This is a genomic window from Hydrogenophaga sp. RAC07 (assembly GCF_001713375.1).
GTDB lineage: Bacteria > Pseudomonadota > Gammaproteobacteria > Burkholderiales > Burkholderiaceae_C > Hydrogenophaga.
In genome coordinates this window covers 4,503,926-4,612,743 of the sequence record NZ_CP016449.1, presented here as the reverse complement: position 1 = coordinate 4,612,743, position 108,818 = coordinate 4,503,926, and the positions used below count along the sequence as shown (strand labels likewise).

The 108,818-nt window shown below is 63.1% G+C and carries 123 protein-coding genes and 1 tRNA gene (2 of these 124 running past the window's edge); 57 read left to right on the top strand and 67 right to left on the bottom strand.

All coding sequences use genetic code 11. From position 1 onward, the window contains the following. A protein-coding gene (locus BSY239_RS21615) for a UvrD-helicase domain-containing protein (protein ID WP_069048625.1) crosses the window boundary here: on the bottom strand, positions 1-855 show its 5' portion. The gene continues 2,469 nt to the left of window position 1, outside the view; only the first 855 of its 3,324 coding nucleotides appear in the window; it begins with the start codon at positions 853-855; its stop codon lies beyond the left edge, outside the window. Positions 856-863: 8 nt separating this feature from the next. Further along, positions 864-1,937, bottom strand: coding sequence for a hypothetical protein (locus BSY239_RS21610; RefSeq protein ID WP_156775558.1), 1,074 nt, complete (start codon positions 1,935-1,937; stop codon positions 864-866). A gap of 71 nt (positions 1,938-2,008) precedes the next feature. Here BSY239_RS21610 and BSY239_RS21605 point away from each other — a divergent pair, with 71 nt between their 5' ends. Continuing rightward, positions 2,009-3,025: a TauD/TfdA family dioxygenase gene (locus BSY239_RS21605; protein WP_083240115.1), complete on the top strand. Its 1,017-nt coding sequence runs from the start codon at positions 2,009-2,011 to the stop codon at positions 3,023-3,025. 203 nt (positions 3,026-3,228) lie between these two features. On the opposite strand, the gene BSY239_RS21600 is transcribed toward BSY239_RS21605, so the two are convergent. Both BSY239_RS21600 and BSY239_RS21595 read right to left on the bottom strand, forming a co-directional pair. Beyond that, a complete protein-coding gene (locus BSY239_RS21600) occupies positions 3,229-6,720 on the bottom strand; it encodes a DEAD/DEAH box helicase (RefSeq protein WP_069048623.1) in 3,492 nt (1,163 codons plus the stop codon). 668 nt (positions 6,721-7,388) lie between these two features. Continuing rightward, positions 7,389-7,464 (bottom strand) — tRNA-Arg (locus tag BSY239_RS21595). Between the two features lie 425 nt (positions 7,465-7,889). On the opposite strand from BSY239_RS21595, the gene BSY239_RS21590 reads away from it, so the two are divergent. Then, entirely contained in the window at positions 7,890-8,738 is an 849-nt protein-coding gene (locus BSY239_RS21590; protein WP_069048622.1) for a c-type cytochrome, read from the top strand. A 56-nt stretch (positions 8,739-8,794) separates the two neighbouring features. On the opposite strand, the gene BSY239_RS21585 is transcribed toward BSY239_RS21590, so the two are convergent. After that, positions 8,795-9,022 (bottom strand): helix-turn-helix domain-containing protein, encoded by a 228-nt coding sequence (locus BSY239_RS21585; protein ID WP_257784882.1) that lies wholly within the window; start codon positions 9,020-9,022, stop codon positions 8,795-8,797. 47 nt (positions 9,023-9,069) lie between these two features. Between BSY239_RS21585 and BSY239_RS21580 the strand changes: the two genes are divergently transcribed. Then, positions 9,070-9,363: a hypothetical protein gene (locus BSY239_RS21580; RefSeq protein ID WP_069048620.1), complete on the top strand. Its 294-nt coding sequence runs from the start codon at positions 9,070-9,072 to the stop codon at positions 9,361-9,363. 7 nt (positions 9,364-9,370) lie between these two features. Here the strand turns inward: BSY239_RS21580 and BSY239_RS21575 are convergent, their stop codons facing one another. The 3 genes from BSY239_RS21575 to BSY239_RS21565 are packed head-to-tail and all read right to left on the bottom strand — an operon-like array spanning position 9,371 to position 11,326. Beyond that, on the bottom strand, positions 9,371-9,883 hold the full coding sequence (locus BSY239_RS21575) for a DUF2946 family protein (protein ID WP_069048619.1): 513 nt from the start codon (positions 9,881-9,883) through the stop codon (positions 9,371-9,373). A 10-nt stretch (positions 9,884-9,893) separates the two neighbouring features. Next, a complete protein-coding gene (locus tag BSY239_RS21570) occupies positions 9,894-10,892 on the bottom strand; it encodes a YheT family hydrolase (protein WP_069048618.1) in 999 nt (332 codons plus the stop codon). Continuing rightward, complete coding sequence (locus BSY239_RS21565; RefSeq protein ID WP_069048617.1) at positions 10,889-11,326, bottom strand: YybH family protein; 438 nt, start codon at positions 11,324-11,326, stop codon at positions 10,889-10,891. The genes BSY239_RS21570 and BSY239_RS21565 overlap by 4 nt, the downstream gene beginning before the upstream one ends. A gap of 170 nt (positions 11,327-11,496) precedes the next feature. On the opposite strand from BSY239_RS21565, the gene BSY239_RS21560 reads away from it, so the two are divergent. The 3 genes from BSY239_RS21560 to BSY239_RS21550 are packed head-to-tail and all read left to right on the top strand — an operon-like array spanning position 11,497 to position 13,531. Continuing rightward, complete coding sequence (locus BSY239_RS21560) at positions 11,497-12,084, top strand: LemA family protein (protein WP_069048616.1); 588 nt, start codon at positions 11,497-11,499, stop codon at positions 12,082-12,084. After that, positions 12,081-13,001 (top strand): TPM domain-containing protein, encoded by a 921-nt coding sequence (locus tag BSY239_RS21555; protein WP_069048615.1) that lies wholly within the window; start codon positions 12,081-12,083, stop codon positions 12,999-13,001. The genes BSY239_RS21560 and BSY239_RS21555 overlap by 4 nt, the downstream gene beginning before the upstream one ends. Positions 13,002-13,003: 2 nt before the next feature. Next, positions 13,004-13,531, top strand: a complete 528-nt coding sequence (locus BSY239_RS21550; RefSeq protein WP_069048614.1) for a TPM domain-containing protein — start codon at positions 13,004-13,006, stop codon at positions 13,529-13,531. Positions 13,532-13,544: 13 nt separating this feature from the next. Here BSY239_RS21550 and BSY239_RS21545 read toward each other — a convergent pair whose 3' ends face one another. Beyond that, the gene (locus BSY239_RS21545; RefSeq protein ID WP_236944120.1) at positions 13,545-14,132 is read right to left on the bottom strand and encodes a cyclic nucleotide-binding domain-containing protein; all 588 of its coding nucleotides are present in this window, start codon (positions 14,130-14,132) and stop codon (positions 13,545-13,547) included. Between the two features lie 146 nt (positions 14,133-14,278). On the opposite strand from BSY239_RS21545, the gene BSY239_RS23105 reads away from it, so the two are divergent. Beyond that, the gene (locus BSY239_RS23105) at positions 14,279-14,443 is read left to right on the top strand and encodes a helix-turn-helix domain-containing protein (RefSeq protein ID WP_083240235.1); all 165 of its coding nucleotides are present in this window, start codon (positions 14,279-14,281) and stop codon (positions 14,441-14,443) included. 40 nt (positions 14,444-14,483) lie between these two features. Here BSY239_RS23105 and BSY239_RS21540 read toward each other — a convergent pair whose 3' ends face one another. The 9 genes from BSY239_RS21540 to BSY239_RS21500 form a co-directional block, all read right to left on the bottom strand. Beyond that, positions 14,484-14,900 carry a F0F1 ATP synthase subunit epsilon gene (locus BSY239_RS21540; RefSeq protein WP_069048612.1) on the bottom strand — a complete coding sequence of 139 codons (417 nt, stop codon included), beginning with the start codon at positions 14,898-14,900 and terminating at the stop codon, positions 14,484-14,486. 75 nt (positions 14,901-14,975) lie between these two features. Then, positions 14,976-16,382, bottom strand: coding sequence for a F0F1 ATP synthase subunit beta (atpD, locus tag BSY239_RS21535; RefSeq protein WP_069048611.1), 1,407 nt, complete (start codon positions 16,380-16,382; stop codon positions 14,976-14,978). 44 nt (positions 16,383-16,426) lie between these two features. Then, positions 16,427-17,293: a F0F1 ATP synthase subunit gamma gene (gene atpG / locus BSY239_RS21530; protein ID WP_069048610.1), complete on the bottom strand. Its 867-nt coding sequence runs from the start codon at positions 17,291-17,293 to the stop codon at positions 16,427-16,429. Positions 17,294-17,324: 31 nt separating this feature from the next. Next, positions 17,325-18,881 carry a F0F1 ATP synthase subunit alpha gene (gene atpA / locus BSY239_RS21525; protein ID WP_056266677.1) on the bottom strand — a complete coding sequence of 519 codons (1,557 nt, stop codon included), beginning with the start codon at positions 18,879-18,881 and terminating at the stop codon, positions 17,325-17,327. Between the two features lie 54 nt (positions 18,882-18,935). After that, positions 18,936-19,469, bottom strand: coding sequence for a F0F1 ATP synthase subunit delta (locus tag BSY239_RS21520; protein ID WP_069048609.1), 534 nt, complete (start codon positions 19,467-19,469; stop codon positions 18,936-18,938). Between the two features lie 28 nt (positions 19,470-19,497). After that, positions 19,498-19,968, bottom strand: a complete 471-nt coding sequence (locus BSY239_RS21515; RefSeq protein ID WP_069048608.1) for a F0F1 ATP synthase subunit B — start codon at positions 19,966-19,968, stop codon at positions 19,498-19,500. Between the two features lie 124 nt (positions 19,969-20,092). Beyond that, on the bottom strand, positions 20,093-20,341 hold the full coding sequence (gene atpE, locus BSY239_RS21510) for a F0F1 ATP synthase subunit C (RefSeq protein WP_069048607.1): 249 nt from the start codon (positions 20,339-20,341) through the stop codon (positions 20,093-20,095). Positions 20,342-20,421: 80 nt separating this feature from the next. After that, entirely contained in the window at positions 20,422-21,291 is an 870-nt protein-coding gene (gene atpB / locus BSY239_RS21505) for a F0F1 ATP synthase subunit A (protein ID WP_069048606.1), read from the bottom strand. 27 nt (positions 21,292-21,318) lie between these two features. Continuing rightward, entirely contained in the window at positions 21,319-21,834 is a 516-nt protein-coding gene (locus BSY239_RS21500) for an ATP synthase subunit I (RefSeq protein ID WP_236944119.1), read from the bottom strand. 132 nt (positions 21,835-21,966) lie between these two features. Here BSY239_RS21500 and BSY239_RS21495 point away from each other — a divergent pair, with 132 nt between their 5' ends. The 6 genes from BSY239_RS21495 to BSY239_RS21470 all read left to right on the top strand — a co-directional run bounded on the left by BSY239_RS21495 (position 21,967) and on the right by BSY239_RS21470 (position 26,493). Further along, positions 21,967-22,866, top strand: coding sequence for an aminotransferase class IV (locus BSY239_RS21495; protein ID WP_069048604.1), 900 nt, complete (start codon positions 21,967-21,969; stop codon positions 22,864-22,866). A 14-nt stretch (positions 22,867-22,880) separates the two neighbouring features. Continuing rightward, a complete protein-coding gene (locus tag BSY239_RS21490; RefSeq protein WP_069048603.1) occupies positions 22,881-23,165 on the top strand; it encodes an HP0495 family protein in 285 nt (94 codons plus the stop codon). Then, positions 23,162-23,854, top strand: a complete 693-nt coding sequence (gene lipB, locus BSY239_RS21485) for a lipoyl(octanoyl) transferase LipB (RefSeq protein ID WP_069048602.1) — start codon at positions 23,162-23,164, stop codon at positions 23,852-23,854. Before BSY239_RS21490 ends, lipB begins: the two co-directional genes overlap by 4 nt. A gap of 36 nt (positions 23,855-23,890) precedes the next feature. Further along, a complete protein-coding gene (gene lipA / locus BSY239_RS21480; protein ID WP_069048601.1) occupies positions 23,891-24,904 on the top strand; it encodes a lipoyl synthase in 1,014 nt (337 codons plus the stop codon). A 1-nt stretch (position 24,905) separates the two neighbouring features. Next, positions 24,906-25,586, top strand: coding sequence for an AraC family transcriptional regulator (locus BSY239_RS21475; RefSeq protein ID WP_069048600.1), 681 nt, complete (start codon positions 24,906-24,908; stop codon positions 25,584-25,586). Between the two features lie 64 nt (positions 25,587-25,650). Next, positions 25,651-26,493, top strand: a complete 843-nt coding sequence (locus tag BSY239_RS21470; protein WP_069048599.1) for a DMT family transporter — start codon at positions 25,651-25,653, stop codon at positions 26,491-26,493. A gap of 3 nt (positions 26,494-26,496) precedes the next feature. Here BSY239_RS21470 and ptsP read toward each other — a convergent pair whose 3' ends face one another. The 5 genes from ptsP to BSY239_RS21445 all read right to left on the bottom strand — a co-directional run bounded on the left by ptsP (position 26,497) and on the right by BSY239_RS21445 (position 30,868). Then, positions 26,497-28,248: a phosphoenolpyruvate--protein phosphotransferase gene (ptsP, locus tag BSY239_RS21465; protein ID WP_069048598.1), complete on the bottom strand. Its 1,752-nt coding sequence runs from the start codon at positions 28,246-28,248 to the stop codon at positions 26,497-26,499. Between the two features lie 112 nt (positions 28,249-28,360). Further along, positions 28,361-28,630, bottom strand: a complete 270-nt coding sequence (locus BSY239_RS21460; RefSeq protein WP_069048597.1) for an HPr family phosphocarrier protein — start codon at positions 28,628-28,630, stop codon at positions 28,361-28,363. Then, the gene (locus tag BSY239_RS21455) at positions 28,599-29,045 is read right to left on the bottom strand and encodes a PTS sugar transporter subunit IIA (RefSeq protein ID WP_069048596.1); all 447 of its coding nucleotides are present in this window, start codon (positions 29,043-29,045) and stop codon (positions 28,599-28,601) included. The genes BSY239_RS21460 and BSY239_RS21455 overlap by 32 nt, the downstream gene beginning before the upstream one ends. Positions 29,046-29,054: 9 nt before the next feature. Beyond that, entirely contained in the window at positions 29,055-30,320 is a 1,266-nt protein-coding gene (locus tag BSY239_RS21450; protein WP_069048595.1) for an MFS transporter, read from the bottom strand. Further along, entirely contained in the window at positions 30,317-30,868 is a 552-nt protein-coding gene (locus BSY239_RS21445; RefSeq protein ID WP_069048594.1) for a hypothetical protein, read from the bottom strand. The genes BSY239_RS21450 and BSY239_RS21445 overlap by 4 nt, the downstream gene beginning before the upstream one ends. Positions 30,869-30,934: 66 nt before the next feature. Here BSY239_RS21445 and BSY239_RS21440 point away from each other — a divergent pair, with 66 nt between their 5' ends. Together BSY239_RS21440 and BSY239_RS21435 are read left to right on the top strand one after the other, a co-directional pair. After that, positions 30,935-32,200, top strand: a complete 1,266-nt coding sequence (locus BSY239_RS21440; protein ID WP_069049146.1) for a CaiB/BaiF CoA transferase family protein — start codon at positions 30,935-30,937, stop codon at positions 32,198-32,200. Positions 32,201-32,210: 10 nt separating this feature from the next. Further along, entirely contained in the window at positions 32,211-32,621 is a 411-nt protein-coding gene (locus tag BSY239_RS21435; protein ID WP_069048593.1) for a thioredoxin fold domain-containing protein, read from the top strand. Positions 32,622-32,636: 15 nt separating this feature from the next. Here BSY239_RS21435 and BSY239_RS21430 read toward each other — a convergent pair whose 3' ends face one another. Continuing rightward, the gene (locus BSY239_RS21430; protein ID WP_069048592.1) at positions 32,637-33,338 is read right to left on the bottom strand and encodes a DUF4197 domain-containing protein; all 702 of its coding nucleotides are present in this window, start codon (positions 33,336-33,338) and stop codon (positions 32,637-32,639) included. A 68-nt stretch (positions 33,339-33,406) separates the two neighbouring features. Here BSY239_RS21430 and BSY239_RS21425 point away from each other — a divergent pair, with 68 nt between their 5' ends. Then, the gene (locus BSY239_RS21425) at positions 33,407-33,931 is read left to right on the top strand and encodes a TlpA family protein disulfide reductase (protein WP_069048591.1); all 525 of its coding nucleotides are present in this window, start codon (positions 33,407-33,409) and stop codon (positions 33,929-33,931) included. Positions 33,932-34,010: 79 nt separating this feature from the next. Here the strand turns inward: BSY239_RS21425 and BSY239_RS21420 are convergent, their stop codons facing one another. Further along, positions 34,011-34,463, bottom strand: a complete 453-nt coding sequence (locus BSY239_RS21420) for a c-type cytochrome (RefSeq protein WP_172823140.1) — start codon at positions 34,461-34,463, stop codon at positions 34,011-34,013. 143 nt (positions 34,464-34,606) lie between these two features. On the opposite strand from BSY239_RS21420, the gene BSY239_RS21415 reads away from it, so the two are divergent. Together BSY239_RS21415 and BSY239_RS21410 are read left to right on the top strand one after the other, a co-directional pair. After that, on the top strand, positions 34,607-35,281 hold the full coding sequence (locus BSY239_RS21415; protein WP_069048589.1) for a cytochrome b/b6 domain-containing protein: 675 nt from the start codon (positions 34,607-34,609) through the stop codon (positions 35,279-35,281). A gap of 69 nt (positions 35,282-35,350) precedes the next feature. Continuing rightward, positions 35,351-35,848: a GNAT family N-acetyltransferase gene (locus tag BSY239_RS21410; RefSeq protein WP_069048588.1), complete on the top strand. Its 498-nt coding sequence runs from the start codon at positions 35,351-35,353 to the stop codon at positions 35,846-35,848. 162 nt (positions 35,849-36,010) lie between these two features. Here the strand turns inward: BSY239_RS21410 and BSY239_RS21405 are convergent, their stop codons facing one another. The 22 genes from BSY239_RS21405 to BSY239_RS21300 all read right to left on the bottom strand — a co-directional run bounded on the left by BSY239_RS21405 (position 36,011) and on the right by BSY239_RS21300 (position 51,927). Beyond that, positions 36,011-36,523: a peroxiredoxin gene (locus BSY239_RS21405; protein WP_069048587.1), complete on the bottom strand. Its 513-nt coding sequence runs from the start codon at positions 36,521-36,523 to the stop codon at positions 36,011-36,013. Between the two features lie 132 nt (positions 36,524-36,655). After that, entirely contained in the window at positions 36,656-36,925 is a 270-nt protein-coding gene (gene rpsQ, locus BSY239_RS21400) for a 30S ribosomal protein S17 (RefSeq protein WP_056266767.1), read from the bottom strand. A gap of 9 nt (positions 36,926-36,934) precedes the next feature. Further along, entirely contained in the window at positions 36,935-37,141 is a 207-nt protein-coding gene (gene rpmC / locus BSY239_RS21395) for a 50S ribosomal protein L29 (RefSeq protein ID WP_056266770.1), read from the bottom strand. A 16-nt stretch (positions 37,142-37,157) separates the two neighbouring features. Continuing rightward, positions 37,158-37,574: a 50S ribosomal protein L16 gene (rplP, locus tag BSY239_RS21390; RefSeq protein ID WP_069048586.1), complete on the bottom strand. Its 417-nt coding sequence runs from the start codon at positions 37,572-37,574 to the stop codon at positions 37,158-37,160. Positions 37,575-37,576: 2 nt separating this feature from the next. Beyond that, a complete protein-coding gene (gene rpsC / locus BSY239_RS21385) occupies positions 37,577-38,455 on the bottom strand; it encodes a 30S ribosomal protein S3 (RefSeq protein ID WP_069048585.1) in 879 nt (292 codons plus the stop codon). 15 nt (positions 38,456-38,470) lie between these two features. Next, positions 38,471-38,800, bottom strand: a complete 330-nt coding sequence (gene rplV / locus BSY239_RS21380; RefSeq protein ID WP_056266781.1) for a 50S ribosomal protein L22 — start codon at positions 38,798-38,800, stop codon at positions 38,471-38,473. Positions 38,801-38,809: 9 nt separating this feature from the next. Then, entirely contained in the window at positions 38,810-39,085 is a 276-nt protein-coding gene (rpsS, locus tag BSY239_RS21375) for a 30S ribosomal protein S19 (protein ID WP_056266785.1), read from the bottom strand. Positions 39,086-39,097: 12 nt separating this feature from the next. Next, positions 39,098-39,922, bottom strand: coding sequence for a 50S ribosomal protein L2 (rplB, locus tag BSY239_RS21370; RefSeq protein ID WP_069048584.1), 825 nt, complete (start codon positions 39,920-39,922; stop codon positions 39,098-39,100). 2 nt (positions 39,923-39,924) lie between these two features. Continuing rightward, a complete protein-coding gene (gene rplW, locus BSY239_RS21365; protein WP_056266794.1) occupies positions 39,925-40,239 on the bottom strand; it encodes a 50S ribosomal protein L23 in 315 nt (104 codons plus the stop codon). Next, positions 40,236-40,856 (bottom strand): 50S ribosomal protein L4, encoded by a 621-nt coding sequence (gene rplD, locus BSY239_RS21360; protein WP_056266799.1) that lies wholly within the window; start codon positions 40,854-40,856, stop codon positions 40,236-40,238. The genes rplW and rplD overlap by 4 nt, the downstream gene beginning before the upstream one ends. Beyond that, positions 40,856-41,527: a 50S ribosomal protein L3 gene (rplC, locus tag BSY239_RS21355; protein ID WP_056266802.1), complete on the bottom strand. Its 672-nt coding sequence runs from the start codon at positions 41,525-41,527 to the stop codon at positions 40,856-40,858. The genes rplD and rplC overlap by 1 nt, the downstream gene beginning before the upstream one ends. Positions 41,528-41,751: 224 nt before the next feature. Then, positions 41,752-42,066 (bottom strand): 30S ribosomal protein S10, encoded by a 315-nt coding sequence (rpsJ, locus tag BSY239_RS21350; RefSeq protein ID WP_069048583.1) that lies wholly within the window; start codon positions 42,064-42,066, stop codon positions 41,752-41,754. 9 nt (positions 42,067-42,075) lie between these two features. Continuing rightward, complete coding sequence (gene tuf, locus BSY239_RS21345) at positions 42,076-43,266, bottom strand: elongation factor Tu (protein ID WP_069048050.1); 1,191 nt, start codon at positions 43,264-43,266, stop codon at positions 42,076-42,078. A gap of 156 nt (positions 43,267-43,422) precedes the next feature. After that, positions 43,423-45,525: an elongation factor G gene (fusA, locus tag BSY239_RS21340; RefSeq protein WP_069048582.1), complete on the bottom strand. Its 2,103-nt coding sequence runs from the start codon at positions 45,523-45,525 to the stop codon at positions 43,423-43,425. A gap of 92 nt (positions 45,526-45,617) precedes the next feature. Beyond that, the gene (rpsG, locus tag BSY239_RS21335) at positions 45,618-46,088 is read right to left on the bottom strand and encodes a 30S ribosomal protein S7 (RefSeq protein WP_056266870.1); all 471 of its coding nucleotides are present in this window, start codon (positions 46,086-46,088) and stop codon (positions 45,618-45,620) included. Positions 46,089-46,258: 170 nt separating this feature from the next. Beyond that, on the bottom strand, positions 46,259-46,636 hold the full coding sequence (gene rpsL, locus BSY239_RS21330; protein WP_069048581.1) for a 30S ribosomal protein S12: 378 nt from the start codon (positions 46,634-46,636) through the stop codon (positions 46,259-46,261). Between the two features lie 115 nt (positions 46,637-46,751). Beyond that, on the bottom strand, positions 46,752-47,933 hold the full coding sequence (locus BSY239_RS21325) for a D-alanyl-D-alanine carboxypeptidase family protein (RefSeq protein WP_069048580.1): 1,182 nt from the start codon (positions 47,931-47,933) through the stop codon (positions 46,752-46,754). A gap of 44 nt (positions 47,934-47,977) precedes the next feature. Next, on the bottom strand, positions 47,978-48,601 hold the full coding sequence (locus BSY239_RS21320) for an alpha/beta hydrolase (RefSeq protein WP_069048579.1): 624 nt from the start codon (positions 48,599-48,601) through the stop codon (positions 47,978-47,980). Positions 48,602-48,635: 34 nt separating this feature from the next. After that, positions 48,636-48,974, bottom strand: coding sequence for a (2Fe-2S) ferredoxin domain-containing protein (locus BSY239_RS21315; RefSeq protein ID WP_069048578.1), 339 nt, complete (start codon positions 48,972-48,974; stop codon positions 48,636-48,638). 10 nt (positions 48,975-48,984) lie between these two features. Further along, positions 48,985-50,094, bottom strand: coding sequence for a VanZ family protein (locus tag BSY239_RS21310; protein WP_335583412.1), 1,110 nt, complete (start codon positions 50,092-50,094; stop codon positions 48,985-48,987). A gap of 4 nt (positions 50,095-50,098) precedes the next feature. Continuing rightward, positions 50,099-50,527 carry a CopD family protein gene (locus BSY239_RS21305; protein WP_069048577.1) on the bottom strand — a complete coding sequence of 143 codons (429 nt, stop codon included), beginning with the start codon at positions 50,525-50,527 and terminating at the stop codon, positions 50,099-50,101. Between the two features lie 275 nt (positions 50,528-50,802). Next, positions 50,803-51,927 (bottom strand): hypothetical protein, encoded by a 1,125-nt coding sequence (locus BSY239_RS21300; protein WP_069048576.1) that lies wholly within the window; start codon positions 51,925-51,927, stop codon positions 50,803-50,805. Between the two features lie 284 nt (positions 51,928-52,211). Here BSY239_RS21300 and hemB point away from each other — a divergent pair, with 284 nt between their 5' ends. Together hemB and BSY239_RS21290 are read left to right on the top strand one after the other, a co-directional pair. Further along, positions 52,212-53,213, top strand: a complete 1,002-nt coding sequence (hemB, locus tag BSY239_RS21295; protein WP_069048575.1) for a porphobilinogen synthase — start codon at positions 52,212-52,214, stop codon at positions 53,211-53,213. 10 nt (positions 53,214-53,223) lie between these two features. Beyond that, the gene (locus BSY239_RS21290; RefSeq protein ID WP_069048574.1) at positions 53,224-54,336 is read left to right on the top strand and encodes a magnesium transporter CorA family protein; all 1,113 of its coding nucleotides are present in this window, start codon (positions 53,224-53,226) and stop codon (positions 54,334-54,336) included. Between the two features lie 4 nt (positions 54,337-54,340). Here the strand turns inward: BSY239_RS21290 and BSY239_RS21285 are convergent, their stop codons facing one another. From BSY239_RS21285 to BSY239_RS21270, 4 genes are read right to left on the bottom strand one after another with little or no spacing between them, the layout of a single operon-like run. Next, positions 54,341-54,991, bottom strand: a complete 651-nt coding sequence (locus BSY239_RS21285; protein WP_069048573.1) for a glutathione S-transferase family protein — start codon at positions 54,989-54,991, stop codon at positions 54,341-54,343. Next, the gene (locus tag BSY239_RS21280) at positions 54,988-55,893 is read right to left on the bottom strand and encodes an amidohydrolase (RefSeq protein WP_069048572.1); all 906 of its coding nucleotides are present in this window, start codon (positions 55,891-55,893) and stop codon (positions 54,988-54,990) included. The genes BSY239_RS21285 and BSY239_RS21280 overlap by 4 nt, the downstream gene beginning before the upstream one ends. Before the next feature lie 4 nt (positions 55,894-55,897). Beyond that, positions 55,898-56,587 carry a dienelactone hydrolase family protein gene (locus BSY239_RS21275; RefSeq protein ID WP_069048571.1) on the bottom strand — a complete coding sequence of 230 codons (690 nt, stop codon included), beginning with the start codon at positions 56,585-56,587 and terminating at the stop codon, positions 55,898-55,900. Positions 56,588-56,616: 29 nt separating this feature from the next. Continuing rightward, complete coding sequence (locus tag BSY239_RS21270; protein WP_069048570.1) at positions 56,617-57,216, bottom strand: 2-hydroxychromene-2-carboxylate isomerase; 600 nt, start codon at positions 57,214-57,216, stop codon at positions 56,617-56,619. An 84-nt stretch (positions 57,217-57,300) separates the two neighbouring features. Here BSY239_RS21270 and BSY239_RS21265 point away from each other — a divergent pair, with 84 nt between their 5' ends. Genes BSY239_RS21265 through BSY239_RS21255 form a run of 3 tightly spaced genes read left to right on the top strand, consistent with a single transcriptional unit; the run spans position 57,301 to position 59,222 of the window. Continuing rightward, complete coding sequence (locus BSY239_RS21265) at positions 57,301-58,059, top strand: SDR family oxidoreductase (protein ID WP_069048569.1); 759 nt, start codon at positions 57,301-57,303, stop codon at positions 58,057-58,059. Between the two features lie 2 nt (positions 58,060-58,061). Next, the gene (locus tag BSY239_RS21260; protein ID WP_069048568.1) at positions 58,062-58,544 is read left to right on the top strand and encodes a MaoC family dehydratase; all 483 of its coding nucleotides are present in this window, start codon (positions 58,062-58,064) and stop codon (positions 58,542-58,544) included. A gap of 57 nt (positions 58,545-58,601) precedes the next feature. Then, positions 58,602-59,222: a MarC family protein gene (locus tag BSY239_RS21255; protein WP_069048567.1), complete on the top strand. Its 621-nt coding sequence runs from the start codon at positions 58,602-58,604 to the stop codon at positions 59,220-59,222. Positions 59,223-59,235: 13 nt separating this feature from the next. Here the strand turns inward: BSY239_RS21255 and BSY239_RS21250 are convergent, their stop codons facing one another. The 12 genes from BSY239_RS21250 to hpaR all read right to left on the bottom strand — a co-directional run bounded on the left by BSY239_RS21250 (position 59,236) and on the right by hpaR (position 69,443). Beyond that, entirely contained in the window at positions 59,236-60,567 is a 1,332-nt protein-coding gene (locus BSY239_RS21250) for a HipA domain-containing protein (protein WP_069048566.1), read from the bottom strand. Further along, a complete protein-coding gene (locus tag BSY239_RS21245) occupies positions 60,564-60,857 on the bottom strand; it encodes a helix-turn-helix domain-containing protein (protein ID WP_069048565.1) in 294 nt (97 codons plus the stop codon). The genes BSY239_RS21250 and BSY239_RS21245 overlap by 4 nt, the downstream gene beginning before the upstream one ends. Positions 60,858-61,000: 143 nt before the next feature. After that, entirely contained in the window at positions 61,001-61,999 is a 999-nt protein-coding gene (locus tag BSY239_RS21240; RefSeq protein WP_069048564.1) for a 2-dehydropantoate 2-reductase, read from the bottom strand. Positions 62,000-62,003: 4 nt separating this feature from the next. After that, on the bottom strand, positions 62,004-62,798 hold the full coding sequence (locus BSY239_RS21235; protein ID WP_069048563.1) for a class II aldolase/adducin family protein: 795 nt from the start codon (positions 62,796-62,798) through the stop codon (positions 62,004-62,006). Positions 62,799-62,810: 12 nt separating this feature from the next. Continuing rightward, entirely contained in the window at positions 62,811-63,638 is an 828-nt protein-coding gene (locus BSY239_RS21230; RefSeq protein WP_069048562.1) for an aldolase/citrate lyase family protein, read from the bottom strand. A 9-nt stretch (positions 63,639-63,647) separates the two neighbouring features. After that, on the bottom strand, positions 63,648-64,475 hold the full coding sequence (gene hpaH / locus BSY239_RS21225; protein WP_069048561.1) for a 2-oxo-hept-4-ene-1,7-dioate hydratase: 828 nt from the start codon (positions 64,473-64,475) through the stop codon (positions 63,648-63,650). 18 nt (positions 64,476-64,493) lie between these two features. After that, on the bottom strand, positions 64,494-64,940 hold the full coding sequence (locus BSY239_RS21220; RefSeq protein WP_069048560.1) for a 5-carboxymethyl-2-hydroxymuconate isomerase: 447 nt from the start codon (positions 64,938-64,940) through the stop codon (positions 64,494-64,496). Between the two features lie 5 nt (positions 64,941-64,945). After that, positions 64,946-65,869 carry a 3,4-dihydroxyphenylacetate 2,3-dioxygenase gene (hpaD, locus tag BSY239_RS21215; protein ID WP_069048559.1) on the bottom strand — a complete coding sequence of 308 codons (924 nt, stop codon included), beginning with the start codon at positions 65,867-65,869 and terminating at the stop codon, positions 64,946-64,948. A gap of 191 nt (positions 65,870-66,060) precedes the next feature. Then, complete coding sequence (hpaE, locus tag BSY239_RS21210; protein WP_069048558.1) at positions 66,061-67,530, bottom strand: 5-carboxymethyl-2-hydroxymuconate semialdehyde dehydrogenase; 1,470 nt, start codon at positions 67,528-67,530, stop codon at positions 66,061-66,063. After that, positions 67,527-68,306, bottom strand: a complete 780-nt coding sequence (locus tag BSY239_RS21205; protein ID WP_069048557.1) for a fumarylacetoacetate hydrolase family protein — start codon at positions 68,304-68,306, stop codon at positions 67,527-67,529. Before BSY239_RS21205 ends, hpaE begins: the two co-directional genes overlap by 4 nt. Positions 68,307-68,316: 10 nt before the next feature. Continuing rightward, on the bottom strand, positions 68,317-68,964 hold the full coding sequence (locus BSY239_RS21200) for a fumarylacetoacetate hydrolase family protein (protein WP_069048556.1): 648 nt from the start codon (positions 68,962-68,964) through the stop codon (positions 68,317-68,319). Then, on the bottom strand, positions 68,961-69,443 hold the full coding sequence (hpaR, locus tag BSY239_RS21195; RefSeq protein WP_069048555.1) for a homoprotocatechuate degradation operon regulator HpaR: 483 nt from the start codon (positions 69,441-69,443) through the stop codon (positions 68,961-68,963). The genes BSY239_RS21200 and hpaR overlap by 4 nt, the downstream gene beginning before the upstream one ends. 78 nt (positions 69,444-69,521) lie before the next feature. On the opposite strand from hpaR, the gene BSY239_RS21190 reads away from it, so the two are divergent. Beyond that, on the top strand, positions 69,522-70,574 hold the full coding sequence (locus BSY239_RS21190; protein ID WP_069049144.1) for an NAD(P)H-dependent flavin oxidoreductase: 1,053 nt from the start codon (positions 69,522-69,524) through the stop codon (positions 70,572-70,574). Here BSY239_RS21190 and BSY239_RS21185 read toward each other — a convergent pair. Further along, positions 70,558-71,658 (bottom strand): hypothetical protein, encoded by a 1,101-nt coding sequence (locus tag BSY239_RS21185; protein ID WP_156775557.1) that lies wholly within the window; start codon positions 71,656-71,658, stop codon positions 70,558-70,560. The genes BSY239_RS21190 and BSY239_RS21185 overlap by 17 nt on opposite strands. 28 nt (positions 71,659-71,686) lie before the next feature. On the opposite strand from BSY239_RS21185, the gene radA reads away from it, so the two are divergent. The 32 genes from radA (at position 71,687) to BSY239_RS21030 (ending at position 104,743) form a co-directional block, all read left to right on the top strand. Continuing rightward, positions 71,687-73,063, top strand: a complete 1,377-nt coding sequence (radA, locus tag BSY239_RS21180; protein ID WP_069048553.1) for a DNA repair protein RadA — start codon at positions 71,687-71,689, stop codon at positions 73,061-73,063. A gap of 60 nt (positions 73,064-73,123) precedes the next feature. After that, positions 73,124-73,546: a glycerate kinase gene (locus BSY239_RS21175; protein ID WP_069048552.1), complete on the top strand. Its 423-nt coding sequence runs from the start codon at positions 73,124-73,126 to the stop codon at positions 73,544-73,546. Positions 73,547-73,610: 64 nt separating this feature from the next. Next, positions 73,611-74,561, top strand: coding sequence for a branched-chain amino acid transaminase (locus BSY239_RS21170; RefSeq protein WP_069048551.1), 951 nt, complete (start codon positions 73,611-73,613; stop codon positions 74,559-74,561). Between the two features lie 5 nt (positions 74,562-74,566). Continuing rightward, entirely contained in the window at positions 74,567-74,773 is a 207-nt protein-coding gene (locus BSY239_RS21165; RefSeq protein WP_069048550.1) for a zinc-finger domain-containing protein, read from the top strand. 102 nt (positions 74,774-74,875) lie between these two features. Next, positions 74,876-75,946 carry a dTDP-glucose 4,6-dehydratase gene (gene rfbB, locus BSY239_RS21160; protein WP_069048549.1) on the top strand — a complete coding sequence of 357 codons (1,071 nt, stop codon included), beginning with the start codon at positions 74,876-74,878 and terminating at the stop codon, positions 75,944-75,946. Then, the gene (gene rfbD, locus BSY239_RS21155; RefSeq protein ID WP_069048548.1) at positions 75,943-76,842 is read left to right on the top strand and encodes a dTDP-4-dehydrorhamnose reductase; all 900 of its coding nucleotides are present in this window, start codon (positions 75,943-75,945) and stop codon (positions 76,840-76,842) included. Before rfbB ends, rfbD begins: the two co-directional genes overlap by 4 nt. A 10-nt stretch (positions 76,843-76,852) precedes the next feature. Continuing rightward, entirely contained in the window at positions 76,853-77,740 is an 888-nt protein-coding gene (rfbA, locus tag BSY239_RS21150; protein WP_069048547.1) for a glucose-1-phosphate thymidylyltransferase RfbA, read from the top strand. Further along, on the top strand, positions 77,737-78,285 hold the full coding sequence (gene rfbC / locus BSY239_RS21145) for a dTDP-4-dehydrorhamnose 3,5-epimerase (protein WP_069048546.1): 549 nt from the start codon (positions 77,737-77,739) through the stop codon (positions 78,283-78,285). Before rfbA ends, rfbC begins: the two co-directional genes overlap by 4 nt. 78 nt (positions 78,286-78,363) lie before the next feature. Next, positions 78,364-79,542: a UDP-4-amino-4,6-dideoxy-N-acetyl-beta-L-altrosamine transaminase gene (gene pseC, locus BSY239_RS21140; protein WP_069049143.1), complete on the top strand. Its 1,179-nt coding sequence runs from the start codon at positions 78,364-78,366 to the stop codon at positions 79,540-79,542. 8 nt (positions 79,543-79,550) lie between these two features. Continuing rightward, positions 79,551-79,919: a sugar 3,4-ketoisomerase gene (locus BSY239_RS21135; protein ID WP_069048545.1), complete on the top strand. Its 369-nt coding sequence runs from the start codon at positions 79,551-79,553 to the stop codon at positions 79,917-79,919. Further along, entirely contained in the window at positions 79,912-81,018 is a 1,107-nt protein-coding gene (locus BSY239_RS21130) for a DegT/DnrJ/EryC1/StrS family aminotransferase (protein WP_236944117.1), read from the top strand. The genes BSY239_RS21135 and BSY239_RS21130 overlap by 8 nt, the downstream gene beginning before the upstream one ends. Continuing rightward, positions 81,011-82,687 (top strand): aldo/keto reductase, encoded by a 1,677-nt coding sequence (locus BSY239_RS21125; protein WP_083240112.1) that lies wholly within the window; start codon positions 81,011-81,013, stop codon positions 82,685-82,687. Before BSY239_RS21130 ends, BSY239_RS21125 begins: the two co-directional genes overlap by 8 nt. Then, the gene (locus tag BSY239_RS21120) at positions 82,684-83,484 is read left to right on the top strand and encodes an SDR family NAD(P)-dependent oxidoreductase (protein WP_069048543.1); all 801 of its coding nucleotides are present in this window, start codon (positions 82,684-82,686) and stop codon (positions 83,482-83,484) included. The genes BSY239_RS21125 and BSY239_RS21120 overlap by 4 nt, the downstream gene beginning before the upstream one ends. An 18-nt stretch (positions 83,485-83,502) precedes the next feature. Next, positions 83,503-84,612, top strand: coding sequence for a UDP-2,4-diacetamido-2,4,6-trideoxy-beta-L-altropyranose hydrolase (gene pseG / locus BSY239_RS21115; protein WP_069048542.1), 1,110 nt, complete (start codon positions 83,503-83,505; stop codon positions 84,610-84,612). Positions 84,613-84,643: 31 nt separating this feature from the next. Then, a complete protein-coding gene (gene pseH / locus BSY239_RS21110) occupies positions 84,644-85,150 on the top strand; it encodes a UDP-4-amino-4,6-dideoxy-N-acetyl-beta-L-altrosamine N-acetyltransferase (RefSeq protein WP_069048541.1) in 507 nt (168 codons plus the stop codon). A gap of 4 nt (positions 85,151-85,154) precedes the next feature. Continuing rightward, on the top strand, positions 85,155-86,243 hold the full coding sequence (pseI, locus tag BSY239_RS21105; RefSeq protein ID WP_069049141.1) for a pseudaminic acid synthase: 1,089 nt from the start codon (positions 85,155-85,157) through the stop codon (positions 86,241-86,243). Positions 86,244-86,246: 3 nt separating this feature from the next. Continuing rightward, the gene (locus BSY239_RS21100) at positions 86,247-86,969 is read left to right on the top strand and encodes an FkbM family methyltransferase (RefSeq protein ID WP_156775556.1); all 723 of its coding nucleotides are present in this window, start codon (positions 86,247-86,249) and stop codon (positions 86,967-86,969) included. Then, positions 86,966-88,531: a hypothetical protein gene (locus BSY239_RS21095; RefSeq protein WP_156775555.1), complete on the top strand. Its 1,566-nt coding sequence runs from the start codon at positions 86,966-86,968 to the stop codon at positions 88,529-88,531. The genes BSY239_RS21100 and BSY239_RS21095 overlap by 4 nt, the downstream gene beginning before the upstream one ends. 56 nt (positions 88,532-88,587) lie before the next feature. Then, positions 88,588-89,811: a hypothetical protein gene (locus BSY239_RS22545; RefSeq protein ID WP_156775554.1), complete on the top strand. Its 1,224-nt coding sequence runs from the start codon at positions 88,588-88,590 to the stop codon at positions 89,809-89,811. Between the two features lie 57 nt (positions 89,812-89,868). Next, the gene (locus BSY239_RS21090; protein WP_069048539.1) at positions 89,869-91,062 is read left to right on the top strand and encodes a hypothetical protein; all 1,194 of its coding nucleotides are present in this window, start codon (positions 89,869-89,871) and stop codon (positions 91,060-91,062) included. Further along, positions 91,059-91,997 carry an FkbM family methyltransferase gene (locus BSY239_RS21085; RefSeq protein ID WP_083240111.1) on the top strand — a complete coding sequence of 313 codons (939 nt, stop codon included), beginning with the start codon at positions 91,059-91,061 and terminating at the stop codon, positions 91,995-91,997. Before BSY239_RS21090 ends, BSY239_RS21085 begins: the two co-directional genes overlap by 4 nt. After that, positions 91,997-93,721, top strand: coding sequence for an ATP-binding cassette domain-containing protein (locus BSY239_RS21080; protein ID WP_069048537.1), 1,725 nt, complete (start codon positions 91,997-91,999; stop codon positions 93,719-93,721). The genes BSY239_RS21085 and BSY239_RS21080 overlap by 1 nt, the downstream gene beginning before the upstream one ends. 2 nt (positions 93,722-93,723) lie before the next feature. Next, positions 93,724-94,860: a CgeB family protein gene (locus tag BSY239_RS21075; protein WP_069048536.1), complete on the top strand. Its 1,137-nt coding sequence runs from the start codon at positions 93,724-93,726 to the stop codon at positions 94,858-94,860. Further along, positions 94,857-95,651, top strand: coding sequence for a class I SAM-dependent methyltransferase (locus tag BSY239_RS21070; RefSeq protein WP_069048535.1), 795 nt, complete (start codon positions 94,857-94,859; stop codon positions 95,649-95,651). Before BSY239_RS21075 ends, BSY239_RS21070 begins: the two co-directional genes overlap by 4 nt. Positions 95,652-95,707: 56 nt before the next feature. Next, positions 95,708-96,625 (top strand): hypothetical protein, encoded by a 918-nt coding sequence (locus BSY239_RS21065; RefSeq protein WP_216637491.1) that lies wholly within the window; start codon positions 95,708-95,710, stop codon positions 96,623-96,625. A 26-nt stretch (positions 96,626-96,651) separates the two neighbouring features. Further along, positions 96,652-97,677, top strand: a complete 1,026-nt coding sequence (locus BSY239_RS21060; protein WP_069048533.1) for a polysaccharide biosynthesis protein — start codon at positions 96,652-96,654, stop codon at positions 97,675-97,677. A gap of 4 nt (positions 97,678-97,681) precedes the next feature. Further along, positions 97,682-98,809, top strand: a complete 1,128-nt coding sequence (gene wbjC / locus BSY239_RS21055; RefSeq protein ID WP_069048532.1) for a UDP-2-acetamido-2,6-beta-L-arabino-hexul-4-ose reductase — start codon at positions 97,682-97,684, stop codon at positions 98,807-98,809. Positions 98,810-98,840: 31 nt separating this feature from the next. Further along, positions 98,841-99,974, top strand: coding sequence for a non-hydrolyzing UDP-N-acetylglucosamine 2-epimerase (wecB, locus tag BSY239_RS21050; RefSeq protein ID WP_069049139.1), 1,134 nt, complete (start codon positions 98,841-98,843; stop codon positions 99,972-99,974). 12 nt (positions 99,975-99,986) lie between these two features. Continuing rightward, positions 99,987-101,231, top strand: a complete 1,245-nt coding sequence (locus BSY239_RS21045) for a glycosyltransferase family 4 protein (RefSeq protein WP_069048531.1) — start codon at positions 99,987-99,989, stop codon at positions 101,229-101,231. Next, the gene (locus BSY239_RS21040) at positions 101,228-102,175 is read left to right on the top strand and encodes a UDP-glucose 4-epimerase family protein (RefSeq protein ID WP_083240110.1); all 948 of its coding nucleotides are present in this window, start codon (positions 101,228-101,230) and stop codon (positions 102,173-102,175) included. Before BSY239_RS21045 ends, BSY239_RS21040 begins: the two co-directional genes overlap by 4 nt. Next, complete coding sequence (locus tag BSY239_RS21035) at positions 102,175-102,735, top strand: sugar transferase (RefSeq protein ID WP_069049138.1); 561 nt, start codon at positions 102,175-102,177, stop codon at positions 102,733-102,735. The genes BSY239_RS21040 and BSY239_RS21035 overlap by 1 nt, the downstream gene beginning before the upstream one ends. A gap of 4 nt (positions 102,736-102,739) precedes the next feature. Beyond that, the gene (locus tag BSY239_RS21030; RefSeq protein ID WP_069048529.1) at positions 102,740-104,743 is read left to right on the top strand and encodes a polysaccharide biosynthesis protein; all 2,004 of its coding nucleotides are present in this window, start codon (positions 102,740-102,742) and stop codon (positions 104,741-104,743) included. A 247-nt stretch (positions 104,744-104,990) separates the two neighbouring features. On the opposite strand, the gene BSY239_RS21025 is transcribed toward BSY239_RS21030, so the two are convergent. The 3 genes from BSY239_RS21025 to BSY239_RS21015 all read right to left on the bottom strand — a co-directional run bounded on the left by BSY239_RS21025 (position 104,991) and on the right by BSY239_RS21015 (position 108,443). Continuing rightward, positions 104,991-106,241 (bottom strand): HAMP domain-containing sensor histidine kinase, encoded by a 1,251-nt coding sequence (locus tag BSY239_RS21025; RefSeq protein ID WP_069048528.1) that lies wholly within the window; start codon positions 106,239-106,241, stop codon positions 104,991-104,993. Then, entirely contained in the window at positions 106,238-106,954 is a 717-nt protein-coding gene (locus BSY239_RS21020; RefSeq protein WP_069048527.1) for a response regulator, read from the bottom strand. The genes BSY239_RS21025 and BSY239_RS21020 overlap by 4 nt, the downstream gene beginning before the upstream one ends. Before the next feature lie 100 nt (positions 106,955-107,054). Next, entirely contained in the window at positions 107,055-108,443 is a 1,389-nt protein-coding gene (locus BSY239_RS21015) for an AmpG family muropeptide MFS transporter (RefSeq protein ID WP_172823139.1), read from the bottom strand. A gap of 70 nt (positions 108,444-108,513) precedes the next feature. Between BSY239_RS21015 and BSY239_RS21010 the strand changes: the two genes are divergently transcribed. Continuing rightward, positions 108,514-108,818, top strand: partial view of a M48 family metallopeptidase gene (locus BSY239_RS21010; protein ID WP_069049137.1) — the start only. 562 nt of this gene lie beyond the right edge of the window; only the first 305 of its 867 coding nucleotides appear in the window; the start codon lies at positions 108,514-108,516; its stop codon lies off the right edge, out of view.

Genomic DNA, 108,818 nt, shown 5'->3' with positions numbered 1-108,818 from the left:
GTATTTCCGCAGAAACTCAAGCCCGAAGCCGTGGAAGGTTCCAGCCCAGATTTCCGATGCCCCTTGGATGTCGGCGGCGCGCAGCCGCTCGATCAACTCAAAAGCGGCCTTGTTCGTGAACGTCAGTACGAGTATGTTTCTGGGATGAACGCCTTGCTCTTCAACGAGATACCGCACCCGGTGGACCAGGGTCGACGTCTTTCCCGTCCCTGGACCTGCCACCACATTGGCGAAACGCTCTGATGCCTTCGCTGCGGCAGCTTGGTCTGGGCTCGGCGCGTGGAGCACGCTTGGCCGAACGGGAGCGGCGGGTGGAAGCAGCACCGCGTCCAGAAACTGAAGGCGAGCAATATCCTTGGGGATGCCAAGCTCTCGAGCCGCCTCAGTGAGCCCCATACCCGCTAGAAACAGCTGCCTGGCCACTTCCCGCGGCAACAGCAACTCTCGGGCAAAAACGTTGGCTTGGAGTTCTTGCCGCTCACGCGCGCCATAGGCTTCAACCTGGATCGCAGCGGGAGATGTTCCGCTTCCGGTGAGCTCTTTCAAATAGGCCACAGTCAGTGGTTGCAGATCGGCGTCAAGAACCCAGTGGCCGAGTTCGTGTGCAACCAGGTAGGAGAATGTCGCGTCGTCGACATCGTCTACGACATAGATGGCCCGCTCATTGCGCTTCAGTACTGCGCTTCCGCCACCCAATTCGCTATAAGACGCGGGTACGCGTTCAATCAGCAGATTGAGCTTTTCCTCGACCACCCCAACGAGGGAGGAAGCTGTCGCTTTGGCAGGGACGGACGATCCCAGCAGACGCGCGCGCAAGTGCGCTGCCTCCGACATCGCACGTTCGAACGCATTCATTGCTTCTTTCAGTCGGCCAATTCGAGAAGCGCTTCTGTTTCAGACGAACTGAGTTTCAGCGAGGTCACCGCCGCCGCCCAACTAAGCGGCTCGGGATTCACCACTGGCTTTCCTTCCACGGCCTTGAAGGCCGGCACAGTGCTGTGCGCAAATGAACGCCTAAAAGACTCTGCGAGCGCAAGAGCGGCGACATGGAGCCGGTCGGATAACGCCTGCAATACTTTGCTCGGAGCCGCAGTCCGCCCAGCCAATACTCCGCTGAGCAGTGCGCTGTTCTTTCCGAGTCCGATTTCGGCAGACAACTTTCTCACTGCTGGTCCCTGAATCGCCATCACTTGCGCCTGCGCCTTCTCAAGTTCCAGCTCTGTCACTTGCTGCCTCACCAAAGCGTGGGCCATGCACATGGCGCTTAGTTGCGAGGCAGACTTTCCATGTTCTTTAGCGGTGAGCCGAATTCGAACGAAGAGACTGGGACTGGTTCGCACCATCCATTGAGTCGTTTCTGATCCAACAAGCTGGTCGTAGTCCTTCTGGAAGGCAGCAAAGACACGGCTCGCACTGTGATTCAGAGTACGCTCCTCAAACTCCTCGAATCCATCGCGTAGAAGCATTCTTGCCACCTGCGCAGCACTCTCTCCTTTGTGCGCCGCACAGCCTGCAATGAATGTCTGCAATGAGCGTTTGCATGAAACGCCGATCGTCTCCTGGCGCTCCTTGGTCGTCATCCGCTCCGTCGTCTCCTTCAGAGTTTGAGGGGTATCCGCGTGAACCAGTTGGTTCCGCAAAACCCGCACGGAGTTTGCAAGTTGGTGCCATTCGTCAGGCCAGTGGCCGCTTGTGCTTGCGCTCGAAATCACGTGCTGAAGTTTTTGCGCCAGACTCGCGGTCGCTGCCTCAATTGATTCGCCCTCGCCTTCGACCCGACCCCGAGACGGGATGACGACCGCGCACTTGGCAAAGCGGCGGCTTTCGTCAAACTCGAATGTGGGCCGGGCAGTTATGGCCGACAGCAGCCTCACCCACTCATCGAGATACGCAACGCCCTTCGACGCCGCCTCGTCGTCCAACAATCGATTTGCCATCACCACTCCATTGACTTTGTGCCAGTTAGAGCTACTATAGCCGCGTATCAACAATATATCAACGCCTGGGCATGGAGTTACTGATGGTTTCCGGCGCGATCAGGGAGGTCGTATCTGAGTGGGCGGCTGCACGCGGGTTAGATGCCGCCTGTGCGGAATTGGCAAACCCCGCCGAGCTGGCGCCACAGCTAGCGTCGGCCGTGCGGGGCCGCGTGGAACCGGCGGACCTGGGAGACCCGTGGGCCCACCTGCACCAAGCCGGCTTCCTCAGGCTGATGGGCGTATTCGACCCGGCAGAACTGGATGCGACGCCGGAGGCCTTTTTCCCGATCCCGTCCTGCCCGGGCACGATCACGGGGCGAGCCGCCATGCTTGCGATCATCGGACTCTTGGAGCTCGAGGCCGTTTCCTATGGCAGCGAGAACAGCGGCGAATTGTTTGTCAACTTGGTAACATTGCCTGGAGAAGGCGTGTTCGCGGATAAGTCCCGCAAGAGCATGCACGGGCACACCGACGCCGTGAGCTTTCCCGTGCGTGGCTACAGATCGGCCTCGTTTCCCAACATCGCCCCCTCCCCGGACGCAGTGTGTCTGGCGGCCCTGCGCAATCCCGATGGGGTGCCGACCATCGTCATGCCGGTTCCGGCCCTGGTCGCCGCGCTGACCCCTGACCACGTGGCGGAGCTGAAGACGCGCCAGTTCAGTGTTCGTTCGCAAAAAACTTTCATCACCGGCACGAAACGCGTGCTCGGCGAAGAATTGGTCGAGGTGGACGTCGAAGTCCTGCTCGAAACCGGTGAAGGTACTTGGATCCGCTATAGCCACAGCAGCGTCGACACCCTCGGCGAGGACAGCGAAGCTGCAGTCGAAGCGCTCAATGCGGCTTGTGCGGGTGCCGCGACGCACGTCGTGCTGCAGCCTGGGGACCTTCTCATCCTGAGCAATCGCACGGCACTTCACGGAAGGGCAGAGGTTGGCGGAGATCCCGGCGGCACCTCGCGCTGGCTGATGCGCGGGTATGGCTTGAAAACCCAGGAATTGACCGAAGCCCAGCGCTATGCGGGTAGCCCCCACATCCTGTATCCGTGACCGACCGAGCAAACTTCAGGAGTTAACCCAGCCGCCGGCGGCTTGTCCTATGGCGCCCGGATCCCTGGCTGGCTTTGGCCTCCGCCCGTTTCAGACTGGTAGCCGTCGTTCGTCGCTGGCGACAGGAAGGGCTGCTTCGATTGTTGGCAGTCGTAGCCCTTGGCGGCTCCGACCGGTAGGTACACGCTGATGGCTGCCAGACATTAGTTGGAACAGAAGACTCGCATGGCAACGTTCGCTCTCGCTGCCGACGTCTGAAGCGCCCCCAGGAAGTACATCATTTGCAGAGATAGAGGCGTCGGGCCACTTGGACGAGTGAGCTGCCTTACGAGCTCTGCCTTGCTGAGAGTGCGGCCAGCGAAAATCCAGATCTCCTTGGCGTATTGAGCGGATTGGATTCCGCGCTTGATCTCGTTCCATGTGGTCGCGAGGTCAGGTGTCGCGGATTTCAGCAAGCGATGAGGAACTTGCATGTGATCGTCTGTCGACCATGGCGATTGCCACCAGGCAGTTCGGTCCAAAAGTCGTGCGCCTCGGGCCATGAATGCAAGGGATGCCATGGCTTGTCGTCCAACGATCTGCATCGCGCTCACGCTCATCTGGCTGCTGTTAACTTTGGCGTGAACGAACACCACGCGCCTTGGAGATTCACCCATGCACATGAAATCCGCCTGCTCCTGCCCGCCGTCGTCACACACCAGCGTATCAAACGTCTGGATTTCCTGAAAGAGCTCCGGATCCAAGATACGCAGCGGCCGTTTTTTGGCCGTCGAAGGCGCACCATGTTTTGAGAGACCGAACTCCGCGAACATGCCGCCGAATACCGAATTCGCCACCCATTGCGCCGCCGTGCCGCCCCCCTTTTCAGATGTGACTTGCTCAAGCCATGGTGAAGGCCTCAGCCTCTCCAGAGGTGACCCTTCCTCACGGCCTTTGGCAATGGCGGCGATGTCCAATCCCGTACGGTAGAACAGCCGTTTGGCATACGTGAGATCCGACCCGCTCGGTATGACCCGAAATGCCTGCTCCCTGTTAAGAGCGCGTACCAATGACGCGGGCTCTGTCGATGGCGCGTTCGGGTCTCTGACGAACGCGTCGAGTTCTGGCGATTCGATGTCGTACCGCCCTTTGGGCCGGACATTGCCAGTGACCGTGTACATGATCCTCCCGCTCAAGGTCTCGCCGGCGACGTCCAAGGTGAACTTTCCTGAGCTGTCAACGTCCACACAGGTTTCCGCTTGTCGAAGTGACTCGCATTTAGCAGCATTCCAGCCTGCCGTTTCGACGGCGTTGTCCAACAGATCGTAGAAGTCGAAAAGGACGTTCATCGGCTCTGCATCCTGGACCGCAGGTGCAGCCACGGAACGCGCGAACCGGTCAAACACGCCGCTGACAGGATCGTTCGAGTCAAGGATCTCGGCCAAGAATTGGAGCCACAAAAAGTACTCGTTCACCGAACGCCGCTGGGTGCGGGCGCTGTAGTCGGAAACACTGGCTCGGTCGATTGACAGGTAGCGGGTCACAGGCGTGTTTTGCAGCCGCATGGATGCTCGCACTGAATGCAGCGCCTGGCTGTTCTGCGAGAGATCAAAGAAGCCGGTGGCAAAATCGTGCATCCGGGCCGTGATGGAGCGAACCGCAGTCTCCGAGAGGTCCAAGCCAATGGCGGACGCCTGTGACACCCTGGATGCGACGTCAGTCTGGTTCGCCGGGATCAGGCGCTGCAGATGCTCCACCGACTCTGGCTCAAACCCGAGAGCATCCAGCTCGATCACAATCCCTTCGGTATCCAAGATGAACACCCGCTGGCCGATCTGGGCGATGACCATCACGCCCAAGCCCCAGATGGGTAGCGAGTGTTTGATCAGGAGCTCCGAGTTCTTACAAGTCAGGTAGTGGATCAACCGGACTGAATTGGCCTCTGCAGCGCCGGGCTGGAGGATCGTCACGTGATACCGGTCCTCGAGTTGCATGGCGTCGGCACAGAACTTCGCCAATTCGTCGAGAGTGGCGCGGCCGGAGTACCGATAGATCGACGTTCTCAGCGGGACTGCGAAATCGGCGAATTTTGGAACTTCGTAGGGGTCGTCCAGCGGGACGCGCTCTCGGAAGTCGCCTGCCAGATACTGATAGGGCGCCACGTTCTCCAAAAGAAGCGCGGGTAGGTTCGACTCTTGCTCGAGAGCTCGTCTTGGATTGTTGGCAAAGTGCTTTTCATAGCGGGTGTATCGATCAAAGCGGGCCTGAGCGTCGGCTTGGATGTCTGCGCTGGCGAAGACCGTTGCAACCTCCTTGCTGGGTGCGTGGCGGTCAAGCACCCGGATGATGCGGCCGAATTGCTGGATGGTCGCCCGTGAAGCGGTGAACGCCTCATAGATCGCGACGGCGGCGAAGGTGCTGTTGTCCACGCCCTCCAGGAGCTTCCATTGGTGGAGCCAATATTCAACGGGCGCGGTCTCGGCCGCGTCCAAGGCCGGTTTCACCGTTTGGAACTCCAGCTTCTTTACGTCGTCGTGCAGCACCTTGTCATGGATCAGCACCGCCTTGCGACCTAAGGTGCTGAGCGCGTCGCGCATTCGTTGCAGAGACTCATGGTTGGCACAGCGGACGATCACTCGCCTGATGCCGAGCCCGGTAGGCCAGTGCTGCTTGTCAAGGACCTTGTCTTTGAATCCGATGAGTGCAGCGGCAAAATCGGAGGGACTGCAGCCGGCCCTGGGAAGATGCTTGGCATCGGCGAATCCGACGCGCCGGATCAGGTGATGGCTCGTAGCCTCTTCGTAACCAAGATTGAACGCGTAGTTGCCGCGCACCTGAAAGTATTTGAAGTCATTGCGGTACGGCGTTGCGCTGAACAGCACCGTGGGGCGTGCCAGGGCACGAATGCACTGTGACCAGACGAATGCGGGCTCATAGTGCCCCTCATCAACGATGACAAGGTCGAAGTCGGCAAGCACGGCTCGGACCAGGTCAGCATCAGTCTGTTTCCATTCAGCCGATCTGGGTGCGTCAGCCGGGCTTTCCTCGCGCTCGTTCGGGTAGGCACCAGTCAGCCGATGCGCTGGGCGTGGAGGACGAAGGATCTGGGCCAGTGCACTGAACGTGCCCACTACGATCAGCCGCTGACCCTTAGGATAGGCGCACAAGGCCGATGTCATCGAGGGCAACAGCCTCATGACGCCATCGGCTGCCATCTGCGAGTCCTTTGGCTCGGCGCCACCAGGGTTGATCTTGCTCAGCCCCGAATTGCCGTACACCAGGCCAAAGTGCTTCCAGAATCTCCAATGGACGTCCTTCAGCATCTGGTCAACGAGTGCTCTCCGTGGGGTGATGATCAACGTCCTGCGGACCTTTGGAAGCGCGCACGCCAAGGTGGCGATCACTCCGGACTTGCCCGTTCCAGTGGGCATCTTGATGAGCGCAGACTCCGTGGGGCCCGTTCCCTCGACGGCGCCAAGATAGGCGACTGCCGTTCCCACAGCACGACGCTGGGGCGCCCAGAGGCCATCCATCGGCCGGTATGAGCTTGACTCGGCAGCCGCTGTCCAAAACTTTTGGCTCATCAGAGCCGTCATGGCTTGCTCGAAGTATTGCTCTTCGACGGTTCCTTTAGTGGCCGGTAAACAGCAGGTGCCGCCGAGGTGGGACATGTCGGTGCTCGAAGGATCGGCGATGTCCAGGTCTGATCGTTTCATTCTTTTCTAACTCCCGTATCAACAGCGGCATCTGGCGGGTGCGACGCCGCCTTAGCATTGTCGGCCCGCGCGGAGCCGCCGCCATCCAAGGTTCTACTAACGCACGGCCCCTTTGGACAGCCGTTTTCTGAAACCCGAAGCTGGTCTGGCTACCCGAGGGTTTTGTTGGTGTGCATTGTCGGCTTTCGCGAATGCCCGGTATCCGGTTTGCAATGGCGCGGCGCGGCGCGAGTTTCTCAGATGGGGCGATTGCGCGAATGCGCCTATCGCAGCAGCGCTCCTCCGCCCTGCGGTTCGACGGACCGAGCGCCGAGCAGATCAATGTCCGGTTTTCGGCCGCGAGCGTGAATTCGGCCGCTCTGGCCGGATGACGGCAATCGCTGCAAATCAGCCCCACAGATTTAGCAAGTCAACGACAGCGAGGGTACTAGTACCTCACTCGCCCATGGAACGGCACAAGGGCAAGGGTCGCTTTCAACTAACCGAGTAGCACCGAGGGGGTGGGCGCGGCACAAGCAAGGCACACATCGGGCACAGGCTTTTCTCAGCAGACGAGTCCCGACTATTGGTCCATCAGTGCGGTGTGCCTCAATCCGTGGGATTGAGTTACAGCGAAAGATGATGTGTTTCGCACGATGTGTGCAGGCACTTGCTCGGTATACGAGGCTTGGTGCGGCTGGCGGGGATCGAACCCACGACCCTCGGCTTCGGAGGCCGATACTCTATCCACTGAGCTACAGCCGCATGCTGTTTGGAGACCAAGAGTCTACCTGTTGCGTTTTTCGCCGATGACGACAGCCTTCGGAGGCCGATACTCTATCCACTGAGCTACAGCCGCATGCTGTTTGGAGACCAAGAGTCTACCTGTTGCGTTTTTCGCCGATGACGACAGCCTTCGGAGGCCGATACTCTATCCACTGAGCTACAGCCGCATGCTGTTTGGAGACCAAGAGTCTACCTGTCGCGTTTTTGCTCCGATGGCGACAGCCTTCGGAGGCCGCCACTCTATCCACCGAGCTGCGGCCGCAACCGCTTTCATTCTATCAGCGAGGGGCTTTCGACAGCCCCGGTCAGAGGGCCTTGGCTATAATCGAAGGCTGTTCCAGAACCCTTCTTTACGGGCTGAGCTGTCATTGCATTGACCTGCTCCGCCATCCCTTGAGGACACCATGAGCGACCACGAGCACGAACACCACACCGGCCCGATCAAGACACCTTCGCAGTTGCTGTGGACGTCGTTCTTTGCATTTGTCGCTCCCATCTTCATCATCATCGGGCTGGTTTACACCGTGACCTCGGGCGACAAGCCCGCCATGGGCGCGGCCGATCCCGAGCTCGCGGTCGCACAACGCATCCAGCGCGTGGGCACCGTGGAACTGCGCGACGCCAACCGGCCGCTTGCATCGGGTGAGGCCGTTTACGCCGCCCAGTGCGTCGCCTGCCATGCTGCAGGTGTGGCCGGTGCGCCGAAGTTCGGTGACGCGGCGGCCTGGGCGCCCCGCATCGCCACTGGTTACGAGGCGCTGCTGACCTCCGTGCTCAAAGGCAAGGGCGCCATGGGCGCTCAAGGTGGTGGCGCATACCGCGACGAAGAGCTGGGTCGTGCTGTGGTGCATCTGGCCAACGCCGCCGGGGGCAAGTTCGCCGTGCCTGAGGCGGCTGCTCCAGCAGCCGCTGCGGCATCGGCCCCGGCCGCAGAAGCACCTGCCGCCGTCGTGGCCGCTGCGCCGGTGGCAGCAGCGGCACCTGCTGCACCAGCTCCCGCCGCCATGGTGGCCGCTGGTGCCGGTGAAGCGCTCTACAAACAAGCTTGTGCCGTCTGCCATGTGGCCGGCGTCGCAGGTGCACCCAAGTTTGCAGACAAGGCTGCCTGGGCTCCCCGCGTGGCGTTGGGCCTTGACGGTCTGACGGCCAGCGTGATCAAGGGCAAGGGCGCCATGCCGCCCAAGGGCGGCTCGGCTGCGTCCGACGCCGACATCAAGATGGCGGTCCAGTACATGCTCGACGCGGTGAAGTAAATCTGTCGCGGCCCTGTCTGGGGCGAATGAAAAGGCCGGTCAATGACCGGCTTTTTTCATGCGCGCGCGCCGGGCAGCACGCCGTGTCGCCATTCACGAGGCGACACGCCGTACTCTTCACGGAAGCTGCGACTGAAATGGGCCGCGGTGTTGAAGCCCCAGGAAAAAGCGATGTCGGAGATGCCCTGCTCACGCCATCGCGGGTCGGCCAGATCTCGTCGGCAGGCGTCAAGCCGCTGCTTCCAGATCCAGCGCGACAAGGGAACCGGCTCGGTGCGGAACAGCCGGGACAGATGTACGCCTGGACGCGTCGGAACTCACGCAGTCGGACATGGCATCGGTTCAATTGACCATCCAGGACCAGGACGCGCCCGACCCCAAGGACGAGAACACCTTCTTTCTCGCCGACGACGACTCCTACGAGTTCCTCGATGTCCATGGCAACCACTCTCCGGCGCAGCGCGGCGTGGGCTTTTTCTCACACGCCAGCTATTTCATGATCCAGGCCGTGCCGGCGGTAGTCGGGCACACACGTAATGTGGCCGAGCTCTATCTGGCGGAGTTCGTGACCCGCTTGCTCAAGGATCCGACGAAGGCCATTCCGGAGCAGAAGGCCCACCTGTGAGGCCCCTCTACCGAGGCTGCCGGACAAACCCCCACCGCTGCGGCAGCGAGGCGTGATCAACCGGGGCCGGGGTCCAGCGCCCGGCCTCGATCCACTCGGCTGCCAGCGCCACATCGGCGCTGTGCACCAGCCCCACGCCCATGTCGGTGACCAGGTACAGCCTGCCGGATTCGTCCAGCAGGCTGTCCTGCGTCTGCACCTCGGTGCCGGTGTGCGCGAGCACGCGGCCGTCGGGCTGCAGGCGCCAGACCCAGGGCGTGTCTTCCAGGTCCACGAACACACGCTGCGGTCCGTTCTGAAAGAACCACCGACCTTGTTCGTCGGCCGCGTAGTTGCGCTGGATGAAGTCGATGAGCTTCTCGTGCTGGAGCAGCGAACCCTTGCTCGCCGGAAAGGCGCCAGCGGCCTGCACGCGGTCGTCGCGCATGTACCAGTTGCCGCGCGCGTCCAGCCCCAGCCAACCGTAGCAGTCGGGCACGTTGGGCCACTTGGCCATGGCGGCTTTGACGATGTCGTCCATGGGTTGCCGATCAGAGGTGAGAGAGCAACCAGTGTCCCACGGCATCGGGCATGGCGCGCACATTACCGGGCAGACCCAGCACACCGTGCGCCACCGGAAACCCGACATGGCCGCCCTGCCCGGGTTGCCACAGCGTCACGTGCCGGCCCACCTGCTGCGGCGTGGGCAAGGAAGCCGCGGGCACGAACGGATCGTTGCGCGCGTTGAGCGCCAGCGCGGGCACGCGGATCTGGTGCAGCACCGGTTTGGCCGAGGCGCGCGACCAGTAGTCGGGCGTGTCGCGAAAGCCGTGCAGCGGCGCGGTGAACAGGTTGTCGAATTCAAACAAATCGCGCGCGGCCAGCAAGGCTGTGCGGTCGAACAGGCCGGGGTGTTGCTCCAGTTTCTTCAAGGCCTTGGGCACCATGCTGGCCATGAACATGCGGGTGTAGACCAGCCGGTTGAAGCCGCGGCCGATCGCATGGCCGCCCGCGGCCAGGTCCAGCGGCGAACAGATGGACGCCACGGCCCGCACCCGCTGGCCGGCGGACGCGCCCATCTCGGCCGCCCAGCGCATGAGCGCATTGCCGCCCAGCGACACACCCGCGGCGATCAGTGGCCGCCCGGGGTGTTCGGTGGCAAAGCGTTTGAGGATCCAGTCGATCTCTTCAAAGTCGCCCGAGTGGTAGGCCCGTGGCGCATGGTTGAGTTCGCCCGAGCAGCCGCGGAAATGCGGCACGGCGAACGCCAGGCCGTGGGTGGCCGCAAAGTCGGCGAAGGCCACCGCGTACTGGCTGGCCGAAGAGCCCTCGAGTCCATGGAACAGCACGAGCAAGGGCGCGCCACTGCGTGAGGTGTGCCGCGCCTGGTCAACGTCGATGAAGTCGCCATCGGGTGTGCTCCAGCGGCTGCGCGTCCACGTGGGGGCCGGTCCGAAGTGTCGCCGGCTGGCCAGCGCGGCCCACAAGGTCTGCGCATTGCCACCGGGCAGCCACCAAGGCGCGGCATAGGGAAACTGGTCGGTGTTCAATGCAGGACTGGTTTCGCAGTGAGCACTTCGGGCGGCTCGGTGCGCAGGCCCGGGCTGGCATGGTGCGCGACCATGCGCCAGCCTTGAGCGGTCTTGGCGTACACGTTGGTGGCGACCACCCAGGCGTGCTGCGGGCCGTCGTCGGTCATCACGGCCACGCGTTCGACCAGGCTATGCACACTGCACGCGCCCGCGTCCAGGCGCCGCACTTTTTCGGGAAAAGCCTGCACACTGCCGTTGGCGAACATGGCCTCGAACGCAGAGCGCACCGCCGCATGTCCCACCAGCCGCGGACCACCGGGGTGGACGCAGACAATGTCGTCCTCGTCGGCCCAGCAGGCCATGAGGCGCTCGATGTCGGCGTGTTGCAAAGCGTCGTAGAAGGCGGCTTCCGTGTCGTCGGCCGAGCCGGGCGGGAGTTTGGGTTTTCGCATGGCTGTATTTTGACGGCAGCGCCCTGTCTGTGTGGCCGGGCGCACCGCCCGGTGCCACAACCCGGGGGTATAGTCCCGCAGATTCAAGGCTCAGACAGAGCCTCGGCATGAACGGCCCGCCGGCCATTGGAGGTTTTATGCGCACACCCCTTCGTTCCCCGCTTGCCCGGATGGCTACTTGGTTCGCCGCCCTGCTGCTCTCCGTCAGCCTCACCGGCTGCGGGTACAACGACTTCCAGCGGCTGGACGAACAGACGCAGTCGGCCTGGTCGGAAGTGCTCAACCAGTACCAACGCCGCGCCGACCTAATCCCCAACATCGTGGCCACCGTCAAAGGCGAGGCCAACTTCGAGCAGGAGACACTCACCCGTGTGATCGAAGCGCGCTCCAAGGCCACCAGCATCCAGGTGACGCCGGAGACGCTGAACGACCCGGCCGCGATGCAGCAGTTTCAAGCCGCGCAGGGTGAACTCGGCAGCGCACTCAGCCGCCTGATGGTGGTGGTGGAGCAGTACCCCAACCTCAAGGCCAACCAGGGCTTCAGCGATTTGCGCGTGCAGCTCGAAGGCACCGAGAACCGCATCACCGTGGCACGCAACCGCTACATCCAGACCGTGCAGGAGTACAACGTGCTCTCGCGCAGCTTCCCGACCAACCTCACCGCCATGGTGTTCGGCTACAAGCCCAAGGCCAACTTCCAGGTGGCCAACGAAGCGGCGATCTCGGCACCACCCACGGTGGACTTCAAGAAGCCATGACGCGTTTCTGCGCCCGGTGCCTGCTGGCGCTGGGACTGTGGGGGATGCTGGCCTTCGCGTCGGCCCAGGGCCTGGTGCCGGTGCCTGCGCTCAGCGCACGCGTGATCGACCAGACCGCCACGCTGGACGCGGCGAGCCTCACCGCCCTGGAGGCCAAGCTCGCGGCCTTTGAACAATCCAACGGCTCGCAGGTGGTTGTGCTGATGGTGCCGACCACAGCGCCCGAAGACATCGCCGACTTCACCCAGCGCGTGGGCGACGCGTGGAAGATCGGCCGGGCCGACGTGGGCGACGGCGTGTTGTTCGTCATCGCCAAGAACGACCGGCGCCTGCGCATCGCCACCGCCAAGGCGCTCGAAGGTGCGATCCCCGACTTGTTGGCGCGCCGCATCCTGGATGGCGCCGTGACACCCGCGTTTCGGCAAGGCGACTACGCCGGCGGCATCAACGCCGGCGTCGACCAGATCCTGGCGCGCATCCGAGGTGAAGAGCTGCCGCTGCCCGACGCCCCGGCGGCGCAGCGCGCGGCCGGATCCAGCGACTTCGAGTGGATGGACGCGCTGATCTTCCTGGTATTCGCGGTGCCCATGTTGTCCGGTCTGCTGCGCGGCATGTTCGGCAACAAGCTCGGCACCGTGCTCACTGGCGTGGGCGCGGGCGGTCTGGCCTGGGTGCTCACCACCGTGGTGTGGGTGGCCATCGGCGCCGGCCTGCTCGGCATGCTGGCGGCGCTGTTCATGCAGTTCCTGCCAGCCGCCTCCCTGGGCAGTGGCTCGGGCCGGGGTGGCCGCGGCGGGGGGTGGGGTAGCGGGGGTGGATTCGGCGGCGGAGGCTTCGGTGGTGGCCGCGGTGGTGGCGGGTTCAGCTCTGGCGGCGGTGGCAACTTTGGAGGCGGGGGCGCCTCGGGGGGCTGGTGACCATGAACAAGCTGCTGCGTTTCTTCAAACACCGCTGGATGGACCGCTCGGACACCGTGCGGGCTGTGCCTGACGACATGGCCGAGCGCATCGCGCGCCGCGTCGCGGCCAGCGAAGGCCGGCACACTGGCGAAGTGCGCCTGTGCGTGGAGGCCTCCCTGCCGCTGAGCTACCTCTGGCGCGTGGGCCGCGACGCGCCGCTGGCGCAAGTGGTGCGCGAACGCGCCATCACCTGGTTCGGCCGTCTGCGCATCTGGGACACCGAGCACAACAATGGTGTGCTGATCTATGTGCTGCTGGCTGAACACGCCATCGAGTTCGTGGCCGATCGCGCGCTTTCGCGCCGAGTGAGCCAGGCGCAGTGGCAGGCCATCGTGGACCGACTCGGTGCGCGCCTGCGGTCGGGTGAATTCGAAGACGGGCTCACGCAGGCGCTGGAGGAAGTGTCGGCGTTGCTGGTGCTGAACTTTCCGGCCGAGCCCGACGCCGTGCGCCCCAACGAACTCCCCGACGCGGTGGTGCGCCGGTAGACCCGTCTGCCGATCAGCCCCGGCGCTTGTCCAGCGGGCTGCGGCTGTTCATCACCACCTGCAGTTCCTGCTGCAAGGCCTTGTTCATCTGGGCAAAGGTCTTGAGCTTGCGGGTGGTTTCGCGCAGGCGGTCGGCCATGCGTTTGGAAATGGCCAACAGCAGGCGCGAGCCTAGTCGCGGATCTTCCTTCAGGATGCGCATGAGCGCGGTGCGCGAGAGCACGGCGGCCGCGATGTTGGTGTTGGCCGTACAGGTGGCCGAGCGCGGCGCGCCGTCGAGCACGCCCATTTCGCCGATCAGGTGACCCGGCCCCATGATGTTGACCACCATGCTCTCGTGCAGACCGGGCAGTTCGTTCTCCACCGCAATGTCGCCTTCGAGCACCAGCAACATGTAGTCGGTCTGCCGGACCTCACCCTCCTGGATGATCACCGTGCCCGCCTTGATCAGCTTGGGCCGCATGTAGCCCACCACCTTGAGCGCGTCGCCCAGTGTGAGGTCGGCCAGTGCCGAGGGCGTCACCAGCAAACGCGCAGCCACCTCCTCGGGTGCGAGTTCTGGACTCTCCATGAGCGATGACGTCGTGTGGCTGTGGTTCACGCTCCAATGGTATGCGCTGCGCGGCGCGGCGCGGCGCGTACCCCGGCAAAAGGCCCGGGGGAACGCGCAACTTTCGGCGCTTTTCAGGCTTTCGTCACTTTTCAGAAGCTTTGGCGACAGCGGCTTGCCGATCCACCTAGCGCGCACTGGGAACAGGCGACATTGCCTCGCAATGGGGGTTCTCGACCCAGGCCCACTTCGCGCGCTGTTTTCGCGCCGCCTATGGGCAGACACCGTCGGACCACCGCGCCGCCTCGCTGCCCACAGCAGCGGCGAAAAAAAAGAAGCCCCGCCGGTTGGGGCGGGGCTGATCGGGAGCCGTGTGCCGGGCGTCAACGAGACGCCGGGTGATCACTTCTTCTGGCGGAACTTGCGCAGCGCGGCAATCTGGGCCGCCATGACCGCCAACTCCGACGTGGCCTTGGCCAAGTCGATGTCGCTCTTGGCGTTTTTCAAGGCCTCTTCGGCCTGCTTGCGGGCATCCAGCGCCTTGGCTTCGTCGAGGTCCTTGCCGCGGATGGCGGTGTCGGACAACACGGTGATGTGGTGCGGCTGCACTTCGAGAATGCCACCGGCCACAAACACGAACTCTTCGCCGCCATCGGCTTTTTCGATGCGCACGGCACCGGGCTTGATGCGAGTGATCAGCGGAATGTGACCAGGCAGGATGCCCAGCTCGCCCGCTTCACCCGGCAGGGCCACGAACTTGGCATCGCCAGAAAAGATGGAAGCTTCGGCGCTCACCACATCGACGCGGATGGTGCTCATAGGTTTTCCTTTGGAAGATGGTTGGAAAGCAGAAAGACGGATCGCCGGTGCGTGCCAGCGATCGCCTCAACCGCTTCAGGCCATCTTTTTCGCCTTTTCGAAGGCTTCGTCGATCGTGCCGACCATGTAGAACGCCTGCTCGGGCAGGTGATCACACTCGCCAGCGGTGATCATCTTGAAACCACGGATGGTTTCGGCCAGGGTCACGTACTTGCCGGGCGAGCCGGTGAACACTTCAGCGACGTGGAACGGCTGCGACAGGAAACGCTGGATCTTGCGCGCGCGGGCCACGGCCAGCTTGTCTTCCGGTGCCAGTTCGTCCATGCCCAGAATGGCGATGATGTCGCGCAGTTCCTTGTAGCGCTGCAGGGTGTTCTGCACGGCGCGAGCGGTTTCGTAGTGTTCCTGGCCCACGACCAGCGGGTCGAGCTGGCGGCTCGTGGAGTCCAGCGGATCGACCGCGGGGTAGATGCCCAGCGAAGCGATGTCACGGCTCAGCACCACGGTGGAGTCCAGGTGGGCGAAGGTGGTGGCGGGCGACGGGTCGGTCAAGTCATCGGCAGGCACGTACACGGCCTGGATGGAGGTGATCGAACCGACCTTGGTGGACGTGATCCGCTCTTGCAGTCGGCCCATCTCTTCGGCCAGCGTGGGCTGGTAGCCCACGGCGGAAGGCATGCGGCCCAGCAGGGCGGACACTTCGGTACCGGCCAGCGTGTAGCGGTAGATGTTGTCCACGAAGAACAGCACGTCACGGCCTTCGTCGCGGAACGACTCGGCGATGGTCAGGCCGGTCAGGGCCACGCGCAGACGGTTGCCCGGGGGCTCGTTCATCTGGCCGTAGACCATGGCCACTTTGGACTCGCCCAGGTTCTCCAGATTCACGACGCCGGAGTCGGCCATCTCGTGATAGAAGTCGTTGCCTTCACGGGTGCGCTCACCCACACCGGCGAACACCGACAGACCACTGTGGGCCTTGGCGATGTTGTTGATGAGTTCCATCATGTTCACGGTCTTGCCCACGCCAGCGCCACCGAACAGACCCACTTTGCCGCCCTTGGCGAACGGGCAGATCAGGTCGATCACCTTGATGCCGGTTTCCAGCAACTCTTGTGAAGGCGACAGCTCATCATAGGCCGGGGCTTTGCGGTGAATGGAGGCAGTCAAGGTCTGGTCGACCGGGCCGCGCTCGTCGATGGGCGCGCCGAGCACGTCCATGATGCGACCCAGCGTGGCCTTGCCCACGGGCACCATGATGGGTTCGGCGGTGTTGCTCACCACCATGCCGCGGCGCAGGCCGTCGGAGGAACCCAGCGCAATGGTGCGGACCACGCCGTCACCCAGTTGCTGCTGAACTTCCAGCGTCAGCGCGGAGCCTTCCATTTTCAGGGCGTCGTAAACGCGCGGCATCTGGTTGCGCGGAAATTCGACGTCGACCACGGCGCCAATGCACTGAACAATCTTGCCTTGTACTTGAGACATGATGGATACCTTTTAAATTCTCTGGATTCTGTTGAACGGCTGCTTCAGACCGCTGCGGCGCCGGCGACGATTTCCGAAAGCTCTTTCGTGATCGCTGCCTGACGGGTCTTGTTGTAGACCAGCTTGAGTTCGCTGATGACGCTGCCGGCGTTGTCGGTGGCGGCCTTCATGGCCACCATTCGCGCTGACTGCTCGGACGCCATGTTTTCGGCCACGGCCTGATAGACCTGTGCTTCCACGTAGCGCAGCAGGAGCTCGTCGATGACGGCCGGTGCATCGGGTTCGTAGATGTAGTCCCAATCGCGTCCGGTGGTGTCGCCCTGCAGATCACCTGCGTTGAGCGGCAACAGCTTTTCGACCACCGACTCCTGCTTCATCGTGTTGATGAACTTGGTGTAGCAGACGTAGACCGCGTTGACGCGGCCTTCGGTGTACGCATCCAGCAGGGTCTTCACCGGGCCGATCAGTTTGTCCAGATGCGGCGTGTCGCCCAGGCCGGTCACGCTGGACACGACCTTGGCACCGATGCGGTTCATGAACGCCAGACCCTTGTTGCCGATGGCCACCACCTCAGCGGTCTGGCCCTGCGCCTGCAGGTCCTTGAGCTGGGTGGTCACTGCGCGCAGCACGTTGGTGTTCAAACCACCGCACAGACCCTTGTCGGTCGTCACCACCACAAAACCTGCGACCTTGGCGTCGTTGGTCTGCATGAAGGGGTGCGTGTACTCGGGGTTGGCGCGGCTCAGGTTGCCGGTGATCTGGCGCACCTTCTCGGCGTAAGGCCGGGCCGAACGCATGCGTTCCTGCGCCTTGCGCATCTTGGAGGCGGCGACCATTTCCATGGCTTTGGTGATCTTCTTGGTGTTTTCCACCGATTTGATCTTGCCGCGTATTTCCTTGCCTGCTGCCATTGTGTTTCCTCTAAGAAGTCAATGGGCCGGATCAGTAGGTGCCGGTTTTCTTGAAGTCGGCGATGGCGGCTGCCAGTTGTGCTTCAGCGTCCTTGTCCATGGCCTTGTCGTTTTCGAGCTTGGCCAGCAGCGCTGCGTGCTTGTCCTTGAGGAAAGCGTGCATGCCGTTCTCGAACGAGAGCACTTTCTTGACTTCGATGTCGTCCAGGTAACCCTTGTTCACGGCGAACAGCGTGGACGCCATCAGGCCGATCGACTGCGGGCTGTACTGCGCCTGCTTGAGCAGTTCGGTCACGCGGGCACCGCGGTCGAGCTGCTTGCGGGTGGCTTCGTCCAGGTCGGAAGCGAACTGCGCGAACGCAGCCAGTTCGCGGTACTGGGCCAAGTCGGTACGGATACCGCCGGACAGGCTCTTGATCAGCTTGGTCTGGGCAGCACCACCGACGCGCGACACCGAGATACCGGCGTTGATGGCGGGGCGGATACCGGCGTTGAACAGGCTGGTTTCCAGGAAGATCTGGCCGTCGGTGATCGAGATCACGTTGGTGGGCACGAATGCGGACACGTCACCAGCCTGCGTTTCGATGATGGGCAGTGCCGTCAGCGAACCGGTCTTGCCTTTGACTTCACCTTTGGTGAAGGCTTCGACGTAGTCGGCGTTCACGCGAGCGGCGCGCTCGAGCAGACGGCTGTGGAGATAGAACACGTCGCCGGGGTAGGCTTCACGGCCGGGTGGGCGGCGCAGCAGCAGCGAAACCTGGCGGTAGGCCACGGCCTGCTTGGACAGGTCGTCGTACACGATCAAGGCGTCCTGGCCACGGTCGCGGAAGTACTCGCCCATGGTGCAGCCGGAGTAGGCCGACAGGTACTGCATGGCAGCGGATTCGGAGGCCGAAGCGGCCACGACGATGGTGTATTCCATCGCGCCAGCCTGCTCCAGAGCGCGCACCACGTTCTTGATCGACGAGGCCTTCTGGCCAATGGCGACGTAAACGCAGGTCATGTTTTGACCCTTCTGGTTGATGATCGCGTCGATCGCCACGGCGGTCTTGCCGGTCTGGCGGTCGCCGATGATCAGCTCGCGCTGGCCACGGCCCACGGGCACCATCGAGTCGATCGACTTCAGGCCGGTCTGCACTGGCTGGTCCACCGATTTGCGGGCGATCACGCCAGGTGCGACCTTCTCGATCACGTCGGTCATCTTGGCGTTGATCGGGCCTTTGCCATCGATGGGTGCACCCAGGGCGTTGACCACGCGGCCAATCAGCTCGGGACCCACCGGCACTTCCAGAATGCGACCCGTGCACTTGACGGTTTCGCCTTCGGAGATGTGCTCGTACTCACCCAGAATCACGGCGCCCACGGAGTCGCGCTCCAGGTTCAGCGCCAGACCGAAGGAAGGCACGCCGTCCTTGTTGGCCGGGAATTCCAGCATCTCGCCCTGCATCACGTCGGACAGGCCGTGGACGCGGACGATACCGTCGGTCACCGACACCACGGTGCCCTGGTTGCGCACATCGGTCGATGTGCCCAGTCCCTCGATGCGGGACTTGATCAGTTCGGAGATTTCAGCGGGATTGAGTTGCATGACTCTTTCCTTCTTTCGTTAAATGGTGAGCAGGCGGGCGCGGAGTGACAGCGGTCAAGCCGCGGTCAAGGCGGATTTCATGTGTTCCAGGCGGGCTTTGATCGAGGTGTCGAGCACTTCGTCGCCCACCACCACGCGAATGCCACCGATCAAGTCGGGTTGCAGTTCGACCTGGAGGTTGAGCTTGCGGGCAAAGCGCTTTTCGAGCACGCCGGAAAGATCGGCCAACGCAGCGCCGTCGATCGCAAAGGCGCTGTAGACCACGGCATCGAACGCACCTTGTTGCGCGTTCTTCAAAGCACGGAACTGGTCCGCGATTTCAGGCAGCGCGGCCAGACGGCCATTGTCGATCACGGTGCGCAGGAAGTTCTGCGCCATCGCGGGCAGGCTCGTCTTGATCACGCCACTGACCAGGCTGAACACCTGTTCGGGTGTGGTCCTGGGGTTGTCGGCGTACAGACGAAGCTGTTCATCGGCAGCCACCGACGCCAGCTCGTCGAGCCAGGCGGCGGTGCCAGCGGCGCCAGTGCCCGAGGCCTGGAACAGCGCTTCCGCGTAAGGGCGGGCAATGGTGGCGATTTCGGCCATGGTTGTCCTTTGGTGCCGTGTCGGTGGATCAGAGCTCGGTCTTCAGGCGGCCCAGCAACTCGGCGTGAACGCCGGCGTTGACTTCGCGCTTGAGGATCTGCTCGGCGCCCTTGACAGCCAGCGCAGCCACTTGCTCGCGCAGGGCTTCACGGGCCTTGACGACCTGTTGTTCGGCTTCCAGATGCGCGGCGGCCACGATCTTGTTGGCTTCATCGGTCGCACGCGCCTTGGCCTCTTCGATCACGGTCTGCGCGCGGCGCTCGGCGTCGGCCAGGCGGGTGGCGGCTTCGTTGCGCGATTTGCCCAACTCTTCTTCCACACGCTTGTTGGCCACGGCCAGTTCGGACTTGGCTTTTTCGGAAGCCGCCAGACCTTCGGAAATCTTCAACGCACGCTCATCGAGCGCCTTGGCAATCGGGGGCCACACGAATTTCATCGTGAACCACACCAGGATCGCAAAGACGATGGCCTGCGCAAAGAGGGTTGCATTGATATTCATCGCAACGCCTTTCTGTGTGTTGACATAAGTGGTGATGCACTTGCTGCTGCGTCGGTGCGCTGCCAGCGAATGGCCTTGGAGGCCCCGCTGTTCAGAACGCTGCCCGACGAGGCAGCAAATCCCATTAAGCCAGCGTGAAGGGGTTGGCGAACGCGAACAGGAGGGCGATGGCCACGCCGATCAGGAAGGCCGCGTCGATCAGACCGGCCAAGATGAACATCTTGGTTTGCAGGTCGTTCATCAGCTCGGGCTGACGGGCCGACGCTTCCAGAAATTTGCCGCCCATCAGCGCGATGCCGATGGATGCGCCGATGGCGCCCAGACCGACGATGAGACCGCAAGCCAGTGCGACAAGACCCAGAACGTTTTCCATGATGACTCCTATGAGATGAACGAAAGTTGAAAAAAGGAAAGAAAGAAACGAGAACTCAGAGCGAGGACAGGCCGCGCAACTCAGTGAGCGTCATGCGCCTGCCCGAGGTAAATCAGGGCCAGCATCATGAAAATGAACGCCTGCAAGGTGATGACCAGAATGTGGAACAAGGTCCAAACCGTGCCTGCGATCACATGTCCGACGAAGAAGAGTCCACCACCGAGCGAGAGGGAGGCAAAGCCGCCCAGCAACGCAATCAGCATGAAGACCAGCTCACCCGCGAACATGTTTCCGAACAACCGCATGCCGTGGGAGACCGTCTTGGCCACGAACTCGATCATCTGCATCAGGAAGTTGATCACGCCCAGCAGCAGCGCCCAGATGGGGTTCTTGCTGGTGCCGAAAGGTGCGGTGACGAGCTCGTGCGTCCAGCCGCCGATGCCCTTGATCTTGATGTTGTAGAACAAGCACATCAACAGCACGGACACGGACAGGCCAAGCGTGGTGGAGAGGTCGGCGGTGGGCACGACACGCAGGTAGTCGGGGTAACCCATGGCCGGGCCGGCCACGTGCCAGATGGAAGGCAGCAGGTCAACCGGCAGCATGTCCATGAAGTTCATCATGAAGATCCAGACAAACACGGTCAGCGCCAGCGGGGCGACCAGCTTGCGGCTGTGGGCGTTGTGGATGACGGCCTTGGCCTGGCTGTCGACCATCTCGACCAGCATTTCCACAGCGGCCTGGAAACGGCCGGGCACACCGGCGGTGGACTTGCGGGCGGCGAGCCACAGCACGAAACAGACCAGGGCACCCAACAGGGAGCTCACGATCACCGAATCGATGTTGATGACGGAAAAGTCGACGATCGACTCTTGCTTCTTGTTCGTCAAATGAACCAGGTGGTGGCGGATGTATTCGCCGGGGGTCAGAGCGCTGCCTTCAGTTGCCATGTTCGTTTGCACCGATTTGTCGGAAATTCAACCGTTTAGATTTGCGCGCCGGGTCTGGATCCAGAATCCAAACCAGTACACCTTGAGAACCAACACCAGACCGGCCAACAGGCCCAGCCAATTCAGCTCGGGGACGATCCAGGGCGCCGACCACAACATGGCCACCACCAGCATAATCTTGACCCCCTCCCACAACAAAAACCCGGCGAAGGCGGCTTGCGCATAACCCGCCAGCAGGCGACTCAATGCACTCGACGTCAAACCGTAAGCCATCAAGGCCGACGGCAACACCACCGCTGCAGCGCCGTAGAGGACCGACCAAGCCACCGAAACCGATTGCGTGAACAACCAGGCCAACGCGCCAGAGGACAAGCCCACCAACAACTGCACACCTACCAGACGCCACAACGAGAAGCGCGGCTGGCTGGCCCGCCACTGCAACGCTTCTTCACGCGTCAGCGGCTTGAATTCGATCTCTTGCTCACCATCTAAACCTTCTGCCTGGGTCTGCGATTCCGGATCGACGCGTTGCATTGTCGACATGGATGGTTACAGACAGGTTACGGTTGGGCGACGTTCGCAAAGCCGCTGATTATACGTAGAAACCCCATGGGGTCGTCAAGGCTGAGCGCGGTTTGTGCGTCTGCTGCGAATGCCGCCACCGATAATCGATTCATGACCGCTGCGAACTGGGGCAACCCTCCCGATCTGCCCGACACCCTCTGTTACCTCAACGGTGCGTTCACCGAGCTGCGCAACGCACAGGTGAGCGTGCTGGATCGGGGGTTCATTTTTGGCGATGGCGTGTACGAGGTACTGCCGTGTTACGGTGGTTTGGCGTTCCGGTTCGATCAGCACATGGCTCGCCTGGACCGGTCGCTGGTCGAGCTGCGCATCAAAAACCCCCTGTCGCGCGCCGAGTGGGCGGCGATCGCCCGACGCCTGGCACTCTCACTGCAGGACAGCCGTGGCGCCGCCAACCAGCTGATCTACATCCAGGTCACCCGCGGCGTGGCGCTGAGGGACCACGCGATGCCGGCGGACATCATGCCCACGGTGTTCGTGATGGTGAGCGAGATGAAGCTGGCGACTCCGGCCCAACGCGAACAGGGCGTGGCCTGTGTCACCGCCGCCGATTTCCGCTGGGAGAAGGCACACATCAAAAGCACCAGCCTGCTGGGCGCGGTGTTGGCTCGCCAGATCAGCGTGGACGCCGGCGCGGTGGAAACCGTGATGTTTCGAGGCGACCACCTGAGCGAGGCGGCCTCCAGCAATGTGTGGGTGGTCAAGGACGGCACCGTCATGGGCCCACCCAAAGACAACCTGGTGCTCGAGGGCATCCGCTTCGGCCTGATCGAAGAACTCTGCCGGGCGCAGGGTCTGGGCTTCGAGTTGCGCCCCATCACCCGGGCCGAGGTGTTGGCCGCCGACGAACTGCTGCTGTCGTCCGCCACCAAGGAGGTGCTGCCCATCACCCGACTCGATGGCCAGTCCGTCGGCCAGGGCAGCCCCGGCCCCGTCTACCAACGTCTCTACGCTGGGTACCAGCAAGCCGTGGCCGCCCTGTCGGCCTGAACCGGAGAAGCTCCATGGATCAACCCCGCGAAATTCCCCCCGAACAATCCCTCATCGAGTACCCGACACAATTTCCCATCAAGGTGATGGGCGCGAACGTGGAGGGCTTCATCGACGCCATGGTGCACGTGGCCCGGGCCTTCGATGCCACCTTCGATGCCGGCACGGTTGAGCAGCGCCCGAGCAAGGCGGGCAACTACATGGGCCTGACGCTCAGCGTGCACGTAACCAGCCGCGAGCAACTCGACGAGCTCTACCGCACCCTGACCACGCACCCCATGGTCAAGATCGTTCTGTGATCATTCGGTCTTTGGGCCTGGTGCCTTACGACACCACTTACCAGGCCATGCAGGCCTTCACGGTGGAGCGCGCGCCCGACACGCCCGACGAGCTCTGGATCTGCGCGCACCCACCCGTCTTTACCCAAGGCCTCGCCGGTCGCGAAGACCACCTGCTGGCCCCCGGCAGCATCCCCGTGGTGCAGACCAACCGGGGCGGCCAGGTGACCTACCACGGTCCCGGCCAGGTGGTGGCGTACCCACTGGTGGACCTTCAGCGTGCGGGCTACTACGTCAAGGAGTTCGTCCACCGGGTCGAAGAAGCCGTGATCCGCACGCTGGCCACCTTTCAGGTCACGGGCCACCGGGTGGCCGGTGCGCCCGGCATCTACGTGCGGCTGGACGATCCTTTCAGCCACGCCGCGCTGCCCCAGCGCCCGCAGAAGCGACACCCCGGTGCGCCGGCACCCATCCCCGACTTCACCGGCCTGGGCAAGATTGCCGCACTCGGCATCAAGGTCAGCCGCCATTGCGCCTACCACGGCGTCGCGCTCAACGTGGCGATGGACCTGCAACCCTTCCAGCGCATCAACCCGTGCGGCTACACCGGCCTGCAAACGGTGGACCTTTCTACAATCGGGGTGACGGTTTCCTGGGACGAGGCCGCGCATGTGTTGAGCCAGAAGCTCGGCGCCTCCCTGTCACCCTGACCAACCCCGACTCCACGCGCCACCCGCGCCGCCGCCATGAACCCGACCGACACCCCTGCTGCCGACTCCACCGTGCGCGAAGCCCAGCCCGCGGCCAGCTACGACGCCACCGCCAAGCAGAAGAGCCAGGCCAAGACTTCACGCATCCCCATCAAGATCGTGCCGGCCGAGGTGCTGAAAAAGCCCGAGTGGATCCGCGTCAAGGCCGGCAGCCCCACCACCCGCTTCTACGAGATCAAGGACATCCTGCGCGCCAACAAGCTGGTGACGGTGTGCGAAGAGGCAAGTTGCCCCAACATCGGCGAGTGCTTCGGCAAGGGCACGGCCACCTTCATGATCATGGGCGACAAGTGCACGCGCCGCTGCCCGTTCTGCGACGTGGGCCATGGCCGTCCCGACCCGCTCGACGTGAACGAGCCCGACAACCTCGCGAAAACAATCGCGCAGCTGCAGCTGAAGTACGTGGTGATCACCAGCGTGGACCGCGATGACCTGCGCGATGGTGGCGCCGGCCATTTCGTGGCCTGCATTGAGAAGACCCGCGCCTTGTCGCCGCAGACGCAGATCGAGGTGCTGGTGCCCGATTTCCGCGGCCGCGACGACCGTGCGCTCGAGATCCTCAAGGCCGCGCCACCCGACGTGATGAACCACAACATGGAAACCGTGCCGCGCCTGTACAAGGAAGCACGCCCGGGTTCCGACTACCAGTTCAGCCTGAACCTGCTCAAGAAGTTCAAGGCGCTGTTCCCCCGCGTGCCGACCAAGAGCGGCCTGATGGTCGGCCTGGGTGAGACCGATGAAGAGATCCTGGCCGTCATGCGCGACATGCGCGCGCACGACATCGACATGCTCACCATCGGCCAGTACCTCGCGCCCAGCGGCCACCACCTGCCGGTGCGCCGCTACGTGCACCCAGACACCTTCAAGATGTTCGAAGCCGAGGCCTACAAGATGGGCTTCACCCACGCCGCCGTGGGCGCCATGGTGCGCAGCTCGTACCACGCGGACCAGCAGGCCCACGGGGTGTTGAACCCGGTTTCGGCAAAGTGACATGCCTGCCGTGCGCGACGTTCTCGGCGTGCGCGAGTACGGCGCCTCGCACGGCAGCCACGACCACGCCCATTTCCAGATCCTGATCGGCCTGGGAGGTGTGCTCGAGCTCGAGCTTGCAGGGCGCGGACAACGCATTGCCGCGGGCGACGGCTGTGTGGTGCCGCCCGGTGAACGCCACGACTTTGAAGCCCGCAACGGCGCGCGCTGCCTGGTGCTCGACAGCCACACCGGCGACTGGGCCCGCGTCGGGTCGGCGCCCGCACCGGCCACGCTCGCTCTGGCACATTACCTCGCACAGGCCTGCACGCAACAGCTGCCACGCGCGCAACAACTCGGCCCGGCGCTGCTGCTCGAAGCCTGGTCGCCCTGCAGCGCACTGCCGCCGGCGCGCCCGCGCCGCGCGATCGACTGGGACACCCTCGCCCACTGGGCACTCGCCGGCGGCCCGCACACGACCGTGGCCGAGCTCGCCGCACGCGTGCACCTGAGTGCAGCGCAACTGGCCGCGCGCTGCCGCGACGAACGCGGGCAAAGCACCCAGCACTGGCTGCGCGATCTCCGGCTGGCGCAAGCGCGCGAGTGGCGCGCGCAAGGCCTGAGCGTGGCCGAGGTGGCGCGCCGCAGCGGCTACCGCTCGCCCTCGGCGCTCACCGCTGCGCAGCGCCGCGCCCGCGGCTGAACACACGCGTCGCGCGACGATGATCCCGCGCCGCGCGACGGCGCGCCGCACTAAGCTCCCCCGAATGAACGCCAACCTCCTCGCCCTGGGCGCGATCGCGCTGTGGGCATCGCTGGCCACCCTCGGGGTGGCTTTGTCGCACGTGCCGCCCTTTTTGCTGACCGGCCTGTCGCTGCTGGTGGGCAGCCTGATCGCGCTGCCGCTCTCGCGGTTTGACCTGCGCCAGTGGCGTGTACCGGCGAGCACGCTGGCGCTGGGTGTCTACGGTCTGTTCGGCTTTCATTTCCTGCTCTTCATTGCGCTGCGCCACGCGCCGCCTGTGCAGGCCAACCTGGTCAACTACCTCTGGCCCCTGGGCATCGTGGTGATGGCGCCGCTGTTCCTGCCGGGTGTCACGCTGCGGGCCAAACACGTGTTCGCTGCCCTGCTGGGCTTTGCGGGCGCGGCGCTGGCCATCCTGGGCGGTGCAGGTGACACCAGCGAAACGGGCTGGGCCTGGGGCTACCTCCCCGCGCTGGCCTCGGCTTTCATCTGGGCCAGTTATTCGCTGCTCACGAAGCGCGTGCGCGCCTTCCCCACCGCCGCCATCGGCAGCTTCGCGCTGCTCTCGGGCGTGCTCTCGCTGCTGTGCCACGCGCTGCTGGAGCCCTCGGTGTCGCTTTCGATCCAGGACCTGTTGCTGATCGCTGTGCTCGGACTGGGTCCGCTCGGTGGCGCGTTCTTTTTGTGGGACGCGGCGCTCAAGCGCGGCGATGCACGGCAGATCGGCGTGCTGAGTTTTCTGACGCCGCTGCTCTCCACGCTGACGTTGCTGCTGGTTCGAGGGGAGGTGCCGAGTCCCGCAATCGGCCTGGCAGCGTTGATGATCGTGGGCGCGGCAGTGATCGCCACGCGCCAGAACAACTGAGGTTCAGTCGGTCATCAACGCAGCAGGGTCTTCCGCCATCAGCACCGTCTGCGCCCAGGTTTGCAGACGCGACGTGTCGCAGCGCAGGATCTGCTGCTTGACCGCCAGGATCTGCGACGGGTGCATGGAAAAACTGCGCAGGCCCAGACCCAGCAGCAGGCGCGTCATGGCCACGTCGCCCGCCATCTCGCCACACACGCTCACGCCCTTGCCTTGCGCCTGGCACTGCGCGATGGTGCTGGCCAGCAGGTGCAGCACGGCGGGGTGCACCGGGTCGTAGAGGTGCGACACGGCTTCGTCCGCGCGATCGATGGCCAGCGTGTACTGGATCAGGTCGTTGGTACCGATCGAGAGAAAGTCGAAGTGCTTGAGGAACAGCGGGATCGTGAGGGCCGCGGCCGGCACCTCGATCATGGCGCCGAGCTTCACCGCGCCTTGCCGCACACCCGCGGCTTCCAGCTGGTCGTGTGCGCGGTTCACCAGAGCGAGCGTCTGGCGGATCTCGCTCGCGTGCGCGAGCATGGGAATGAGCAGGTGCACCGGCCCGTGCGCGGCCGCTCGCAGGATGGCGCGCAACTGCGCCAGAAACATGGCGGGATCGGCCAGGCTCCAGCGGATGGCGCGCAGACCCAGCGCGGGGTTGAGGTGGTCTTCGCCCGCGCGCTGGGCCACGCGGTCCAGCGGCTTGTCGGCACCGACATCGACCGTGCGGATGGTCACCGGCAGGCCCTGCATGCCCTCGACCGCACGCTTGTAGGCCTGGTACTGCTCTTCCTCGTCGGGCAGCTTGCCGTTGCGCCCCATGAACAGGAATTCGCTGCGGAACAGCCCCACGCCCACGGCACCGGCCTTGAGCGCGCCCACCGCGTCTTCGGGTTGTTCGATGTTGGCCAGCAGCTCGATCTTTTGCCCGTCGAGCGTGACGGCAGGCGTGTTCTTCAGGCGCGAGAGGCGTTCGCGTTCGACCTCACCCTGGCGCTGCTTGAAGCCGTACTCGGCCAGCAGGATGGGCGAGGGATCGATCACCACCACGCCGGCATCGCCGTCGATGATGACCCAGTCGTCCTGTTTGATCAGGTGGCTGGCCGAGCGGGCTCCCACCACGGCCGGGATGTCCATGCTGCGCGCGACGATGGCGGTGTGGCTGGTCTTGCCGCCCACGTCGGTGACGAAACCGGCGAACACGCTCTGCTTGAACTGCAGCATGTCGGCGGGTGACAGGTCGTGCGCAATCAGCACCAGCGGCACATCGACCGCGTGGTCCTGCCCGGGCCGTTGTTGGCCCTCGCCCACCGGCGACGCCACGCCACGCATCACGCGCAGGATGCGTTCGACCACCTGCTCCAGATCCGCCTTGCGTTCACGCAGGTAAGGGTCTTCCATTTCGTCGAACTGGCGCGCGATCACCTCGAGTTGGGTGGTCAGCGCCCATTCGGCGTTGTAGTGCCGCTCGACGATCCAGTGCTTCACGCCGTTGGTGAGCTGCTCGTCCTGCAGCAACATGAGGTGCACGTCGAGCAAGGCGGTGAGCTCGGGGTGGGCATCCGATGGCCCCAGGTCGTGCAGGCTGTGCTGAACCTTCAGGATCTCCGCAGCCACCTCGTTGCGCGCATGGCGCAATCGCTCGATTTCGCCCTCGACCTGTTCGGTCTGCACGAAGTAGTGGGCCACATCGATCCGGCTGGACGCCACGATCACCGCCCGCCCGATGGCAATGCCCCGGGAGACGGCGAGGCCGTGGACGCTGAAGCTCATGCCCCCACGCTCCACCGCTGCGCGGGTCGCTGCCCCCCGAGAGGGGGCGTTTCGCTGCCGCGCGGCCCGGCAGCGAAACCGTTGTTGGCGCGCGCAAAGAGGACCTTCACAGTCACTCTCCTTCGCCGAACTTGTCGTTGATGAGTGCGATCAACGCGTCCATCGCCACCTGCTCATCGGGTCCGGTGGTCTCCACCTCGACCGTGCTGCCCAGACCCGCTGCCAGCATCATCACGCCCATGATGCTTTTCGCATTCACACGGCGGTCGCCGCGCGACATCCACACGTCGCTGGCGAAGCTGCCCGCGAGTTTGGTGAGTTTGGCCGAGGCGCGTGCATGCAGCCCCAGCTTATTGCTGATGGTCACGGTGGTCTTGATCATGGGTGGCTCGTCTGGCCTGGTTCTGCGGAGCGGTCACCGCGACTTGAATCACCCCTTGCGTGGCACCGATCATGGCGCGCGAGATCAGCGCGTCCAGCGATTCGTGCCGGTACGACACGGTGCGCAGCAGCATGGGCAGGTTCACGCCGGTGATCAACTTGGAGTTGATGCCGTCGATGAGTTTCTGCGCCACGTTGCACGGCGTAGCGCCGAACACGTCGGTCACCACCAGGGTTTGCGGCAGTTGCATCTGGCGCATGATCGCGCGCGCCTGCGCCAGCGATTCTTCGGGCGGTACGTTGGGTTGGACATCGAGTGCCGCAACAGCATCGGCGCTGTCGGGGAACACATGCATGACGCACTGTCGCAGGGCGGAAGCCAAGGGTGCGTGCGCAATGATGAGGATGCCGTTCATGGACGCAGTTTAGCTGGCCTGCACGCCGGGGCGCCCACGCCAGGCACGCCAGAAAGCGAGGTAGGCGAACACGCAACACACGCCAAAGAAAGCCATGGCGCCGCGGTACCGCACCGGCTCGCTCCAGCCGAACACCGTGAGCGCCTCGATCAGGAGGCCGATGCCCCATTGCACGCCGAACACACCACCGAAGATGGCGAGGTTGTAGGCCGACAGGGCGCGGCCCGCGGCCTCGGGTGGCAAGGCCAGCGCCACGGCGGGCTGCGACAGCGACACGAAGGTGCTGGTCACGCAGAACAGCGCCCACAGCTCCCAGCCCGCGCCGGCTCCCAGCCACACGATGGCACTGAGCACCACAAAGCTGGACGGCAGCCCCCACGCGATCAAACGCTCGGGCCGCAGGCCACGGCGCGCCAGGTGGGGGTTGACCACACCCCAGAGCCAGAAGGTGCAGAGCATGGAGAGGTTGATGCCGAACAGACCGGCAGCCGCCTCTTGCGGCGTGTAGCCCGCCACTTTCACCATCCACGGCCCGGCCCACAGGGTCTGCACCGCGACCATGCCGCCGTAGTTGACAAAGCCGATCGGCAGCATCTGGCGAAAGTAAGGGTTGCGCCAGATGAAGCCATAACCTTTGGACGGTGAGGGCTGACCTTGCGCGAGTGCCGGCGTCTCCTGGCGCCAGCGCGGCACCATGAGCGCGATGCCCACCATCGACAGCGCAATCAAGCCGGCCAACATCCAGAACAGGCCACGCCAGCCGGTGTAGGGCATGAGCCATTGCACCGGCAAGGTGGCGGCCACCATGCCGAGCGAGCCGGTCATGAGCATCCACGAGTTCGCGCGCAGCTGCGTGGCGGGCGTGAGCCAGCGGCGAAAGCCGGTGAGCGGCGCCATCAGGCAGGCGCTCACACCCATGCCGGTGAGCACGCGCGCGGCCAGCAGGCCCGAAAAACTCATGGCCAGCGCAAACGCCATGCAGCCCACCACCGCCACCGCCAGAAACGCCAGGATCACCTTGCGCGGCCCGTGACGGTCCAGCCAGTTGCCCAGTGGCAGCTGGGTCATGGCAAAGCCCAGGAAGTAACCGCCCGCGAGCAGGCCGAGGTCCCCCGCGTTCAGGTCCAGCTCCTGGCTCAGCGTGGGCGAGAGCGTGGCGGTGATGGCGCGCACCAGCGCAGAGAAAAAGTACGCGATGGCGAACGTCAGAAAGACGATGACCGCGGCGCGGGTGCCCAGCGCGTCGCCGCTGGCGTGTGTCGGCGCGTTCGTCATGGCAGCTTCAGGCCGTCAAAGAACGTGGTGCTCACCTCGTTGCTGGCAGTGCCATAGACCGCTGCCTGGAAAACCTGCGCACCGCGCGCGAAATACACCACGCGGGCCTGCACCGGCTGGCCTTGCGGATCGGTGCCTTGCGCCGTGATGCCTTGCACCAGCGAGGCGCCAGCGACGGTCGCGGTCCAGCGGTGGGCCGGGTCGGTGTGCAAGGCCGGGTCCACGCGGATCGCGGCCAGCGAAGCCCGCTGCCAGTCGCTCAGCGTGGCGGGCACCGCGGCGCCATCGGACACGTTGGCCCAGGCCACGGCAAAGGTGAGGCCACTGGCTTTGCAACTGTGCATGTGCAACACCGTAGGCACGCCCCCCAGGGGCACCGTGCGCTCGGCGGTTTCCGCCTTGCACGGCAGCAGCGCCTGCAGCGGCGTGCCCTCGGGCCGCAGCTCGCGCCAGTTGAAGGTGGGATAACAGGCGCTCAGTGTCAGCAAGGACAACGCGGCGAACGGCTTGAAGCGCCGCTTCGCGCGTTCGAAGGGGATTGAAAACATGGAATGGAGATGGGTCCGCCGCCGCGGCGACACCGCGGGCGTGGCGGCCTCACGCACAATGGCAACATGAATGCTCTGGATGGTATCCGCATACTCGATTTGTCCCGCGTGCTCGCAGGCCCCTGGTGCACACAGACGCTGGCCGATCTCGGCGCCGATGTGGTGAAGGTGGAGCGCCCGCCCGGCGACAACCACCCCGGCGGCGACGACACGCGCGGCTGGGGTCCGCCCTTCCTGCGCGGGCGCGATGGCATCGACACGGCCGAAGCCGCCTACTACCTGGGTGCCAACCGCAACAAGCGCTCCATCACCTGCGACATCGCCACACCGGCAGGCCAGGCGCTGATCCGCGAGCTTGCGGCCAAGGCCGACGTGTTCGTGGAGAACTACAAGGTCGGCGACATGGCGCGTTATGGCCTGGACTTTGCGAGCCTGCGCGCCATCAACCCCAAGCTCGTGTACTGCTCCATCACCGGCTTCGGCCAGACCGGGCCGTACAAGGAACGCGCGGGTTATGACTTCGCCATCCAGGCCATGGGCGGCCTCATGAGCGTGACCGGCGAACGCGACGATCTGCCCGGCGGCGGCCCGCAAAAGGTGGGCGTGGCGGTGGCCGATCTGTTCACCGGCCTGTACGCCACGGTGGCCATTCAGGCCGCGCTGCGGCACGCCGAACGCACCGGCGAAGGCCAGCACATCGACATGGCCTTGCTCGACACACAAGTGGCCATGCTCGCCAACCTGGGTGCCAACTACCTGGTGCGCGGACGCGAAGACGGCAAGGTGCCCGGCCGCGCGGGCAACGCCCACGCCAACATCGTGCCCTACCAGGTGTTTGAAGTCGCACCCGACGCACAAGGCCAGGCGCAACACATCATCCTGGCGGTGGGCAACGACGGCCAGTTCGCCAAGTTCTGCGCCGTGGCGGGCCAGCCCGAGCTGTCCGCCGACGCGCGCTTTGCGCAGAACCAGAACCGCGTGCGCCACCGCGCCGTGCTGGTGCCGCTGCTGGAAACCATCCTCAAGTCCCGCAGCAAAGCCGACTGGCTCGCCGCACTGGAAGCCGCCAAGGTGCCCTGCGGCCCGATCAACAGCCTGGCCGAGGTGTTTGCCGACGAACACGTCCTGTCGCGCGGCATGGTGCAGCGCTGGGAGCACCCGCTTTCGGGCGACGTCGATCTGGTCGCCAGCCCGCTCAAGCTCAGCGCCACCCCGGTGCGCAACGACTTGCCGCCGCCACTGCTGGGCCAGCACACGGCCGAGGTGCTGGGCGACTGGCTGGGCAGCACGCCCGAACAACTCGCCGAGCTGCAGCGCAGCGGCGCGGTGTGAAGGACGCGTGATGGTCACCGCAGCGGCCTTGCCCACCCCCGCCTCGCTGCGTGGCGCTGCCCTGGCCGCCGCCGCGCGCGGCGAGCCGCTGGTGGTCATGACCACGCTCAAGGGCTGCGTGTATTGCGAGTTGGTGCGCAACAACTACCTGGCGCCCATGCGGCGCGAAGGCCTGGTGGTGGCGGTGCAGCTCGATGTTCAAGACCGGCAGTCCAATCTGCAGAGCTTCGAAGGCGACACGACTACCCCCGCGGATCAGGCCCGCGCCTGGAAAGCGCGCTTCACACCCACGGTGATGTTCTTCGGACCCGATGGCCAGGAACTGGCCGAGCGCCTGGTGGGCGTGGCCGTGCTGGACTTCTACGGCGAATACCTGGAGGCTCGCCTGACAGAGGCGCGCCGCAAGCTCAAGAAGCGCTGAGCCGTCAGCAGGCGCTCACTTCAGCGCGCCAAACACCTTCTTGAGGATGGCGCTGCCGGTGCCCACCGGGTCTTGGCGGATCTTGCGTTCTTCTTCGCCGATGATGGTGTAGAGGCCATCCAGTGACTTGCCCGTCACGTATTTCTGGATGTTGGCGTCTTCGGATTTCACCAGTCCGATGCCCGCCGCCTTGCCCGCGACCTTGTTGTACTGGTTGGCCAGGCCGACTTTTTCGGTGGCCTTGGTCACCACCGGCAAGAACTTTTCGCCCAGCGGCGAGCGGGTTTTTTCGGCAAAGAACTGCGTCACCGAGTTGTCGCCGCCGCCCAGGATGTTCTTGGCGTCCGTCACGCTCATGGACTTGACCGCGTTCACGAGCAGGTCTTTGCCCATGGGCACGGCCGCCTCGGCCGCTCGGTTCATGCTGGTGACCAACTCGTCGATCCGTTTGCCCTGCCCGGTGAGCTTGAGCAGCCTGGATGCGTCTTCAAGAAAACCGGGCAAGGGAATCCGAACTTTTGGATTGCCCAGGAATCCATCGGTCTTGCCCAGCAAGGCCACGGCCGCCAAGGCGCCCTTCTCAAGCGCCACCTTGATGCCCTGTGTGGCGTCGCGGTCGGTGAGGTCTCCCAGCGACAAGGCCCGCGCCTGCTGGTGGGCCGCGAGGATCAAGAGGCCGATGGCGGCGGTGGACTGGGTAAACTGGCGGCGCTGCATGCGGTGTCTCCTGGATGCTGATGAACGAATGGCGTGGGGCAATGTAGTCCCCGGGAAATGAAAACACAATGACCGAACTTGATCGACCTAGCCGCTTGCGCCGCCGCAGCCTTGCTGTCGCAGCCGCCCTGGGCGCCGCCGCCGTGATGGGCCTCGCCGGCTGTGCCGGTGGCGAAGCCGCGCCCAACTCCACCTTCGTGCTGCTCGATGGGTCCAAGGCCACCACCGCCGATCTCAAGGGCAAGGTGACGCTGGTGAATTTCTGGGCCACCACCTGCGTGTCGTGCGTGAAGGAAATGCCGCAGATCGTGGCCACCTGGCACAAGTACCAGGCACAAGGCTTTGACACCGTGGCCGTGGCCATGGAGTACGACCCACCCAACTGGGTGCTCAATTTTGCGCAGAGCCGCCAGTTGCCCTTCAAGGTCGCGCTCGACAACACGGGCGAGGTGGCGCAGCAGTGGGGCGACGTGAAGCTCACGCCCACCACCTACCTGGTGGACAAACAGGGCCGCATCGTCAAACGTTATGTGGGTGAGCCCGACTTTGCGGCGCTGCACCAGCTCATCGAGAAACTGCTGGCGCAGATCTGAAGGGCAGCGAGCACCTCACAGCAAAAAGCCGGGTTCCAGATCCCGGCTTTTTGCATGGCGGCTCAGGCCGCAAGCGCCCTCAGTCCTTGCGGTAGGCGTCGTGGCAGGCCTTGCAGGTCTGGCCCACGGCACCAAACGCGGTTTTCACGGCGTCGAGGTTGCCCGTCTTGGCGGCAGCGCTCAGCTTGGTGGCCTCGGCCTGGAGCTTGTCGGCGCCTTCCTTGAACTTGGCCTGCTCGGTCCAGATGGCCGGCAGCGCCCGGGTGTCGCCCTTGTCGGTGCCCGGACCAAAACCTTCCCACGGGAGTTTGCTCATGGTCTCGACGATGGCCGAGCTCTCGGCCGCCACCTTGGCATCGAACGGCACGCGGCCGTTGGCCATGGCCCCCACACGCCCGAAATGCGAGGCCATCACGGTGAAGGCCGCTTTGCGGTACTTCACGGCGTCCTCGGGTTTCTGGAACTGGGCGAACGCCGGGGGAGACAAGCTGGTGAACGCAACGGCCATGGCCAACGGGGCGAGAAATTTCATGAACACTCCTGAGCGTGGTTGAATACAAAAGGCAGCCGGGTTGCTGCCTGGGCGTGAGTGTGCCGACATCGTTCAAGTTCCCCTGGAACTGTCGACATGCCCCCCGGCTCCACTCATCTTTGTTGAACTCTGCCCGCTTGACCATGCAAACCATCCGCGTCTGGGACCTGCCCACCCGCCTCTTCCACTGGCTGCTCGCTGCCGCCGTCGTGGGCCTCGTGATCACCGCCAATGTGGGCGGCAACTGGATGAACTGGCACTTGCGACTGGGGTATGCGGTGCTCACGCTGCTGCTGTTCCGCCTGGTCTGGGGTTTTGTGGGCGGGCACTGGTCGCGCTTTGGCAGCTTTCTGTACGCGCCATCCTCGTTGATCGCATACCTGCAAGGACGCGCGAAACTTGAACACCGCGTGGGTCACACGCCACTGGGCGCGTTGTCGGTGTTTGCCCTGCTCTTGGTGTTGCTGACGCAGGTCACCACCGGACTCATGAGCGACGACGAAATCGCTTTCTTCGGCCCCTTGGTCCGCTTCGTCTCGGGCGACACCGTGGCACTGGCCACCAGTTACCACAAGAACGTGGGCAAATTCATCGTGATCGCGCTCGTGGTGCTGCATGTGGCCGCCATCGTCTTCTACAAATGGGTCAAGAAGGACAACCTCGTGCATCCGATGGTGGTGGGCGACAAGCAGATGGCGGCGAGCCACAAGCTGCCGCAGGCGCGCGATTCCATGGCTTCGCGGGCTCTGGCATTGATGGTGCTGGCGGTGTGCGGCGGAGCAGTGGCCTGGCTGGTCCGGTTGGGCAGCGCTTTCTGATCACCTCCACCGACTGGCTGGCCTTATAGTGGCTTTCCTTCGCTTCCCCACGTTCCCACAACCGCCCGCATGAGACCCACCGAGACAGCCGACGTCACACTGCGGCTGGCCCAATTTCCCGACGACCTGGACACGGTCCGGTCCCTGTTTCTCGACTACCAAGCCGACATGGGCATCGACCTGTGCTTTCAGGGATTCGAGAGCGAACTGGCCACTCTGCCGGGCGAATACACGCAGCCAGCGGGCTCGGTATTTGTCGCCCTGGTGGGCGGTGAACCCGCAGGTTGCTGCGCATTTCGCCCACTCACCAACACCGACCACCTCGACGCCTGCGAAATGAAGCGCTTATTTGTGCGCCGTGCGTTTCGGGGCTTCGGTTTGGGCCGTCTGCTGGTGGAGCAGGTCATGTCCGAGGCCCGTCTGGCCGGCTACACCACCATGCTGCTGGACACGCTCAGCGACATGGAGACCGCGCGTGCGCTGTACCAGGAGTCGGGCTTTGTGGAGGTGGCGCCTTACTATCACAACCCGATTCCCGGGGCGCATTACCTCAAGGTGGAACTTTGAAGTCCACACTTTTCATCTCTTGCTGATGTTTCTGCCCGACGGGCCTGGTCACTGGCGAGCAAACTTCACTTCAGGCTCGCGGGGGCGCACAAAGATGCGTGCAAAAAAGCAAAAAGCCGCTGATGTCACCACCAGCGGCTTTTGCTCAGGCTCCACCCGCGTTCAGACGCCAGCTTTGGCCTGGGCCAGCAAGGTGGCCGCGTCGCTAACTTCAAACTTGCCCGGCGCCTCAACGTTCAGCGCCTTCACCACGCCGTCCTTGATCAGCATCGAGTAACGGTTGCTTCGCAATCCCATGCCACGACCCGTCAGGTCCAGCGTGAGACCCGTGGCCTTGGCGAAGTCGGCGCTGCCGTCGGCCAGCATGCGCACCTTGTCGCCCGTCTTCTGGTCACGCGCCCACGCGCCCATCACGAACGCATCGTTCACGCTCAGGCACCAGATCTCGTCCACACCCGCAGCCTTGAAGTCGGCAGCATGCTCCACAAAACCGGGGACATGCTTGGCCGAACAGGTCGGGGTGAAGGCTCCGGGCAGCGCGAACACGGCAATCGTCTTGCCGGCTGCGGCCTTGTGCGCATCCACGGGATTGGGACCGATGCTGCAACCATTGCCTTCGACTTCGCTGTACTCCATCAACGTTGCCGCCGGGATCTTTTCGCCTACCTGAATCATGCTGTGCTCCTCGCGTTTATGGGCTTGTGGGCCGGGGTGTGAGGGATCGGAAAACCGATCCCGGAAAAAGAAAAAGCGACCGGCATTGTCGGTCGCTTTTCAGTTCGGCGCTGCAAGCAGCGTGAATCGCGCTTAAACCAGCTCGGCCTTTTGGACCAGGCGGGTGGCGACCCAGTTTTTCGTCTTCGACAACGGACGGCTCTCGGTGATCTCGATCGTGTCGCCGGTCTTGTACTCGCCCTTTTCGTCATGGGCGTGGTACTTGCTCGACTTGGCCACGATCTTGTCGTAGAGCTCGTGCTTCACACGGCGCTCGACCAGGACCGTCACGGTCTTGGTGCGCTTGTCACTGACGACCTTGCCGATCAAGGTGCGCTTGAGGGATGTTTTAGCTTCCGTCATGGTCACTCCTTATTTGGCAGAAGCCGCGGTGCGCTGCTTCTCGGCCAAGATGGTCTTGGCACGAGCAATGGCGCGGCGGGTGTCGCCCAGCACGGCGTTGTTGTTGAGTTGTTGCGTGGCTTTTTGCATGCGCAGACCGAAGTGGGCCTTTTGCAGCGATTTCACTTCGGCTTCGAGGCCGGCCACATCCTTTTGGCGCAGTTCAGCAGTTTTCATCTTGTGTTCTCCTGAATCACTGACCCAACAAGCGCGTCACGAACGTGGTGCGCAGGGGAAGTTTGGCGGCGGCCAGCTGGAACGCCTCACGGGCCAGCTCTTCTGGCACACCGACGATCTCGTACAGCACCTTGCCGGGCTGGATCTCGGCCACGTAGTACTCCACGGAACCCTTGCCGTTGCCCATGCGGACTTCGGCTGGCTTCTGGGAGATCGGCTTGTCCGGGAACACACGGATCCAGATGCGGCCGCCACGCTTGACGTGACGGGAAATCGCGCGACGCGCGGCTTCGATCTGGCGGGCCGTGAGGCGACCGCGGTCGGTGGACTTCAGACCGAAGTCACCAAACGCGACGGTGGCACCACTGGTGGCGACACCGGTATTGCGGCCTTTTTGTTCCTTGCGGAATTTGCGGCGAGCAGGTTGCAACATGTTTATTCTCCTTTGCCGTCCGCAGCTGCAGATGCGGGCGCGGCGTCTTTGCGAACGCGCTTAACGGCGGGTTTGGTTTCGGTACCGGTCGTGGCTTCGGCAGGCTTGTCGCTGCCATCGGCTGGAGCGGCGTTGGCACCGGGGCGACGAACCGCAGCGCGGGCAGGAGGACCTGCTGGACGCTCACGGCGCGGACCACGGGGGCGGCGCTCTTCTTCGGCACGGGGCTCGGCGGCCACGGGCGCATCGTTGCGGCCCAGGGTGTCGCCCTTGTAGACCCAGACCTTGACACCGATGATGCCGTAGGTGGTCTTGGCTTCGGACGTGCCGTAGTCGATGTCGGCGCGCAGGGTGTGAAGCGGCACGCGACCTTCGCGGTACCACTCGCAACGTGCGATCTCGATGCCGTTCAGGCGGCCCGACGACATGATCTTGATGCCCTGTGCGCCCAGGCGCATCGCGTTCTGCATGGCGCGTTTCATGGCGCGGCGGAACATGATGCGTTTTTCGAGCTGCTGCGTGATGCTGTCGGCGATCAGCTTGGCATCGATCTCGGGCTTGCGCACTTCTTCGATGTTGACCGCAACCGGCACGCCCAACTTGGCGGCCAGCTCTTTCTTCAGCTTCTCGATGTCTTCGCCTTTCTTGCCGATCACCACGCCCGGACGTGCCGAGTAAATGGTGATGCGGGCGTTCTTGGCGGGACGCTCGATGACGACGCGCGAGACGGCGGCGTTCTTCAGCTTGCCCTTGAGGTACTCACGCACCTTGATGTCTTCGGCCAGCATGCCGGCGAAGTCACGGTTGCTCGCGTACCAGCGGCTGGCCCAGTTGCGCGAAATGGCGAGGCGGAACCCGGTGGGGTTGATTTTTTGTCCCATATTCCTGTGACCTCTTCAGTTGCCAACCGTCACGTAGATGTGACACGTGGGTTTGCTGATGCGGTTGCCGCGGCCTTTGGCGCGGGCCGAGAAGCGCTTGAGCGTCGTGCCTTGTTCGACGTAGATGGTCGTGACCTTCAGTTCGTCGATATCGGCGCCGTCGTTGTGTTCAGCATTGGCGATGGCGGACTCAAGAGCTTTCTTGACGATGCCAGCGGCCTTCTTCTGCGTGAACGCCAGGATGTTGAGGGCCTGGTCGACCTTTTTGCCGCGAATCAGGTCGGCAACCAGTCGGCCTTTGTCGACCGAGAGGCGAACGCCTCGAACGATTGAACGGGTTTCCATGGTTGTTCCTTACTTCTTCGCTTTTTTGTCGGCCGGATGGCCCTTGAACGTCCGCGTCAGCGAGAACTCGCCGAGCTTGTGTCCAACCATCTGGTCGGTGATGTACACGGGCACGTGCTGCTTGCCGTTGTGCACGGCAATGGTCAGGCCGATGAAATCGGGCAGGATCATCGAGCGACGCGACCAGGTCTTGACGGGCTTTTTGTCCTTGGTGGACACGGCCTTCTCGACTTTGGCCATCAGGTGATGGTCAACGAAAGGGCCTTTTTTGAGTGAACGAGTCATGTTGTCAACCCTTTACTTCTTGCGACGCGAGACGATCATCGACTGCGTGCGGCGGTTGTTGCGGGTGCGGTAGCCCTTGGTCAGGTTGCCCCACGGATCCACCGGAGCGCGGCCTTCGCCGGTCTTGCCTTCACCACCACCGTGCGGGTGGTCGATCGGGTTCATCGCAGTACCGCGAACGGTCGGGCGGATGCCCATGTGACGCTTGACACCGGCCTTGCCCAACTGGCGCAGGCTGTGTTCCTGGTTGGACACCTCGCCGATGGTGGCGCGGCAATCCACGTGGACCTTGCGGACCTCGCCGGAGCGCATGCGGACCTGGGCGTAGATGCCTTCGCGAGCCAGCAGCACGGCCGAGGCGCCAGCGGAACGGGCGATTTGTGCGCCCTTGCCAACTTGCAACTCGATGCAGTGGATGGTCGAACCGACCGGGATGTTGCGGATCGGCAGGGTGTTGCCCACGCGGATTGGCGACTCCGAGCCGGACAGGAGCGTTGCGCCCACTTCAACGCCACGGGGGGCGATGATGTAGCGGCGCTCGCCGTCGGCGTAGCACACCAGCGCGATGTGCGCCGTGCGGTTCGGGTCGTACTCGATGCGCTCGACCTTGGCCGGAATGCCGTCCTTGTTGCGACGGAAGTCAACAACGCGGTAGTGGTGCTTGTGACCACCGCCCTTGTGGCGGGTGGTGATGTGACCGTTGTTGTTGCGGCCGGCTTTCTGGAACTGGGGTTCCAGCAGCGGCGCAAAACCTTCACCTTTGTGAAGGTGGTCACGCGTGACCTTCACCATGCCGCGACGGCCTGGTGAGGTGGGTTTCATCTTGATGACTGCCATGATTAAACGCCCTCCCCGCCGAAGTTCAGCTCTTGACCCGGCATGAGGGTCACATACGCCTTGCGAACGTGGTCGCGACGACCCACCGTTTTGCCGAAGCGTTTGGCCTTGCCTTTTTGGTTGAGCACGGACACACCCTTGACCTGGACCTTGAACATCAGTTCAACAGCGGCCTTGATCTCGGGCTTGGAAGCATCGCGCAACACCTTGAACATCACGGCGTTGGTCTGCTCGGCAACTTGGGTGGCCTTCTCGGACACGATGGGTGCCACGAGGACCTGCATCAAGCGGCCTTCGTCGTATTTTGTGACGCTCATGCGAACATCTCCTTGAGCTGGTCGATCGCCGCCTTGGTGACGATGACCTTCTTGTAATGCACCAGCGACAGCGGATCGGCGTAACGCGGCTCGACCACCAGCACGTTGGGCAGGTTGCGCGAGGCGAGGTACAGGTTCTCGTCGACTTCTTCGGCGATCACCAGAACCGATTGCAGGTTCATGGCCTTGAACTTGTCGGCCAGCTGCTTGGTCTTGGGCGAGTCCACTTTCATGGAGTCGACCACGGCCAGACGGCCTTCGCGCACCAGCTGCGAGAAGATGGACGCCATGCCGGCGCGGTACATCTTCTTGTTGATCTTCTGGGTGAAGTTCTCGTCGGGGCTGTTCGGGAAAATCCGACCACCGCCACGCCACAGGGGCGAAGACGTCATACCGGCGCGGGCGCGGCCCGTGCCTTTTTGCTTGAACGGCTTCTTGGTCGAGTGCTTGACCATCTGACGGTCTTTTTGTGCACGCGTGCCTTGACGGGCGTTTGCCTGGTAGGCCACCACGAGTTGGTGGATCAGGGCTTCGTTGTAATCGCGACCAAACACGGTCTCAGGCACGTCCACGTTGGACGACGACTGACCCTGGTCGTTCAGGAGTTCAACTTGCATCAGTTTGCTCCCTTGGATTTGGCCTTGATGGCAGGACGCACGGTCAGGAAACCGCCGTTCGAGCCGGGCACAGCGCCACGGATCATGAGCAGCTGACGGGCTTCGTCCACGCGCACGATGTCGAGGTTCTGAATGGTTTTGGTGTCATCGCCCATGTGTCCGGTCATCTTTTTGCCCGGAAACACGCGACCCGGATCCTGGGCCATGGAGATGGAACCTGGCACGTTGTGCGAACGGCTGTTGCCGTGCGACGCGCGCTGGGATTTGAAGTTGTGGCGCTTGATGGTGCCGGCGAAGCCTTTACCGATCGAGGTGCCTTGCACGTCCACCTTCTGGCCCACCGCGAAGATCGCGTTGGGGGCGACCACGGCACCGGGTTGGTACTGGGCAGCAACGTCAGAAGCGACGCGGAATTCCTGGATGATTTCGCCTGCTTCGACACCGGCCTTGGCCAGATGGCCAGCTTCGGGCTTGGTCACGCGGGAAGCACGACGGGCACCAAAGGTGACCTGCAGCGCATCGTAGCCATCATGGGCCAGGGTTTTGACCTGTGTCACACGGTTGTTCGACACATCGACCACCGTGACAGGAACTGCGTCCCCGTCATCGGTGAACAGACGCATCATGCCCACCTTGCGACCCAACAACCCGAGGGAGTTGCTAAGACTCATTGTTTTCTCCGTTCCCGACTTCAATTGGCCGGGGCTGATGGTGCATCGACTCTCCCCGAAGGGCGTCGACACGTTTTAAAAATACGACCTGCATCATTGACAGACCGCATCGGCAAAGCCGAACTCTCCGGACCGAAATCCGGAAAAGCCTGCCAGTATAACCAGCAGGCCTTGTTTGTGCAAGCCAGCCAGCGCACGAAGCGCCGACCGGCTTGGAGCCGCAATTACTGCAGCTTGATTTCGACGTCCACGCCAGCGGGCAGGTCGAGCTTCATCAGGGCGTCAACTGTCTTGTCGGTCGGGTCCACGATGTCCATCAGACGCTGGTGCGTGCGGATTTCGAGCTGGTCGCGGCTGGTCTTGTTGACGTGGGGCGAACGCAGGATGTCGAAGCGGCGCATGCGGGTCGGCAGGGGCACGGGGCCCTTGACGATCGCACCGGTGCGCTTGGCCGTGTCCACGATCTCGGCGGCCGAGCTGTCGATCAGTTTGTAGTCAAACGCCTTCAGGCGGATGCGGATTTTCTGCTTGGTAGACATGTCCGCTCCTTACGCGATGATTTTGGCAACGACGCCGGCGCCAACGGTACGACCGCCTTCGCGGATGGCGAAGCGCAGGCCTTCTTCCATGGCGATGGGGTTGATCAGCTTGACCGTGATCGACACGTTGTCACCGGGCATGACCATTTCCTTGCCTTCGGGCAGCTCGATCGAGCCGGTCACGTCGGTCGTGCGGAAGTAGAACTGCGGGCGGTAGTTGTTGAAGAACGGCGTGTGACGGCCACCTTCGTCTTTGGACAGCACGTAGATCTCGCCGGTGAAGTGCGTGTGCGGCTTGATCGAGCCGGGCTTGCACAGCACCTGGCCGCGCTGCACGTCTTCGCGCTTGGTGCCGCGCAGCAGGATACCGACGTTGTCGCCAGCCTGGCCCTGGTCCAGCAGCTTGCGGAACATTTCCACGCCGGTGCAGGTGGTCTTCTGGGTGTCGGAGATACCGACGATCTCGATCTCTTCGCCGACCTTGACGATACCGCGCTCGATACGGCCGGTCACCACGGTGCCGCGGCCCGAGATGGAGAACACGTCTTCCACGGGCATCAGGAACGCGCCGTCAACGGCACGGTCGGGCGTGGGGATGTAGGTGTCCAGCGCATCGGCCAGCTTCATGATGGCTTCTTCGCCCAGCGGGCCCTTGTCGCCTTCCAGGGCGAGCTTGGCCGAGCCGTGGATGATGGGGGTGGCGTCGCCGGGGAAGTCGTACTTGTCCAGCAGCTCGCGCACTTCCATCTCGACCAGCTCGAGCAACTCGGCGTCGTCGACCATGTCGCACTTGTTCAGGAACACGATGATGTAAGGCACGCCCACCTGGCGGGCCAGCAGGATGTGCTCGCGGGTCTGGGGCATGGGGCCGTCAGCGGCCGAGCACACCAGCACGGCGCCGTCCATCTGGGCGGCTCCGGTGATCATGTTCTTCACATAGTCGGCGTGGCCGGGGCAGTCCACGTGGGCGTAGTGGCGGTTGGCCGTTTCGTATTCCACGTGCGCGGTGTTGATCGTGATGCCGCGGGCCTTCTCTTCGGGCGCTGCGTCGATCTGGTCGTAGGCCTTGGCGGCACCGCCAAACTTGGCCGCCAGCACGGTCGTGATCGCCGCCGTCAGCGTGGTCTTGCCGTGGTCAACGTGACCAATGGTGCCAACGTTGACGTGCGGCTTGGTCCGCTCAAATTTCTCTTTTGCCATTTTTCAATTCCTAAAGAACAAAACCCGTGTCACGGTTTAAGGTCTGCATCACACTGCTGGTTCGCCCCGCACGGGGACAGGGCGGCGCGTGATCGCAGACCGGCTAAAACTGTCTTGACCGAGGGCAGACCACTTGCGTGACCCACCCTCACGTCCTTACTTGGCGCGTGCTGCAACGATGGCTTCGGCCACGTTGCGCGGTGCTTCGGCGTAGTGCTTGAATTCCATCGAGTACGTGGCGCGGCCTTGCGACATCGAACGCAGGGTCGTGGAGTAGCCGAACATCTCGGACAGGGGCACTTCTGCCTTGATGGCTTTGCCGCCACCGACCATGTCTTCCATGCCCTGCACCATGCCGCGACGGCTGGACAGATCGCCCATCACGTTGCCGGCGTAGTCTTCAGGCGTCTCCACTTCCACGGCCATCATGGGCTCGAGGATCACCGGGCTGGCCTTGCGGCAGCCTTCCTTGAAACCAAAGATGGCAGCCATCTTGAAGGCCATTTCGGAAGAGTCCACATCGTGGTATGAACCGAAGTGCAGGGTGACCTTGACGTCCACCACCGGGTAACCGGCGAGCACGCCTGTGGTCAGCGCTTCGATCACGCCCTTTTCCACCGCGGGGATGTACTCGCGTGGCACCACGCCGCCCTTGATGGCGTCGACGAACTCGAAACCTTTGCCGGCTTCGTTGGGTTCGATCTTGAACACGACGTGACCGTACTGGCCCTTGCCGCCCGACTGGCGAACAAACTTGCCTTCGGAGTCTTCCACCGTTTTGCGGATGGTTTCGCGGTAGGCCACCTGAGGCTTGCCCACGTTGGCTTCCACGCCGAATTCGCGCTTCATGCGGTCCACCAGAATTTCCAGGTGGAGCTCGCCCATGCCGGCGATGATGGTCTGACCCGATTCTTCGTCGGTCTTGACGCGGAACGAAGGATCTTCAGCGGCCAGGCGCTGCAGGGCAATGCCCATTTTCTCCTGGTCTGCTTTGGTCTTGGGTTCCACGGCCTGCGCGATCACGGGCTCGGGGAACACCATGCGCTCGAGCATGATGATCGCGTCGGGATCGCACAGGGTTTCGCCCGTGGTCACGTCTTTCAGACCCACGCAGGCAGCGATGTCGCCGGCGCGAATTTCTTCGACTTCCTGGCGGTTGTTGGCGTGCATCTGAACAATACGGCCGATGCGCTCTTTCTTGCCCTTGATGGGGTTGTAGACGCTGTCGCCCTTTTTCATGACGCCGGAATACACACGCACGAACGTGAGCTGGCCCACGTACGGGTCGGTCATGAGCTTGAATGCCAGAGCAGAGAACTTCTCGTTGTCATCGGCCTTGCGGGTCGTGACTTCTTCGTCATCGTCCGTGCCCTTGACGTCGGCGATGTCCACTGGCGACGGCATGAGTTCGATCACGGCGTCCAGCATGCGCTGCACACCCTTGTTCTTGAACGCGGTACCGCACAGCATCGGCTGGATCTCGACCGCCAGCGTGCGCACGCGCAGGCCGTGGGTGATCTCTTCCTCGGTAAGGTCGCCCTCTTCGAGGTATTTGTTCATCAGCTCTTCGGACGCTTCAGCAGCGGCCTCGACCATCTTCTCGCGCCAGATCTTGGCGGTCTCGAGCAGCTCGGCCGGGATCTCCTGGAACTCGAACTTCATGCCTTGCGAAGCCTCGTCCCAGATGATGGCTTTCATTTTGCGCAGGTCCACCACGCCGGTGAAGTTTTCCTCGGCGCCGATCGGAATTACGATCGGCACGGGGTTGGCTTTCAGGCGCAGCTTCATCTGCTCAACGACCTTGAAGAAGTTGGCACCGGTGCGGTCCATCTTGTTCACGAAGGCCAGACGTGGCACTTTGTACTTGTTGGCCTGGCGCCAGACGGTTTCCGACTGGGGCTGCACGCCACCCACGGCGCAATACACCATGCAGGCGCCGTCCAGCACGCGCATGGAACGCTCCACCTCAATGGTGAAGTCCACGTGGCCGGGGGTGTCGATGATGTTGATGCGGTGCTCGGGGAAGGACATGTCCATGCCCTTCCAGAAACAGGTCGTGGCAGCCGAGGTGATCGTGATGCCGCGCTCCTGCTCCTGCTCCATCCAGTCCATGGTGGCCGCGCCATCGTGAACTTCACCGATCTTGTGGTTCACACCGGTGTAGAACAGGATGCGTTCGGTGGTGGTGGTCTTGCCGGCATCGATGTGCGCGGAAATACCAATGTTGCGATAGCGCTCAAGGGGCGTGATGCGGGACATGGAAATACTCCGAAAAGGGATCGAGCCCGCCACCCTTGAAACAAGGGACGCGGGCTCTCGGTACTGGATGCTCTAAAGGGCGGAGGCCCGGATCAGAAGCGGAAGTGGCTGAAGGCCTTGTTGGCCTCGGCCATGCGGTGGACTTCATCGCGCTTTTTCATGGCGCCGCCACGGCCTTCGGTGGCTTCAATCAGTTCGTTTGCCAGGCGCAACGCCATGGACTTTTCGCTGCGCTTGCGCGCGGCTTCCTTGATCCAGCGCATGGACAGCGCCAGACGACGGACAGGGCGCACTTCAACGGGCACCTGGTAGTTGGCACCACCCACGCGGCGGGACTTCACTTCCACCATGGGCTTGACGTTGTTGATGGCCACCGAGAAGATTTCGACCGGGTCTTTGCCGCTCTTCTTCTCGATCTGCTCCAGCGCGCCATAAATGATGCGCTCGGCGACAGCTTTCTTGCCGCCTTCCATGATCACGTTCATGAACTTGGAGAGCTCGACATTGCCGAACTTGGGATCCGGCAGGATTTCACGTTTAGGGACTTCGCGACGACGTGGCATTTTTTCACCTCATATTGCTTCAGTTGGCACCTTGGCAGGTACCGCGGAGGTCATTGGAACCCCCACTTACTCGACCCACACGGACAATTCCGCGCTTCGGGTCACTACGCTGATTCACCGCGCCACGCGGTAAACAGCACCTTGAATTCGAACCAGGCTCAGCGCCAGGATTACTTGACTTTGGGCTTCTTCGCGCCGTACTTGGAGCGCGACTGCTTGCGGTCTTTCACGCCTTGCAAATCGAGCGATCCACGCACGATGTGATAACGCACACCAGGCAAGTCCTTGACACGACCACCGCGAACCAGCACGACGCTGTGTTCCTGGAGGTTGTGGCCTTCGCCGCCGATGTAGGAAATCACCTCAAAACCGTTGGTCAGGCGCACTTTGGCGACTTTACGCAGAGCGGAGTTGGGCTTCTTGGGGGTCGTGGTGTACACACGGGTGCACACACCGCGACGCTGCGGAGAGTTTTCCATGGCCGGGCTCTTGGATTTGGTCTTTTCGACCTCCCGGCCGTGGCGCACGAGTTGATTGATGGTTGGCATTGAAAACGTCCCTAAACGTTTGAAAAAAGCGAAAACGGAAAGCTCTTCGGAAAATTCCGAAAAGCCCGCTAATGTAGCACGGGGGTGGCTCCCTGGCAATGCAGGGGCCGGTGCCTTACTGAATCCAGAGACGGATGGCGTCCCAGGCGCGGCCGAAGACGCCGCTTTCTTCCACGGTTTCCATGACGACGAGTGGGATCTCGGCCACGGTAGCGCCGCTGGCCATGGTCACGCGCAGCGTGCCGAGCGCTTCACCGCGGTTGAGCGGAGCGACCAGCGGATCGGGGCGCAGCACCTCGGTTTTCAGGCGAGCGCCTTCACCCGCAGGCACCGACACCACCACACCCTCGGCGCGGCCCAGCTTGACCTGCTCGGCCTTGCCCTTCCAGATGCGGGGTGTGGCCACCGGCTGACCGGCGGGGAACAGGCGTACGGCGTCAAACGCGGTGTAGCCCCAGTTCAACAGCTTCTGGGTCTCGGCGGCCCGGGCGTTTTCGCTGGTGGCACCCAGCAAGACGCTGATCAGGCGCCGCTGGCCCTGTGCTCCTTCTCCCAAACCGGCCACCTGACGGCGCGCCGTGGCCACCAGGCAGTAGCCGGCAGCGTTCGTGTGCCCGGTCTTCAGGCCGTCCACGCTGGGGTCGCGAAACAGCAGCAGGTTGCGGTTGGTGTCGTTGGTTGCCGGCGTGCCGGGGTAGCGGTAGCGCTGGATCGAGTAGTACGGCACGTACTGCGGGAAGTCCGTCATCAGGCGATTGGCCAGGATGGACAGGTCGCGTGCGGTGGTGGTGTGCCCGGCTTCGGTCAGACCTTCTGTGTTGCGGTAGCCGGTCGATTTCATGCCCAGCGACTTGGCCTGCACGTTCATGAGTTCCACGAAACGCTCCACAGAACCCGCCACGCCCTCGGCGAGCGCCACGGTGGCGTCGTTGCCCGACTGCACGATCATGCCCTTGATCAGGTCTTCCACCGGCACCTGCATCTTGGGGTCGATGAACATGCGCGAACCGGGCATTTTCCAGGCTCGCTCACTCACGCCAAACGTCTGCGTGAGGCTGATCTTGCCGGCCTTGAGGGCGTCAAAAACGATGTAGGCCGTCATCAGCTTGGTCAAGGATGCGGGCTCCACCGACTGGTCCGGGTTCATCGAGGCCAGCACCTGACCGGACGTGACGTCCATCAACAGGTAGGCCTTGGCCGCCACATCGGGGGGCTGGGGCATCTGGGCCGATGCGGGCAACACCGAGCCGGCGAGCAGAAAGGCGGAAACAAGAAAAGAAGAAAAACGACGCAACAAAATCCGGTCCTTGGAAGGGAATCAAAAGAAACCTGCGTGGCCCTTCAGGCTCGCAGGTGGCGCAGCACCAGCTCACGCAACATCGGAAGCTGGCCATGAAAGAAATGACCACCGCCCGGCACCACCGTCACGGGCAGCACCTGGGGTCGGGCCCAGTCCATCACGCTGGGCAGGGGAACAGTATCGTCCTGCTCACCATGAACGACCAGGGTTCTGGTGTGGAGTTCCGCGGGCACGGCAGCGACTTCAAAACGACTGGCCGCCGTGCCGATCAACACGAGACGCTGGATGTCGCGCGATGTGTGCAGGCGAGCGGCTGCGTGGCTGGTGACGAAAGCACCGAAAGAAAAGCCGGCGAGGCACAGCGGGCCTTCGCTGGCCTGGGCTGCAACCACGGCCAGCAAGTCGTCGAGTTCGCCGCGCCCTTCGTCGTACACCCCCTCGCTGGCGCCCACACCCCTGAAATTGAAACGGACGGCGGTCCAGCCGGACAAGACGCAGGCCCGCGCCAGCGTCTGCACCACCTTGTTGGTGAGTGTGCCGCCGTGCAGGGGATGGGGATGTGCAATGACCGCCGAGCCCCGGGGCGCAGTTTCGGGGCGGTCGATGGCCAACTCGATCAGGCCCGCAGGGCCCGCCATGGTCAGCATTTCGGTCTGGGCATTCATGTCGGATCACCTCGGCTCATGCCGGCTCAATGGGTCAGCGCCCCACATCGGAGGGCGTTACCAGACGCTGCACCACGACACCATCGCGCAGGTGGGATTGGACGATCTCGTCGATGTCCTGTTCGTCCACATAGGTGTACCAAACCGCCTCCGGGTAGACCACGGCGATCGGCCCGCCCGCGCAGCGGTCGAGGCATCCCGCCTTGTTCACTCGCACCTTGCCTGCGCCGAGCAGCCCCTGTGCCTTGGCTTGCGACTTGCACCGATCGAACGCGGCTTGCGCCTTGTGCTGTGCACAAGAGGCTTCTCCGTTGTCCCGCTGGTTGAGGCAAAAGAAGATGTGACGTTCGTAATAAGACTTGTTGTCGGCCATACAAAGGATTTTAGGTGGTGCCTGTGGGCGCAGTGCTTGGGCGGGACACCGACAGCAGGCCAAAGACGAGCGCGGCAAAGGGCCACAACCAGCCCAACCATTGGGACAGACCGTGGAAACGGATGAAACGGCCTTGCTCCCAGACCTCCAGTGATTGGGCGAAATAGGGGCTGAGCGGCGCGTCATTGAGCAGGCTCAGCGACACCGCCAAGCACAGCAGCATGACCACATTGCACAGCCGGCGCGGCATGACCACACAAAGCACTCCCAAGACCAGGGCCAGGACCAGTCCGAGTTGCGCCTGGGGCGTGAGCCAGGCCCAGGCGTGGTCAGGACCGTAGGTCAGTGCGGCCGACAAGCCCGCCACCGCCACGGCGCCGCCGACGAGCAAGCCACAAAACACCAGCCGACGTACCCGCGAGCGCATCTCGGCATAGCCCATGAGCAAGGGAGCCAGCACACACAGGCCGATGCAGAAGGCCTCGGTCAGCAGGCTCAAGGGTGCCGGCTCCGTCTCGCGAACAGGCACCCAGGCCAGAAACGGCGTGTCCGTCAACAGCGTGGTCAGACCGGATTCCACACGGTCCCAGACCTGCCCCAAGCCAAACGGGACGGGTTGGGGATACAGCAATGCAAACGGCCACAGCGCCAACAGCACCAGCCCGCCATGGGCCGAGGGTTCGAACCAGTTCGCCCGGATCTGGCTCCAGCGGCGCAAGGCGCCCAGCCGCTCGATCAGCAACGCCAACATGACCCCGAGCGCAGCGCCGACAGCGTTCAGTGCCAAGTCCACATTGGACGGCACACGCATGGGGAGGTAGCTCTGCAAGGTCTCCACCAGCAGCGACAGCAACACCGGAAGGCCCCAAGCCACGAGCCAGGTCCCGCGTCCCTGATCCGACCGCCGCAGGGCAAGCGCCAGCAAAAAACCCAGCGGCGCGTAGCCCACCAGGTTGGCGGCGATGTCAAAGCCGGTCCAGTACTGGGGCAGCGGCGCCTGCAGGAAGGCCAGCGGGACCACGCCCTGATCGCGCCAGCCAGTGAACGGGTACAGGCTGGCATACACCACCATGCCGGCGAACACGAACGCCAGCGGCCAGGCGGAGGAGCGTGCTTTCAAAGCATCAAAATGGTTTGACGACCACCAGGATCACCGCGATCACCAGCAGGATCACGGGCGCCTCGTTGAACCAGCGGTACCAGACATGGTTGCGGCGGTTGGCGCCCTGAGAGAACCGCTTGAGCATCACGCCGCAGGTGTGGTGGTATGCCAATGCCAGCAAGACGATCACGAGCTTGGCGTGCATCCAGCCGTTGCCCGCACCCAGGCCGATGCCGTAGCCCAGCCAGAGCCACAAGCCGAGCGCAAGCGCCGGCACGGCCAGCAGGCTGGTGAAGCGCATCAGCTTGCGCGCCATGAGAAGCAAGCGCTCACGTTCGGCCACGCTCTCCGGCGGCACCATGGCCAGGTTCACGAAGATCCTCGGCAGATAGAAAAGGCCCGCGAACCAGCTGGCCACGAAGACGATGTGAAAGGATTTGACCCAAAGCATGGGGGCAGTGTAGCCCCGCGTTTCCCGGGCGCAGGGTCGTTCTGCCAGCGCGAGCGGCCCGCGGCAGGACAAAAAAAACCCGGCCAGTTGGGCCGGGTTGGGAAGCCTTTTTGCTGTCACACACTAAGGCGCCCGCTCAGGGAGGAAAAGCGGGGAGCCACCTTTCGGCAGCCCGCCGTAATCGTACACCAATCAACTCGGATATCCAACTTTGACCTGTCAGATCTGACAGTGGTCCCGCAAGAAAGTCACAAAGAATGATGTTGGAAAACCGCCTACATCATCTTGGCGAGTTCGAACATGACCGCCGTGCCCAGCGCTTCGCGAATGTTGCCGCGACCCACCTTGGCCATGGAGAGCTCGCCAAACCCGGACATGTCGAACGAACTGTCGTCGGGCGAGATCTCCAGAAACGGGAACTCGTACACCTCGCGCAGCAGTTCGCGACGGAACGACTCGAACGCATCGCCCCTGATCTCCGAGTCCACGATGATCAGGTTCGGCATGCGGCTTCGGACCGCTTCACGGGCTTGCTCAAAATTGACCACGCTGTCGGACAACACGCCGATCTCGCGCAGCGCGTCGCGCACGTCGGCACGGATCTGCAGCGCAGGAGACACCGTCAGCACATAGATGCCGGAGAGGGACTTGAACATCGACGAATGATCGTCGGAGAGTTCGACCGCCGAGATGCCGTCCACCGCCTGCACCGTGCGCGTGAACATGGCCGTGAAGCTCACCCCTTCGTCGCTGATTTCGCGATCGATCTCGATGCCGCCGGCGGTCTGGGCGATCTGGCGGATGAGCACCCAGCTCAGGCTGTCAAGCATGGCCGAGCTCGAAGGCGGCACACCGTCGTTGGACACGCGAACCTGCAGCCGGGCATGTTTGGGCCAGGCGTTCATGTCCATGCGCACGTCGATGCGGCTGCCAAAGGGCAGACCCCAGTCAAGCACCGCGTTGACAAACGCGTACGCCACCGTCGGGTCGATCAGCACCTCCACCGCCTTGAGCTTGCGGCGCAACTCGATGCCGAGCACGCCGAGTTCGCTCTTGCGCTCTTGCAGGATCCCCTCGACCAGCTGCGCCATGTCGACTTTCTCGTGCGACTGGCGGATACGGCCACCATAGAAGCGGTTGATCTGTTGGGTGCTGATCCCGGCCATCTTCAGACGCTCGTTGGGGATGCTCAGCGCGCGGTGCTCCAGCGCCGTGATGCGTTCCTTGGCCAGCAGCAGGTCGATTCCGTTCTGCAGCGAACTCACGCCCACGGTGATCTGGTCGGCCAGGTTGGCCACCAGATCCGGCCAATGCTGGTCGAGCGACCAAGGTTGTTCGGCGGTGCTGCCCGGCTTCGCGGCTGCAGAAGCGCTGGCATGGTTCTTTTTGACGGACTGCATGGATCGGTGAACAGGTTCGGTGAGGCGGGAATGCGTGTTGTGCTGCTAGCGGCTTGAGGATGCGCCGAGCAGTCAAAAGCGTTCAAATGGCGGCGCACAAGGACTGTGGCTTGAAATTATCACCACCGGCACAGGAGGAACCGTGGGGAGGTATCAATCATTTCTTCTTACCGTGGAGTTCAACACAATGCCGCCACCTTTCGGATGGCCGAGGCCGTTCGCCGATCCCTCGACAGCGACGGCAGCGACACACGCAATGCCTGGCCGTTTGCCACAATAGGCCGATGCACAACCCCGCCCCCTACCCCTTCAGCCGCCCCCGTCGCCTGCGCCGGGACCCGTTCACCCGCGATCTGGTGCGCGAACATCGGTTGACGCCGGCCGATCTGATCTACCCGGTGTTCGTGCTCGACGGCGCGGGTCGGCGCGAGGCCGTGGGTTCCATGCCGGGGGTGGAGCGGCTGAGCCTGGACCTGCTGTTGCCCGTGGCCGAAGACTGCGTGGCGCTGGGCATCCCGGTGATGGCGCTGTTCCCGGTGATCGACCAGTCGCTGAAGACGCCCGACGGCCAGGAAGCGCTGAACCCCGACGGTCTGGTGCCGCGCGTGGTGCGTGAGCTGAAGAAACGCTTTCCGCAACTCGGCGTGATGACCGACGTGGCGCTCGACCCCTACACCAGCCATGGCCAGGACGGCCTGCTGGACGACAACAACTACATCCTGAACGACCCCACCGTGGAGATCCTGGTGAAGCAGGCGGTGACGCAGGCGCAGGCGGGTGTGGACATGGTGGCCCCCAGCGACATGATGGACGGGCGCATCGGCGCCATTCGCGCAGCGCTCGAAGCCAACGGCCTGGTGCACACGAAGATCATGGCTTACAGCGCCAAGTACGCCAGTGCCTTCTACGGCCCGTTCCGTGACGCGGTGGGCTCGGCCGCCAACCTGGGCAAAGCCGACAAGAAGGTCTACCAGATGGATCCGGGCAACTCCAACGAGGCCTTGCGGGAGGTGGCGCTGGATCTGGCCGAGGGCGCCGACATGGTGATGGTCAAGCCCGGCATGCCTTACCTGGACATCGTGCGCCGGGTGAAAGACGAGTTCGCCGTGCCCACCTTTGCCTACCAGGTCAGCGGTGAATACGCCATGCTCAAGGCCGCTGCCATCAACGGCTGGCTGGACCACGACGCGGTGATGATGGAGAGCCTGCTGGCCTTCAAGCGCGCCGGCGCCGACGGCGTGCTCACCTACTTCGCGCGCGACGCAGCCCGCTTGCTGCGCGGCTGAGGCACACCCCATGCGCGTCTTCCACATCCAGCCCGGCTCGGTGAGCGAATCGGCAAGCTTGCCGATGGTGTTGCCCGACAAGGGCTACGTGTGGATCGCCTGCGGGCGGCGCGAATTCGAGCTGGAACAAGGCGCGGTGCAGTCCACGCTGCAGGTGTTGTGCGGCATGACGCTGGTGGACCTGCACCTCTCGGACCTGCTCAACAACCAGTTGCCATCGCACTACGACTACACCTCGCAGTACGACATTCTGGTGTTTCGCCGACTGGCCGCTGGCCACAGCGAAACCGATCTGTCCCGCCCCGGCGCCGTGCTCACACAGGCCCCCAAACGCAGCGGCCCGCCGGTTTTGCGGCGCATCGACACCAACCCGGTGGGATTCGCGGTGTTCGACCGCGTGCTGCTGACCGTGCACCCGGCCGGCTGCCTGGTGCTCGACCAATACGCGTCGCGTCTGCTGGCGGCCTCCACCGCCGCTTCCCGCGCGGCCGGCGTGCACCTGCCACCCAGCCCGGCCGACCTGATGTTGCGCATCGTCAACCAGATGGTGGACGGCTACCTGGAGTTGCGACGCGAACTCACGCGCCAGCTCGACCACTGGCAGGCCGAGCTGCTGCACCCCAAGGCGCGCTTCAGCAACTGGGGTTCGTTGCTGGACGCGCGCATCTCGCTGCACCAGCTCGACGAGATCTGTGAAGACCAGCGTTCGGCCGTTCAGGACTGGATCGAGGCGCTGGCCACCTGGGAGCCCACCGAACACAACGGCGGCCTGCGCGGCCTGGAGCTGCTCAAGGTGCGCTCGCGCGACGTGCTCGAACACATCGAGCGCGTGGTGCACCATGTGCGCCGGCTGGAGCAAAACGCGGAGACCGCGGTGCAGATGCACTTCTCGGCCCAGAGCAACCGCACCAACGACATCATGCGCACGCTCACGGCACTCACCGCCATCTTCCTGCCGCTGAACCTGATCGCCGGCATTTTCGGCATGAACTTCCAGTTCATTCCGCTGCTGCACCAGCAGACCGGTTTCTGGTGGGCCATCGGCTCCATGGTTCTGACCGCCGCGGTGCTGGGCGTGCTGTTCTGGCGCAAGCGTTACCTGGTGCGCTCGTCGGGACGTTGATCGATCACACGAAGGGCTCGGTCAGCCCCTCGTTGGCCAATGCGCGGCGCACCGCAGGCCGTTCCAGCACGCGCCGCAGGTACGCACCGAGGTGCTCGCGCTCGCGCGCGGCGCCACTGGAGAAGTGGCGCGTCCAGCGGCACAGCGTGAACACGTAAGCATCGAGCAGCGAATGGGACTCGCCCAACAACCACGGGCCGCCATGGCGCGCCAGTTCGGCATCGAGCTGATCAAGCAGCACCCCGACACGGTGCTTGGCCGCGGCCTTGACGTCGGCCTCACCGGTGGCACCACCCCCGTTCACCCAGCGGTGCGGATAGAAATAGGCGAGCAACGTGGCCTGCAGGGTGTTGGTCAGCCACATCAACCATTTGTAGGCATGGGCACGCTCGGCCGTGCCCAGCGCCGGCATGAGCTTCGCCTGAGGATGCGTGTCGCTCAGGTGCAGGCAGATCGCGGCGGTCTCGTAGAGCACCAGATCACCATCCACCAGCACCGGGATCAAGCCGTTGGGGTTGAGCGCCCGGTAGGCCGGCGAGTCGAGCGCGCCGTGTTCGCGGTCCACCAGCACGCGCTCGTAAGGCACGCCCAGTTCTTCGAGCAGGATGTGCGGCACCATGGCCGCGGTGCTGGGAAAGAAATGGAGCTGGATCACCGCGAAGCGGGCTCGGCCACGCCAAACAGCTGTGCGCCGTTGTCCCATGCAATGCGCCGCGCCACATCGGCCGGCAGGCCGCCGAGCCAGGTGCGGTAACCCTGCATGAGCTCGCCGTAGTACTGCCAGCGCTGGTTGACCCAGGTGTCGGAGCCGATCATGAAACGGTCGGGGTACTTGAGCAGCAGCGCGCGCCACTCGGGACAGAGCTGGCCGTCGGCGCAGGCGAGACCCGGGCGGTAGGAGAGTTCGCCCATCAACTTCGGATACCTGGCGAAGAGTTCGTCCACGCGGGCCGCAGGCGTGCCACCGATTCCCGTGTGCGCCCAGATCAGGCGCATCTTCTGGCCCTTGGACGGCGTGTTCGCCATCAGCAGATCAATCGCCACATCGTCCACATGCGCCAGGATGGCGAGGTCTTTCGCCTCGGCCAGCGCCATCAGCTGTTTCGCCACCGGACCGTTGGCGTTCGCGCTGTCGTACAGGTGGAACTCACCCAGGCCACGGTACGGCCCGGCCGGCGTGCCACGCGCCAGCTCGGTGTTCACCATCTCCACGATGGTGGGGTCGCGGAACCAGTTGCTGTAATCGGCACGGTTGCGATACAGGCGCATGAAAGGCACCACGGTGACGCCGGCGGCGCGGGTCTGTTCGCGCGCGGAGGCCAACACCTTGGTCCCGTCGTTGGGCCGCGAGTTGGCGACGATGGCGCGCACGCCACTCTTCTGCATGCGCTCCAGCACGTCGGCCATCGGGTGCGGGCAACCCGGCGCCGGCGTGTCGTGGGTGCAGGCCTCGTCGTTGTAGTGCAGGTGGGCGTCGAACAGCGGTCCGCTGTAGTCGGCCGCAGTGGCGGCCGAGCAGACCGCCATCAGGACGCTGAGCAGACCGGCCCGCAGCATGGCGTCAGCCGACGTGCTTGGCAAAGAAAGCCAGCGTGCGTTCGCGCGCGAGCTTGGCGGCGGCTTCGTTGTACGAGCCTCGTTGGTCGCAGTTGAAGCCGTGGTTGGCGGCGTACACGTGCACCTCCACGTCCGGCTGTGCCTTCTTGAAGACCTCCACCGTGTCCATTGGAATCCAGTGGTCCTGGTCGCCAAAATGCACCATCACCGGCACGGTCGGTTCGCGCGCCGCTTCGGCCGCCGCCGTCATGCCGCCACCGTAATAGGGCACTGCGGCGGACAAACCCTGCAGCGTGCAGGCCGCGCGCCAGGTCAGCAGACCGCCCCAGCAGTAACCGACGATGCCGACCTTGCCGGCCTGTGCCGCGTGGTCGATGGCGGCCTGGATGTCGGCCATCACGCCGGGCGCGGGCAAGCCCTCCACGGCGGTCTTGAAGCCGAAACCGGTGCCCATGTCGGCCTCGGTGTAGCCCAGCTCCACACCAGGCTGCACCCGGTGGAAGGTGGCGGGTGCAACCACGAAGTAGCCCTCGGCCGCGTAACCGTCGGCCACCGAGCGGATGTGCGAGTTCACGCCGAAGATTTCCTGCAGCACCACCAGCCCGCCTTTGGCTTTGGGGTTGCCTGCAGGTCCTGCAACGTAGGCCGCAAATGGGGTGCCGTCGGCGGCCTTGAGTTCGATCATGTGTCCCATGGAATGGCTCCTGTTGTCGGTTGAAAGAATCAGGTGCGCAGCTTGCGCGCCACAAAATCGAGCCGGTCCTGGCCCCAGAACAGCTCGCCGCCAATCACGTAACTCGGAGCGCCGAACACGCTGGCGTCGATCGCCGCCTGTGTCTGCTCGTCGTAGCGCGCCTGCACATCAGGCTGCTGAGCCTGCGCCAGGCGCGCAGCGTCCAGGCCGCATTCTGCGAGCAACTCGGCCAGAACGTCCATGGAAGCAATATCACGCTCTTGCGCCCACACCGCTGCGGTGACCGCCCCGGTCAGCTTCATCGCGGCGTCGGAGCCGTCGTGCATGGCCACCGCGGTGATCAGGCGCGCGGCGGGATCGCCCGCCACCGGAAAGAAGCGTGGCTCGGGATTCAGAGGCACACCAAGCGCTTCGCTGAAGCGGCGCAACTCCAGCAGGCGGTAGGCCTGCCGCTGCGGCGCGCGCTTGGGCAGCGGCAGGCCGCCCGAGATTGGAAAGATCTTTCCGAGGTCCATGGGCAGCACGCGCACTGCCGAGCCGGTCTCGCGCACCAGGGCTGCAAAACGCTCCTGACCGAGGTAGGTCCAGGGGCTCTGCGGGGCAAAAAAGTAGTCGACTGTGTGACGCATGGCGGTCTCCTCGTGCTGTTGTAATGGCCGTGGTGGCGAGCCCGTGTTGTACGCGATGCCACCACTTTCTGCAGGAGGCGGGTTATGGACAAAGCGAGCGGGCGGGTGCTTCTGGTCACTGGCGGCGGGCGCGGCATCGGCGCTGCCACCGCGCGGCTGGCGGCATCACAAGGCTGGGCGGTGGCGGTGAACTACACCGCGAATTCGCTGGCCGCCGACGAGGTGGTGCGCGGCATCCGCGAGTTGGGTGGCACGGCCATCACGGTGCAGGCCGACGTGGCCGATGAAGCGCAGGTGATGGCCATGTTCCAGAAGATCGACGCCAAGCTCGGGCGCCTGAGTGGCCTGGTCAACAACGCCGGCGTGGTCGACGTGAGCGCACGGGTGGACGAGATGAGCCTGGCGCGTATCAAGCGCATGTTCGACATCAACGTGATCGGCTCGATGCTGTGCGCGCGCGAAGCGGTGCGCCGCATGAGCACGAAGCACGGCGGAGAAGGCGGCGCCATCGTCAACGTGTCCAGCGCCGCGTCGCGCCTGGGCTCGCCCGGTCAGTATGTGGACTACGCCGCGGCCAAGGGCGCCATCGACGCCTTCACCATCGGCCTGGCCAAGGAAGTGGCCGCCGAAGGCATCCGCGTGAACGCGGTGCGCCCCGGTTTGATCGAGACTGAGATCCATGCCTCGGGTGGCCTGCCCACCCGGGTGCGCGACCTGCAGCACCTGGTGCCCATGCAACGCGGCGGCACGGCCGACGAGGTGGCGCAGGCGATCGTGTGGCTGCTGTCGGACGCGGCGAGTTACACCACCATGAGTTTGTTGGACGTGTCCGGAGGACGCTAAAAATGACCCCTGACATCAAGTACTGGTGGGAAGACCTGGTCGTCGGCGAGACCCGCGCCCTCGGCACCATCACCCCGACCGAAGAAGAAACGATCGCCTTCGCGCGCCAGTTCGACCCGCAGCCGTTTCACCTCGACCACGACGCCGCCAAGGCCTCCGTGTTCGGCGCGCTGAGTGCCAGCGGCTGGCACACCTGCGCCATGGCCATGCGGCTGATGGTGACCAACTTCCTGAGTGAGAGCTCCAGCCTGGGTTCGCCTGGCCTGGAGAGCCTGAAGTGGCTCAAGCCGGTGTTTCCCGGCGACACCTTGCGCCTGCAACACACCATCCTGGAAAAACGCCCCATGAGCAAACGCCTGGACGTGGGCCTGGTGCGCACCAGCTGGGAGATGTTCAACCAGCACGGGGACAAGGTGCTGTTCATGGAAGGCTACGGCATGTTCCGCCGTCGTGAACCAGGCCGGGCCTCCGAACCCAGCGCCTGAACCTTTCGACCACCCCAAGGCAAGCGGCCGGGCCTGCTTGCCCCCACAATCCAGCCCATGGATTTCAAGCCGCTCATCACCCTGCTGGCCATCGTCAACCCGCTGGCGATCGTGCCTTTTTTCATCCACTACACGCAGGGGTTCAGCCGCAGGCAGCGCCAGCGAACGGTCTTGATTTCCTCGATCAGCGCGTTTTCCGTCATCGCCATCTGCGCGCTGATCGGTCTGCAGATCCTGGAGTTCTTCGGCATCTCGCTGGCGAGTTTTCAGGTGGGCGGCGGCATGCTGCTGCTGACCTCGGCGCTGTCCATGCTCAATGCTCAACCAGCCGAAGCCAAGACCAACGAGCTGGAGGTGAACGACGCGTCGGCCCGCGCCTCGATCGCCGTGGTGCCGCTGACCATCCCGCTGCTCACGGGCCCCGCCACCATGTCCACCGTGGTGATCTACGCCGACCAGGCCAAGACTTTTTTCCAGCACGCTGCGCTGGTGGGCTACGGCGTGGTGATCGCGCTGGCCACGGCCATCTGCTTCACGCTGGCCGAGCCGATCGCGCGCTTTCTGGGGCAGACCGGCATCAACGTGATGACGCGCCTGATGGGGCTGATCCTGGCGGCCCTGTCCGTGGAGGTCATGGCCACGGGCCTGGTCAAACTGTTTCCGGCGTTGTTGGGCTGAACTTTGGCAGTGCTCACACCGCCCGCTTGATCATGTCCGCAATCACGAGTTTTCGCACCCCGCGCAACAGGTGCGCCTCTGCGCCCTGAATGGTGCGCATGGCCTCAAGATGGGCTGACACCGCCTTGACCGCCTCGAACTCGCGCTCCATCACGGTCAGAAGTGCGTCTGCGGCCAATGGCATCTGGTGGACCATCTTCGCCACCTCACGGGCCGATGCGGCGGGCGCCAGTCCCAGCGCAACCCCGGTCTTGACCAGCTTGGCGCGCGTGACGTCGCCAAACACGGCCGCATCCACGATGGGGATGGCCAGCGGCTCGTTCGGCCAGATCGCTTGGTCGCCCGCGTACATGCGTGCGTGGTAAACGGCGGTGCACAGAAGGTCGTAGAACGGCGCGATCTGGACGCCCTCCTGGCTCACCAGGAACGAGATGTTCTTGAGGTGGCTGTCCGAGTTGCCCACCAAGGTGTTGAAGAGCAACCAGCGAAACAACGCCATCCGTGCTGCCGCCTTTGAGCGGCACAGGTTGATCAGGCGTATCAGCGTTTCGAGGCTGGCATTTCTGTATTTGAAGACCGAGGGTTGGTCCAGCAACTGGCAAGCATCTATGGCGTGCTTGCGCGCCCACGTCTTCGCCTCGGTGTCCCAGATACGGTCGAACCGCTCGATGATGTAGACCGGCTCGGGAAGGTACAGGCGATGCACCCCGGGTACGTTCAGGCCCAACTGGTGCGCCAGGCGCATGGTGAAGGTTTCGTTGACGACCGAATGCGGGTATTGCTCGGATCGGCTGTTGGGTTTGAGGATATGCGAGGAAGCACTGGCCCCCCAAGGCTCACGCAGCTCCCCGGTCCCGGGATTGAACAAAACCACCATCTTGTGCTGGGCACCAGCCAGCGACATGCGTTTGGGTGATCTGGAACCGAGAGAAACCCGCGGCAGGTTCTGGATCCTGGCGGAAAGTTCTTCGGTACTCAAGGCCTGATCACCCCGCTCCGGCTCCGGACCACCAGGAGGCAGCAACAGGAGGGAGCCGGCCGATTCAGCGCCCAGCCGCTCCAGCAACCCAAAGGCGTCACCGACCCCGATGTGTTGCTCCTTGCTGAGCAGCTCGCGCATCTGCTCTTCGGGCAGCAGGTTGTCGAAGTACCACTGGACCGTTCGTTGGGTTGAGCCGTCGCGCAGGCGCTGCGCCGACAAGGGCATCGCTGGCGACAGTGGGAATGTATCCAAGGCCTTGACCCAGCCTTCGTCGTAGACCCAGGACCAGATGCCGTCTTGCTCCAGCAGCGAGCCGATCACACGGCCGTTGGAGGACACAGAAAGGCTGCGCTCGATGCTCATGCGCCAGTCTTTCCACGACCTGGCGAGGATTTCAGGCCCTTCTCCCGCAACTCGTCGAGCCGGGCCAACGCCTCGCGCGGAATGTCGATGTTCAGCTGAATACCCAACTCATCAAGCACCTTCAGCACCAGGCCAAAGTGCACGGTCTCCTTGCCACGCTCGACGTCCCGCAGGAACACGTGGCCAACGCCCGCGCTGCCAGCGGTGTCGTCCTGGCGCAAACCTTGTTGCTTGCGGACGGCACGAATCGCCATGCCGAGGTCGGAGACGGCGCGAATGGGGATTTGCATGACAGCCTTAAATCGATGGGTTGCCATCGATTTTGACTTTACAAGCTCAGCGGGTCAAGAAATCGATGCGATGCAATCGATTCTATTTCGGGGCCAGATCCTGATTCCGAAAAACGAACCGAACTATTCGATTTTTGACTTATTCACTGCGGGTAGAGCCCCAGCGTCTGCGCCTGCAGCCGCGACAGCCCGAGCAACGCATCGGTGAACGGCGTGGGCACGCCGGTGAGTTGACCGAGTTCGCGCACCACGGTCACCAGCGCGTCGAGCTCCACCGGCTTCTTGGCCTGCACGTCCTGCAGCATCGAGGTCTTGAACGCACCGAGCTTGAGCGTGACCGCGTGGCGGTCTTCGGGTTGTTGGTCGATCGGGATGCCGATCTTCGCGCCGATCGCCTTGGCTTCCAGCATGACGCTGCTGATGAAGCCGCGCACGAGTTCGTCACCCAGGATGCGGTCGGTGGTGGCGCCCGTGAGCGCGCTCACCGGGTTCACCGTCATGTTGCCCCAGAGCTTGTACCAGACGTCTTTCTGGATCTGCGGCGACACGCTGGCGTTGAGCCCGGCGCGGCGCAACAGCTCGGCCAGCGCGGACACGCGCTCGCTGGCTTCGCCCGAGGGCTCGCCGATGATCAGGCCGTTGCCGAAGTGGTGGCGGATCACGCCCGGCGCATCCACCGAACAGCTGGCGTGCACCACACCACCGATCACGTTGCGCGCGGGAATGGCGCGGTCGATCACGCCCGTGGGGTCCACGGATTGCAGCCGGGTGCCGGCGCGCTCGCCGCCAAATCCGTTGAAGAACCACCAGGGCACACCGTTCATGGCGGTGAGCACCATGGTGTGGCGGCCGATCAGGGGGGCGATGCTGCGCGCCACATCGGCCAATGCCGGGGCCTTCACGGCCACGATCACCAGATCTTGCACCCCGAGCGCCACCGCGCTGCTGGAGGCCTCCACCGGCGCGCCGATGAGGCGCCCGTTCTCGTGCAGTTGCAAGCCTTCGCGCTGCAGTGCGGCGAGCGTGTCGCCCCGGGCCAGCGCGCTGACGATGCAGCCGGTGTGCGAGAGCAGCACACCCAGCCAGCCGCCGATGGCACCGGCGCCGACGATGGCAACACGCTGGAAATCCGGATGGCTCAAACGTTCACTCCAGGTAGCTGCTGTCCAGGCGGTTCACCTGCCTCACCAGCGCGTCGAACACGTCACGGCCTGCGCCGTGGTTGGGGCTGAACTGTAGCGCGTCGCGTGTGCATCTCGCAGCAATGGCTTCAGGCACCGGAATCGCGGCCGCGGCACCGCCCATGCTGAAGGTGGCCAGCTGGATTTCGCAGGCGCGCTGCAGCGTCCACAGGATGGCAAAGGTCTGTGGCACGGTGGCTCCCCAGGCCAGCAGGCCGTGGTTGCGCAGGATCACAGCGGGTTTGTCGCCCATGCTTTTGAGCAGGCGCGGCGCTTCGCCGGCGTGGATGGTGATGCCTTCGAAGTCGTGGTACGCCAGCATGCCGTGCAGCTGCGCGGTGTAGAAGTTGGTCTGCTGCAGGCCGTCTTTGAGGCAGGCCACGGCCACACCGGCGGTCGTGTGGGTGTGCATCACGCAGTGCGCGCCGGGCAGGCTGTCGTGGACGGCAGCGTGCACGGTGAACCCGGCCGGGTTGACGCGGTGGGTGGAGCCGCCGAGCACCTCGCCCTGGAGGTTGATCTTGACCAGGTTGCTCGCCGTGACCTCGCTGTAGTGCAAGCCAAACGGGTTGATGAGGAATTGCTTCTCACCACCCGCCACCGCGTCGGGCAACCGCAGCGTGATGTGGTTGTAGATCATCTCCGTCCACCCCAGCATGGCAAACACGCGGTAGCAGGCGGCGAGCTCCAGGCGCGCGGCCCATTCATCGGGGTGCATGCCGGGCGGGAGCACGGTGGTGGCGCGCAGCGTGGCGTTCATGACAAGTCTCCTTCAGTAGGTGTTGGGGCCGGTGGCGGCCGGGCCTTTGAACTGCGCCAGCAACTGCGAAGCGCCCGAGGCCAGCAGCAGGGTATCGGCGCCCACGGCCACGAACAGTGCGCCTGCGGCAAGCCACTGTTTCGCGCCCGCTTCGGTGGTGGCCAGGATGCCGGGCGCCTTGCCGGCAGCGCGGATGCGTTGCACGCCATCGGCAATGACGGCCTGCACATCCGGGTGCGCCGCATTGCCAGGGTGGCCCATGGAGGCGCTGAGGTCGGCCGGGCCGATGAAGACACCGTCCACCCCGGGCGTGGCGGCGATCGCGTCGAGGTTTTTCATGGCCTCCACCGTTTCGGCCTGCACCAGCACACAGACCTGGTCGTTGGCCTCGTGAACGTAACGCGCGTGCGCCTGCCAGCGCGAAGCCCGCGCCAGCGCGCTGCCCATGCCGCGGATGCCGGCAGGGGCGTAGCGTGTGGCCTTGACGACCAGCTCGGCTTGCGCGGCCGTGTCGATCATGGGCACCAGCAAGGTCTGCGCGCCGATGTCGAGGTACTGCTTGATGAGGGCCACGCCCACGTCGCCCGTGCCCACCGGCACGCGCACGATGGCGTGTGAGCGGGCGTCGCCAAACGCGTGCTGCGCGCTGGCCACCGCCTGCAACTGCGCCAGCGTGTTGCGCACGTCGTTGGGCGCGTGTTCGCCGTCGATCAGCAGCCAGTCATAGCCGATGCCGGCCAGCAGCTCGGTGCTGTAAGCGCTGGCCAATGCGGCCCACAGGCCGATCTGCGGTGTGCCGGCGGCGAGCGCCTGTTTGAAGGTGTTGATGGGGGTGTGCATGGGATTCACTCAGACGAACTTGAACTTCAGGCACCCGAGCGGGCCGTAGTCGGCCTCGAACAGGTCACCCGCCTTCGCGGCCACGGGCCGCGTGAACGAACCGGCCAGCACGATCTGGCCCGCGCGCAGCGACTCGCCCCAGGGCGCGAGCTTGTGCGCCAGCCAGGCAATACCGATGGCGGGATGGCCCTGCACACCGGCGGCGAGGCCCGTTTCTTCCACCACGTCGTTTTGCTTGAGCACGGCGCCGCACCACGCCAGGTCGGTGGTGAGCGGGTCGGCGTGGTAGCGCTCATCGCCCGCACCGAGCACGATGCCGGCGTTGGCCGCGTTGTCGCTGATGGTGTCGAACACCTTGCGCATGGCCTTGGTGTGCCGGTCGAACTGCTCGATGCGCGCGTCGATGATCTCGATGGCCGGCGTCACGTACTCGGTGGCGTTGAGCACATCGGCCACCGTCACGTCCGTGCCCTTGAGCGGTGCCTTGAGCACGAAGGCGAGTTCAACCTCCACGCGCGGTGCAATGAATCGGCTGGCGGGGATCTCCAGCACCTGGCCGGCCGGCGCGGTGAACAGCATGCTCTGCAGCAAGGTGCCGAAGTCGGGTTCGTCGATCTGGCTGGCCATCTGCATGGCGCGGCTGGTGAGGCCGATCTTGTGGCCGATGACCTTGTTGCCGCCGGCCACCTGCAACGCGACCCAGGCACGGCCGACGCGGTAACCGTCTTCGATGGTCATGCCGGGGTAGCGCTTGGAGAAGTGCTCCAGCGCCGTGCGGGTCTTCTCCGCGTGGTCGAGTTCGGCGGCGAGTTGCTGGATGAGGGTGTCGTCGAACATGGTGTCCTTGTTGAGCGGTCAGCCCCGGGCGAACAGCGGGTGAATGGAGCTGTTCTTGGCGTCGAACACCTCGTGGCCCTCGTCCACCTGCACCGTGATGCCGATGGGGCGTGCGGCGAGTTGCGCCGCAAAGTTCGTTTTGACGCAGGCCTGCAAGGCGTCACCCACGCGCTGGTGCGTGAGGGCGCTGCGGCCCTTGGCCATGCGCACGTTCATGTAGACAAACGCGTAGTCGCTGCCGAGGCCGGCGGCCTTGCCGGCCGCACCACCGTCGGCGATGGCGCTGTGAGCGGCCGGGTAGGCCAGCACGCGCGTGCCACCCGTGGGGAAGACCTGTTGGTCGGCCTCGTCACGCACGGCGAGCATGGCGTCGCACAGGGCCCGGCAGAGGCGGCCCATGTCGATGCCACCTTCCGGTTCGGGCTTGTCGAGGTTGGGGGTGTAGAGGATGACAAGGTGGGGCATGGTGGTCAGAGTCGGGAGACGGATTGGTAGCCCTGCGCAGCCGAAGCCTGTGCAGCGGGAATGGCGGCGCCGGTCTGTGGCATGACGGGGAACACGGCGTTGATCTGGCCGGTGCCGGACGCGCCGAAGTAGGGCGTGATGACCTCGGCCTGGCCTTCGTACTCGCTCCAGCCGAGCGCGCCCAGCATCATGGCAGTGTCGTGCATGAAGCCTTCGCCGTGGCCCTTGGCCGCGTACTCGGGCAGCATCTCGCAAAAGGCTTTCCACTCGCCCTGTTCCCACATCTGCACGACGCGGCGGTCGAGCGTTTCGAGAAAGGGGCTCCATATCTTGAAGGCGAAATCAGGCGCCAGACCGTTCTGTGCAAAACGGTGGCTGAGGCTGCCGCTGGCGAGGAACGCGACGGTGCCGTCGTAGTGGTCTTCCACGGCGCGGCGCATGGCCCAGCCCAGGCGCACGCTGTCGTTGAGGTAATGGGCCTGGCACAGCGCAGAAACCGAGATGGCTTTGAAGTGCTGGTCGGCGTTCATGTAGCGCATGGGCACCAGCGTGCCGTACTCGGGGCCGAGGGTGGTGGCGTGGTGGGCCAGGGTTTCCACACCGTGCTCGTTGCAAACCTGGGCGAGCAGTTGGCCCAGTGCGGGGTTGCCGGGGATCTCGAACGGCAGGTTGCTGATGAAGTGCGGCAGTTCGTTGCTGGTGTAGCGGCCTTCAAAGTGCGGTGCGCAGTTGAGGTGGTAGCTGGCGTTGACGAGCCAGTGGGTGTCGAAGACGACGATGGTGTCCACCCCGAGTTCTCGGCAGCGCCGGCTGATCTCCTTGTGGCCGTCGATGGCGTCCTGTCTTGTGCCTTTTCTGGGTCCGTCGAGTTCGCTGAGGTACATCGAGGGGACGTGGGTGACTTTGGCTACGAGGGCTAGTTTTCCCATGTTTTGTTCCTCCTTGCTGCTTGCTGCTTGCTCCGTGGTTTGAAACCCTGGGGCGCCCACCTCCGCGAATGTCCCCCGGGGCCTTCGGCCCCTCCTCCTTGACTTCGCTGCGGTGGACACCCCAGGGTTTCAAACCACTGCGGACCGCGAGTGCGAAAGGAAGAACGCACACACGCAGGAATGAAGGCATTTCAAACCCCCCAATGCGGAATGTGGTGCGACCCGAGCGACACCGCCACGTTCTTCGGCTCCAGAAACACCTCGTAACTCCAGGTGCCACCCTCACGCCCCGTGCCACTCGCCTTGGTGCCGCCAAACGGCTGGCGCAAATCCCGCACGTTCTGCGAATTCACGAAACACATGCCCGCTTCCACCGCCGCCGCCACCCGGTGCGCACGGCCCAGGTTCTCCGTCCACACGTAACTGGAAAGACCGTACTGGATGTCGTTCGCCAGCTCGATCGCATGCGCCTCGTCGCGAAACGGAATGAGGCAGGCGACGGGTCCAAAGATTTCCTCTTGTGCGATGCGCATGCGGTTGTCCACATCGGCGAACACCGTGGGCCACACGTAGTTGCCCCTTGCCACGCGCGACGGCAACTCGGCCGCGTACGAGGGCCGGTCCAGACCGCCACACAAGAGTGTGGCGCCCTCCTTCGGTCCCAGTTCGATGTAGCTGCGCACCTTCGCCAGATGGGCCCGGCTGATCATCGGGCCAACGATGGTCTTCTCATCCAGCGGGTCGCCCACGGTGATGCGCTTCGCGCGCTCGGCGAATTTCTGCGCAAAGTCGGCGTAGATGCTCTGCTGCACCAGGATGCGGCTGCCCGCCGTGCAGCGCTCGCCGTTGTTGCTGAAGATCATGAACACGGCAGCGTCCAGCGCGCGGTCCAGATCGGCGTCGTCAAAGATCACGAACGGACTCTTGCCACCCAGCTCCATGCTGAACTTCTTGAGGCCTGCGCTCTGCACGATGCGGTTGCCGGTGGCGGTGGAGCCGGTGAAGGAAATCGCGCGCACGTCCGGGTGGGCACACAGGGGCTCGCCCGCATCCTTGCCCATGCCGTGCACCACGTTCAACACGCCGGGCGGAATGCCGGCTTCCAGCGCCAGCTCACCCAGGCGCGCGGCGGTGAGCGGGCTGAGCTCGCTCATCTTCAGCACCGCCGTGTTGCCGAAGGCCAGGCAGGGCGCGACCTTCCAGGTGGCGGTCATGAAAGGCACGTTCCACGGGCTGATCAGCGCGCACACGCCCACCGGTTGGAACAGCGTGTAGTTCAGGTGCGTGGGCGTGGGGTAGGTGTGACCGTCCACGCGGGTGCACATCTCGGCGAAGTACGAGAAGTTGTCCGCCGCGCGCGGGATGAGTTGTTTGCCGGTCTGCGCAATCACCTGGCCGCAGTCGTTGGTCTCGGTCTGCGCGATCTCGGGCACGTGGGCCGCGATCAGTTCGCCGAGCTTTCGCATGAGTTTGGCGCGCTCGGTGGCGGGCAGGCCGGCCCACTTGGGGAACGCGTCTTTCGCGGCCTGCACCGCTGCATTGACTTCGTCAACGCCACCCGCGCTGACCTCGGCCAGCACGTCCTGCGTGGCGGGGTTGATCGTTTCGAAGGTAGTGGCGCTGGCCACGGATTGGCCGTTGATGAGGTGCTGGATCGTCATGCGGGTTCGGATGAAGTGATGGTGTTGACCAGGTCGCCGATGCCTTCGATGGACGTGACGATCACGTCGCCGGGCTGGCAGTCGACCACGCCGTCGGGTGTGCCGGTGAGGATCAGGTCGCCGGGTTGCAGGGTCATGAAGGTGCTGAAATACTCGATCAGCGTAGGCACGTCGAAGATCATGTCGCGGGTGTTGCCCTGCTGCGTGACTTGTCCATTGACAGTGGTCTGCAGGGCCAGGTTCATGGGGTCGGGCACGTCGGCCGCGTCCACCAGCCAGGGGCCGATGGGCGTGCAGGTGTCGCGGTTCTTCACGCGCAGGTTGGGCCGGTACCAGTTCTCCAGGTAGTCGCGGATCGCGTAGTCGTTGGCGACGGTGTAGCCCGCCACGAAGTCCAGCGCGTCGGACTTGTTCACGTGTTTGGCCGTGCGGCCGATCACCACCGCGAGTTCACATTCGTAGTGCATGTGTTGCACACCCGGCGGGCGAAGCGTGAAACCCCGGTGGCCGGTGAGGCTGGCCTCGCCTTTGACGAAGGCGAGCGGCTCTACGGGCGCCTTGAACGCGAGTTCCTTCGCGTGGTCGGCGTAGTTCAGGCCGAGCGCGAGGATGGTGCGCGGGCGGGTGGGCGGGTTGGGTGCGAGCGGGGGCAGCCACACGACCTCGTCGAAACCCACGCGCCGGCCTTTGAACGCGGGAGTGAGCAATTCCAGTTGGCCGTCGACCTCCACGGCCTCATGGACCGCGCCGGCCCAGGCGATGCGGGCGTGTTTCATGGCCTCTCCTTCATACCGTCTGCTCCGCGTGGAAGCTGTGCACCGCCGGTTTGAAACCGGTGGCGCTGATCTCCACCGTGTCGCCCGCGTGCACCAGCGGGCGCGTGCCGTCGGGCAAGCAGTCGCTGCCCAGCATCAACACATCACCGGCGCGCAGCGTCATGAATGCGTTGACATCGGCCACCAAGGTGGCGGCGTCGCGCACCAGCTCGGCCAATGCCGTGGTTTGCCGGTGCACGCCGTTGATGCGCAGCTCCAGCTGCAAGCTGGCCAGGCCCTCCAGCCCGCCCAGGCGCTGCAGCGGCACACTTTCGGGACCAACGCCGAAGAAACCGTCCACACAGCGGAACTTCACCGGCGGGCGGTAGTAGCTGTCGTGCACGATGGCCACGTCGTTGAACAGCGCGGCACCCGCCACGCCGGTGGCGCCCATCACCAGCCCGAGCGCGGCGGCCACCGCCACCGGTTGGCCCGGAGGCAAGGGGATGCTGTGACCCGCAGCGGTGAAGGTGTTGGCGGTCTTGATGTAGAGCACGGGTGCGCTCGGCGGCGCCTTGTACGGCGCCTCGTTCATGCGCGGCGCCCACAGCGCGTGCTCGCGCTGGAAGTTGAGCAGCGTGCCGTAAACCGTGCCTTCGGGCATCCAGTGGGTGTTCATTCGGTGTCCTCCTCCGCTGGCTCGACGTCGACCGGCAACTCCAGCGCGATCACGTCGTCGAGCAACACATACAGCTGCGCCAGCCGCGCCTTGCCCAGGCGCTCTTCCATCCAGGCGTAGTGCGCTTCGATGGTGCTGGACAGGCGCTTGACCAGCTTGAGCCCGGCGGGCGTGGCGCGCACCACGGTGCGGCGGGCATCCTGCGGGCAGCGGCCACGCGCGATCAAACCGTCGCGCTCCATGCGTGTGAGCACGCCGGTGAGGCTGGGCCCGAGCAGAAACGCCTCACGGGCCACCCGGCCGGTCTCCACACCACCGGGCAGGCGCGCGTGTTCGCCGAGCACGCGCAGCACGCGCCACTGCTGGTCGCTCAAACCGTGCTCACGCAGGCTGGGCCGGGTGTGCAGCATCACGGCCTCGCGCGCCTCGAGCAGCAGGCGCGGCAGGTTGCGGTGGATGAAGGGGGTGGTCTCGCTCATTTAGTTAACATGTTAAATGAATGCGGTGTTACACCTTTGAGGGTTTACCCGGCCGGGGTGCTCGCGGAGAATCCGCGCATGAACGCACTCACCTCGTTGCTCGGTACCGATGTCCCCCTGATCCAGGCGCCCATGGCGGGCGTGCAGGGCGCCGCGCTCGCGGTGGCCGTGAGCAACGCGGGCGCGCTGGGCTCGCTGCCCTGCGCCATGCTCGCGCCCGACGCGCTGGAGCGCGAACTGACCGCGCTGGCCGCCGGCACCGCGCGCCCGTACAACGTCAACTTCTTCTGCCACACACCGCCGGTGCCCGATGAAGCGCGCGAAGCCGCCTGGCGTGCCTGGCTGGCCACCTACTACCGCGAGGCCGGGCTGGACATCGACGCCGTGCCCGCCGGCCCGGGGCGCGTGCCGTTCAACAGCACATCGGCCAACCTGCTGGAACGCTTCAAGCCCAAGGTGGTGAGCTTCCACTTCGGCCTGCCCGACCTGGACCTGCTGGACCGCGTGAAAAGCTGGGGCAGTGTGGTGCTGGCGTCGGCCACCACGGTGGAAGAGGCGCACTGGCTGGAGGCCTTTGGCGCCGATGTGATCATTGCCCAGGGCGTGGAAGCCGGCGGCCACCGTGGCATGTTCCTCACCGACGACCTCACCACGCAGGTGGGCACCTTTGCGTTGCTGCCGCAGGTCGTGGCCGCCGTGAGCCTGCCGGTGGTCGCTGCCGGCGGCATTGCCGATGCGGCGGGGGTGGCCGCGGCCATGGCGCTGGGCGCCTCGGGCGTGCAAGTGGGCACAGCCTACCTCTGCTGCAATGAGGCCACCACCAGCGCCCTGCACCGCGCCGCGCTGCAAAGCGAGGCGGCGCACCACACTGCCCTGACGCACCTGTTCACCGGCCGCCCCGCGCGCGGCATCGTCAACCGCGTGATGCGGGAACTCGGCCCCATGAACCCGGTGGCGCCCGCGTTCCCGCTGGCCGGCGCGGCCATGGCGCCGCTGCGGGCGCACTGGGAGGCCAAGGGCAGCGGCGATTTTTCGCCGCTGTGGTCGGGGCAGAACGCCAGCGGTTGCCGCGACCTGCCGGCGGCCGAGATCACCCGGTTGTTGATCGAGGGCTTCAGCGCTCGCGCATGACGGCGTCGCGCTGCGCGTTGAGCCAGCGCTTCACCCGCACGCCGTTGCCCACCTGCTCCAGGTCGTGTTCGATGCCGGCGAGTTCGGCCTCCAGGGCCCTCGCCTGATCGATCCGGTTTTGCAGCAGGGTATTGGCGTTCGGTGACAAGCCTTCGGGCAGGTCAAACTCGTCGGCCAGCGCGTTCTGGCGGCCCGCACGCTCGCGCTCCAGCTCGGCCACCTGGGCCTTGAGCAGCAAGGTGAGCGAGGCCAGGCGTTCGTCGGAGAGTTTGTGCACCGCCGCCGGGTCGGCCAGCTCGGCGCGGCTCTGGATGTGCAGCAGCGTGACGAGGTCGCGCTTTTCATACGCCGCGTTGGCCTCGCTCATGAGCGCGGTCTTCTTCAGGCGGGCCTGCGGATCGGTTTCGCGGTCGGGGTGCAGGGCGCTGGCGAGCTGGCGGAACAGGCGGCGCAACAGCGTGTCGGCGTCATGTTGCTCGGTCTGGCGCAGCGCGGCACCGGGCTTCTTGCGCTCGCGTTTGGCCTGCGCGGCTTCGCGCTTCTTGTCCTGTTCTTCTTCCTGCGCCCGCCGCAGGCGCGCCATGCCGGCGCGCAGCAGTTGCTCGGCGCTGAGGTCCTGGCCTTCGTCGTCCAGCGGCTCGCCCAGCACCGACTCCAGTCGCGCGCGCAGCGCATCGGCCGCATCCTGCCGGATCTGGGCCAGGGTGCGTGGGCTGTGGCGGTCGTGCAGATCGCGCATCGCATCGCCGCCCGGGCCGCCAGCTTCAACCAGCTGGCGAGCAATCTGGCAAAGCACAGCACGCGCCGTGTCGGCCTGACCCCTGCTGAGCTCCTTGCCCTGCAGAAAACCGTCCAGCGCCAGCGCCAGTTCGCGCTGACCCTGCGCCAGCTGGCGGCGCAGCGGGTCGATCGCACCATGCAGTTCCTGGCGGTGCAGCTGGCCCAGCACGTCCAGTTCGGCGAGCTGGCTCTTGAGCTTGTCGATGCGGGTGAGCTGCAGGTTGTAGGCGCGGGCTGCGGCGGACAGGGGCTGTGCGCTGGGCGGCAGCACAAGCAGGGAGGCGGCGGGGGGGCGTGAGGGCATGAGGGTGTCGACTATATTGCCCAGCACCATGGCCAAAGACAAAACCCAATACACCTGCAACGAATGCGGCGGCTCCAGCCCCAAGTGGCTGGGCAAATGCCCGCACTGCAACGCCTGGAACACGCTGGTGGAATCCGTGGCCGAGTCCACCGCGCCATCGAAAAACCGCTTTGCCTCGCTGGCCAAGACCGCCGAGGTCACCACCCTGGCCGACATCGACGCCACCGACGTGCAGCGCACGCCCACCGGCCACGACGAACTCGACCGGGTGCTGGGCGGCGGCATCGTGGAAGGCGGCGTGGTGCTAATCGGCGGCGACCCGGGCATCGGCAAGTCCACCCTGCTGCTGCAGGCGCTGGATTCGTTGCAACGCGCGAATGTGAAGACCCTCTACGTCACGGGCGAAGAGAGTGGCGCCCAGGTGGCGCTGCGCTCGCGCCGGCTGGGCCTGGACGGTTCGCAGGTGAGCGTGCTGGCCGAGATCCAGCTGGAGAAGATCCTGGCCACGCTGGACCATGTGAAGCCGGGCATTGCCGTGATCGACTCGATCCAGACGGTGTATTCCGAGCAGCTCACGTCTGCACCGGGCTCGGTGGCGCAGGTGCGCGAATGCGCGGCCCACCTGACGCGCGCGGCCAAGGCCAGCGGCACGGCCATCGTGCTCGTGGGCCACGTGACCAAGGAGGGCGCGCTGGCCGGCCCACGTGTGCTGGAACACATGGTCGACACCGTGCTGTATTTCGAAGGCGACACGCACAGCAGCTTTCGCCTGATCCGCGCGATCAAGAACCGCTTTGGCGCGGTCAACGAGATAGGCGTGTTCGCCATGACCGAAAAAGGCCTGAAGGGCGTGAGCAACCCGAGCGCGATCTTCTTGAGCCAGCACAGCGAACCGGTGCCGGGCAGCTGCGTGATGGTGACGCTGGAGGGCACGCGGCCCATGCTGGTGGAGATCCAGGCGCTGGTGGACACAGGAGGCCCATCGCCCCGGCGCCTGTCCGTGGGCCTGGACCGCGACCGCCTGGCCATGCTGCTGGCGGTGCTGCACCGCCACGCGGGCGTGGCCTGCATGGACCAGGATGTGTTCGTCAACGCCGTGGGCGGCGTGCGCATCAGCGAACCGGCGGCCGACCTGGCGGTGATGCTGGCCATCACCTCCAGCCTGCGCGGCAAACCGCTGCCCAAGGGTTTCATCGCATTTGGCGAGGTGGGCCTGGCCGGTGAGGTGCGCCCGGCGCCACGCGGCCAGGAGCGGTTGAAGGAAGCGGCCAAGCTGGGCTTCAGCGTGGCGGTGGTGCCCAAGGCCAACCTGCCCAAGAAGAACGACAAATCGTTCGAAGGCCTGACAGTGCACGGCGTGGACCGCATTGAAGAGGCCATGGAGCTGGCCCGCAGCCTGGCCTGAGCGCGGCGCCTGCGTACAAACCGCAGCGGTGCGGCCAGCGCGCGCATGGACAATCCCCCCATGCAAGTCAAGAAATTCCTCATGCCCCTGGGCTGCGCCGCGCTGCTGGTGGTGGCGCACCGTGCCTCGGGCTGGCCAGCCGTGGCCGCTGTCAGCGGGGGTCTCTTCATGTGGCTGCTGCTGCACTTCACCCGCCTCATGACGGTGCTCAAGCGCGCCGCGCACCGCCCCATCGGCCACGTGGACAGCGCGGTGATGCTCAACGCCAAGCTCAAACCCGGTGTGACGCTGATGCACGTGATCGCCATGACGCGCGCGCTGGGCCAGCGCGTCTCGGCCGAGGGTTCCGAGCCCGAGGTGTACCGCTGGACCGACAACGGCCTGTCCACCGTGGAGGCCGAGTTCGCGGGCGGCAAGCTGGTGCGCTGGCATCTGGCGCGGCCGGACCCGGAGGCGGCGGTCCAGGGCAGCCCGGCGCCGTAAAATCGCCGGTTTGGTGTCTCACCCCGGTGGTGAGCGCCCCTCACGAACAACCCAAAGGACCCCCATGAGCCCCATCGTTCCCTCGATGTCCGACCGCGACGGCAAGATCTGGATGGACGGCCAGATGGTGGACTGGCGCGACGCCAAGATCCACGTGCTGACCCACACGCTGCACTACGGCTGCGGTGCCTTCGAGGGGGTCCGGGCCTACAACGCGGTCGGTGGCACGGCGATCTTTCGCCTGGAAGAGCACACCGAGCGCCTGTTCAACAGCGCCAAGATCCTGCGCATGAAGCTGCCCTTCACCATGGAAGAAGCCATGGAAGCGCAAAAAGCCGTGGTGCGCGAGAACAAGCTGGAGAGCTGCTACATCCGCCCGTTGACCTGGATCGGTGACAAGAAGCTGGGCGTGTCACCCAAGGGCAACACCGTTCACCTGATGGTGGCGGCCTGGGCCTGGGGCGCGTACCTCGGTGAAGAAGGCTTGAAGCGCGGCATCCGCGTGAAGACCAGCAGCTACACCCGCCACCACGTCAACATCACCATGACCCAGGCCAAGGCGGTGAGCAACTACACCAACAGCATCCTGGCCAACATGGAAGTGACCGACGAGGGCTACGACGAAGCGCTGCTGCTCGACGCCTCGGGATTTGTGAGCGAAGGCGCTGGCGAAAACATCTTCGTGGTGAAAAACGGCGTGATCTACACGCCCGACCTGTCGGCCGGTGCGCTCAATGGCATCACCCGCAACACCGTGTTCCACATCGCCAAGGACCTGGGTCTGGAGATCGTGCAGAAGCGCATCACGCGAGACGAGGTCTACATCGCCGACGAGGCCTTCTTCACCGGCACCGCCGCCGAAGTGACGCCCATCCGCGAACTCGACCGCATCGAACTCGGCAAGGCCGACTACGTGGGCACCCGCGGCCCGATCACCGAGAAGATCCAGAGCGCGTTCTTCGACGTCGTCAATGGCCGCAACCCCAAGTACGCCCACTGGTTGACGAAGGTCTGAACACCATGACCACCCCCGCCATCGAACTCAAAGCCAGCGACCTCAACGCCCAGGGCGGCGTGTTCTGCCCGAACAAACTGGCCGACATGAAACTCTGGAACAGCCACCCCAAGGTGTACCTGGACGTGGGCCACAGCGGCGAAGCCAAGTGCCCCTACTGCGGCACGGTCTACCGTCTCAAGGCCGGCGAGACGGTTTCACACGGTCACTGATCCGCTCGGTGAATCCGCTGGAATCGGCGGTTTGGCAAAGATAATGCGTGGTTCACGGCGGTCCCCGGGCTGCCCCAAGAACGCCACCCTTAGGGAAGTTTCATGATTCTCGTCACTGGCGGCGCCGGCTTCATTGGCGGCAACTTCGTGCTCGACTGGCTGGCCCAGTCGGCCGAGCCTGTCGTCAACCTCGACAAGCTGACCTACGCGGGCAACCTTGAAAACCTGGCCAGCCTGCAGGGCGACGCACGCCATGTGTTTGTACAGGGCGACATCGGCGACAGTGCCCTGGTGGCCCGCCTGCTGGCCGAGCACCGGCCGCGCGCGGTGATCAACTTCGCGGCCGAGAGCCATGTGGACCGCTCCATCCATGGCGCCGAAGACTTCATCCAGACCAACATCGTCGGCACCTTCCGTTTGCTGGAAGCGGTGCGCGCGCACTGGTCCGGTCTTGCCGCCGAAGAAAATGCCGCGTTCCGCTTCCTTCACGTGAGCACCGACGAGGTGTACGGCAGCCTGGCGCCCGACGCGCCCGCCTTCACCGAGAGCCACGGTTTCGAACCCAACAGCCCCTATTCGGCCAGCAAGGCCGCCAGCGACCACCTGGTGCGAGCCTGGCACCACACACACGGCCTGCCAGTGCTCACCACCAACTGCAGCAACAACTACGGGCCTTTCCATTTTCCCGAGAAGCTCATCCCCCTGATGATCGTCAACGCACTCGCAGGCAAACCCCTGCCGGTGTACGGCGACGGCATGCAGGTGCGCGACTGGCTGTACGTGAAAGATCACTGCAGCGCGATCCGCCGCGTGCTCGAAGGCGGCCGCCTGGGCGAAACCTACAACGTGGGCGGCTGGAACGAGAAGCCCAACTTGGAGATCGTGCGCACCGTCTGCGCCTTGCTGGACGAGCTGCGCCCACGCAGCGACGGCCAGCCCTACGCCAGCCAGATCAGCTACGTGAAAGACCGCCCCGGCCACGACCGTCGCTACGCCATCGACGCACGCAAGATCGAACGCGAACTCGGCTGGAAGCCGGTAGAGACGTTCGAGAGCGGGATTCGCAAGACCGTGAAGTGGTACCTGGACCACCCTGAGTGGGTGACGAACGTGCAAAGCGGTTCGTATCGCCAGTGGGTGCAGGCGCAATACGAGGCGCCGGTGTCTGCATGAGGATCTTGCTGCTGGGCAAAAACGGGCAGGTGGGCTGGGAACTGCAGCGCAGTCTGGCGCCGCTGGGCGAGCTGGTGGCGCTGGACCGGCACAGCACGCTGGCGGACGGCGGCCGCGGTGACCTCAACGATCTGGACGGCCTGCGCGAGACCGCGTTGAGCTTGCGGCCCGATGTGATCGTGAACGCGGCGGCCCACACTGCGGTGGACAAGGCCGAGAACGAGCCCGAGGTGGCGCGCGCCTTGAACGCCACGGCCCCCGGTGTGCTGGCAGAAGCCGCCCGCGCCGTGAGTGCCCTGCTGGTGCACTACTCCACCGACTACGTGTTTGACGGCAGCGGCACCGCGCCGTGGACCGAAGGCGCCGCCACCGGACCCTTGAGCGTCTACGGCCAGACCAAACTGGAAGGTGAACGTTTGATCGCGGCGGCCACTGCGCGCCACCTGATCTTTCGCACCAGCTGGGTGTACGCCGCGCGCGGCGGCAACTTCGCCAAGACCATGCTGCGCCTGGCACAGGAACGCGAGCAGCTCACCGTGATCGACGATCAGGTCGGCGCACCCACCGGAGCGGAGTTGATCGCCGATGTGACGGCGCATGCCATCCGTCTGACCCTGCGCGACAGCGCTGGCTGCGGCACCTACCACCTGGCGGCCGCGGGCGAAACCACGTGGAACGGTTATGCGCGCTTCGTGCTGGAGACGGTCCGCGCACTGAAACCCGACTTGGCGATCAAGGCCCGGGACGTGGTGCCTGTTCCCACCAGCGCCTTTCCGACGCCCGCTCGCCGGCCGCTGAATTCGCGCCTGGACACCTCACACTTGCGAAGCACATTCGGGTTGAACTTGCCCCACTGGCAACACGGCGTGCGGCGTATGCTTGCCGAAATTCTGTGAGACAAGACGCATGACGCAACGCAAAGGCATCATCCTGGCAGGCGGCTCGGGCACCCGCCTGCACCCCGCCACGCTGGCCATCAGCAAACAGCTGCTGCCGGTGTACGACAAGCCGATGATTTATTACCCGCTGACCACGCTGATGCTGGCGGGCATCCGCGACGTGCTCATCATCAGCACGCCGCAGGACACGCCACGCTTTCAGCAACTGCTGGGCGACGGCAGCGCCTGGGGCATGAACCTGCAATACGCCGTGCAGCCCAGCCCCGACGGCTTGGCGCAGGCCTTCATCATCGGCGCCGACTTCGTGGGCAACAGTCCCAGCGCTCTGGTGCTCGGCGACAACATTTACTACGGACATGAATTCGGCAGCCTCCTGGCCAGCGCCGATTCACAGAATTCAGGCGCCACCGTGTTTGCGTACCACGTGAACGACCCGGAGCGCTATGGCGTGGTGGCATTCAACGCTCAGGGCAAGGTGCGCAGCATTGAAGAGAAGCCGGCCCTGCCACAGAGCAACTACGCCGTTACCGGCCTGTATTTCTATGACCAGCAGGTGGTGGAGATCGCCAAGGCGGTAAGGCCCAGCCCGCGCGGTGAACTTGAAATCACTGCTGTGAACCAAGCCTATCTGGAGCTCGGCCAGCTCAACGTTCAAATCATGCACCGGGGCTATGCATGGCTGGACACCGGCACGCACGACAGTCTTCTGGAGGCCGGCCAGTTCATTGCGACGCTGGAACATCGGCAAGGCTTGAAGATCGCTTGCCCTGAGGAAATTTCATGGAGGCAGGGATGGATCGACAGCGCCGAGCTGGAGGCGCTGGCGCAACCCATGCTCAAGAGCGGCTATGGTCAATACTTGCTGCGCTTGCTCAAGGACCCGGTGCTCAGATGAACATCACGCCTTCTGCCATCTTCCCTGACGTGTTGATTATTAAGCCCAAGGTATTCAAGGACGATCGTGGCTTCTTCTTCGAGACCTTCAACCAGAGGGACTTCAACGAGGCTACTGGTCTGAACGTGAACTTCGTGCAGGACAACCACAGCCGAAGTTTCAAGGGTGTGCTGCGGGGGCTGCACTATCAAGCGCAGCAACCACAGGGAAAGTTGGTTCGGGTCGTCAGCGGCGCGGTTTTTGATGTCGTGGTGGACCTGCGAAAGCAATCGCCAACTTTCGGGCAGTGGGAAGGCGTCGAACTAAGTGAGGAAAATCAGCTGCTTCGCTGGATTCCTTCAGGGTTCGCTCACGGCTTCCTTGTGCAGAGCAAGTCGGCCGATTTTCTATACAAATCGACGGACTTCTATGCGCAGCAACACGAGCGCAGCATTCGCTGGAATGATGAGTCGCTTGCAATCGCCTGGCCGTTGAACGGCGTATCGCCAACCCTCTCATCCAAGGATTCGGCGGCGAGCGGGTTTCATGAAGTGCAAGACCTTTAGATTCATGGACGTGCGTGAATACTTGTCCAACGCAATGCAAACAGTTTGTGGAACACAAGAAAAAACCAGAGGCTCATGATGAGTTTGATTCCATACGGTAAACAGAACATTTCCGAAGACGATATCGCTGCCGTCGTGGCCGCGTTGCGCTCAGACTTCCTGACGCAGGGGCCCATCGTCCCGGAGTTTGAGAAGACCGTGGCGGCCTACTGTGGCACCAACCACGCCGTGGCCGTGAACAGCGCCACCAGCGCATTGCACATCGCCTGCATCGCCCTCGGTCTGGGGCCAGGCGACCTGGTCTGGACATCCCCGATCACCTTCGTGGCCAGTGCGAACTGCGCGCGCTACTGCGGGGCGGACGTCGACTTCGTCGACATTGACCCCCGCACCTACAACATGAGCGCCGCCAGCCTGGCGGACAAGCTCGCAAAGGCCAAAGCCAGCGGGCGTCTTCCCAAGGTGGTGATCCCTGTGCACCTGTCCGGTCAGTCCTGCGAGATGCAGGCCATTCATGCGCTGTCCCAACAGTACGGCTTCCGGATCGTTGAGGACGCGTCGCATGCCATCGGCGGCAGCTACCAGGGTGACAAGGTGGGCAGTTGCCGCTACAGCGACATCGCCGTATTCAGTTTTCACCCCGTCAAGATTATCACGACGGGCGAGGGCGGCATGGCGGTGACCAACGACCTGGAGCTGGCCAAACACATGGCGCGGTTGCGCAGCCATGGCATCACCCGCTACCCCTCGGAAATGACCCATCCGCCCCACGGGTCGTGGTATTACCAACAGATCGAGCTCGGGTTCAACTACCGCATGACGGATATCCAGGCGGCATTGGGCATGAGCCAGATGCGCCGCCTCGACGACTTCGTCGCACAGCGGCATGCCATCGCGCAGCGCTATGACGACCTGCTCAAGGACAGCGTGGCCACCACCCCGTGGCAGCACCCCGACTCACACTCCGCGCTGCATTTGTATGTGATCCGGCTCAAGCTCGGCGCGATGAAAACCACGCACCGGGAAGTCTTCGAGCGCATGCGCGCCGAGGGCATCGGCGTGAACCTGCACTACATTCCGGTCTACCGTCAGCCCTACTATGCGCAGATGGGTTTCCGGCCCGAGGATTTCCCGCAGGCCGAGCGCTACTACGCCGAAGCGATAACCCTCCCTATCTTTCCAGGCCTCACGGACATCCAGCAAGGTGAAGTCTTGCGCCGCCTCCTCACGCCGTCGGGCTACCAGACCATCTTCTAATGACGTCCATGTCGCATTTCCCGACCCTGAAGCTTCCCACTTTCACAGACGCCCGTGGCTCGCTCACGGTGATGGAAGGCGCCCTGCCCTTCACTGTCGTACGCAGCTACTGGATTTTTGGTGCAGATGGCCAGACCCGCGGCGGACACCGCCATCGCCACACCACACAGGCGTTGGTCGCCGTACATGGCGCCGTGACGATCTACATGAACGACGGCGTGGCCTCCGACCATGTGGCGCTGGAGCACCCTGGCGACTGCCTGATCGTGAACCCCAAGGACTGGCACACCATGACCTTCGGCGTGGGCAGCGTGCTGCTGGTCATGTCATCGCATTCCTATGATCGGAGTGAGTACATCGACGAGCCCTATGCCTGAGCTCTACATGGTCGAATACGAAAGCCTGGCCCACTCCAACCAGCCCTTCATGGAAGAGCTGGAGGCCACAGCGGTGCGTGTGATCCGCAACGGGTGGTACGTGCTGGGCCAGGAGGTCACGGCATTCGAGGAAGAATTTGCGCAGTATGTGGGGACTCGGCACTGCATCGGCGTGGCCAACGGCCTTGACGCGCTGATCCTGTCCATCGAAGCCCTCGACCTTCCGAAGGGTAGCGACATACTGGTGGCATCCAACACTTACATCGCCACCATCCTGGCCATCGTGCGAGTGGGCCACCGCCCGGTGCTGGTGGAGCCTGATCCGAGCACGTTCAACATCGACCCAGCCGGCCTGCCGAAGGCCATGACGGCAAACACACGTGCGATCTGCGTCACCCACCTGTTCGGGAAGACCTGCCGCATGGACGCCATCGGCGCGTTTGCCCGCGAGCACGGGCTCAAGGTGGTGGAGGACTGCGCGCAATCGCACGGCGCCCGCCTGGGGACACAGATGACCGGCACGTTTGGCGATGCCGGTTGCTTCAGCTTCTACCCAACCAAGAATCTCGGCGCCTTGGGCGACGCAGGTGCCATCGTCACCAACGACGATGCCCTGGCAGACCGACTGCGCCACACACGCAACTATGGATCCAAACAGAAGTACGTGAACCGCTACGTGGGCGTGAACTCGCGCCTGGACGAGCTTCAGGCAGCCTTGCTGCGCGTCAAACTCCGCCACCTGGACACCATGACCGCACACAAACGCGCCCTGGCCGAGGTCTACTTCGCAGGACTGCCCGACTGGATCGGCACACCGAAGCGTCGGCCCGATGAGTTTGACGTGTTCCATATCTACGGCATCCGGTACTCTCGTCGCGACGAGCTGCGCCAGCACCTGCTGGAACATGGGGTCAAGACAGAAATCCACTACCCGATTCCCCCGCACCGCCAAGAAGCGATGAAAGGCATTCTTTCCGGCGACTATCCGATCGCTGACTACTTGCACTCGACCGAGTTGAGCCTGCCCATCTCTGCCGGGCACACAGTGCAAGAGGTTGAGCGTGTGATCGCCGCTTGCCACACCTTTGGGCATGGCTGATGCCAAACGTCTTGCGAAATCCAGGGTTCGGATTCAAGTGAATACCGTTGTAGTCATACAGGCGCGGACAAACTCTTCCAGGCTACCTGCGAAGGTCCTGCTGCCAATGGGCGGCATTCCCTTGGCCGTTCTAGCGGCCAAACGCGCGGGTAACACAGGGCTCAGGGTCATCGTTGCGACGTCCGATCAGTCGACGGACAACTTGCTGAGCGAAACCCTTGCGAGTCATCAAGTCAAATGTTTCCGTGGCTCTCTGAATGACACACTGGACCGGGTTACGAGAGCACTGTCTTCATGGGACGACGACACCATCGTTTTTCGACTCACTGCAGACAACGTGTTTCCAGATGGCTCGCTGCTGGATGAGATGGCGCGCGACTTCCTCATCCGAAAACTGGACTACCTCGTGTGCAACGGCATCCCCTCGGGGCTTCCATATGGAGTCAGCGCAGAGGTAACCCGTCTGCGCCATTTGCGAGAGGCCTGCACGAATGCCACGAGTGCCTATGACAAGGAACACGTCACTCCTCACATACGCCGGCGGTTTGGCGCAGCATATTTTCAGGGATACCAGTCGGTTGCCATGGGCCAGTACCGTTGCACAGTGGACTGCCTTGATGACTATTTGAAGATCGGCGCCATTTTTCAATTGATCGATGAGCCCGTTCAGGAGTCATTGTTCTCCCTGCTGGAACGCCTGAAACTCGCTACCCCTTCCCCACGTCCAACAGCGCCGGCCCGTCGAATGGTGATGGGTTGCGCCCAACTTGGACTGAAGTATGGCGCTGTCAATCAGCACGGGCAACCCAGCTTGGCCGCCAGCACGGAACTGATCAAAACCGCCATCATGAACGGCGCCACGGCTCTGGATACAGCCCATGCGTATGGCACGAGTGAAGCTGTGATCGGTGAGGCACTCAAGGATGGACAGCAAGGCCAGATCGGTGTTGTGACCAAACTGTCCCCACTGAACCAGTGTCCCGAAGACGCCAGCGAGGCTTTGGTGCAGGCATTGGTCGATGCCAGTATCTTTCAGTCAATGATCCGCCTCAGGACGACATCCCTGGATGTGTTGCTCCTGCATCGCGCAGATCACTTGGGCAAATGGCACGGGGCAGTCTGGAAGCGCCTTCGGGTTCACGAAGGCGCGGGATCGATCAAGCGATTGGGCGTATCCGTGCAGAACCCGACCGAACTCTTGTGGGCACTGCAAACGGAGGGTGTATCGCACGTTCAGTTACCACTCAATCTCGTTGACTGGCGTTGGGAAGAATCAGCCCAGGCCTTGGCGGCGGCCAAGCGCGAACGGCCTTTGACTATCCATGCGAGAAGCCCGTATCTGCAAGGCTTGCTGCTGACCAACGACGCAAGCCCTTGGGGCAAGGCGCATGTGGACCATGTGCAGCCGATCACCGACTGGATACAACAGATGGTCGTTCAATGCAAAAGAGTGAGCGTTGCCGACATATGCCTCGCCTACCTAAATGCAATTGAATGGATTGATGGCGTGGTGGTCGGCGCTGAGCGCATCGATCAGCTGGAACAAAACATCGACCTGTTCGGACACCCTCCACTATCTGCGGATGAAGTGGCTCTTGTCCGCGCCACACGGCCTCAGTTGGATTTGTCCACATTGGATCCTGCGCTTTGGCTGAAGGAAGAAGTATGAACGCGCATTTGGAACTGTTCTCGCTTGCAGGAAAGACGGTGTTGATCACGGGCGCAGCCGGCCACCTGGGTTCCGCAATGACCAGTGCGCTTGCAGCGGCAGGCGCGCACATACTGATCAATTCACGCCAACGCGACCACGCGCTGCGCGAGGTGTACCGTATTCGCCTGGCCGGAGGGTTAGCCGACGCCGCTGTTTTCGACGTCACCGATCCCTCCTCCATTGACGCTTTTTTTCGCGACCGGGCGGGTCTTGCGCTGCATGGATTGATCAGCAACGCCTACGCAGGCGGTGCAGGCACCATCGAATCGAGTGGTCCTTCGGCCTATGAGAAGGCGTTTGCCATCACGGTGGAGGCTTCACACAACCTCTTGAGAGCGGCCCTGCCTTCGCTGCGCTTGGCCGTACAAAGTTCGGGGGATGCGTCCGTGATCAACATCGCGTCCATGTATGCCATGGTGAGTCCCGATCAGCGTATCTACGACAGCGCGCCCGTTGCCAACCCGCCTTATTACGGCGCGGCCAAAGCAGCACTGCTGCAGTGGACACGCTACGCCGCATGCGAATTCGGCAAGGAGGGAATTCGTGTCAATGCCATCTCACCAGGACCATTTCCAGCCCAAGCGGTCGAGGAGATGAATCCCCGGTTTGCCGAAAAGTTGGCCGATCGTGTTCCTCTTGGCCGGACAGGTCGGGCCAGCGAACTGGGTGGACCTGCGGTGTTCCTGACCTCCTCAGCATCTTCTTTTGTCAACGGCGCCAACATCGTCGTGGACGGTGGCTGGACTTGCTGGTAAGTCAGCGGCCGAGTTGATATGACCAGAGTACTTTTCCGGGTCGATGCATCGCTGCAGATCGGCAGCGGCCATGTGCAACGTTGCCTTACCTTGGCACATGCGTTGCGGCAGCAGGGATGGGAGTGCCACTTTTTGTCGCGACTTCACCCGGGCAACATGCTGTCTATTGTGGAGCAACAAGGATTCAAGACTTGGTCATTGCCTTGCAGCGGAGTGGAAGCGAAAACGGTATGTGACCAGTCCATAGATGCGCCACTGCATGCAGTATGGCTTGGTGCCAGTCAGGAGGAAGACGCGCGGCACACGGCAACCATCGCCGAGCAAATTCGTCCGGATTGGCTCGTGGTGGATCACTACGCATTGGACGCAACATGGGAGCAGCAATTGCAAGCGCTTGTCCCTCGTATCTTGGTGATCGATGACCTCGCAGATCGACAGCATGCATGCCATGTGCTGCTGGATCAAAACCTGGGCCGCAAAGCACAGGACTACGCTGGCAAGGTCCCGGCGGAAGCCATCGTCTTGACTGGCCCAAGGTACGCCCTGCTGCGACCTGAATTCCGGACGCTGCGCGATCGCAGTCTGGCACGTCGGCCCAACAACAAGTTGCGCAGTACTTTCATTTCGATGGGAGGAGTCGATCAGGCCAACACCACCGGACGAATCCTGACGACCCTGCGCCAGTGCCCGCTGGACGTGGATACCAGAATCACCATCGTCATGGGCAGCCGGGCTCCAGAGTTGACGTCAGTACAAGAAGCCGCAAGCCAACTTCCGTGGCCTACGGACGTGAAGGTCGATGCGGCCAACATGGCCGAGCTGATGAGCGAGGCGGACCTCGCCATTGGTGCGGCAGGCGGTTCTGCATGGGAGCGATGCTGCTTGGGACTGCCCTCGCTGTTGGTGGTGCTTGCCGAAAACCAGCGTCCCGGCGCACTGGCCCTGGCGCATGCTGGCGCAGCGCGTCTGGTCGGTGATGCCTGCGACATCAACACTCATTTGCCTTCGGCCATCGACGCCATGCAGAACGCGCGCGTGCTTGCCGAAATGGCGGCAAAGGCAAGCTCGGTGACCGATGGTCAAGGCGTCGAACGGGTCGTTACAGTCATGGGGACGCGCCATGCATGAACCATCGTCTGAGCCAGGGACCGTTCGCCGCATGACGGAGCGTGACCTCGAACTGGTGCTGGGCTGGCGCAACCATCCCCAGGTCCGGGCTCACATGTTCACCCAGCACGAGATTTCGATCGAGGAGCACCTCCGTTGGTTTGCCGCTGCGTCCAAGGACGACCTCCAGCATGTGTTGATTTTCGAGACCGGCGGGGAGCCACAAGGCTACGCGCACCTTTCGCTAATTGCGGCCCGCACGGCAGCCAACTGGGGCTTCTACCTGTCTCCGGCCGCACCTCTCGGAAGTGGAAAACGGCTCGGAGGCGCAACGCTCGACCACGCCTTTCACAACCTCAGACTTCACAAGGTCTGCGGCCAAGCGTTGGCGAAGAACAGCCGGTCGATCAGCATGCACCTAGCCCTCGGATTCAAACCCGAAGGAGTTTTGCGCGAGCAACACTTTGACGGCGAAGCATTTCACGACGTCCACTGTTTCGGACTCCTGGACCATGAGTGGCTTGGCGTTGACCTGCCGAACCTTACTACTAATGACTGAATCCATGACCTGCCCACCACAAATCGCCATCGCCGAAAGGCGTATCTCCAGTGATGCACCTCCGTACGTGATTGCGGAAATGTCTGCCAACCACAATGGCAAGCTCGACAACGCCTTGCGAATCATCAGTGCAGCCAAGCTGGCTGGTGCCGATGCCGTCAAGCTCCAGACCTACCGGCCGGACACCATCACCATTGATGTTGACTCGGAACAGTTCAGGATCCGGGGCGGCCTTTGGGATGGGCGCACCTTGTACGACCTCTATGAACAAGCGCATATGCCTTGGAACTGGCACGCCCCGCTTTTTGAACATGCCAAAAGTGAGGGCATCACCATTTTCAGTTCACCGTTCGATCGGACCGCCGTCGATCTGCTGGAGAATCTGGGCGCACCCGCTTACAAGATTGCGTCCTTCGAAGCCGTTGATTTGCCCCTGATCAAGTACGTGGCAGGCACGCGAAAGCCAATGATCATTTCCACGGGCATGGCTGATGCCGAAGAAATTCAGGAGGCAGTGGATGCTGCGAGGGAGGGCGGTTGCACACAGTTGGCACTCTTGCACTGTGTCAGCGGCTACCCCGCCCCAGCCGAGGACTACAACCTGCAGACCATCCCGGACATGGCACGCCGGTTTGGTACGGTCATCGGGTTGTCAGACCACACACTGGACAACACCACAGCCATCACCAGCGTGGCCTTGGGCGCACGAATTATCGAAAAACACTTCACGCTGGATCGCTCCGGCGGTGGACCGGATGACAGCTTTTCACTGGAGCCCGCTGGTCTCAAAGAACTTTGTACTGGTGCCCGCACCGCGTGGCAGTCGCTGGGACATGTCGACTATGGACGTAAGTCCAGCGAACAGGGAAATGCGATGTTCCGGCGATCGCTTTACATCGTCAAAGACGTTGCATCTGGTGAAGCGTTCACCGACGACAACCTGCGCTCGATCCGTCCTGGCTATGGGCTGGCCCCGAAGCATCTGGACCACTTCATTGGCAGGCCTGCATCACACGCCATCAAGCGCGGCACGCCAGTGACGTGGGACATGATCGTCCAGCACAACGGCAATTCATCTGGTCAGACCCTTTAAATAATGTTGCTTCATCTGCTCAAACGGGTCTGGACAAGACTTCGCCGTGGGAAATACCACAGTCTCAACGAACTGGATCGCAAGCTGGAGAAGTATGTTGACTACGACAACGGCTACTTCGTCGAGCTTGGGGCCAACGATGGCGTGACGCAATCCAACAGTCTGTACTTCGAAAAGCACCGCGGATGGCGTGGCCTGCTGGTCGAGCCGACGCCACACAATTTCTTGAAGTGCCGAAAGAATCGCGCCACACGAAGTCGCGTTTTTTGCGCAGCGTGCGTTTCCTTCGAGTACGAACAGGAGTTCGTTCGAATTGCCTATTCCAACCTGATGTCCGCCCCTGTCAACCTCGAGTCGGACATCACCGACCCCGTGGCGCATGCCAAATTGGGGGAACGCTTTCTGCGCGATCAGGAGATGGTGTTTGAGTTTGGCGCTGTGGCGCGCACCTTGAACGACCTCTTGCTCACCGCTTCCGCGCCAGCTCTGGTTGATTTTCTTTCGCTCGATGTGGAGGGCGCTGAACTCGAAGTGCTCAAAGGGATTGATCACGAGCGCTTTCGCTTCAAGTATTTGTTGATTGAGTGCCGAGATTTCGCGCGGCTGAACAACTACTTGGAAGGACACGGTTACGCGTTCGTTGAAAAGCCTTCAGGCCAAGACTATCTGTTCACTTCGCTGCGAAGTGATGGAAAACGCGCCATACCCAAGAGCGGCGAAGCATGATCGGCAAGCTGCGTTCGCTCTTCTCTCGCTATCCAAAAGATCCCGGAGTGCATCCGGGATCTTTCAAGGGGCTGATGGACCTGGCGACTCAACCCGCGTCCTCTGGCCACATTGCAGTCCAGTCGGTGCCGGACAAGTTTTATTTCCTTCTGTTTGGAGCTTTGCGCGCCCGCCTGCCCAACATGCGCGCCGAACTGGTGGTGGTGAGAGCCGTCAGCGGCGCGGTTGGCACCGGATGGATGGCCGAAGTGAAGCGCTCCGCCCCAGTTGCCTGGCTTGCAACCCAGCCTTGGGTGCGGGCCTACGGTGGCCTTTTCGATGGTGTTGCTTACCGCTGCGCGGATGCGGGCAGTCCACTGCAGAGCCTGCGCGACTGGTTGCAGGCAACGCAACACTGGAAACGGCTTCGAACCTCCCCTGAGCCAGTTTCGCTGACTGTGGAAGGCATCGAGGTGGGCGACCTGCTGGTGGACTCTTACCTGCGGTTCAAACCTTCGCCCGAATTCGATGTTCACGATCCCTTTGTGCGCCGCCTGATTTGGCAAACCTTGAAGGATGTTCGTCGCGCCAATGCCTATTTCAATCAGCGAAAGCCGGCCGTCTACCTGACATCCTACACCACCTACCTGGAACACGGCATACCTGCTCGTGCCGCTCTGAATGCGGGTGTGCCTGTCTGGTCTTTTGGCAACCTGAACCAGTTCGGCAAAAAGTTGTCTCTGGAGAACAGCTTTCACACGTCCGATTTCTCAGGGTATCGCTCTACTTTCGAGTCGCTCGATGGACAAGCAGAAAAACTGGAGCTTGCGCGCGAACAACTGGAATTGCGGCTTTCCGGTGGAATTGATGCAGCCACCAGCTACATGCGCAAGTCTGCCTATGGTCAATCCGGCGCGGAACTGCCGCCTGGACTTGCCGGGGCAGTGGTTGTCTTTCTCCATGACTTCTACGACAGCCCGCATGTCTACCCGGATCTGGTATTTGACGATTTTTGGCGCTGGATTTGCTGCACGATTGATGTGCTTCAAACCGCAGGCACCCCCTTCTTTCTCAAACCGCACCCGAATCAGATTGCGTTAAGCGATGAAGCCCTCAGTCGTCTGCGAAGGAAGTACCCTGAACTTCAATGGCTGCCGCAGGGAATCAGCAATGTTCAACTGGCAAAGGCGGGCATCGCTTGCGGAGTAACGGTGTATGGCACGGTCGCCCATGAGTTGGCCTACCTCGGCATTCCCAGCATTGGCTGCGCGCGTCATCCGCACCACACATTTGAGTTCTGCCGTACCGCTCATTCGGTGGTGGATTATCAAGCCATGCTTAAAACACCAGCGTTACTGCCAGGCTCCAAAGATGAAATGCAGCGCGAAGCGCTGGCCTTTTACTACATGCACAATATTTATGGCGATGAAAATAGACAAAAACTGCGGCACGCCTTTGTCGAGTTTTGGAAGGCATGCAATCTTGAAAGAGTATCGAAAGACAACGTTCTGGATGCATTCAAAAAATTGACCAATCTTAAGGCATTTAACCAGTTTACAGCGCATTTGAAGCATTCGACGTGACAGGACAGATGAGGATCTAGTGCCCGCCATTCATCAATGAAACGAAAACGCAAAGAATGCTAACTAACGCCACGCTCACGCTTCGAAAAATCGCAAGCAAACGATTTCTTTTTTTATTCGGATTGGTTTTTTACACTTCCTGGCTTTATCAGATTTCATTGGGCTACATTGAAATCAATTCCATCCTGCTCATCAGTAAGAATGTTTTGCTTGTCGCATTAATTGGCCTGCTCATTGCTGCTGTGGACTGGCGACTTGTGAAACCAGATAGCTTTTTGGCATTGTGCGTTATTTGGGGAGCTCTGAATGCAGTTTTCTGGATAAAATTTCAAGAACCAGCAGACAGTTACGTTCGAAGATTGGCCCAAGCAGTGTTTGCTTTTTTATTTGTAACATTTTTACGCCAACAGCCGAATAAAAACCCATGCTCAGGCGAAAACATTCGCAATTGGTTTTATTCTAAAACCACCTTGCTCTTCATTTGTATGATAATTGCGCTGTCACTGACGACGCAATTCTCAGAAAATTTGCTTAATGGCTTTGGAAACAGTCGCGTTAATTTCAGCATCTGGCTTGTGCAAATTGTTGCTCTTTTATTGATTTCAATCTACAACAAAGAGTGTAGTGGGTTTAGGCTCCTTTTCTTTGCGCTTGTTTTGACCACTCCAGTTTTCATACTGCAAAGCCTAACTGGCGGAAGAACTGGATTGCTTGGATCCTTATTAATAATTCTTTCTTTTGCATACACAAAAACTCGAATTCGAGGTGCAATCATCTCCTTTGCTTGGTTATTTCTGGTCACTCAATTAATCTCTAGCAACTATGCCATCCTAGCTCCGCAGGAAAATCTTGACGTTCTTCGCAATGTAGTTAGCAGCGGGAGCTTCTTTGAGAGGTTGGATGCAATCTCGAGTTATAGACTCAGCATAATAACAACCGCATTTTCCGATATGAATTTTAAGGATTATGTTTTAGGGGTTGGACTCGGTCAATTTGTAGGCTGGGCCCCCACATATCCGGAACTTGGAATTGTCGAGGTACACAATGTATTGCTGAAAACTCTAGGTGAATTCGGAATCACCGGTTTTGCAACACTTACCGCACTCGTCATGCTACCGATTTTCAGACGGCCCCTTCAGACAGAAGCATATCGAGGCGCAATACTGATTCAGTTCGTTTATCTCATCATGGCCATGCTGCACCCAGACCTGATGTTTACCGCTATCAATGTCTCTTTTGTGTACTTGGCACTCTATGCGACAACTCTCAAACCAACGTAGGCATGGCGAGTTGCTACCTACCTATGAAAGCTGCCAATGCCGCCCTTAGTAACTTCAATGCAGTCAAGCTACAGCAAGCATCCAGCATTCACATTTAGTGTGCCAAGTTGGAAAGCCCCCGACGAACAGCTGACAGCATTCAACGAGATCTATATTGCCACTCAGCACATCGGCGCCACCTTGTCCCGCAAGAGCCGTGAGCTGTTTCGTCAAGATTGTCAGCGTTCATTGGCAGCGGTTTTTGCCGCCCTGCACGCACAGTGTGCCGACGAACCCGAGAACCATTTCCTGACAGAACTCGGCGCCGAATGCGGCAGGCTGCTGAACGAGGAGTTCGATTGGTATGCCCGCCCGACACAGGCGGGGTTGGCCCGGCTGGACGACCGCGCTGCTGTGCAGGCCGCAGTTCGTCTGCAGCTTGAACGCCATTTCTTCGGCCAGCTCCGGTGTGGTGCCGTCGAAGAACTGCGCCAACTCGCCAGCAGCGACGTTGAGCGTTTCCGTGCCAACGCCGCTGCGGGCCAAGTAAAACGCGATGACTTGTCGGTCAGTGCTGGAGCCCCGGTGCGTGCGATCCGCTCGATCTTGAATCGGGAGTTTCGCGCGCTCGGGGTTCTGGATGCCGTGAGCGCCTACACCGGCCGCAAGACCCAGGTTTTTGGGCTAGCGCTTGAGCTCAGCGTGCCGCAAGCCACGTGGTGGCGCAATGCGATCGAGGGGTTGGATCGTCCGCCTGCGACGCTGTATGCCCACTTGGACGAAACGATTTCGTGTCCCAAGGCCATCGTCTACCTGAGCGACGTGAGCGAGACGAACGGCCCCACCGGCTGCTATCCGGGCGCGTACGAAGCGATGCAACTGAATCCACTGCAGGAACTGATTGGTCGAGTCGTCGGCGTGGTGGGCACGCGTCCCGACTCTCTTTTGAAGCAACACTATTCAAAGCAATACCATCAGTCGATGAACTCGGAGAACTTCCGGCGGCATTTCATGCGACTGCCGGAGGCACTGAGGTTCAACTCCCACTTGGGGTGGGATGTGCTGCCGGGCAGCGAAGCCGAAGCGCAATTGGTCAAGGCAGAACGCAAGATGACCGGCCCCGCCGGCACATTCATCGCGTTTGACGGCGCGCGGTTGCTGCATCGAGGCGGCTTGATGGAGGCCGGCGAGCGAGTGGCGCTACAGGTCATTTTTTCAGACGTGACGCTGACCGAGCGCGTGATCTCGAAGGCAAAAAGGATGTTTTCATGAGTTTGATGCTGGCCATGCGCCAACTGATCCCTACTTCTTTGAAGAACTCGCTGCGGCAGCGGACATTGCCACATCAAGTGGCCCGCCTGCTGAGTCCTCACCTGCCTGAGGTTGTTTGCGTCGACGTTGGCGCGTCGTTCTACCCGCATGTGAAGTGGCTCACGCTGCTGAATTCCCCGCGCACGCAATGGATTGCCGTTGAACCGAACAAGGACAACCTCGCGTACCTGAAGTCATGGGCCTGGCCTTGCAAGGTCTCGGCCTGCACCACGGGTCTCAGCCGCGACGGTGGCACGCAAACCCTGTATGTCACCAATGTCGACACGGGCAGCAGCTTGCTGCCACCTGAGATTCCGGTGTCGATGCAGCACCGTGTGAAACGGCTTGAGTACTTCTTTCCCGTCACGGAACGTTCCATCGACACCATCACGCTCGTGAAGGCGCTGGAAGGTCACTCGCCCACTGCTCCTGTGTTTGTCAAGCTGGACACCCAGGGAACCGAGCTCTCCATCCTGCAAGGCGCTCAATCCCTTTTTGATACCCATCGGATCGTGGGTGTCGAGATGGAGTCCACCATGCTGGCGCAACCGGTCATGAAGGGCTCTGGAAAATTCTGGCAGGCCTGCCAGTACATGGAGTCCCAGGGTTTCGAGTTGCTGCATATCAAACCCATCCCCGCGCCGAAGTCCGGCAAGGGCAAGCCGCAACTCAATACCTATCTCAACGAATGCGATGCGGTCTTTGCCTTGCGCCAGGATGTTGTGGCGGGCCTTCCCGTGGAGTTCAGAACCGCCCTGCTGGCGTTCTACCTGACCTACCTGTTCTTTGAAGAAGCGCTGTCAATGCTGGAACGAGACGAAGGTGTCAGAAGCCTGCTCCAGCAACAAGGCTGCCGCCTGGACGAATTGCTCGCTCTGCTGGCGACGTCGACTTGATGGCTGAAAAGATTCGCCCTGCTTGGAAACTGGCCCGCCAGATCAGTGGATATCTGGGCTTTGTTGCGCGCCGCTTCCGAACGTTCTACTTGGTGCTGGCTCTCACATTCTTGGTGTTGATGCTTGAGTACGTGGCCACCAGCCTGATGATCCCGATGGCGCCCGGGCAGGCGGCGGCCACCTCGACTGTGACGGCCTTGTGGACGAAAGCGGCCCTTTGGATGGGACTGGAGCCGGTCACTAGGACATGGCTGTGGCTGTTCTTCGTGGTGATGATGGGCAGGCTGCTGCTGGGCTATCTGCTTTCGGTGCTGACCACCTGGCTGGGAAAACAAGTGCACGAGACACTCAGTGGAAAGGTTTTCAGCCACCTACTCTTGCTGGAGCCCATGGGGCGCGTGTACACACGCTCAGTGGGGCACTACATCACGATGGCCGGCGATGACACGTTCAAAAGCGGAACCATCATCACTTCCCTGCTGCAATCGGCCGTGGGGTTCTTCACGGCCGTGGTAGGCATGATCGTGCTGTATCAGTTCTCGCCTCCGGCCTTTGCCGGCGTTGTGGCGTTCCTAGCACTCAGCCTGCTCGCAGTGGGTCTGCTTATGCGCCACGTGCTTCGGGTGAACGCCTTCGCCGTGCAACTGTCTCGCGAACTTGGCACCACCTTTGTGGAAGCACTCAACAGCTTGCGCTCCATCCGCTCCCTGCACGGCGAACGCTTCGTGATCGCCGCCTATGCCGCACAGATTCACGCCTACATCCGCATGCTGGTGCAACTCGATGCTGTCAAGACAGGGGTCAAGACCTTTCCTCCCATCGTGCTGCTGTTGGCGGCGGTCGTGGTCTTGCGCCCTGGTACCCAAGTCGACATGTCGGACGCTGCGCTGTTCGCCGGAACGCTCATCGTGATCCGCGTGTTTGCGTCGCTGGGGCAAATGGTGACGGCCGGCTCCCAGCTGCTCACCGACATCCGCGCCGTCAAGGACATCGGCACCCTGGTTGAGATGGCGCAGGAAACACAGTCCTTACCGCCGGTACCGACCGGCACCCGTGTGCATTCGCTGGACTTGCATGACGTGACTTTCGGCTATGGCGACCGTGGTCGGGTGCTGGACCACGTGAACTTCCGCTTCGAAGCCAGCCACACCTACGCCATCATCGGTCCCTCTGGCGCGGGGAAATCCACGCTTGCAGACATCCTTCTGGGGCTGAGCACACCAGACAGCGGCCGCATCCAGGTGAACGCCGACCAAATACCCCTTGGGGTCGCGCGTGCGCGCTTCATGTTGGTGGAGCAGCAACCCAAGATCTTTTCCAGTACCGTACGAGAGAACCTGTTGCTTGGTGCGGACGCGAGTGAAGAAGTCCTGCACGCAGCGCTTGATACGGTCAACCTGCGCGACATGGTCGATAAGCTGGAGCATGGTCTGGACACTCGCCTGAGCTACCTGGGCGAGAACTTCTCGGGAGGGCAGCGCCAGCGTCTCGGAATCGCGCGTGCCCTGGTGCGACAACCAGACCTTCTCATACTGGACGAAGCCACCAGCGCACTTGATCCCGCGACACGCGTTGAGGTGGTCGCGAAGCTGCGTTCGCGCATGCGCGATGGGATCATCATCTTCATCACCCACGACCCGGAAATTGCCGCTCTGGCCGACCAAGTCCTGACCATTGGCCTGCCTGTGCGAAGCGAGGCGCAGCTCACACCTCCTGCGGCCTGAACATGCGTATCCTTTTACTCGATACCTACTACCCGCGATTTCTTTCGACCCACTACGAGAGAGAAGAAGGACTGGCCGCCCAGCCCTTCGCGGAACAACGGAAGCGCTTGATGGACCAAGTGTTCGGTACATCGGACTTCTATTCACGCCACCTGAAGGCCATGGGCCACGAGGCGCAAGATCTCGTGGTCAACTGCAAGCCGCTGCAAAGAGCATGGGCGCACGAGAACCAAGTCCACTACAGCGAAATGGCGCTGCGAGTGCCTTCCCGTCTTCTCCGGTTGCCTGGCATCGGACCTTGGATATCGGCCCTGCCCGGGCTGGTCGAGATCGCCGTCGAGCAGATCAAGGCCATGCGCCCCGACGTGCTGTACTGCCAGGACCTGTGGTTCCTGCCACCGCAGAAGCTGGCCGAGTTGCGCCCATTTGCGCGTTTGATCGTCGGTCAGATCGCCAGCCCTCTGCCGCCGACACCGTACCTGCAAGGCTTCGACCTGATCACCACATCATTCCCGCACTTGGTGCCGAGGCTGCGAGCTATGGGCATAGCGTCTGAATACTTCCGCATCGGCTTTGACACGCGGATCCTGGAGTTGCTCGGTCCTGTGACACCCGACATAGACGCCAGCTTCGTGGGGGGTATCAGCCGCCATCATGGCAAGGCGCTGCCCATGCTTGAGTCCCTGGCTCGCAACACCCCAATCGAGTTCTTTGGTTACGGGGCTGGCAGTCTGAGCCGCAAGTCACCGATCGTCGCGCGGCATCACGGCGAGGTTTGGGGGCTCGACATGTACCGGGCACTGGCACGAAGTCGCGTCACCTTGAATCGGCACATCAACGTGGCCGAAAATTTCGCCAATAACATGCGCCTGTACGAGGCCACAGGGGTCGGCTCGTTGTTGATCACCGACCGCAAGGACAACCTGGGTGAGTTGTTCGAAATCGGCAAGGAAGTGGTTGCCTACAACAGCCCCGAAGAAGCGGCCGAGTTGATCAGGCACTACATTGCGCACCCAGAGGAAGCCCAGGCCATCGCCAGGGCGGGGCAGGCTCGCACCTTGCGCGAGCACACCTACCAACACCGCATGATTGAGCTCGCACCGCTGCTCGAGCGTCACTTGGGAGGTCGACCCGCATGAAGAGACAGCTCCGTACCCTCATCAACCGATTTCCCCGCGTCAAGGCGGCGCTCCGGCGGATGCTGCCTGCTCGTGGCGTGTCCAGCCACTATGTGGAGCTTGACGACGATGAAGCCAACCGAGAATCGTCACGGCTTAGATCGGCGTGGCAGGACAATGACCTACCCGCTCGGCAGCGCGAACTCGTCGATCGGCAACTGGCCGAATACCGTCGCGGCACAAAGATCGACGTCTTTGATGTTCTGGCAGGTGCTGTGCGGGGATTGCAGGATGACCATCAATATCCCTTGAGTCTTCTCGAAATCGGCTGCTCCAGCGGCTACTACAACGAGGTGCTGCAAATTGCAGGCATCAACGCCACGTATCGAGGCTGTGACTATTCCGAGGGCTTCATCGCGATGGCGCGACAACGCTATCCCGCTGTCGGTTTCGACGTTCAGGATGCAACCCAACTGAACTACAAGGATGCGGCTTTCGAGGTCGTCATCTCCGGCTGCTGTCTGTTGCACATTCCCGAGTACGCCACGGCGGTGGCTGAAACCTCCCGGGTGTCCAGCAGGTACGCCATTTTTCACCGGACACCCGTCTTGGTCGGGCAGCCTAACAAATACTTCCGCAAGTTGGCCTATGGCGTTGAGACTGTCGAGATCCATTTCAATGAGCCGGAGTTTCTAGCCCTGATGGATCGTTGCGGCCTGCAACTCCTCGGCACCCACACGCTGGACGAGAATGTGGTTCAGGGGGTGGGCAGTGCCACACGGACATACGTGTGCCAAAAGAAACAACATTGACGATGCGGCACTTTTGCACCCTCTTTGACAGCAACTACCTCCTCAAGGGTGTGGTCATGCTGCGCACACTGCTCGAGCACTGTCCGGATGCCCACGTACACGTGTTGTGCATGGACAACCAGGTTCAAGGCCTGCTGCAGCAGTTGAACCTGCCCCACATCACCTGCTTGCCTCTGTCGACCGTCGAGGACGAAGCGCTACTCGCGGTCAAGCCCGGGCGAGTCATGGCCGAGTACTGCTGGACACTTTCACCCTGCCTTCCATGGCACGTGCTGCAGCAGAACCGGGACATCGACTTCATCACGTACCTAGACGCCGACCTGTACTTCTTCTCGACTTTGGACCCGCTGTTTGACGAAATCGGCTCATCGTCGATCGCGATCATCGAGCACCGATTTACCCCTGCGCTGCAGCACCACGTGATCAACGGCCGCTTTTGTGTGGAGTGGGTGAGCTTCCGACGAGACGAGGAAGGCATGGCATGCCTTGCGCATTGGCGGGATCAATGCATCGAATGGTGTTTTCACCGGCTGGAAGACGACCGCATGGGCGACCAGAAGTACCTGGACAAGTGGCCGCAAGAGTACAAGAACCTCCACATCCTCCAACACCTTGGTGCAGGGGTAGCACCCTGGAACTTTGGGCAATACCGGTTTGGTCGGGACGGTCTGGGCACACCCACCGTGGAGGGCACCCCGCTGGTCTTCTACCACTTTCACCAGTTCCAGTTGCTGTCTAATGGCGGCTTCGATCGCCTCTCTGGTGCCTACACCACCATGGGCCCTGAGCCTGAACAGGTCTACGCAGCGTACGAGAAGGCTTTGACCGCCCTGCTGCGTGAAGTACGGGCGCTGAGGCCTGGTTTTTCCGCAGGCATGAAGCCCGCTCTCAAAATCAAATCACAGCGGTTGGTGCAGCGGTTGCTGCCGCAATCACTCAAGCAATTGCTCAAAAAAGTCGTGAAGGCAGTTTGAAATTGAAAGAGTTCGCTCAAAAAAGGATGCTGATCACGGGGGGTACTGGTTCCTTCGGCGGCGCGGTGCTCAAACGTTTTCTGAGCACAGACATCGCTGAAATCCGCATCTTCAGCCGCGATGAGAAAAAGCAGGACGACATGCGCAAACGCTTCGCGCATCCGAAGCTGAAGTTCTACATCGGCGATGTGCGAGACCGTAACAGCGTGGCCGCCGCCATGCGAGGCGTTGACTTCGTTTTCCACGCAGCGGCCCTCAAGCAGGTGCCTTCCTGCGAGTTCCACCCCATGCAGGCGGTGATGACCAACGTGATGGGTACCGAAAATGTTCTGGAGGCGGCTATCTCGGCCGGCGTTCAGCGCGTGGTGTGCCTCAGCACGGACAAAGCGGTCTACCCCATCAACGCCATGGGCATCAGCAAGGCCATGATGGAGAAGGTCATGGTGGCCACCAGCCGCAACCTTGAGAGCAGTGACACGGTGATCTGTGGGACCCGCTACGGTAATGTCATGGCGTCCCGTGGCTCGGTCATACCGCTGTTCGTCGAACAGGTGCTGGCCGGCAAGGCCATCACCATCACCGATCCGAGCATGACCCGCTTCATGATGACGCTCGAGGACGCGGTGGACCTGGTTCTTTATGCATTCAACAACGGGCGCAACGGGGACATCTTCGTGCAAAAGGCGCCAGCGGCCACGGTTGAAGTGCTCACGCAAGCCATGCTGGAACTGCTGAAGCGACCGGAACACCCGGTGCATGAAATCGGGACCCGCCACGGTGAGAAGCTGTACGAAACCTTGCTGGGACGCGAGGAAATGGCCTGCGCCGAGGACATGGGCGACTACTTTCGCGTACCACCGGACGCCCGCGACCTGAATTACGCCAAGTTCGTGGAAGAGGGCGAGCGGCGCCTCACACAAAGCACGCACGGGGAAGACTACAACTCGCACAACACAACGCGTCTGGACGTGGCAGGCATGACATCGCTGCTGCTCAAGCTGGATTTCATACAACGCATCGTCCGCGGAGAAGCCGCTGTCGCGGAGGACTGAGTTCATGAAGGTGCTGATCACCGGCGCCAACGGCTTCATTGGCAAGAATCTGCAGCTTTTCCTGCGGGAGCGCAGGGACACGGAAGTGGTCTGCTACCACCGGGGCAATGAGCCCAGGCAGTTGGTCAACATGCTCGGGGGCGTGGACTTCGTTTTTCATCTCGCGGGTGTCAACCGCCCGCAAGACCCCGCCGAGTTCACGACCGGCAACGCCGATCTGACGAAAGCCTTGTGCGCCGCGGTGACCGCCGTCGCAAAGGCCGAGAACCGAAAGATCCCGATCCTTCACACCTCCTCGACGCAGGCAGTCCAAGACAATCCGTATGGGCTTAGCAAGCGTGAGGCGGAAGCAGCACTGGCTTCGACGGGACGACATCCGCTGGTGCCTGTGCACGTGTTTCGGCTGCCCAATGTCTTCGGCAAATGGGGCCGGCCCCACTACAACTCCGCGGTGGCGACGTTCTGCCACAACATCGCAAGAGGCCTGCCGATCGAGGTCCACAATCCGCAAGCCCCCCTGTCGCTGGTGTACGTCGATGACGTGGTCAACCGTTTCGTTCAGATTATGGATGGCGCTGAGCCCATGATCGGGCCGGACGGCTTCTCATGCGTTCAACCCCAATACACCACGTCGGTGGGTGAGCTCGCACAGCTCCTTCAGGCGTTTCGCGCCAGCCGCGAAACGCTGCTGACCGAGCGGGTCGGCACCGGCCTGATTCGCGCGCTCTACGCGACTTATGTGAGCTACCTGCCCGTGGAGGCGTTTGCCTATGGGATCTCCAGCCACGTTGACAGGCGGGGCGTTTTCGTAGAGATGCTCAAGACGCCGGATTGCGGCCAGTTTTCTTTCTTCACGGCGCATCCCGGGGTCACACGCGGCGGGCATTACCATCACAGCAAAACTGAAAAATTTCTGGTCATCAAGGGCCAAGCGCTCTTCCGCTTCCGCCACATGCAAACCGGGCAGACGCATCAACTCGTGACCACGGGTCAAGAGCCCCAGGTGGTCGAGACAGTACCGGGGTGGACGCACGACATCACGAATACCGGGCCGGACGAGCTGGTGGTCATGCTGTGGGCCAACGAAATATTCGACCGAGTCCGCCCGGATACCTATGACTGCCCCATCTGATCTGACATGCATGGAAAGAATTGAAATGCCGCTGAAGAGACTCAAGGTCATGACCGTGCTAGGGACGCGTCCAGAAATCATCCGCCTTTCGCGAGTGCTCGCGCGCCTGGATGAACATTGCGAGCATGTGCTGGTACACACCGGCCAGAACTACGACTACGAGCTCAACCAGGTTTTCTTTGATGATCTTGGGGTGCGCAAGCCAGACCATTTTCTCGGTAGCGCGGTCAACTCGTCTGGCGCGGCCGAAACCATTGGCAACCTGATCATTGCGGTGGACCGCGTCCTGGCGCAAGCGCAGCCCGATGCGATGCTGGTGCTCGGCGACACGAACAGCTGCCTTTCGGTGATTCCAGCCAAGAAGCGCAAGATCCCCATCTTCCACATGGAAGCAGGTAATCGGTGCTTCGATCAGCGCGTTCCGGAAGAAACCAATCGGCGCATCGTGGACCACACCGCCGACGTCAACCTGACCTACAGTTCAATCGCGCGCGAATACTTGCTCCGTGAAGGACTTCCGCCCGATCTGGTCATCAAGACCGGGAGTCCGATGTACGAGGTACTTACCCACTATCGATCATTTATCGATGCGTCGGACGTGCTTCAGCGCCTTGGACTTGAGAAGGCGCGCTATTTCGTGGTAAGCGCACACCGCGAGGAGAATGTGGATTCCGAGGTGAACTTCCGCAAGCTCGTGGCGACTCTCAATGGAGTTGCAGAACACCACGCGCTGCCCGTGATCGTGTCGACACACCCCAGGACACAGAAGCGGATAGATGCCATGGGGGCTCGCTTCCATGCTCAGGTCCGGCTGCTGAAACCCATGGGCTTCATGGACTACAACCACCTGCAGGTGCACGCGAAGGCCGTGCTGTCCGACAGTGGAACAATCTCCGAAGAAGCCTCCATCCTGAATTTCCCGGCCCTGAATATCCGGGAGGCGCACGAGAGACCCGAAGGCATGGAAGAGGCGGTCGCGATGATGGTTGGCCTGGAGCTAGATCGGGTGCTTCAGGCGCTTTCGATCCTGGAGTCCCAGCCGCGCGGTGATGCACGCCTCGTGGGTCCCGTGGCCGACTACAGCATGCCCAACGTCTCGGACAAGGTCGTGCGCATCATTCACAGCTATACCGACTATGTAAACCGTGTCGTGTGGAAGAAGTGAGCTAGGCGCAAGGTGAAGATTCTTGTCGTCAGCCAGTATTTCTGGCCTGAGAACTTTCGGATCAACGATCTCGTCAAGGAATGGGTGGCCCGGGGGCACTACGTCACCGTGTTGACGGGCAAGCCCAACTACCCGGACGGGCAGGTCTTTCAGGAGTTCGCGCGCGAGCCCGAGCGCTTCAGTCGCTATGAAGGCGCCCGGGTACACCGCGTACCCATGCTGGCCCGCTCACAGGGCGCGGTTCGGCTGATGCTCAACTACCTGAGCTTCGTGATAGGTGGCTGCCTCTGGGGACCGTGGCTGTTGCGTGGCCTGCGCGCCGATGTGATCTTCGTGTACGAGCCGTCACCGATCACGGTCGGCCTCCCGGCCATCCTGCTCGGACGACTCAAGCGGGCTCCTGTGGTCCTGTGGATGCTCGATCTATGGCCGGAGACCTTGGCGGCGGTCGGGGCCGTGCGTTCCCCTGGCGTGTTGCGAATGGTGGGCCACCTCGTCAGCTTCATCTACAACCGTTGCGCCCTGGTACTGGGGCAGTCGCGGGCCTTTATCGACAGCATCGGCCACTACTGCCGGGACCGCTCGAAGGTCCGCTACTTTCCCAGCTGGGCGGAGAGCCTGTTCCTGCAAGCCGATGGGGCACGAGCGCCTGAAGTGCCCACGGCCACCGACACCTTCAGCATTCTCTTCGCCGGAAACATCGGAGAGGCCCAGGACTTTCCTTCCATCCTGGATGCCGCCGAAATGCTACGGCACAACGAACGCGTCCGATGGCTGATCGTGGGCGATGGACGTCGTTTCGAATGGGTCAAGGGCGAAATAGTGCGACGACAGCTGCACGAGCGCGTGCTGCTGCTGGGGCGTTTTCCAGTCGAGAGAATGCCGTCTTTCTACGCACACGCCGACGCGCTCATCGCTTCGCTGAAAGCCGATCCGACCTTCAGCATGACGATACCGGGCAAGGTGCAGTCCTACCTGCTGGCCGGCAAGCCCATCCTGGGCATGCTCGATGGCGAGGGGGCAAGCGCCATCGAGGCGGCGGGAGCAGGTCTGGTCTGCCCTGCCGGCGACGCACAGGGTTTGGTGAGCGCCATCGAGTGCATGGCAGGCATGAGCCCCGAAGAGCGCTTGGCCATGGGCACACGTGGCCGCCAGTACGCCGAGGGCGAGTTCGACCGGGACCGCCTGATGGATCGGCTACTGGCCTTCTTTTCGGAAGTGGTTGCGGCATCCCCGCACAAGGCGAAACCCCGATGACACTGCTCATCACTGGTGCCGGCGGCTTCGTCGGGCGTACGCTTTGCCATCAGGCCCGCGGCCGCGGCTTTGAGGTTCTTGCAGTCGCGCGCGCGTCGGCACACGCGCCTGCGCGTCCCGACAGGCTGTCGATCGCATCTATCGATGGGGAGACACCATGGGCTTCGGCGCTTGAGGGCGTGCGGATGGTCCTCCACCTCGCTGCTCGTGTGCACGTCATGGACGACCCCTCGGCAGACCCGCTAACGGCGTTTCGCCAGACCAACACCGCTGGCACACTCCACCTCGCCCGCCAGGCCGCCGCCGTCGGAGTACGCCGCTTCGTCTTCGTGAGCTCCATCAAAGTCAACGGCGAGTGCACGGCAGCAGGTCAGCCATTCACAGCAACCGACGCCCCCGCCCCGCAGGACCCCTACGGCATCTCCAAAATGGAAGCCGAGCAAGGCTTGCGCCAAATCGCCGCAGAAACCGGCATGGAAGTCGTCATCATCCGCCCGCCCCTGGTCTACGGCCCAGGCGTCAAAGCCAACTTCGCATCCCTGATGCGCGCCGTTCAACGCGGCATCCCCCTGCCGCTGGCCAGCGTCACCCACAACCGCCGCAGCTTCGTCGCCCTGGACAACCTGGTCGACGTGCTCATCACCTGCGTCGACCACCCCGCCGCCGCCAACCAGACCTTTCTGGTCAGCGACGGCGAAGACTTGTCAACCACCGACCTGCTGCGCCGCTTGGGCCATGCCATGAACAAGCCTGCCCGTCTCTTCCCGGTCCCGCCTTCACTGCTTCAATTCGGAGCCAACCTGCTGGGCAAAGGCGACATGGCGCAGCGCCTGCTGGGCAACCTCCAGGTCGACATCGACCACACCCGCAACACCTTGAACTGGACTCCACCCTTGTCGGTCGACGAAGGTCTGCGGCGTGCGGTGGCGGGGCTCGCTCCGTGATCAAGCGCCTCTTTGACCTGGCCCTGGCACTCCCGGCGGCGCTGGTGTTGCTGATGCCCGTGGCCAGCATAGCGCTGGCGGTACGGCTCACGTCGCCCGGTCCCGCGCTGTACTGGAGCGACCGCGTCGGTCGCCGCAACCAGATCTTCAAGATGCCCAAGTTCCGCAGCATGCGGGTGGACACGCCCGCCGTGGCCACGCACCTGCTGACCGACCCGGCAAAGTACCTCACGCCCATCGGCTCCTTTTTGCGCAAGAGCAGCCTGGACGAATTGCCCCAGCTGTGGAGCATCATCAAGGGCGACATGAGCTTTGTGGGCCCTCGCCCCGCGCTGTTCAACCAGCACGACCTGATCGCCTTGCGCACCGAGCACGGCGTGAACGAACTGGTGCCGGGCTTGACGGGCTGGGCACAGGTGAATGGTCGCGACGAACTGCCGATTCCACAGAAGGTGGCGCTGGACGCGGAGTACTTGCGCCGTCAAACTCTAACTTTCGACATTCGCATCTTGTGGATGACGTTTGTAAAGGTGTTGCGCCGCGACGGCGTGACCCACTAAAACAATGAACAACAGGGACTCGGAGACATTTGCGGCGACCACGCTGCTGGACATGCCACGTGTGGCCAAGCGTCTGGTCGCGCTCTCCGTGGACGTGGCGCTGTGCGTCCTCACCGTGTGGCTGGCTTTGTGCCTGCGGCTGGAGCACTGGGTGCGGCTGGAACCCGTGCACGGCTGGGCCATGGCGGGTTCGGTGCTGATGGCGCTGCCGCTCTTCATCCGATTCGGCCTGTACCGTGCCATCTTTCGGTACGCGGGCTGGAACGCCATGGTCAGCCTGATGCAGGCCATGACCTTGTACGGCCTTTTTTACGCCATCTTGTTCACAGTGATCAGCGTGCCGGGCATTCCACGCACGGTCGGTGTGATCCAGCCGCTCTTGTTGATGGCTTTTGTAGGCTTCAGCCGGGTGGTGGTGCGCTACTGGCTCGGCGGCCTCTATCGCTCTGTGCTCCAGCGAAAAGAAATGCCGGGCGTGTTGATTTACGGCGCGGGTGCAGCCGGCCGCCAACTGGCTGGCGCACTCGCCCGTGGTACCGAGCACCGCTTGCTGGGCTTTCTGGACGACGACGCCCAACTGCATGGCAACAGCCTGGACGGTCGCACGGTCTACCCGCCATCGGCGCTGCCCCGGCTCATCCCCGAATTGGGCGTGACCGATCTGCTGCTCGCGCTGCCCTCGGTCACCCACCAGCGGCGCCTGCAGGTGCTGGAGTCCTTGCGACACCTGCCGGTACGGGTGCGCACCATGCCCGGCATGTCGGACCTGGCCGCGGGGCGGGTGAGCCTGAACGACGTGCGTGAACTGGAGATTGAAGACCTGCTGGGCCGCGAGCCGGTGACGCCTGATGCGATGCTTCTTCAGCGGCTGGTGCACGACAAGGTGGTGCTCGTCACCGGTGCCGGCGGCAGCATCGGCAGTGAACTTTGCCGGCAGATCGCTGCCTGCCGGCCGCTCACACTGCTGCTGGTGGAAAACTCCGAGTTCGCGCTTTACCAGATCCACCACGAACTCACAGCGCTGGTGGGGGGCCAGGTCGATCCGCTGGATGTGGAAGAAGGCGACGCGGCCGCACCCATGGCGGTGACGTTGGTGCCGCTGCTCGCCTCGGTGCAAGACGCCGAGCGCATGGCGCAGATCATGCAAACTTGGCGACCGCACGCGGTGTACCACGCCGCCGCCTACAAACACGTGCCGCTGGTGGAGCACAACCCGGTGCAAGGATTGCGCAACAACGTGTGGGGCACCCTGGTGTGCGCACGCAGTGCGCAGGCTGCGGGCGTGAGCCATTTCGTGCTCATCAGTACCGACAAGGCCGTGCGCCCGACCAACATCATGGGTGCGAGCAAGCGCATGGCCGAGATGGTGCTGCAAGCCCTGGCGGCCGAGCCGGGCGCCACCACGTTTTCCATGGTGCGCTTCGGCAACGTGTTGGGCTCCAGCGGCTCGGTCGTGCCGCTGTTCCGCCGGCAGATCAAGAACGGTGGACCGATCACACTCACCCACCCCGACATCACCCGCTATTTCATGACCATTCCTGAGGCCGCCCAGCTCGTGATTCAGGCCGGCGCCATGGCACAGGGTGGCGACGTGTTCGTGCTCGACATGGGCCAGCCGGTGCGCATCATGGACCTGGCGCAGCGCATGGTCGAGCTCTCGGGCCTGCAGGTGAAAAACGAGCAGAACCCCACTGGCGACATCGCCATCGAAACGACCGGTTTGCGCCCCGGCGAGAAGCTGTACGAGGAGTTGCTGATCGGCGACGACACACAGCCCACGCAACACCCGCGCATCCTGCGTGCGCGCGAAGCGTTCAGGCCCTGGATCGAGTTCGAACACACCTTGCAGGTGCTTGATCAGGCGCTGTCGGCTCAGGACGTGCCGGCGGCCCGTGCCTTGCTGCAAGCTTGTGTTCATGGCTATCAGCCCACCGGCGACGTGGTCGACTGGGTGCACACCACAGGAGCGCACAACATGACCGCCTCCCACCCTCGGCAACTGCATTGAGCGCTGGCAAAAAAAAGCCACCTTGCGGTGGCTTTTGAAAGTCCTTGAAGGGACGTCGTTGGGAGACCAGTTTCAAACGCGCTGGGCGACGTGTGGGTTTTGCCGGGTCTGTTCTTCGACATGTTGTGACAGCAACAGTTCCCATTGTGCTGTGCGAATGACCGTTCGGCCATCCCCAATCTGGGGGAGTTGGCTCGGTTTCGAATACGAAAGCAGCACAGCGCTTAGGTCATATTCACCAAAAAAGTCAGAGCGGCAGGCTGACCACGAAACGGGCTCCGCCACCGGGTCGGTCTTCGCAATGCACGCGCCCACCGTGGCGCTCGACGATGGTCTTGACCAGCGACAGGCCCAGACCCACACCACCCTCTCGCTCGCTGGCGCCGGGCAGGCGGTAGAAGGCTTCAAAGATGCGTTCGCGCAAGGCGGCCGGCACACCCGGGCCGCGGTCCTCCACCCACAACACCGCGGTGGGTGCCACACCTTGTTCAACCGAGAGCCGCAGGCGCACATCGGCCTCGGCGCCGGGTGCGTCGGAGCTGCCTGCTGCACGTCCATAGCGCCGTGCATTCTCCAGCAGGTTGCGCAACACACGGCGCAGCAGCTTGGCATGGCCTTGCGCCAGCACCGGCGGCGTGCCCGGCGCGATCTCCAGATCGGCCGCAGTGCGCGCGCATTCTTCCGCCGCCAGGCCCACCAGATCCACCTCTTCGGTGGGCCCCAGGGTCGACGCATCACTGGCGTCGCGCAGGTCCAGGCGGCTCGCGAGCAGGATCTCGTCGATGAGCTGGTCCAGCTCGTCGATGCTGCGCGCCATCTCGCTGCGCTGCTGCGCTCCCACGCCGTCGCGCCCCAAGAGCTCCAGCCCCATGCGGATGCGGGCCAGCGGCGAACGCAGTTCGTGCGAAGCATTGGCCAACAGGGACTTGTGCGACTTCACCAGCGTCTGCACGCGCTCGGCGGCGGCGTTGAAACGTTCGGCCAGAAACGCCACCTCGTCCTGTCCCTGCACCGGCAGGCGGGTAGACAGATCGCCATCGCCCCAGCGCTCCACGCCCTTTTGCAAACCCTCCAGCCGCTTGGTCAGGCGCCGCACGATGGGGTAGGCGCCCAGCGCCACAGCCAGGGCCACAAAGCCCAGCAGCCACGCAAAACCGGTCGGCGTCTGCAACCAGGCGGGGGCACGGCGGCCCGGGTTGTTCTCGGGTCGGTTGGGGCGGGGCAGCAGCACAAACAGCTTCTGCCCATCGTTCATCACCACCTCGAACTCCCAACCTCCACCCGGAACACGCACCGCGCGCGCGGGCGCTTCGCCGATCACATCGAGCGCGGCATTGCGAATCACGATCGTGCGCGTCACGCGTGCATCGCGCTCGGCCCGGTCTTGATCCAGCGCCCGCTGCCACAGCCAGCCTGCGGACAGCGTGAGCACTATGACGGCCGCGACCACCGCGAGCCAGATGCGCAGGTAGAGCTTGGAGACGAAGAAGGCCTTCAATCTTGTTGCTTCGCAAAAACGTAGCCCACGCCGCGCACGGTGAGGATGCGTTTGGGGTCTTTGCTGTCGACCTCGATGGCGTTGCGGATGCGGCCGATGTGCACGTCGATCGAGCGGTCGAAAGCCTCGAGTTCGCGCCCGCGCACGGCTTCCATGATCTGGTCTCGGGTGAGCACGCGGCCTGCACGCTCTGCCATGGCCACCAGCAAATCGAACTGGTAGGACGTGAGTTCACTCGCCTGGCCAGCCACCTGCACGGTGCGCGCGTCGCGGTCGATATCGAGCGAGCCGAAGCGCATCACCGGCGTGCTGCGCGACACGCTGGCGCTGCCCGTTTCGCCACGGCGGCGCAGCACCGCGCGCACACGGGCCAGCAGCTCGCGCGGCTCGAAGGGTTTGGGCAAATAGTCGTCGGCGCCGAGTTCCAGGCCGATGATGCGGTCCATGGGGTCGCCCTTGGCGGTGAGCATGAGCACCGGCACACGGGCCACGTCGCCCTGCAGCGCGCGGATGCGGCGGCACACTTCCAGCCCGTCGATGCCCGGCATCATGAGGTCCAGGATCACCAGCTCGGGCTGGATGAGCTGCAGCTGCTCCAGGCCGGCTTCACCATCGGCGGCATGGGTCACCTCGAAGCCCGATTGGCCGAGGTACTCCACGACCATCTTCGCCAGACGGGCGTCGTCTTCAATCATCAGCAGCTGGGATGTCATGGATGTGGGGTGTGGTCAGGTAGCGGAAAGCCGCAAGGGTGAGGCACCGGTGTGAACATGGCTTGTGGTCGGCGTAAAGAAAGGTGAACGCGGTGCACGTTCAAGGACGTTGCCCCACGGGAGCGACGCGCGAGGCGAGCCAGACCAGCAGCAGCACCGGCACGCCCAGGCACGCGGTGGCCGTGAAGAAAGTCGGGTAGTCGTAGGTGTCCACAAACGCCCCCGAATAGCCCGCCAGCCATTTGGGCGCCAGCAGCATCATGGAGCTGAACAGCGCGTATTGGGTGGCCGAGTAGCTCACATTCGTCAAGCCCGACAGGTAGGCGATGAAGGCGGCAGAGGCCACCCCCGCGCTCAGGTTGTCGGCCGAGATCACCAGGATCAGCGCAGTCACATCGTGTCCATGGCCGGCCAGCCAGGCAAACAGCAGGTTGCTCGCGGCCGAGAGCACGGCGCCGAGCATGAGCACGCGCATGACACCGAGCTTGAGCGACAGTGCGCCGCCAATGAATGCCCCCACCAGCGTCATGATCACGCCGAAGACCTTGGTGACCGCGGCCACCTCGTCCTTGGTGTAGCCCATGTCCACATAAAACGGGTTGGCCATGATGCCCATGACCACGTCACTGATGCGGTAGACACCGATGAGCGCGAGGATCAACACCGCCTGCTTGCCATAGCGTTTGAGGAAATCGGCAAAGGGCTCGACCAGCGCACTTCGCAGCCACTCGGCGGCGTTCTTCGACGGCGGCAACACCACGTGTGCCGGCTCGCGCGAAAACAGCACGGTGAACACACCCACCAACATGCTCGCAGCCATCACGAGGTAGGCCGTCGTCCACGCGGCTTGCTGGTACAGCACACCCGGCGCTGCGCCCGCCGCCGCGGCCACCGGTGCCACCTCGGCGCGCGCCGCGATCCACAACACACCAGCGCCAGCCCAGATCATGGCCAGGCGGTAGCCGGTCTGGTAGGTCGCAGCCAGCGCACCCTGGTGGCGCGCGTCGGCGGACTCGATGCGAAACGCATCCAGCGCAATGTCTTGCGTGGCTGAAGCAAACGCCACAGCGAGCGCGCACCACACCACCATGGTCAAACCGGTCCGTGGATCGGACAAAGCCATGCCGACCAGCGAGGCCATGATGAGGCCTTGCGAAAGCAGCAGCCAGCTTCGGCGCCGGCCCAGCCAACGCGTGAGCAACGGCAGCGGCAGGCGGTCCACCAGCGGCGCCCAGCACCACTTGAACGCATAGGCCAGACCGACCCAGCTGAGGTAGCCGATGGTCGTGCGGTCCAGGCCGGCCTCGCGCAATCGAAAGCTCAAGGTGCCCAGCACGAGCAGCAGCGGCAGCCCGGCGGAGAAACCGAGTGCGAACATGCGCAGGCTGGCCGGCTCCAGGTACACGCGCAGGGTTTCGCCCCAGGTCGGGCTGGGCTGCGGCGTCGGTTCGGCGGCCGACGGGCTTGTCACGGAGGCGGGAGGAGACATCGGCGGGCCGTAGAAAAGATAGGGTTCACCGATGTGGGCACACCCGCACGGCTTTGACTATTATTCACCCATGTGTTTCATCTGCGACTTCAAGTCTGACCACGCCCCCGCACCGCGGCCCGAACATGTCTGGTCGGCCCGCCGTGGCTTCCTGCTGGCGGGCACCGCCGCTGCGGCCGGCGCCGTGTTGCCAGCCGCGGCCCAGGTCGACGTGGGCCAGGCTTCGGCCCTGCGCAACCTCGTGCCGGCCGAAGAGCTGGAGGCGGCGGCCAACCAGCAATACGCACAGATGATGAACGAGGCCAACGCCAAAAAGGCGCTGCTGCCCACGGGTCACGCCGAGGTGCAACGGCTGCGCAACATCGCGCGCCGCAT

What these genes read in the sequence shown, in the direction of transcription:
- BSY239_RS21610 (WP_156775558.1), bottom strand. Translation starts at nt 1,937, where the DNA reads ATGGCAAATCGATTGTTGGACGACGAGGCGGCGTCGAAGGGCGTTGCG.
- BSY239_RS21605 (WP_083240115.1), top strand. Translation starts at nt 2,009, where the DNA reads ATGGAGTTACTGATGGTTTCCGGCGCGATCAGGGAGGTCGTATCTGAG.
- BSY239_RS21600 (WP_069048623.1), bottom strand. Translation starts at nt 6,720, where the DNA reads ATGAAACGATCAGACCTGGACATCGCCGATCCTTCGAGCACCGACATG.
- BSY239_RS21590 (WP_069048622.1), top strand. Translation starts at nt 7,890, where the DNA reads ATGAGCGACCACGAGCACGAACACCACACCGGCCCGATCAAGACACCT.
- BSY239_RS21580 (WP_069048620.1), top strand. Translation starts at nt 9,070, where the DNA reads ATGGCATCGGTTCAATTGACCATCCAGGACCAGGACGCGCCCGACCCC.
- BSY239_RS21575 (WP_069048619.1), bottom strand. Translation starts at nt 9,883, where the DNA reads ATGGACGACATCGTCAAAGCCGCCATGGCCAAGTGGCCCAACGTGCCC.
- BSY239_RS21565 (WP_069048617.1), bottom strand. Translation starts at nt 11,326, where the DNA reads ATGCGAAAACCCAAACTCCCGCCCGGCTCGGCCGACGACACGGAAGCC.
- BSY239_RS21560 (WP_069048616.1), top strand. Translation starts at nt 11,497, where the DNA reads ATGGCTACTTGGTTCGCCGCCCTGCTGCTCTCCGTCAGCCTCACCGGC.
- BSY239_RS21555 (WP_069048615.1), top strand. Translation starts at nt 12,081, where the DNA reads ATGACGCGTTTCTGCGCCCGGTGCCTGCTGGCGCTGGGACTGTGGGGG.
- BSY239_RS21550 (WP_069048614.1), top strand. Translation starts at nt 13,004, where the DNA reads ATGAACAAGCTGCTGCGTTTCTTCAAACACCGCTGGATGGACCGCTCG.
- BSY239_RS21540 (WP_069048612.1), bottom strand. Translation starts at nt 14,900, where the DNA reads ATGAGCACCATCCGCGTCGATGTGGTGAGCGCCGAAGCTTCCATCTTT.
- atpD (WP_069048611.1), bottom strand. Translation starts at nt 16,382, where the DNA reads ATGTCTCAAGTACAAGGCAAGATTGTTCAGTGCATTGGCGCCGTGGTC.
- atpG (WP_069048610.1), bottom strand. Translation starts at nt 17,293, where the DNA reads ATGGCAGCAGGCAAGGAAATACGCGGCAAGATCAAATCGGTGGAAAAC.
- atpA (WP_056266677.1), bottom strand. Translation starts at nt 18,881, where the DNA reads ATGCAACTCAATCCCGCTGAAATCTCCGAACTGATCAAGTCCCGCATC.
- BSY239_RS21520 (WP_069048609.1), bottom strand. Translation starts at nt 19,469, where the DNA reads ATGGCCGAAATCGCCACCATTGCCCGCCCTTACGCGGAAGCGCTGTTC.
- BSY239_RS21515 (WP_069048608.1), bottom strand. Translation starts at nt 19,968, where the DNA reads ATGAATATCAATGCAACCCTCTTTGCGCAGGCCATCGTCTTTGCGATC.
- atpE (WP_069048607.1), bottom strand. Translation starts at nt 20,341, where the DNA reads ATGGAAAACGTTCTGGGTCTTGTCGCACTGGCTTGCGGTCTCATCGTC.
- atpB (WP_069048606.1), bottom strand. Translation starts at nt 21,291, where the DNA reads ATGGCAACTGAAGGCAGCGCTCTGACCCCCGGCGAATACATCCGCCAC.
- BSY239_RS21500 (WP_236944119.1), bottom strand. Translation starts at nt 21,834, where the DNA reads ATGTCGACAATGCAACGCGTCGATCCGGAATCGCAGACCCAGGCAGAA.
- BSY239_RS21495 (WP_069048604.1), top strand. Translation starts at nt 21,967, where the DNA reads ATGACCGCTGCGAACTGGGGCAACCCTCCCGATCTGCCCGACACCCTC.
- BSY239_RS21490 (WP_069048603.1), top strand. Translation starts at nt 22,881, where the DNA reads ATGGATCAACCCCGCGAAATTCCCCCCGAACAATCCCTCATCGAGTAC.
- lipA (WP_069048601.1), top strand. Translation starts at nt 23,891, where the DNA reads ATGAACCCGACCGACACCCCTGCTGCCGACTCCACCGTGCGCGAAGCC.
- BSY239_RS21475 (WP_069048600.1), top strand. Translation starts at nt 24,906, where the DNA reads ATGCCTGCCGTGCGCGACGTTCTCGGCGTGCGCGAGTACGGCGCCTCG.
- BSY239_RS21470 (WP_069048599.1), top strand. Translation starts at nt 25,651, where the DNA reads ATGAACGCCAACCTCCTCGCCCTGGGCGCGATCGCGCTGTGGGCATCG.
- ptsP (WP_069048598.1), bottom strand. Translation starts at nt 28,248, where the DNA reads ATGAGCTTCAGCGTCCACGGCCTCGCCGTCTCCCGGGGCATTGCCATC.
- BSY239_RS21460 (WP_069048597.1), bottom strand. Translation starts at nt 28,630, where the DNA reads ATGATCAAGACCACCGTGACCATCAGCAATAAGCTGGGGCTGCATGCA.
- BSY239_RS21455 (WP_069048596.1), bottom strand. Translation starts at nt 29,045, where the DNA reads ATGAACGGCATCCTCATCATTGCGCACGCACCCTTGGCTTCCGCCCTG.
- BSY239_RS21450 (WP_069048595.1), bottom strand. Translation starts at nt 30,320, where the DNA reads ATGACGAACGCGCCGACACACGCCAGCGGCGACGCGCTGGGCACCCGC.
- BSY239_RS21445 (WP_069048594.1), bottom strand. Translation starts at nt 30,868, where the DNA reads ATGTTTTCAATCCCCTTCGAACGCGCGAAGCGGCGCTTCAAGCCGTTC.
- BSY239_RS21440 (WP_069049146.1), top strand. Translation starts at nt 30,935, where the DNA reads ATGAATGCTCTGGATGGTATCCGCATACTCGATTTGTCCCGCGTGCTC.
- BSY239_RS21435 (WP_069048593.1), top strand. Translation starts at nt 32,211, where the DNA reads ATGGTCACCGCAGCGGCCTTGCCCACCCCCGCCTCGCTGCGTGGCGCT.
- BSY239_RS21430 (WP_069048592.1), bottom strand. Translation starts at nt 33,338, where the DNA reads ATGCAGCGCCGCCAGTTTACCCAGTCCACCGCCGCCATCGGCCTCTTG.
- BSY239_RS21425 (WP_069048591.1), top strand. Translation starts at nt 33,407, where the DNA reads ATGACCGAACTTGATCGACCTAGCCGCTTGCGCCGCCGCAGCCTTGCT.
- BSY239_RS21420 (WP_172823140.1), bottom strand. Translation starts at nt 34,463, where the DNA reads ATGAAATTTCTCGCCCCGTTGGCCATGGCCGTTGCGTTCACCAGCTTG.
- BSY239_RS21415 (WP_069048589.1), top strand. Translation starts at nt 34,607, where the DNA reads ATGCAAACCATCCGCGTCTGGGACCTGCCCACCCGCCTCTTCCACTGG.
- BSY239_RS21410 (WP_069048588.1), top strand. Translation starts at nt 35,351, where the DNA reads ATGAGACCCACCGAGACAGCCGACGTCACACTGCGGCTGGCCCAATTT.
- BSY239_RS21405 (WP_069048587.1), bottom strand. Translation starts at nt 36,523, where the DNA reads ATGATTCAGGTAGGCGAAAAGATCCCGGCGGCAACGTTGATGGAGTAC.
- rpsQ (WP_056266767.1), bottom strand. Translation starts at nt 36,925, where the DNA reads ATGACGGAAGCTAAAACATCCCTCAAGCGCACCTTGATCGGCAAGGTC.
- rpmC (WP_056266770.1), bottom strand. Translation starts at nt 37,141, where the DNA reads ATGAAAACTGCTGAACTGCGCCAAAAGGATGTGGCCGGCCTCGAAGCC.
- rplP (WP_069048586.1), bottom strand. Translation starts at nt 37,574, where the DNA reads ATGTTGCAACCTGCTCGCCGCAAATTCCGCAAGGAACAAAAAGGCCGC.
- rpsC (WP_069048585.1), bottom strand. Translation starts at nt 38,455, where the DNA reads ATGGGACAAAAAATCAACCCCACCGGGTTCCGCCTCGCCATTTCGCGC.
- rplV (WP_056266781.1), bottom strand. Translation starts at nt 38,800, where the DNA reads ATGGAAACCCGTTCAATCGTTCGAGGCGTTCGCCTCTCGGTCGACAAA.
- rpsS (WP_056266785.1), bottom strand. Translation starts at nt 39,085, where the DNA reads ATGACTCGTTCACTCAAAAAAGGCCCTTTCGTTGACCATCACCTGATG.
- rplB (WP_069048584.1), bottom strand. Translation starts at nt 39,922, where the DNA reads ATGGCAGTCATCAAGATGAAACCCACCTCACCAGGCCGTCGCGGCATG.
- rplW (WP_056266794.1), bottom strand. Translation starts at nt 40,239, where the DNA reads ATGAGCGTCACAAAATACGACGAAGGCCGCTTGATGCAGGTCCTCGTG.
- rplD (WP_056266799.1), bottom strand. Translation starts at nt 40,856, where the DNA reads ATGCAAGTTGAACTCCTGAACGACCAGGGTCAGTCGTCGTCCAACGTG.
- rplC (WP_056266802.1), bottom strand. Translation starts at nt 41,527, where the DNA reads ATGAGTCTTAGCAACTCCCTCGGGTTGTTGGGTCGCAAGGTGGGCATG.
- rpsJ (WP_069048583.1), bottom strand. Translation starts at nt 42,066, where the DNA reads ATGTCTACCAAGCAGAAAATCCGCATCCGCCTGAAGGCGTTTGACTAC.
- tuf (WP_069048050.1), bottom strand. Translation starts at nt 43,266, where the DNA reads ATGGCAAAAGAGAAATTTGAGCGGACCAAGCCGCACGTCAACGTTGGC.
- fusA (WP_069048582.1), bottom strand. Translation starts at nt 45,525, where the DNA reads ATGTCCCGCATCACGCCCCTTGAGCGCTATCGCAACATTGGTATTTCC.
- rpsG (WP_056266870.1), bottom strand. Translation starts at nt 46,088, where the DNA reads ATGCCACGTCGTCGCGAAGTCCCTAAACGTGAAATCCTGCCGGATCCC.
- rpsL (WP_069048581.1), bottom strand. Translation starts at nt 46,636, where the DNA reads ATGCCAACCATCAATCAACTCGTGCGCCACGGCCGGGAGGTCGAAAAG.
- BSY239_RS21320 (WP_069048579.1), bottom strand. Translation starts at nt 48,601, where the DNA reads ATGAATGCCCAGACCGAAATGCTGACCATGGCGGGCCCTGCGGGCCTG.
- BSY239_RS21315 (WP_069048578.1), bottom strand. Translation starts at nt 48,974, where the DNA reads ATGGCCGACAACAAGTCTTATTACGAACGTCACATCTTCTTTTGCCTC.
- BSY239_RS21305 (WP_069048577.1), bottom strand. Translation starts at nt 50,527, where the DNA reads ATGCTTTGGGTCAAATCCTTTCACATCGTCTTCGTGGCCAGCTGGTTC.
- BSY239_RS21300 (WP_069048576.1), bottom strand. Translation starts at nt 51,927, where the DNA reads ATGCAGTCCGTCAAAAAGAACCATGCCAGCGCTTCTGCAGCCGCGAAG.
- hemB (WP_069048575.1), top strand. Translation starts at nt 52,212, where the DNA reads ATGCACAACCCCGCCCCCTACCCCTTCAGCCGCCCCCGTCGCCTGCGC.
- BSY239_RS21290 (WP_069048574.1), top strand. Translation starts at nt 53,224, where the DNA reads ATGCGCGTCTTCCACATCCAGCCCGGCTCGGTGAGCGAATCGGCAAGC.
- BSY239_RS21280 (WP_069048572.1), bottom strand. Translation starts at nt 55,893, where the DNA reads ATGCTGCGGGCCGGTCTGCTCAGCGTCCTGATGGCGGTCTGCTCGGCC.
- BSY239_RS21275 (WP_069048571.1), bottom strand. Translation starts at nt 56,587, where the DNA reads ATGGGACACATGATCGAACTCAAGGCCGCCGACGGCACCCCATTTGCG.
- BSY239_RS21270 (WP_069048570.1), bottom strand. Translation starts at nt 57,216, where the DNA reads ATGCGTCACACAGTCGACTACTTTTTTGCCCCGCAGAGCCCCTGGACC.
- BSY239_RS21265 (WP_069048569.1), top strand. Translation starts at nt 57,301, where the DNA reads ATGGACAAAGCGAGCGGGCGGGTGCTTCTGGTCACTGGCGGCGGGCGC.
- BSY239_RS21260 (WP_069048568.1), top strand. Translation starts at nt 58,062, where the DNA reads ATGACCCCTGACATCAAGTACTGGTGGGAAGACCTGGTCGTCGGCGAG.
- BSY239_RS21255 (WP_069048567.1), top strand. Translation starts at nt 58,602, where the DNA reads ATGGATTTCAAGCCGCTCATCACCCTGCTGGCCATCGTCAACCCGCTG.
- BSY239_RS21250 (WP_069048566.1), bottom strand. Translation starts at nt 60,567, where the DNA reads ATGAGCATCGAGCGCAGCCTTTCTGTGTCCTCCAACGGCCGTGTGATC.
- BSY239_RS21245 (WP_069048565.1), bottom strand. Translation starts at nt 60,857, where the DNA reads ATGCAAATCCCCATTCGCGCCGTCTCCGACCTCGGCATGGCGATTCGT.
- BSY239_RS21235 (WP_069048563.1), bottom strand. Translation starts at nt 62,798, where the DNA reads ATGAACGCCACGCTGCGCGCCACCACCGTGCTCCCGCCCGGCATGCAC.
- BSY239_RS21230 (WP_069048562.1), bottom strand. Translation starts at nt 63,638, where the DNA reads ATGCACACCCCCATCAACACCTTCAAACAGGCGCTCGCCGCCGGCACA.
- hpaH (WP_069048561.1), bottom strand. Translation starts at nt 64,475, where the DNA reads ATGTTCGACGACACCCTCATCCAGCAACTCGCCGCCGAACTCGACCAC.
- BSY239_RS21220 (WP_069048560.1), bottom strand. Translation starts at nt 64,940, where the DNA reads ATGCCCCACCTTGTCATCCTCTACACCCCCAACCTCGACAAGCCCGAA.
- hpaD (WP_069048559.1), bottom strand. Translation starts at nt 65,869, where the DNA reads ATGGGAAAACTAGCCCTCGTAGCCAAAGTCACCCACGTCCCCTCGATG.
- hpaE (WP_069048558.1), bottom strand. Translation starts at nt 67,530, where the DNA reads ATGACGATCCAGCACCTCATCAACGGCCAATCCGTGGCCAGCGCCACT.
- BSY239_RS21205 (WP_069048557.1), bottom strand. Translation starts at nt 68,306, where the DNA reads ATGAAACACGCCCGCATCGCCTGGGCCGGCGCGGTCCATGAGGCCGTG.
- BSY239_RS21200 (WP_069048556.1), bottom strand. Translation starts at nt 68,964, where the DNA reads ATGAACACCCACTGGATGCCCGAAGGCACGGTTTACGGCACGCTGCTC.
- hpaR (WP_069048555.1), bottom strand. Translation starts at nt 69,443, where the DNA reads ATGAGCGAGACCACCCCCTTCATCCACCGCAACCTGCCGCGCCTGCTG.
- BSY239_RS21190 (WP_069049144.1), top strand. Translation starts at nt 69,522, where the DNA reads ATGAACGCACTCACCTCGTTGCTCGGTACCGATGTCCCCCTGATCCAG.
- BSY239_RS21185 (WP_156775557.1), bottom strand. Translation starts at nt 71,658, where the DNA reads ATGCCCTCACGCCCCCCCGCCGCCTCCCTGCTTGTGCTGCCGCCCAGC.
- radA (WP_069048553.1), top strand. Translation starts at nt 71,687, where the DNA reads ATGGCCAAAGACAAAACCCAATACACCTGCAACGAATGCGGCGGCTCC.
- BSY239_RS21175 (WP_069048552.1), top strand. Translation starts at nt 73,124, where the DNA reads ATGCAAGTCAAGAAATTCCTCATGCCCCTGGGCTGCGCCGCGCTGCTG.
- BSY239_RS21170 (WP_069048551.1), top strand. Translation starts at nt 73,611, where the DNA reads ATGAGCCCCATCGTTCCCTCGATGTCCGACCGCGACGGCAAGATCTGG.
- BSY239_RS21165 (WP_069048550.1), top strand. Translation starts at nt 74,567, where the DNA reads ATGACCACCCCCGCCATCGAACTCAAAGCCAGCGACCTCAACGCCCAG.
- rfbB (WP_069048549.1), top strand. Translation starts at nt 74,876, where the DNA reads ATGATTCTCGTCACTGGCGGCGCCGGCTTCATTGGCGGCAACTTCGTG.
- rfbD (WP_069048548.1), top strand. Translation starts at nt 75,943, where the DNA reads ATGAGGATCTTGCTGCTGGGCAAAAACGGGCAGGTGGGCTGGGAACTG.
- rfbA (WP_069048547.1), top strand. Translation starts at nt 76,853, where the DNA reads ATGACGCAACGCAAAGGCATCATCCTGGCAGGCGGCTCGGGCACCCGC.
- rfbC (WP_069048546.1), top strand. Translation starts at nt 77,737, where the DNA reads ATGAACATCACGCCTTCTGCCATCTTCCCTGACGTGTTGATTATTAAG.
- pseC (WP_069049143.1), top strand. Translation starts at nt 78,364, where the DNA reads ATGAGTTTGATTCCATACGGTAAACAGAACATTTCCGAAGACGATATC.
- BSY239_RS21135 (WP_069048545.1), top strand. Translation starts at nt 79,551, where the DNA reads ATGTCGCATTTCCCGACCCTGAAGCTTCCCACTTTCACAGACGCCCGT.
- BSY239_RS21130 (WP_236944117.1), top strand. Translation starts at nt 79,912, where the DNA reads ATGCCTGAGCTCTACATGGTCGAATACGAAAGCCTGGCCCACTCCAAC.
- BSY239_RS21125 (WP_083240112.1), top strand. Translation starts at nt 81,011, where the DNA reads ATGGCTGATGCCAAACGTCTTGCGAAATCCAGGGTTCGGATTCAAGTG.
- BSY239_RS21120 (WP_069048543.1), top strand. Translation starts at nt 82,684, where the DNA reads ATGAACGCGCATTTGGAACTGTTCTCGCTTGCAGGAAAGACGGTGTTG.
- pseG (WP_069048542.1), top strand. Translation starts at nt 83,503, where the DNA reads ATGACCAGAGTACTTTTCCGGGTCGATGCATCGCTGCAGATCGGCAGC.
- pseH (WP_069048541.1), top strand. Translation starts at nt 84,644, where the DNA reads ATGACGGAGCGTGACCTCGAACTGGTGCTGGGCTGGCGCAACCATCCC.
- pseI (WP_069049141.1), top strand. Translation starts at nt 85,155, where the DNA reads ATGACCTGCCCACCACAAATCGCCATCGCCGAAAGGCGTATCTCCAGT.
- BSY239_RS21100 (WP_156775556.1), top strand. Translation starts at nt 86,247, where the DNA reads ATGTTGCTTCATCTGCTCAAACGGGTCTGGACAAGACTTCGCCGTGGG.
- BSY239_RS21095 (WP_156775555.1), top strand. Translation starts at nt 86,966, where the DNA reads ATGATCGGCAAGCTGCGTTCGCTCTTCTCTCGCTATCCAAAAGATCCC.
- BSY239_RS22545 (WP_156775554.1), top strand. Translation starts at nt 88,588, where the DNA reads ATGCTAACTAACGCCACGCTCACGCTTCGAAAAATCGCAAGCAAACGA.
- BSY239_RS21090 (WP_069048539.1), top strand. Translation starts at nt 89,869, where the DNA reads ATGCAGTCAAGCTACAGCAAGCATCCAGCATTCACATTTAGTGTGCCA.
- BSY239_RS21085 (WP_083240111.1), top strand. Translation starts at nt 91,059, where the DNA reads ATGAGTTTGATGCTGGCCATGCGCCAACTGATCCCTACTTCTTTGAAG.
- BSY239_RS21080 (WP_069048537.1), top strand. Translation starts at nt 91,997, where the DNA reads ATGGCTGAAAAGATTCGCCCTGCTTGGAAACTGGCCCGCCAGATCAGT.
- BSY239_RS21075 (WP_069048536.1), top strand. Translation starts at nt 93,724, where the DNA reads ATGCGTATCCTTTTACTCGATACCTACTACCCGCGATTTCTTTCGACC.
- BSY239_RS21070 (WP_069048535.1), top strand. Translation starts at nt 94,857, where the DNA reads ATGAAGAGACAGCTCCGTACCCTCATCAACCGATTTCCCCGCGTCAAG.
- BSY239_RS21065 (WP_216637491.1), top strand. Translation starts at nt 95,708, where the DNA reads ATGCTGCGCACACTGCTCGAGCACTGTCCGGATGCCCACGTACACGTG.
- BSY239_RS21060 (WP_069048533.1), top strand. Translation starts at nt 96,652, where the DNA reads ATGCTGATCACGGGGGGTACTGGTTCCTTCGGCGGCGCGGTGCTCAAA.
- wbjC (WP_069048532.1), top strand. Translation starts at nt 97,682, where the DNA reads ATGAAGGTGCTGATCACCGGCGCCAACGGCTTCATTGGCAAGAATCTG.
- BSY239_RS21040 (WP_083240110.1), top strand. Translation starts at nt 101,228, where the DNA reads ATGACACTGCTCATCACTGGTGCCGGCGGCTTCGTCGGGCGTACGCTT.
- BSY239_RS21030 (WP_069048529.1), top strand. Translation starts at nt 102,740, where the DNA reads ATGAACAACAGGGACTCGGAGACATTTGCGGCGACCACGCTGCTGGAC.
- BSY239_RS21020 (WP_069048527.1), bottom strand. Translation starts at nt 106,954, where the DNA reads ATGACATCCCAGCTGCTGATGATTGAAGACGACGCCCGTCTGGCGAAG.
- BSY239_RS21015 (WP_172823139.1), bottom strand. Translation starts at nt 108,443, where the DNA reads ATGTCTCCTCCCGCCTCCGTGACAAGCCCGTCGGCCGCCGAACCGACG.